Raw genomic sequence first — 113,155 nt, 5'->3', positions numbered from 1 at the left:
GGTGCAGCCGGGCGACGGGCCGGACTGGATGGCCGGAGGCTCGTACCTGGTGACCCGCAAGATCCGGATGCTCGTGGAGACCTGGGACCGGACCTCCCTCGCCGAGCAGGAGGAGATCGTCGGCCGGACGAAGGGCAGCGGCGCGCCGCTGGGTCGCGGCGACGAGTTCGACGAGCCCGACTTCGCCGCTCGTGGCGCGGACGGCAAGCCGGTGATCGCTGAGCACGCCCATGTCACGCTGGCCCATCCGAGTCGGAACGGCGGCGCCCAGTTGCTGCGCCGGGGTTACAACTTCGTCGACGGCTCGGACGGCCTCGGCCGGCTCGACGCGGGCCTCTTCTTCATCGCCTATCAGCGCGACCCACGCCGCCAGTTCGTACCGATCCAGACCCAGTTGGCGCGGCACGACGTGATGAACGAGTACCTGCGGCACGTCTCCAGCGGGGTGTTCGCCTGTCCTCCCGGGGTACGCGACGGCGGGGATCACTGGGGGCGTGGGCTGTTCGGCTGATTGTCGTCCGGATGGCGACAACCGGATCGGCCCGGCCTGCGGTGGCGCCAGGCGGCGCCGAAGGGGGATCATGGTGGCAGCCTGGCAACGGCCTGTTCGTGCGCCAGGCACCGCAGCCGTGGCGCCGCCGCCGCGGGCCGCGATCACCGTGGTGACGGCGGCGCGCAGCGTTACCGGCGGACGCCGGTCCCACCGAACTGAATGAGGATGCAATATTAATCCCATGAGAGCCCGCGTACTGGTGGTCGACGATGACCCCGCGCTCGCCGAGATGCTCGGCATCGTGCTGCGCAGTGAGGGTTTCCTGCCCTCTTTCGTGGCGGACGGCGAGCGGGCGTTGGCCGCCTTTCGCGACAGTCGTCCCGATATCGTGCTGCTTGACCTGATGCTTCCCGGTATGAGTGGTATCGACGTGGCCCGGTCGATCCGGGCGGAGTCCGGCGTGCCCATCGTCATGCTGACCGCCAAGAGCGACACCGTGGACGTCGTGCTCGGCCTGGAGTCCGGCGCCGACGACTACGTGGTCAAGCCGTTCAAGCCCAAGGAACTGGTGGCCCGGATGCGGGCCCGACTGCGCCGAGGCGAGGACGTGGCCCCGGAGATGCTCACCATCGGGCCACCGGACAACCAGATCACCATCGACGTGCCCGCGCACACGGTGAGCCGCAACGACGAGGAGGTGAAGCTGACGCCGCTGGAGTTCGACCTGCTGGTCGCGCTCGCCCGCAAGCCACGTCAGGTCTTCACCCGCGAGGTGCTGCTCGAACAGGTCTGGGGCTACCGGCACGCGGCCGACACCCGTCTGGTCAACGTGCACGTCCAGCGGTTGCGGGCCAAGATCGAGCCGGACCCGGAGCGACCGGAAATCATCCTCACCGTGCGGGGCGTGGGCTACAAGGCAGGGACCGGATAGCCTGGTCGCACTGTGTCGACCTCGCCGCCCCCACCCTCCCCGAATACGGCTGCCCGCCGGCCCAGCGCCGGCGGGGAGCTCTGGCGTGCGGTGAGCGGTCGGGTCGCTCGTGCTGTGGGTCGGGCACACCAGACCTGGCGCCGCTCGCTCCAGGTCCGGGTCGTGACCATCACGCTGGTCGCGTCCAGCCTGCTGGTCGGCGGGTTCGCGTTCCTGATCGCCGACAAGATCACCACCATCCTGCTCGACAGCGCTCGCAGCGACGTCCGGCAGCGGGTGACCAGCGGTGCCAGCTACGCGGCCAAGCAGGTCTCCTTCTACGGGCAGCCGCAGGAGGCCCAGCTCCAGGAGACCATCGACGGCACTGTCAACTACCTGGCCGGCGGCGACCCCCAGCAGACCAGCGGGGTGGTGGTGGCGATCACCGCCGACGACTACCCCAACGACATCCAGACGCGCACCTCCCCCTCGGCGAACGTGCAGTCGCTGATCAGCCCCGAGCTGCGGGCCGCGATAGCCGACGGCAAGGTGGCCAGTCAGATCCGCACCGGGCGACTCACCGGAGAGACCACCAAATACCTGGTCTACGGCTCGCCGGTGCCCACCCGCTTCGGCCAGATCGAGCTCTACTATCTGGTCCCGCTGGGCCGGCAGGACGTCACCGCCGCCGACGCCCGCGCGACTGTGGTGGCCACCGGTGTCGCGCTGGTGATCCTGCTCGGGTTGCTCGCGGCGCTGGTCACCCGGCTGGTGGTCAACCCGGTCCGGGTCGCGGCACGAACCGCCCAGCGGCTCTCTGCGGGCCTGCTCGACCAGCGGATGGTGGTCAACGGCGAGGACGACCTGGCCCTGCTCGCCGCGTCGTTCAACCAGATGGCCACCAACCTGCAACGGCAGATTCTGCGCCTGGAAGAGATGTCCCGGTTGCAGCGCCGCTTCACCTCGGACGTCTCCCACGAGCTGCGTACCCCGCTGACCACGGTCCGGATGGCCGCCGACCTGATCTTCGCCGAGCGTGACGAGTTCGACCCGGCGGTCGCCCGTAGCGCCGAGCTGCTCCAGGCCGAGTTGGACCGATTCGAGGAGCTGCTCACCGACCTGCTGGAGATCAGCCGGTTCGACGCGGGCTTCGCCATGCTGGATTCCGAGCCGACCGACCTGGTGCCGGTGGTGCACCGGGTGGTCGACCGGCTGGCCGGCCTGGCCGAACGGGTGGGCGTACCGATCGAACTCGACCTGCCGGGCACGCCGGTCATCGCCGAGGTCGACCCGCGCCGGGTCGAGCGGGTGTTGCGCAACCTGGTCGGCAACGCCGTCGAGCACGGTGAGGCCCGCCCGGTGCTGATCACCCTCGGCATCGACGAGACGGCCGTGGCGATCACCGTCCGCGACCACGGTGTGGGGCTGAAGGTGGGCGAGGAGAAGCTGGTGTTCAACCGGTTCTGGCGGGCGGACCCGTCCCGGGCCCGGCAGACCGGGGGCACCGGCCTGGGCCTGTCGATCAGCCTGGAGGACGCACGGCTGCACGGCGGCTGGCTGGAGGCGTGGGGTGCTCCGGGGCAGGGCGCGCAGTTCCGGCTCACCCTGCCGGCCCGTGCGGGCGATCGGCTGACCACCTCACCGCTGCGGCTGGTGCCTGCCGACGCCGCCCTGCCGTTCGGCGGCCCCCGCGACGGTGGACCACTGGCCATCGGTCCCGGCACCGGCGGGGCCCTGGCGATCGGCCCGGCTCCGGCCGGAGACGGACAGCGGACGGAGGTGCGCTCGTGAGACGGCCGACTCTGCTCGGGACCCTCGGCGTGATGGTGCTGCTGGGCGCCGGCTGTGGTATTCCGGCGGCATCCGACGTGCGGGTGGACGGCAAGGGCGGCGCCGCGACCGAGGCCGGTGTGATCAGTCGGGGCAGTGAGCCACCGACGCGGACGGCCAGCGGCAGCGTCAACGAGACGTTCGTCCGCAACTTCCTGTCCGCCGCCGCCGGCGAGCCGGATCGGGCGTACGAGCGGGTCAAGGCGTTCATCGCACCGGAGGACAAGACCCGTCTACAGGACAAGAAGGGCAGCGAGGTCGCGCTGAACGTGGTCCGGCTGCGCGAGGCGGTCTACACCCTCAACAGCGACTCGACCACGACCGTGAAGATCACCGTGCAGCAGATCGGGGTGCTGCGGACCAACGGCACCCTGGCCCCACCGGTGGCGACCGAGACGGAGTACGAGTTCGGCCTGCGTAGCGCGTCCTTCAACGGTGGCGTCAACGATGACCGGGCCGGCCTCTACATCATCAACCCGCCCAACGTGCTGCTGCTCAGCGACACCGCCCTTCGGGAGTATTACCAGGACGAGACGATCTACTTCTGGAGTTCGGACCGCAGCCGCCTGGTGCCCGACCAGCGCTACCGGCCGCAGGCGGTGCCGGTTGAGCGGCAGGTCAACGAGGTGGTGAAGTGGCTGGTCGGTGGCCCCTCCGACTGGTTGCGCCCGGGAGTCGTCGGGCTGCCGGACCGCACCGAGCTGATCAACAACGCCACCGGCGGCAACGGCCGGTGGGAGGTCAACCTGGACATGTCCGGTGACGACCAGAGCGGGATCGACCAGTTGATCACGCAGATCGCCTGGTCGTTGGGCGACCTCCCCGGTCAGCTGGAGTTGAAGATCCGCAACAACGCGCAGCCCGTGGTGGACCTGGGCGAGCGACGAGACTCCCGGGAGCTCTACCCGTATGCCGCCAGCCCGCAGCGGTTCGGCGTGTACGACGGCGCGATCCACCCACTCGACTTCGAAGGCGAGCCCAGCGGCACTGTGCCGTTGACACCCGAGGCCAACCGCAACGTCGTCTCCGCCAGCCTCGGGCTGGCCAAGGACCGCCGGATCCTCGCCGCGATGGTGGTCGCCGACGGCAAGAACCGGTACCGACTCGCCGTGGGCACGGGCGCCGACCCGGTCTCCGTGATCAGCCGCAGCGCCGCCGAATACTCCTCGATCGGCCGACCGGTCTGGCTGCGTACTGTCGACAACCGCCCCAGCCGCGGCCTGGTGGTGGCCGACGGGCAGCTCTACCGGTTCGACGAGGCGGCCCGGATGTATCCGGTACCGCTCAACCTGCCCTCCGCCGCGGTCACCGCTGTGGCCGCCGCGTTGGACGGCCAGCGGGTGGCGCTGATCGCCGGCGGCCGTCTCTACGTCGCCGCTGTCAACCTCGACGGCGGCGGGGCCTCCATCGGCCCGCCCCGAGAGTTGGTCACCTCGCTGACCAACCCGACGGCTGTCGACTGGGGCAGGGAGGACCAGCTGGTGGTGGCGGGGTCGGTCGGCCAGCCGGCGATCTACGAGATCAGTGTCGACGGCGCCCTGGAGACGCCGCTGCGGACCGACCTCGGCGCCAAGGTCAACCACCTGACCGCGTACCCGACCAACCGCGGTGTGCGAGCGCCCAGCGGGGCGTACATGTACGAGGCGAACGGGGTGGCCTACCGCAGCAGCCCGTTCGAACGGATCGAGCCCGGCCGGGTACGCGACATCGCCCCGGTGCCGACCGGTGTCCGGCCGAGCAACCCATCGGCCCCGTTCTTCCTCTACTGACACGGTGAGCGGGCTCTGGGCGGACCTCGCCGACCTGGTGCTGCCCGCCGACTGCGCCGGTTGCCGGGAGCGCCGACCCGGCCTGCGGCGGGGGGTCTGCCCAGCCTGTGTCGTGGCGCTGGGCGCACTGCGGCCACTGGCTGTCCGCCCCACCCCCGCCCCGCCGGGCCTGCCGCCCTGCGTCGCCCTCGGCCCGTACGCGGGTCCCCTGCGCGAGGCCCTGCTGGCGTACAAGGAACACGGCCGACACGGGCTTGCTCGCCCGCTCGGCGCGCTGCTCGCCGAGGTCGTCGCGGCGGCCGTCGGTGAGGCCCGTCCGCTGGCGTTGGTTCCGGTCCCGGACACCGCGGCGGCAGCGCGTTCCCGCTACGGGGACCACCTCGACCGGCTGGCCCGGCACTGCGCGGCCCGGCTCAACCGCAGCGGTTGGGCGGTGCGGGTGCACCGTCCGCTGCGAGCCTCGCCCCGGCCCGACTCGGTAACCCTGGACAGCGCCGGGCGCGCGGCGGCGGCGGAGGCGGCCTTCCAGCCCCGCTCGACGGGGCCGGTCCGGGGTGGTGCCGGGGGCGTGGCGCCGGTCGTGGTGCTGCTCGACGACATCGTCACCACCGGCGTGACCCTCGCCGCCGCGAGCCGGGTGCTGACCGCGACGGGATGGGCACCGAGTGTCGCTGCGGTGCTCGCGGCGACCGAGAAAAGACACCAGTCGTAACCGATAGTGTTTCCGTTTCACCCGTTGGTGTATGAGCTGCGAAAAATCCTGGGCCGTCTCGGCAACATGGGGTGACTGCCGGGCAAACAGGAGTTAGCGTTTCGCTGTCGGGGGTAGGAGGTCGTTCCCACCACCCTCGGCGGTGAGAGGAGGCGTAGCCGTACCAACCGGTCGACGCCAGCGGGTCTCCCCACGGCGCGCGGCCGGGTAACCGGATCGAAGACCGTCCGAAACAAGGGAGGTCACGTGGACATCGTGGTCAAGGGCCGAAACGTCGAAGTGCCGGACCATTACCGGGTACACGTAGCCGAGAAACTCGCGAAGATCGAACGCTACGACCACAAACTTATTCGCGTTGATGTCGAGCTGTTTCACGAGCGCAATCCGCGCCAAGCCGACCACTGCCAGCGGGTGGAGATCACCTGCGTTTCCCGGGGCCCGGTGATACGGGCCGAAGCCTGCACTAACGACTTCTACAGCGCGCTCGACGCGGCCATCGCGAAGCTCGACACCCGGCTGCGCCGCGCTGCCGACCGCCGCCGCGTACACCGGGGCCGGCACGCGCCGATCTCCGTCGCCGAGGCCACAGCGGGCCTGCCGGTCGCGGACCTGGTGCCCAGCGCGCTGAGCGCGCCGAACGATGGCGCCCGCGCCGGCACCGCGGTCGCGGAGCGGGTCGAAGAGGAGCAGGACGACCAGCCGTGGCACATCGCCCGGGAGAAGGTGCACCCGGCCGAGCCGATGACCATCGACGACGCGTTGTTCGAGATGGAGCTGGTAGGCCACGACTTCTACCTGTTCCAGGACAAGGAGTCCGGCCGCCCCAGCGTCGTCTACCGGCGCCACGCGTACGACTACGGCATCATCTCCCTCGCCACCTGACCGGTAGCCGATCCGCGTCGATCATGGAGTTGTGGTGGGGAAACGCCCACCACAACTCCATGATCCGTCAGCGGAGGTCGGCGGGTAGCAGCGCGAAGGTCAGGTCGTCCAGGCGGGCGCCGGCCAGCCCGGGCAGCCGGCCGCGCTGAAGGGCCTCGCGCCGAAAACCCACCCGCTCCAGCACCCGGTGCGACGCGGTGTTGTCCGGCACCGTGCCGGCCGACAGCCGGGCGACACCGGCCGAGCCGAACGCCCACCCCGCGAGCAACCGGACCGCCCGCGTCGCGTACCCCCGGCCGCGCCAGTCCGGCAGCAACGCGTAGCCGACCGACGCCTCGCCGGCGCCCGCGTCGGTGTACGACACGCCGCAACTGCCCACGGGCTCGCCGCTGGCCACGTCCGTGATCAGCAGTCGGGCGATCTCGCCGGTCAGCCAGCCGCTCTGCGCGAGACGACAACGCCGCTCGATCGCCTCGCGGGTCGGCGGCACCGGCGGCGCCTGGTTCGCCACCACCTCGGGTCGGCTGTGCAGCCGGTACATCAGCGCCGCGTCGTCCGGCCCGAGTGGGCGCAGCGCCACCACCTCGTCGGTGAGCACCCCGCCGGGCAGGTCGGGCAACAGCCGGGCGGCCGGGCCGGGCGGATCACCGGCGACACGTACCCAGGCCAGCAGGTCGTGCCGACCCGCGTCGCGGGACGCGCCGGCCGACCGGCGCAGACCCTCGTAGCGGAAGCCGGCGGCCAGCGCGACCCGCTGGCTCGGACCGTTCTCCGGTTCGGTGAGCAGCTCCAGTCGGGCCGCGCCGACGGCGAACGCGTGCTCGCTCAGCGCGCGGGTCGCCGCGGTGGCCAGCCCGCGACCGCGCGCCGCCGGTCGCATCCAGTAGCCGATCTCCAGCTGACCCCGGGCGGGCATCGGGTTGTTCAACCCCACCGCGCCGAGCAGCCGGTCGGTGGCGGGGTCCGCGACGGCGTACGCCGTGCCGCCGCCGGCCCAGGCCGCCGGGGCGCCGACGTCGATCCACCAGCGGGCGTCGGCATCGGTGTACGGCGTCGGCAGGTTCGACACGAACCGTTGAGTCAGCGCGTCCGCGCAGCCGTCGACCACGTCGGCACTGTCCTCCGCGCGAAACGGGCGCAGCCGCACCCCGTGCGCCTCGACGACCGGCCGCAGACTCATCTCAGATCCTTCGCGAGAAGCGCACCGACCCACACGTCCACCCGCTCGCCCCGGTGCGGCACGCCGCCCCGGGCGATCCCCTCGATCAGGAAGCCCGCCTTCTCCGCCGCCCGACGGGAGGCGGTGTTGCCCACATTCGCCTTCCACTCGATCCGCGCCAGGCCCAACGTGCTGAAGCCCCAGGCGCTGACCGCGACCAGCGCGGCGGACAGGTAGCCCCGGCCCCGGGCCGCCGGCGCGGTCATGAAGCCGACGTCCGCCACCAGCGGGTCGGCGGGGGAGAGCCGCAGGTCGAGCGTGCCCGCGTACCGGTCGTCGGAGTCGGCGATCACGAAGCAGGCGGCGTCCCCCCGAGCCCAGGCGTCCCGGCCGTAGGTCTGATAGCCCTGCGCGTCGGCGCGCTCGTACGGGTCCGGCACTGTCGTCCAGCGGATGCTCTCCGGGTCCCGGCAGGTCTGCACGACGGCGTCCAGGTCCTTCTCCTCCATGGGCCGCAGCCGCAGCTCGCCGGTCCCGGTCTCGGCGAACAGAACGGGCTGCGGGCGGCCGAAGACGGCGGCGCGCCGGGCGGCGAGGGTGCCCGGTCCGGCCGGACCGGTCGACCCGGCGGCCGGTACCTCTCCGGGCAGCAGTGAGCCGATCCAGCCGTCCGGGCTGCCGGGCAGCGCCGGGTTGGCCAGCCGCAACCTGCCGTCGATCCGGAAACCGGCCCGGAGGGCCACCAGCCGGGAGGCGTGGTTGCCCACCTCGGCCTGCCAGAGGAGCCGGCGAAGCCCGAGTGTGTCGAAGGACCAGCGGGCCACCGCCCGGGTGGCCCGGACCATCACGCCCCGACCACGAGCCCAGGGTGCCGTCCAGTAGCCGATCTCACCGGTGCCGTCCTTGTCGATCGAGTTGAGCCCGCTGGAACCCAGCAGCTCCCCGGTGCTCGGGTCGCAGACCGCGAACGGCGCTCCGGTGCCCTCGGCCCAGGCCTTCGGGCTCATCTCGGTGACAAATCCGTGGGCGTGTTCCGGCCGGTACGGGCGCGGTACGTTGGTCCAACGCTGAATGTCCGGGTCCTGGCAGGCTCGGTGCACTGTCTCGGCGTCCGTCTCCCGCCAGGGCCGCAACAGCACGCCGTCCTCGATGATCTCCACGGGCTCCACTCGTGCATCCTGCCGTAGCGTTCGCCGACGGCGTAACCGGATAACGTTTGGAGCGTGCGCAGGACGCGAGTTTTGTCGGGTTCGGCGGGGTCGAGCACCGCCACCAGTGACCATCGGGCCGATGGAGCGCCTACGATGGTTCGAGACTGTCTAGGGGAGCGTTGATCCGTGTCGATTCTGGAAAAGGTCCTTAACGCGGGCGAGGGCCGCATGGTGCGACGGCTCAAGGCCATCGCCGCCGCCGTCAGCTCGATCGAGGACGACTACGTCAACCTCACCGACGAGGAACTGGCCGGCATGACCGAACAGTTCCGGGAGCGGCTCGACGAGGGTGAAACCCTCGACGACCTGCTGCCGGAGGCGTTCGCGGTGGCCCGCGAGGCGGCCGCCAGGGTGCTCGGCCAGCGCCCGTACGACGTCCAGGTGATGGGCGGCGCGGCGCTGCACTTCGGCAACATCGCCGAGATGAAGACCGGTGAGGGTAAGACGCTGACCTCGGTCATGGCCGTCTACCTCAACGCGCTCTCCGGCAAGGGCGTCCACGTGATCACGGTCAACGACTACCTCGCCCAGCGTGACGCGGCGTGGATGGGCCGGGTGCACGAGTTCCTCGGGCTGACCGTCGGCGTGGTGCTGCCCAACCGGCCGGCCAGTGAGCACAAGGCCGCCTACGAGTGCGACATCACCTACGGCACCAACAACGAGTTCGGCTTCGACTACCTGCGCGACAACATGGCGTGGTCGAAGGAAGAGCTGGTGCAGCGCGGGCACAACTTCGCGGTGGTCGACGAGGTCGACTCCATCCTGATCGACGAGGCCCGCACCCCGCTGATCATCTCCGGCCCGGCCGAGCACTCCGCCCGCTGGTACGGCGAGTTCGCCGGTGTCGTGGCCCGGCTCCAGGCCGGCACCGACGGCGAGGGCGACTACGAGGTCGACCACTCCAAGCGCACCATCGCGGTGACCGAGCGGGGTGTCGCCAAGGTCGAGGACCGGCTCGGCATCGACAACCTGTACGAGTCGGTGAACACCCCCCTGGTCGGCTACCTCAACAACGCCATCAAGGCCAAGGAGCTCTACAAGCGCGACAAGGACTACATCGTCAGCGACGGTGAGGTCCTGATCGTCGACGAGTTCACCGGTCGCATCCTGCACGGCCGTCGCTACAACGAGGGCATGCACCAGGCGATCGAGGCCAAGGAGGGGGTGGAGATCAAGCAGGAGAACCAGACCCTGGCCACCATCACCCTCCAGAACTACTTCCGCCTCTACGAGAAGCTGTCCGGGATGACCGGTACGGCGCAGACCGAGGCGAGCGAGTTCAACAAGGTCTACAAGGTCGGCGTCGTGACCATCCCGACCCACCGCCCGATGGTTCGCGAGGACCGGCCCGACGTCATCTACAAGACGGAGAAGGCCAAGTTCAACGCCGTCATCGAGGACATCGCCGAGCGGCACCAGATGGGTCAGCCGGTGCTGGTAGGCACCGTCTCGGTGGAAAACTCCGAGATCCTCTCCCAGTTGCTGCGCCGCCGTGGCATCCCGCACAACGTGCTGAACGCCAAGTTCCACGCGCGGGAGGCCGAGATCGTCGCCCAGGCCGGGCGTAAGGGCGCGGTCACCGTGGCGACCAACATGGCCGGCCGCGGCACCGACATCCTGCTCGGTGGCAACGCCGAGTTCCTCGCCGCGAACGAGCTGCGCCAGCGCGGCCTCGACCCGCTGGAGAACGAGGAAGAGTACGCCAAGGCGATGGAGGAGGTCCTTCCCACCTGGAAGCAGGCCTGCGACGCCGAGGCGGAAGAGGTCTCGGCCGCTGGCGGCCTCTACGTGCTGGGCACCGAGCGGCACGAGTCCCGGCGGATCGACAACCAGTTGCGTGGTCGCGCCGGCCGGCAGGGCGACCCGGGCGAGTCCCGCTTCTACCTGTCCCTTCAGGACGAGCTGATGCGGCGCTTCCGGGCCGGAGCGGTCGAGGCGGTGATGGAGCGCTTCAACATCCCGGAGGACGTGCCCATCGAGTCGAAGATGGTCACCCGGCAGATCAAGAGCGCCCAGGCCCAGATCGAGGGCCAGAACGCCGAGATCCGCAAGAACGTGCTCAAGTACGACGAGGTGCTCAACAAGCAGCGCCAGGTCGTCTACGCCGAGCGGCTCCGGGTGCTCAACGGTGAAGACCTCTCCGACCAGGTCCGCAACATGATCGACGACACCGTCGAGGCGTACGTGCGGGGCGCCACCTCCGACGGCTACGGCGAAGACTGGGACCTCGAGCAGCTCTGGTCCAGCCTCAAGCAGCTCTACCCGGTCGGCGTGACGATCGAGGAGCTGGAAGAGGAAGCCGGTGGCTCCCGGGCCGGCATGGACGCCGACTTCCTGGTCGCCCGCCTCAAGGACGACGCCAACGCCGCGTACGACAGGCGTGAGGAGCAGCTCGGCACCGAGGGGGTGCGCCAGCTCGAGCGGATGGTGCTGCTCCAGGTCATCGACCGCAAGTGGCGCGAGCACCTCTACGAGATGGACTACCTCCAGGAGGGCATCAACCTCCGGGCGTACGCCCAGCGCGACCCGGTGGTGGAATACCAGCGCGAGGGCTTCGACATGTTCGCCACCATGATGGACGGCATCAAGGAGGAGACCGTCGGCTTCCTCTACAACGTCGACGTCCAGGTGACCGAACCGGAGCCGGAGGAGGGGGCCGACGAGGTCACCCTGCTCGACAAGCCGGTGGAGATCCGGGCCAAGGGCCTCAACCAGGCCCCGCGGCGGCAGGGTCTGCAATACTCCGCCCCCACCATCGACGGTGAGGCCAGCCCGGGTGCGGTCGCCGTGGAGCAGGCCGAGCAGCAGGCTCCGGCGCTCGGTGTGGGCCGACCGGCTCCGGGTGCTCCTGCGGCACCGGGGCAGAGTGCGCCGTCCGCTCCGCAGCGGCCGGCATCCGGGCTGCGTGGCCCGGCAGTTCCGTCTGCCGCCGCCCGTCGGCCGGCACCGAACCAGGCGGAGGCGAGCAACGGCCCGTCCCGCAACGCGCCGTGCCCGTGTGGTTCGGGCCGCAAGTACAAGCGCTGCCACGGCGCTCCCAACGGCGGCAACTGAACCGACAGCGTCTGACCGACGGGTCCCGGCCGACCAGGCCGGGGCCCGTCGGTGTCTTCTCAGCCTCGCCGGCGACCGGGCAGGTGGGGTCAGAGCACGTGCAGGGCAACGCAGAGCCAGCGGCCCCGGCGATGTTCGAGGCGCAGGGCCATCGCCCAACTTCGGCCGCCCGCACCGGTGAGAACGGCTGCCGCCTCCACCGTGGCCTCCCGGGGCTCACAGACGCGTAGGCGTTGCAGCCGGACCAGTGGTCGGCCGCTACGGCGGCGGGATGCCCCGGCCCGGCCGGATGCGCGGGCGAGTTCGGTCAGTAGGTCGCCCGCCCGGGCCGGGTCGAGCAGCGCTCGCACCTGGGCCGGCGAGCGGTAGCCGTTGACCACCTCCAGGCAGGTGCCGACGAAGCGGTGCGCGGCCCGGGTGGTTTCCGGAGCGGTCGACGGCGGCAACGACGCGACCGGATGGGTGGTGGTGGACCGGCTGGGCACCGGGCGCAGTGCTGCTCGCCGCTCCGGCGGCCGGACCGGGCTGGGCCGGGTGGAGGCGAACAGGTCGAGGGCGAGTTGACCGTCGGTCGGCGCCGGCCAGTACGACCCGTCGGTCTCGTCGACGTACGGCGGGTCGAAGGGCGGGACGGGGCGCAGCCGAACGGGTGGTCGGGAGGGACCGGGTCGCGCTCCGCTCATCATGGCCCCCTTGATCTTGCGTTTACCTTCGTTTGCCTCCGACAAGCTCGATTCTGAGCGACGGAACGGCCTCGGTCAATGGCCTTGTGGTGGCCACCGCCCGACAAGGCGCATGATCCACTCGGGTTCCTCGATATCGCGGGGTCCCAGCGGCCCCAACACCCCGACTTCCGTAAAGCCGAGTGGATCATGCTCTGGGACGGGCGGACACGCGGACGGGCGAGGTCAGACGGCCAGGCAGGTCAGGTCGGGCGGGCCGGGGCGCGCTGGGCGGGCAGGTCAGGTGGGGCGGGCCGGGGCGCGGCGGGCGGGGCAGGCCAGGCGGAGCGTGCCAGGCCAGGCGGGTGCGGGCTGAGGCTGAGCGGGGTGGGGTGGGCTGGGCGGCGCACGAAGGCCCAGGACGGGCCAGGCTTTGCTACTCGGGGTCGCGGTCGACCAGCGGGTTGCTCTGCACCCAATCTGCCGTCTCATCGTATTTGCGCGCTATGTACTCCTCCAGCCGGGCGCGCTCGACGCGCCACTGGCCGCGCCCGCCGATCTTGATCGCCGGCAGTTCGCCGCTGCGCACCATGTGGTAGACCTGCGAGTCCGACACGTTGAGCTCGGCGGCCACGTCGGAGAGCAGCAGGAACCTCGGCTCCACAGAAACTCCCGGGGTTGATGTCGTTTGGCTCAGTTTGCCACCGACAGCCCTCGCCGCCCAGCACTGGACCGGGTCGGTGGCGGACCAACCGTGCGGGACACACCGGCTGGGAACTTCCTCCGGCCGGAGGCGGGGTGTATGACGGTCACGGCGTGCGGCATGATCTGCGCCCGTGCCGGCGGCCGCCGGTGGAGGACGACGCGGGGAGACGACAGGTGACCGACGAGCTTGTCCGGGTGTACGTGCCGGCGACCGTACCGATGCTGGCCCGGCTGCGTGCGGAGGGGCTGTCCGCCGACCAGGCGCACGCAGTGACCCCGGCGCTGCGCGAGTGGTACGCCGAGGGTGACGAGGAGGAGTTGGAGTACGTCGCCTTCACCCGGGCTGCCCAGGACGCCCTGCACCTGCTCCGGGCCGATCCGACAGCTCCCCGCCGTCGCGTCGTCATCTCGGTCGACCTGCCGTCGGCAGCGATCGGGCGCGGCGACGGTGAGCTGGGCTCCAGCGCTGTGACGTTGACCGACTCCGTGCCGGTGGGCGCCGTCGCGGCCATTCACGTGGACGGCACGGACGCGGCCGAGGAAGTCGGCGCGGCGGCCGACGTGGTGGCCGAGGCGGCGGCTGGTGACCCGGACGCCCAGTTCACAGTCGACGGCGCCGAGGACCACGAGCTGGAGTGGTACGACGTGACGGAGCTGGACCAGGTGCTGAGCGCGACCGACTGAGCCGGGCGCCCCCAGGCGGCAGCCGGAGGCGAGCACCGGTCCCGGTGAGGCCTCAGCGTGCCGGGTCCGCCTTTGCCGGGTCCGCGTCGGGCGTCTCGGCCGCGTCGGCGTCGAACGCCTTGGCCGCGTCGCCGTCGAACGTCTCGGCCGGGTCGGCGTCGAACGCCTTGGCGTAGCCCGGCTTGTCGTCCGCCGGGTCTACCTGGTCCGCGACCGGGTTCGGCACCTGCGCCGGTTCGTCGTCGTCACCGTGGGCCGGGCTGAGTGTGCGGCCGAACGCGATGAGCGCGGTCAGCGCCCCCACGAACAGCACCCAGATGCCGTTGTCCACCCGCGAGGTGCCCAGCGAGGTCTGCGCCACCGCGTCCGCCTCACTGAGCGCGCTGGCGAGGTCGAGCAGCGACCGGCCGCCGACTCTGATGATCACTTCGGCGAGCAGCAGGAGGAGCCCCGGCCCGGCGCCGGCGAGCAGGTACGCCGGCCAGCGCAGCGCCGGTGCCTCGGGACCGCGGCGAACGGCTCGACGCCGTGCCCAGGTCAGGTAGCCGAAGGCCAATAGCCCGGCGAGCAGCCCGGCGACGAGCGATTCGGTACGGGACACCCACTTGGCCGCGTTGATCAACGATTCCTGGCTGTCGCCGGAGCCGAAGAGGTCGAACAGCGGATCCCGGGCGCGGCTGAACGCGACAACGAAGATCAGCGTGCCCAGCGCGGCGGTGACCACAGCACCGACCGCCGGTGCGGTCCGCGCGCCGGCCAGCGCGCCCCCGATGATCGCCGCGGCTGCCGTGGTGCCGGCGATCACGTTGGTGGTGGACGTGTCGAAGTAGGTGAGGTTGATGGCCACCGCGGCAGCGAGCCCGACCAGCATTCCGCCGCCGATCGCCCCGGCGAAGCGCAGAGTGGCCCAGTCGCCGTACCGGCGGGCCAGCAGGTTGCCAGCGGCCAGCGCGACGGCCGCCCCGGCCACCAGCGCGGCCGAGATCACGCCGGGCAGGGCGAACGCGGAGAGGCTGATCGCGGTGACCCCGGCCGCCGCCGAGGTGATTGCCTCCCGGGTGGACCAGAGCATGGCGGCAAGCCAACCGAGCGCCAGCAGCGCGAGCACTGCGGCGCCGGGGGCGGGCAGCGGCCGACTGCCGGCGATGGCCGGGTCGACAGCCGGCTCGTCCGACTCAGCGGCCGGGACGCGGCCGGGCTGCTTGGTCATCGTCTCCCCTTCGAGGCGGCAGGTCACCGACCATTCAGGGTACGCGGGCCCGCTGGGCTGCCTGTCGCCCCGGGACAGCGGGACGGATCGAGACCGGTCGGTAAGGAGAGGAGGGGTGGGGCGGTCCTTGGCGCAGGGCGGTGGCGGAAGTGGGTCGCGTGGCCCGTCGTGGGAGAATCAGGGGAGGTCCCGCCGCTGCTCGGCCTCCCGTGCGGCGTCCGGTGTCCGGCCATCCGGTCGGTGCCCGCGGGTCCGGTTTCGCCACTGCTGTCGAGATCGCCAGGAGCCTTGATGGATGCCGTGTTCTCCGTTCCCGAGCCGCGCAACGAGCCGGTTCGCAACTACGAGCCGGGCAGCCCCGACCGGGACCGGCTCCAGCGGCGGCTGACCGAGCTCGCCGCCGAGCGCATCGACCTGCCGATGACCATCGGCGGTGAGCAGCGGATGGCCGGCGGTGACCCGATCAACGTGGTGCAGCCGCACAAGCACGCCCACGTGCTGGGGGTGACCGCGCACGCCACCCACGACGACGCGCGTGCCGCGACCAAGGCGGCCAAGGACGCCGCGCCGATGTGGCGGGCGCTGCCCTTCGAGGAGCGCGCCGCGATCTTCCTGCGCGCCGCCGAGTTGCTCGCGGGTCCCTGGCGGGACACGCTCAACGCCGCCACCATGCTCGGTCAGTCGAAGACCGCGATCCAGGCGGAGATCGACGCGGCGTGCGAGTTCATCGACTTCCTGCGGTTCAACGTGCACTTCGCGCGTCGCCTGCTCGAGGAGCAGCCGGCGTCCTCGCCCGGCGTCTGGAACCGCTTCGACCACCGCCCGCTGGAGGGCTTCGTCTACGCGGTCACCCCGTTCAACTTCACCGCCATCGCCGGCAACCTGCCGTCGGCGCCGGCCCTGCTGGGCAACACGGTGGTCTGGAAGCCGGGCCCGACCCAGCAGTTCGCCGCGCACTTCACCATGCGGCTGTTCGAGGCCGCCGGCCTGCCGCCCGGCGTGATCAACATGGTCACCGGCCGGGGCGAGGAGGTCTCGGACGTCGTGCTCGCCGACCCGGATCTGGCCGGCATCCACTTCACCGGTTCGACGAAGGTCTTCCAGCAGTTGTGGCGGACCGTGGGCGACAACATCTCGCGTTACCGGGGCTACCCGCGCCTGGTCGGCGAGACCGGCGGCAAGGACTTCGTCGTCGCGCACACCAGCGCCGACGTGGACGCGCTGCACACCGCGCTGATCCGTGGCGCGTACGAGTACCAGGGCCAGAAGTGCTCGGCGGCCTCGCGGGCGTACGTGCCGCGCTCGATCTGGGAGGGTGGGCTTCGGGACCGGCTGGCCGCCACCGCCGACTCGCTGACCTACGGTGACGTGGCCGACTTCGGCAACTTCGGCGGGGCGGTGATCGACGACAAGGCGTTCGCCCGGCACACCGCCGCGCTGGAGCTGATCGCGGGCGACGACAGCTGCCGGGTGTTGGCCGGTGGCACCGCCGACGACTCGGTCGGCTACTTCGTGCGACCGACGCTCTTCGAGTGCGGCGACGCCGCCCACGAGACCTTCACCACCGAGTACTTCGGGCCGATCCTGGGCGTGCACGTGTTCGACGACGCCCGGTTCGACGAGGTCGTCGCGCAGGCGGAGTCGATCGCCCCGTACGCGCTGACCGGTTCGGTGTTCGCCACCGACCGCCGGGTCGTCGAGTCGGTCGGCGAGCGCATGCGGTACGCGGCCGGCAACTTCTACATCAACGACAAGCCGACCGGCGCTGTGGTCGGGCAGCAGCCCTTCGGTGGCGCCCGCGCCAGCGGCACCAACGACAAGGCCGGCTCCTGGCTGAACCTCGTCCGCTGGATCTCCCCGCGGACGATCAAGGAGACCTTCGTGCCGCCGACCGACCACACGTACCCTCACATGGGCTGACCGGCGACGACCCGCCGGCGGCGCGTGGGCGCCGCCGGCGGACGCCCGGAATGTGGCAATCCATCGATAGTCCTCAACGGACAGTCTGCCGCCGACAGTGCACTTAGGAAGTCCTGTCGGGTGGCAAACCGGCAAATCCTGGACGCCGGGTGCGCAAAGTGGCAGCGTAGTGGCCATGGCGGATTCCGGAGTCAACCCTACGGCGGCGGCCCTGCTCGGCCTCCTCCACGAGGGCCCGATGACAGGCGGTCAGTTGATGGCCGCCGCTGAGCGCCGTCTGGCGCCGTACTGGTCGATGACCCGCAGTCAGGTGTACCGCGAGTTGCCGGTGCTGGCTGAGCGGGGTTACGTGCGGCTCGGCAAGCCGGGCCCGCGGATGAGCCAGCCCTACGCACTCACCGCCAGCGGAAAACGAACGTTTTCCCGCTGGCTCGCGGAGAACCCGGGGCGGGACACCATCCGCAACCCGATAGCGCTCCGGATGGCTTTCGGCAACCTGCACTCCGCCAGCCAGCTGAAGGGCCTGTACGCCTCGGCCAACGAATACCACACCGAGGCCCTCGCCCAGGTCCGGGAGCAGGTGAAGAACGCCAAACGGGACGGCGAGACGTACGACGCCAGCGCGCTGGAGTTCGCCGTCGCCTACCACCGGGCGGCCCTGTCGTGGTTGAAGTCCGCCCCCGTCGGGTGACGGTCAGCGGGTTCGCGCATAGGGAACGAGCTGCTCCGCTCCCGGCACAGTACGCTTGCTTGTCGTGACCGCTGCCGATTACGCCGAACAGCTCAAGGAACTCGACGCGACCCTGCGAAACATCGAGGCCGTCCTCAACCTCGACCGGCTCCACGAGGACAAGGCCCGCCTGGAGCAGGAGGCCTCCGCCCCCGACCTGTGGGACGACCAGGCCAAGGCCCAGCAGGTGACCTCGCAGCTGTCGTACGTCAACGGCGAGATCAGCAAGCTGGGCAGCCTGCGTTCCGGCCTCGACGACGCCCAGGTCCTGTTGGAGCTGGCCGAGGCCGAGGCCGACCCGGGTGTGCTGACCGAGGTCGAGTCGGAGATCACCGGGCTGACCAAGGCCATCCAGGAGATGGAGGTCCGCACCCTGCTCTCCGGCGAGTACGACTCCCGGGAGGCGCTGGTCGCCATCCGGGCCGGCGCGGGTGGCGTGGACGCCGCGGACTTCGCCGAGATGCTGCTGCGGATGTACCTGCGCTGGGCGGAGCGGCACGGCTACCCGACCGAGGTCTACGAGACCTCGTACGCCGAGGAGGCGGGCCTGAAGTCGGCCACCTTCGCGGTCAAGGTGCCGTACGCGTACGGCACGCTCAGCGTCGAGTCGGGCACGCACCGGCTGGTCCGGATCAGCCCGTTCGACAACCAGGGTCGTCGGCAGACCAGCTTCGCGGGTGTCGAGGTTCTGCCGGTCACCGAGCAGACCGACCACATCGACATCCCCGAGAACGAGGTTCGGGTCGATGTCTACCGCTCGTCCGGGCCGGGTGGGCAGAGCGTCAACACCACCGACTCGGCCGTGCGCCTGACGCACGTCCCGACCGGCATCGTGGTGACCTGCCAGAACGAGAAGTCCCAGTTGCAGAACAAGGCCTCCGCGCTGCGGGTGCTCCAGGCCCGACTGCTGGAGCGCAAGCGCCAGGAGGAGCAGGCCAAGCTCGAGGGTCTCAAGGAGAATGCGGCCGGCTCGTGGGGCGACCAGATGCGCTCCTACGTCCTGCACCCGTATCAGATGGTGAAGGATCTCCGAACCGAGCAGGAGACCGGCAATCCGAGCGCGGTCTTCGACGGCGAGTTGGACAGCTTCATCGAGGCGGGTATCCGTTGGCGCAAGCGGCGGCAGCTCGCCGGCGACGGTGCGTGACGGCGCGCGGGCGGAGCGCGTCATCGATCTCCAGGTAGAGGCCTGATTCGACGACTCGTGCCGGATCGGCGGGGCGTGGGGCTTGGCTCAGTTGTTACACCGCGTAGACTCACCACCCGTGATTCAGCTTGAGCAAGTGACGAAGACGTACCCGAAGGCGTCCCGGCCTTCGCTCGACAACGTGTCCGTCTCGATCGAGAAGGGCGAGTTCGTCTTCTTCATCGGTCCATCCGGCTCCGGCAAGTCCACGATCATCAAAATGCTGCTGCACGAGGTGGCCCCCAACAAGGGGCGCGTCGTCGTCAACGGCAAGGACGTCACGTCGATGCGCTCCTGGAAGCGACCCCACTTCCGGCGCTCGATCGGCTGCGTCTTCCAGGACTTCCGGCTGCTGCCCAACCGCACCGCCTACGAGAACGTGGCGTTCGCCCTCGAGGTGATCGGCAAGACGAAGGCGGTTGCCCGCCGGGTCGTGCCGGAGGTGCTGGAGCTGGTCGGGCTCGGTGGCAAGGAGCACCGCTACCCGCACGAGCTCTCCGGTGGTGAGCAGCAGCGGGTCGCCGTCGCCCGGGCGTTCGTGAACCGTCCGCTGATCCTGCTGGCGGACGAGCCCACCGGAAACCTGGACCCGGATACCTCGATCGAGATCATGCGCCTGCTGGACCGGATCAACCGCACCGGCACGACCGTCGTGATGGTCACCCACGACTCCAACATCGTGAACCAGATGCGCCGCCGCGTCGTTGAGATTGAGAGCGGTCGCATCGTGCGTGACCAGGCCCGCGGCGTCTACGGGTGAGCCGGCGCTCCACCCCTGCGCAGCCTGACGACGAACACCTCATGCCGGAGACCCGGAGGAAATCCCGATGCGCGTGAAATACGTCCTGTCCGAGGTACTGGTCGGACTGTGGCGCAACGTGACCATGTCCATCGCGATGATCATCACGATGGCGGTCTCGCTGACCATGCTCGGCGCCAGCGGTCTCATGTACCGCCAGGTCGACGACATGAAGGACCTCTACTACAAGAACATCGAAGTCTCGATCTTCTTGACCCAGGAGGTGACCGAGCAGGAGCGCACCGAACTCCAGACCAAGCTCGACAGCGACCCCCTGGTCAAGGACGTCCTCTACGTCAACAAGGACGAGGCGTACAAGCGCTTCAAGGAGATGTACCAGGACGCGCCGGACCTGGTGAACGCGGTCAAGCCGGACCAACTGCCCGAGGCGTTTCGGCTCAAGCTGAACAACCCGGAGCAGTACAAGAACGTCTACGACCAGTACAAGGACACCGCTGGCGTCGAGGAGATCATCGACCAGAGTCGACTGCTCGACAAGATCTTCAACATCCTCACCTCGATCCAGAACATCGCCCTGGCTGCCGCCATCGTGATGGCGGTCGCCGCCCTGCTGCTGGTCGCGAACACCATTCAGGTGGCCGCGTACAGCAAGCGGCGTGAGGTGGCGGTCATGAAGCTGGTCGGCGCGTCTAACTGGTTCATCCAGGCGCCGTTCGTGCTGGAGGCCGTGGTGGCCGGCCTGATCGGTTCACTGCTCGGTCTGGTGGCCCTGGTCGCGGCGAAGTATCTGCTCTTCGACGGGTCGTTGAGCGCGTTGCAGGGTCTGCTCTCGCCGATCACCTGGGGCGACATCCTGTTCATCTTCCCGTTGATGGCTGGCGTCGGTGGTCTGGTCAGCGCGGGTACCGCCTGGATCACCCTGCGCTTCTACCTGCGGGTCTAGGCACCGTACGGGTCGTCCCGTGGTCTCCCGAGGACCCTCCCGCAGCCGGAAATAAACGGCGCGGGAGGGTCCTTGTCATTCGGGTAGCATGATCGGTTGTCCGGCCGGGGTGAGCCCGGCCACGGACGCCTGGAGAGGGGGTGGCACCGATGCCACGGGAAAAGGGGCGCAAGGTGGTCGCCTCCAACAAGAAGGCGCGTCACGACTACGCCATCTTCGACACGTACGAGGCGGGCATGGCGCTGACCGGCACCGAGGTCAAGTCGCTGCGGGCCGGGCGGGCGTCACTTGTCGACGCGTTCGGGCAGGAACGTGACGGCGAGTTGTTCCTGCACGCGATGCACATCCCGGAGTACACCCAGGGCACCTGGACCAACCATGAGCCCCGGCGTACCCGCAAGCTGCTGCTCAACCGGGGCGAGATCGACAAGCTCCTCGGCAAGACCCGTGAGGGCGGTTTCACCATCGTCCCGTTGCAGGTCTACTTCTCGGACGGCTGGGCCAAGGTCGAGATCGCCCTGGCCAAGGGCAAGAAGTCGTACGACAAGCGTCAGGACCTCGCCAAGCGGGACGCGGACCGGGAGATCGCCCGGGTGTCCGGTCGACGCGGCAAGGGCATGGACGATTAGTTCATCCTGTTTGTCCGGGTCGGCGTGCCGGCCCGGGGCTCGGGATGAAAGCTGTTGCGGCAGGCGTTAGTCTTGTCAGTGCCGCCACATCGGCGGCCTGTCGAGGGGGTGACTGGTTTCGACTTCGTACGCAGCGACAGGGGAAGCGAGCCGAGGAAGCCGACGTCGTCTCGAGAATCGGTCGTCGGAAACTTATAAGCGCCAAGCAAAATCGCGCTGACTTCGCTCTCGCCGCCTGAGGCGAGTAGCTAAGTCTGTCGGCCTGGGAACGCCTTCGTCCCAGTAGCCGGCATCAGCTAGGAGGCTGGCCAATCGGACCCGGTCGCGGGGTCCGTGCGGCGAGATTAATCAGCGACTGGGCCCGTCACACCAACTTGCTCGCGTGAGCGGTGGGGCCGAGTAGAGGCACAGCGAGCTGCGCTCGGAGAAGCCCTGACAAACCGGCGAAGGACCCGGGTTCGATTCCCGGCACCTCCACCACCTCGAAGCGAAGCGCCCCGGCCCACCAGCCGGGGCGCTTCGTTGTTCGCGGGGTCTTACGCTGCCCCCTGTGAACAACCAGGAGCTGCGTCTGTCGGTCGGCGCGTCGCCCGGCCAGCGCGTCGTGGCGGTGGTGTTCGGCGTCCTGCTCACGGCGGTCGGCGCGGCGTTCGTGGCACTGCCCCTCGTCGCCGACGGGCTGTTGCGCCGGCTGACCGGCCCGGGTGACGCGTTCGCCTCCTATGAGGAGGCTCGCGACCTGCCACCGGGGCTGCTGCCGCCCGGTCTACGCGACTCCGCCGACCCGAACCAGTCCGGTCCCAGCCTGTTCATCGGCCTGTGTGGCCTGCCCTTCGTCCTGCTCGGCCTCTACCTGGTGCTGCGGGTGCTCCGCACGGCCGCCTGGCTGGACGGCAGCCGGGCGCGGGTACGCGGTGCGCTGCGCACCCGCACCATCGACCTCGCCACCGCCCGGATCGAGTCCGGCGCGGTGTCGTACCGCGAGGCGGACGACGGTCCAGCCGGCGAACCGCAGGTGCGGGCCGTCCGTGCGACCGACCCGGGGAGTGCCCGGGGGGTGACGATCCCGCTGCGCGGCATGGGGCTGCCCGTCCTGCCGCCGTCCGAGCTGCGGGCGCTGGCCGAGGCGATCACGACGGGTCGACCGGGCGACGAGCGGGCCGGCGACGCGCGTGCCGTGGCCGAGCACCTGCGCCGGCTGGCAGAGCGCCCGTCGACCGACTGAGGCGGTCGTCGGTCCGAGGAGGCCCGTGCGGCGCTGGGGGCCGCACCGGCGTGGCTGGTGGGGTCATTGGGTTCAACGGGGCAGATGAGACCGCTCAGGGCCCTGGACAGGGCGGGCCGGGCAGCCTCACCATCGCGGTATGGGATAGCAGCGCCGCCGCGCGGGAGGTGCCAATGGTCACCCGTCCGGTCCAGCAGCCGTCAGTCGTCGCCCGACCGCGCGTCGCGCATCCGGCGGGGCTCCCCGCCGATCCACATTCCATCGGTCTACCCGGCGCGCCGCGTCCGGCCGGCCTCGCCGGTGACGTGCACGCCCTCGGCCGGGCCGTCGCCGTCGCCAGCACCGAGCCGCGCTGGCGCGAAGAGGTTCTCCTTCGGCTGCGGCCGGTGCGCCAGGGCTTCGCCGAGCACGTCCGGGACACCGAAGGCCCCACCGGCCTCTACCGGGAGTTGCTCACCCAGTCGCCCCGACTGGACCACGGGGTGCGGCTGCTGACCCGGGAGCACGTGGCGATCGTCGCCGCGATCCTGGCGGTTCAGCAGATCGCCGAGCGGCCCGAGACGCGCCCCGATGAGTTGCGACACCGGGCCGGACACCTGCTGCGGCGGTTGGCCCGGCACCGGCGGCGCGGCGCGGACCTGCTCTGGGAGGCGTACCAGACGGATCTGGGTGGCGAGACCTGACCTCAGGTCGGGAACCGGTAGGTCGGCGGAGGCGTCGAACCGTACATGAAACGGCCTGCCCTGCTGCTCGTACTCCCGGTGCTGCTGATGGCGGGCTGCGCCGCGACCGACGCCGGTCCGGCCGGCGGCCCGCCCAGCCCGACGCACGGGGCGAAGGCGTTCGACCAGCGGGCCGCCCAGGTCGCCGAGGCGTGGCGGCCCGGCCCCGACTGGCGCACGGGCTACGTGCCGTTGGAGGGACCGACGGTGCTCACCGGTGACCCGGGCTTCACCCCCGAGACCGAGGCGGCCTTCCGGGCCGGGTGGTACCGCGCGCAGGTCGGAATTCCGCCCACCCGGGTCGGCGCCGAGATCCAGTTCCCGGACGGGCGGTTGACGCTGCCGTTGGTCAGTGCCGCCGAGGCGTACCGGCAGCTCGACCAGGGTGACCCGCTGCCCTGCCCGGGGCGGCCGAAGCGGCCCGGCCTGCCCACCCCCGGCGGCCCCACTGTCGAGCCGGGGCCCGACGGGTGGACCACGAGCAGCACGCAGACCGCCTGTCTCCCGCTCACCGTCACCGCTGTCACGTTCGGCGCCGTGCCGGTGCGCACGAGCCGGGGCGTGGCACAGGTCCCGGCCTGGCTGTTCACCATCAAGGAGCTGGCCACCCCGGTGGTCCGGCTCGCCGTCGCGCCGACGGCGGTCACCCCCGTCCCCGAGCCGACCACGCCGGCCCGGCCGCTGCCGGACGGGTTGGTGGCGGCTCAGGACCTGGCCGCCGTCGACGACGCCCGGCTGACAGTGCGCCTCGGCGTCGGCGCGTGCGACACCGGGATCACGCCGTTGGTGTGGGAACGGCCGGACGTCGTGGTGGTCGGTGGCGGCGTCACCCGGGCCACCGGCGAATGTATCGCCCTGCTGAAACTGGAGCCGGTCACCGTGACCCTCGCGGCGCCGCTGGGCAGCCGGCCGGTGCTGGACGTCTTCACCGGTGCCCCGCTGTCGATCGGACCGCGCTGACTCGGCTCAGAGGATGCTGGGCACGTCGGTGCTGATCGGCACCGGCAACACGGTGGGCCGGTCGGCGCGTAGCCCGGCGGAGAGCGCCGCGCCGAGCTGATCGGGGGTCTCCACCACCTGCGTGGCACAGCCGTAGCCGGCCGCGATCGCGATGACGTCCAACCCCGGCAGGTCCAGGCCGGGCACCCCGGGAGTGTGCTTCAGCTCGGCGAACGCCTTGAGGATCGCGTACTGCTGGTTGACCGGGACGACGACCACCACCGGCAGTGCCAGGCGCGCGGCCGTCCAGAGCGCCTGCACCGAGTAGTGGAAGGAACCGTCGCCGATCACCGCCACCACCGGGCGACCGCGCCCGGTGTCCCGCTCGGCCAGTGCGATGCCGATCGCCGCCGGCAGGCCGTAGCCGAGGCCGCCGCTGGCCATCGTGAAGTACGACGCCGGGCGGGTGATCCGTAGCTGACGACGCAGCGCGGACAGATTGGATGGTGACTCCTGGATCAGCACGCCGTCGGTCGGCCAGTGCGCGGCCAGCGCGGCGAACAGGGCGTCGGCGCTCAGTGGGGTGCCGACCTCCGGCGGTGGCAGTGCGTCCCGTCGGGTGGGTGCCGGCCTGTCGCTCGGCGGCACCCCTTCGACCAGCGCGGCCAGGGCCAGCCCCGGGTCGCTGAGCAGGCTGTCGCCGACCGGGGCTCGCGCGGCCTCGTCGGGGTCGTCAGTGATGTGCAGCAGCCGGGCGCCGTCGGGCAGGTGCCCGCCCGGCACGTACGGGTAGTAGCGGAACACCGGAGCGCCGACAACCAGCACCGTGTCGTGCCCGCGCAGCGCCTCGGCGAGCGGACCGATCGCGTACGGCAGCACGCCGCGGAAGTGCGGGTGGTCCTCGGGGAACACCGCCCGCTCGGTGGCGGGAGCCGACCAGACCGGCGCGGCGAGCCGCTCCGCCAGCGCGATCGCGGTCGCCCAGCTCGCTGAGCGGTCCACCCCCGGCCCGTACACGAGCACCGGGTTGCGGCTGCCGGCCAGCACCCGGACGAACTCCTCCAACCGCTGGGGGTCGGGCGCGAACCGGGTGGCCACCGTTCGCGGCGCGGGGGGCGGGTCGGCTGGCTGGGCCCAGTCGTCCATCGGCAGGGAGAGGAAGACCGGCCCGGCCGGTGGCTGCACCGCCGTCGCGTACGCCCGCAGCATCGCCGCGGGGATGTCCTGCGCCCGGGCCGGCTCGTAGGCCCACTTCACGTAGGGCTGCGGAAGCTCGGTGGGTCGGCGGCTGGCCAGCCGGGGTTCCAGGAGCAGCATCTCCCGGGTCTGCTGGCCGGCGGTGACGATCAGCGGGGTCTTGTTGTGCCAGGCGGTGACCAGGTTGCCCATGCCGTTGCCGGTGCCCGGTGCGGTGTGCAGGTTGACGTGGGCGGGCACTCCGCTGGCCTGGGCGTAGCCGTCGGCCATCGCGACGGCCGTCGCCTCGTGCAGCGCGTGGACGTAGTGGAAGTCGGCGGGGAAGTCCTGCAGGAACGGTTCCTCGGTGGAGCCGGGGTTGCCGAAGACAGTGGTCATACCGAGGGTGCGGAGCACGTCGTACGTCGCGTCCCGGACAGTTGCCATCGCCACCCGCCTCCGTGTCGCGGGCAGGGGCGTCCGCGGTCGCCCTCCCGATCAGCCGAATCTATCGGGATGTGACGGACCTTTCGGGCGTTTCTCGGCCGTCGGTGGCCCCGATCGGTCGATCACCGGGAGCTCCGCCGTCGGGTGCGTCGGCCCTTCGTCTTAACTGTCCGATCACCCGCCGGTCAGACCTTAGCCAGCACCCAGCACGCAGGCTATGGTGCCAGGCATGGCGTTGACAGGGCGGCTGAACCCGATGCGGCGGGCGGATCCGGTCGATGACCGGCCCCCGGCGCGGGCTCACGGTTGACGGGTGTGTGGCATGCAGGGAGAGGGCCAGGCGATCGGCGGACGAGCGATGGAGTCGATGACCGGGCGGCTGCTGGTCGCGACTCCGGCGCTCAAGGACCCGAACTTCGACCGTACGGTCGTGCTGCTGGTCGCCCACGAGCCGGGCGGCGCGCTCGGCGTGGTGCTGAACCGGGCCACCGAGGTGCCGGTGGCCGAGGTGCTCGGTGACTGGAGCGACCTGGCCCGCCACCCGGCGGTGCTCTTCGAGGGTGGCCCGGTGCAGCCCGACTCGGCCATCTGCCTCGCTCGGATGCGGCACCCGATGCGCCGGGTGAAGGGCTTCCACCAGGTTTCCGGGGCGGTCGGCACCATCGACCTCTCGGTCGACCCGGAGCGCCTGCGGGAGAGCATCGGCGGCATCCGGGTCTTCGCCGGCTACTCCGGCTGGGGCAGCGGCCAGTTGGAGCAGGAGATCGCCGACGGGTCCTGGTTCGTGCTGGACGGGCTCCCCGGGGACGCCTTCGTCGACAGGCCCGACGACCTGTGGCCGATGGTGCTGCGCCGGCAGGGCGGGATGATGGCCGCCGTCGCGCACTTCCCGCCGGACGTGGCGCTCAACTGACCCGCTCGGCGGGGGACCCCGCGAGATGACCATGCGGGCCCGTCTGTGTATAGTTTCCCAGTGCCCGGGCGACCGGGATGACAGCAAGGGGCCGTGGCGCAGCTGGTAGCGCACCACACTGGCAGTGTGGGGGTCAGGGGTTCGAGTCCCCTCGGCTCCACCCTTGAGAAACGCCCTGGTCGGGATAATCCGACCAGGGCGTTTTGCTGCGTCAGGAGGTGGCCGGTGCTGGCTGGAGCGTTCATCTCGGTGGTCTACGCATTCCTCGGATGGCTCGTCGCGTTCACCGCCAGGGCGTCGGTGCGGCCGTCGGTCGACATGTACCGCAGCCCCGGGGTGCGGACCACCATGACCATGAAATCGATCGAGCACTGGTACGCGGCACACCGCCGGGTCGAGCGCCCCTTCTATCGGACCGGGATGCTGTTGGCCGTCGCGTCTCCGCTGCCGGTCATCCTCGGCGCCGCATTCGGGGACCCGCCGGTGATCGCGGCGGTCCTGGTGCTCGCCGTGCTGGTAGTGCCCTACCTGCTCTACCTGGGCCATGTCGGCAACCGTGCCGCGCACGCTGTGGACGACGAGTCGTGAGTCGGCCGGCCACCCGGACAGTGGCGGCCAGGGCGTCGTCGAAGCCGCGGCTACCGAACGATCGGTGACCACTCCCGCTGGCTGGCGATCGTCACCCCGGGGGTCCGGTAGTAGGGGTCCTCGGCGACCACGGCGGCGAACGCTTCGGCGTCCGGGACGTCGAAGATCAGCAGTGCTCCGGAGTCGTCGGCGAACGGCCCGGCCATGACCAGCCGGCCTTCCTGGTGCAGGGCCTGGAGACGCTCCCGGTGCGCCGGCCGGGCCGCGAGCCGGTCGGGTTCGTCGCCGAAGGACAGCTCCAAGATGAACACCGGTTCCTCCTCATCGGGGCGATCTTCCGAATCACCCTAGTCGATCCGCCGAACCGCCTCGGCACGCAGAACGCCCCGACCGGATGACCCGGTCGGGGCGTTGGCGACTAGATGTTCGGTATGGGCTGAATCAGCCCTGGCGGCTCTTCCACTGCGGGTTGGCGCGGTTCACCACGACCACCCGGCCGCGACGGCGGACCACCACCGAACCCGGCTTCTGCTTCAGCGCACGCAACGAGCTACGTACCTTCATGTCTGCCTCCTCGGTGCTAGCGGTTCCGAGTATCGAAACGCCGCACCTACCCGCGGGATTCCCGGCCGGTCAGCGTCGAACCTTTGCCGTCTCCGGGCCGTACCAGTGGGCGGAGGTCATCCTCATGCCCGTACGCCGGCTCCTCGCCACGGTGCTGGTCGCTGCCGCGACAGTGCCCCTGGCCGCCACACCCGCCGCCGCCCACGGCGCCCCGACCGACCCGATCAGTCGCGCGGCGGCCTGTGGCCCCGAGGGTCGGTACGCGGCCACCAGCGCCTGCCGGGCGGCGGTCAGGGCCGGCGCGGCGGTCCGCGAATGGGACAACGTGCGTGTTTCCACTGTAAACGGGCGAGATCGGGAACGGATTCCGAACGGTGAGCTGTGCAGCGGCGGACTGTCCGCGTACCGGGGACTGGACCTGCCCCGCACCGACTGGCCCAGCACCACGCTGACCACCGGCGCGGCGTTCACCTTCCGGTACCGGACCACCATCGAACACCGGGGCACCTTCCGGCTCTACGTCACCACGCCCGACTACGACCCCCGCAAGAAGCTGACCTGGGCGGATCTGGAGTCGCGCCCGTTTCTGACGCTGACCGACCCGCCGGTGCGGGCCGGGGCGTACCAGTTGGCGGGCCGGTTGCCGGCGGGCCGCAGCGGCCGACACCTGATCTACACGATCTGGCAGAACTCCAACACGCCGGACACCTACTACTCCTGCTCGGACGTGGTGTTCCGTGGCGCCAAGGCCACCGGTGCCACGGCCACCGCCACCCCGGCGAAGGCCGGCGCGACGAAGAGCGCGGCGGCTGCTCCGCGTACCGCGGCGAGTGGGCCGGCCGCCACCGAGACGGCGGTGGCGGCGGCGGCCGACCCGGGCGTGCCGGTGGCGTCGGTGACCAACCTCGGCGGCCGGTGGCCGGTGCTGGCCGGCGCCGCCGCCGTGCTGCTCCTGGCGCTGCTGCTGATCGGTGCCGGACGGCGACGTCGCAGCGCCGCCGCACCGGTGGGCCGGCAGTGCGAGGTGCGCAACCACCGGGCCGGGCGGCGCCGGATCTGGTGATCGGACCCGCCCGGGACCCGGCGGCGTTCAGCCCAGGTGGCGTTCGATCTCGGCCAACTCGTCGGCAGTGAAGTCGAGGTTGTCCAGCGCGGCGATGTTCGTCTCCAACTGCTCGACGCTGCTCGCCCCGATGATCAGGCTGGTCATCCGCGGGTCGCGCAGCGCCCAGGCCAACGCGAGTTGGGCGAGGGACTGGCCGCGCCGCTCGGCGACCGCGCCGAGCCCACGGATGGTCGCCATCTTCTCCTCGCTGAGGTCGCTCTCGTTGAGGAAGACGCTGGTGCGGACCCGCGAGTCGGCCGGGATGCCGCCCAGGTAGCGGTCGGTCAGCAGGCCCTGGGCCAGCGGGCTGTACGCGATGCAGCCCGCACCCACCTGCTCCAGCGTGTCGAGCAGGCCGTCGGACTCGGTCCAGCGGTTGAGCATCGAGTACGACGGCTGGTTGATCAGCAACGGCGTGCCCAGCTCGCGCAGGATCGCGGCGGCCCGCGCGGTCTGCTCCGAGTTGTAGTTCGAGATGCCGACGTAGAGCGCCTTGCCGGAGCGGACGATGGCGTCGAGCGCCCCCATCGTCTCCTCCAGTGGGGTGTCCGGGTCGAACCGGTGCGAGTAGAAGATGTCGACGTAGTCCAGCCCCATCCGGCCCAGCGACTGGTCCAGCGACGAGATCAGGTTCTTGCGCGAGCCCCATTCGCCGTACGGGCCGGGCCACATCAGGTACCCGGCCTTGCTGGAGATGACCAACTCGTCCCGGTACGGCTTCAGGTCGGTGGCGAGCATCCGGCCGAAGTTCTCCTCCGCCGAACCGGGCGGCGGGCCGTAGTTGTTGGCCAGGTCGAAGTGGGTGACACCCAGGTCGAAGGCGCGGCGCACGATGTCGCGCTGCCGTTCGAACGGGCGGTCCGGACCGAAGTTGTGCCACAGCCCGAGCGAGACGGCAGGCAGTCGCAGGCCACTGCGTCCGCTGCGCCGGTAGGTCATGGTGTCGTAGCGGTCATCCGCAGCGAGGTAAGTCACGATCATGAGCCTAGCTCCGGCCCAGCGTGGCGCGGATCGGGCGTGGAAACCGGGACATCGGGGTAGTTTCGACGCCATGCGTTTCATTGCGCTCGACACCCCCAAACCGCTGTCCAAGATCGGGTTGGGCACCTGGCAGTTCGGCTCCCGGGAATGGGGGTACGGCCCGGACTTCGAGCAGCAGGCGGCGCAGATCGTCCGGCGGGCCGTCGAGCTGGGCGTGACGGTCTTCGACAGCGCGGAGGTCTACGGCTTCGGGCGCAGCGAACGCATCCTCGGCGCGGCCCTCGGCGACGACCGGCCGAAGGTGGTGGTCGCCAGCAAGATCCTGCCGGTGCTGCCGGTGGCCGCCGTGGTGCAGCAGCGCGCTGTCGCCTCGGCGGCCCGGCTCGGCGTCACCAGCATCGACCTCTACCAGGTGCACCAGCCCAACCCGCTTGTCGCCGACCACACCACGATGCGCGGCATGCGCACCCTCCAGGACGTCGGGCTGGTCGGCGAGGTCGGTGTGAGCAACTACGGGCTGCGCCGCTGGCAGGTCGCCGAAGCGGCGCTCGGCCGGCGGGTGCTCAGCAACCAGGTCCGCTACAGCATGCTGGACCGCGCACCCGAGCAGGACCTGCTGCCGTACGCGCGGCAGGCCGGTCGGGTGGTCATCGCGTACAGCCCGCTGGCGCAGGGCTTCCTCTCCGGCCGCTACGACGCCAAGAACCCGCCGACCGGCGCGGTCCGGCGCGCCAACCCGTACTTCCTTCCGGAGAACCTGGAGCGCGGCGCGGCCCTGATCGACACAGTGCGCCAGGTCGCCGACGCCCACGACTCCACCCCCAGTCAGATCGCGCTGGCCTACCTGCTGCGCCACCCGAACGTGCTCGCCATCCCCGGGGCGTCCGGGGTCGAGCAGATGGAACGCAACGCCGCCGCCGCCGACATCGACCTCGCCGACGACGAGTACACGGCGCTGGCCGAGGCCGCTAAACGCTTCCGCCCGATCACCGGACTCGCCGCGATGCCGGCGATGCTGCGTGCCCGGTTCGGCAAACCAACCGGAAAGTGAGCACAGTGGACGACATCACCGCGCTGATCCTGGACGACCACGCCGCCTTCCGGCGCGGCTTCGCCCGCCTCGACGACGCCCGCGACGAGCAGGAGATGCTCGCCATCTGGGACGCCCTCGCCCTGCACCTGGACATCCACGCCGAGGCGGAGGAGGCGATCCTCTACCCGCACCTGGTCAAGCACGGCGACGACGGCGAGGACGAGACCGCCGACGCGATCGGCGACCACAACAAGATCCGCGATGCCATCGCCGAGGCGAAACTGCACCCGGTCGGCTCGGACCAGTGGTGGGAGGCGGTCGGCAACGCCCGCCGGGAGAACAGCGAACACCTCGCCGAAGAGGAAGACGAGGCGCTGCCCGACTTCCGCCGGCACGCCAGCACCGAACTCCGCGCCGAACTGGGCCAACGCTGGCTCACCTTCTACGGCGAACACAAGAACGGCCGCAACCTCCCGTTCCGCGACAAGGACCCACAGCAGTACGTCGCCGACCACCGCTGACATCTCCCCGGCGCGGGGGAGTCGCCGGGACCGGTCCGGGCCGCAGAATGACGAGGTGACCCTCCGAGCGGCACTGGCCCCGCTGGTCGCCGGCACCACCTGGCGACGCGGCGTGTTCCTGCTGCTCGGCGGCGTGCTGGCGCTGCCGTACGGGCTGCTCGCGGTGACCTTCGCCCAACTGCTCGCCGACTCGGAGATCCCCCGCTCACTGTCGTACGCGCTGCTGTTGATCGCGGCGCTGATCGCCGTGGTGCCGCTGCTCCTGGACGGGAGCCGGGCACTGGAGATCGCCGCCGTGCGGGCTCTGCTCGGCGTCGACCTGCCCGAGCCGGAGCTGGGGCACCACGGCGACCGGGAGACCCGGCTGCGCAGCGCGCTCTGGATCGCCACCCACCTCATCGTCGGCGCCGTGGTGATGATCGCGCTGTTCAGCGCCCTGCCGATGGCGCTGGCGTTCATCGCCCAACAGTTCGGCATCGGCACCGAGCTGACCAGCAAGGAACAGTTCGGGCCACTGGACGGGCAGGACAGCGGCTGGCTGACAGTGGCCGGGGTGCTCCTGCTGGTCGGCCTCGGCTACGCCGTCGCCGGGCTCGGCGCGCTCGCCGGATCCATGGCCCCGGTGCTGCTCGGCCCGGCTCAGGCGGAGCGGATCGCCGCCCTCGAAGCACGGGCCGCCCGGCTCGCCGAACGCAACCGGCTGGCCCGGGAGCTGCACGACTCGGTCGGTCACGCGCTGACAGTCGCCACCCTCCAGGCCGGAGCCGCCCGCGAGGTCCTCGACACCGACCCCGAATTCGTCCGGCGGGCGCTCACCGCCATCGAGGACGTCGGACGGACCGCCATGGACGACCTCGACCACGTGCTCGGACTGCTCCGGGAGAACGGACGCGACAGGCCCGTTGTGGCGCCGCAGCGTACCCTCGCCGACCTGGACCGGTTGGTCACCGACGCCCGCGCGGCCGGCCTGACCGTGCACGCGCAACGCGCCGGCGACCCGACCCGGCTGCCCGCTGTGGTCTCCCGGGAGGGCTACCGGATCGTCCAGGAAGGACTGACCAACGCGGCCCGGCACGGCCACGGTCCGGTGACGGTACGCCTGGACCTGCACAGCGACGCGCTGGAGCTGGAACTGGTCAACGCGGTGCGCCGCCCCGACCGGGCCCAACGGGCGCGGGGCGGTCGAGGCCTGGACGGCATGCGGGAGCGGGTGCTGCTGCTCGGCGGCCGGCTCACAGTGGGCCCCGACGGCGACCGGTGGCTGATCCGGGCCCGCCTGCCGTACGAGGAGACGACATGACGACCGGAGTGCTGATCGTCGACGACGACGAGCTGATCCGGGTGGGGCTGCGGGCCATCATCGACGCCCAACCCGACCTGCACGTGCTCGCCGAGGCTGCCGACGGCGCCGAGGTGCCGCCGCTGGTCGCCCGGCACCGGCCCGACGTGGTGCTGATGGACGTGCGGATGCCCGGCATCGACGGTATCCAGGCCACCCGGCACCTGCTGGCCACCTCCGCCGACCCGCCCCGGGTGCTGGTGGTCACCACCTTCGCCAACGACGAGTACGTCTACGAGGCGCTACGCGCCGGCGCCTCGGGGTTCCTGCTCAAACGGGCCCGGCCCGCCGAGGTGGTGGAGGCCGTCCGGGTGGTCGCTGCCGGCGAGTCACTGCTCTTCCCGGCCGCGATCCGCCAACTGGTCGGGGCGTACGGGCCGGCGGGCGGCGACCGGTTGACCGCCGCCCGGCTCACCGAACGGGAGGCCGAGGTGCTGCGGTTGATGACCACCGGCCGGTCCAACCCGGAGATCGCCGCGCACCTGGTGGTAGGGGTGGAGACGGTCAAGACGCACGTCGGCAACGTGCTGGCCAAGCTGGGCGTCCGCGACCGCACGCAGGCCGTCATCGCCGCGTACGAGTCCGGCTTCGTCACCCCGTCGGGCTGATCGGTCCCCCCACCGGGGGAGTGGGTTCACCGCCGGCCGGGAGGGAATCCGGTGGCTGTCCGTCGAGGCTGAGACCATGACAACGATCACTGCCTCCCCGTCCCGTACCGGCTCCCGCTGGCCGGACCGGCTCGCCCCACTGGCCGCCGGTTGGCTCGGCCTGTGGGGCGTCCTCGCCCTGATCGGCACGCTCACCGGCGCCGGCTACCCGTTCGGCCCGAACGACCCCCACGGCGGCGACGTCAGCCTGCTGCGCCTCGTGCCGGTCGAGGTGGCCACCCCGCTCTTCGCCGGCGTACTGCTCGCCGCCGCCGTGGCCGCCCTGGCCATGAGCCGTCCGGGGGCGCGCCCACCCGGCCCGCTGCGGGCGCTGCTCGCCGGCTACGGCTGGGCTGTCGCGTTCGTGCTCGTCCTGGTCGTGCCGGACGTCCGGGTGCTGGTCGTCCTCGGCTACCTGCCGATACTGATCGTCGGTGCGCCGTTCGGGTGGCCGCCGGTCGACTACGCCGACATCTTCACCTGGGCGCTGTTCGGCCGGTTCGCGGCGCTGGCCGGCGGGCTGCTGCTGGCCGGTGCGGTGCTCGCCTGGCAGCGGCGCACCGCCGCGGCTTGCGTGGGCTGCGGCCGCAACCACACCGACCGAGGGTGGACCACCCCGGCCGCCGCCACCCGCTGGGGCCGGTGGGCCGCCGGCATCGCCGCCGTCATCCCGTTCACGTACGCGCTGACCCGGTTCGCCTGGGCGGCCGGCATCCCGCTCGGCATCTCCCGCGAGTTCCTGACCGAGATGCAGGACACCGGGCTGGTCTGGGCCGGGTTCGGGTTGGCCGCGTTCGCCACCGTCGGCGCGGTCCTCACCCTCGGCCTGGTCCAGGGCTGGGGCGAGCGGTTCCCACGCTGGATGCTCGGGCTCGCCGGCCGCCGGGTGCCGGTGAAGCTGGCTGTGGTGCCCGCCACAGTGGTCGCTATCTCCGTTACCGCGGCCTCGCTGGGGCTGCTCAGCAACCCGAAGTTCTGGGAACTCACCGGCGGGTTGAGCATCACCGGGGCGCCGATGCTGCTCTGGCCGGTCTGGGGCGTGGCGCTCGGCGCGGCCACGTACGCATACCACCTGCGCCGCCGTGGAGCCTGCCGGCGCTGCGGTCGGGGTTGAGCGGGAGTGGGGGTGCTCCCTGATGCCGGGGCACCCCTGCGGATGTGAGCTAGCGTGGGTTGGGTGACTGCGCCTACCCCGGTAATCCCGGTTCCACCGGCCGACCTGCCCGGCACGCTCGGCGCGCTACGGGCGGCCGGTCACCAGTACCGCACCGTCAAGCAGGAACTCCGCGACAACCTCCTCGCCCGGATGCGCTCCGGCGAGACCCGTTTCCCCGGCATCGTCGGCTACGACGACAGCGTGCTGCCCGAGGTCGAGCGGGCACTGCTCGCCGGGCACGACATGGTGCTGCTCGGTGAGCGCGGCCAGGGCAAGACCCGGCTGATCCGCTCGCTGGGCGCGTTGCTCGACGAGTGGACCCCCGTTCTGCCCGGCTCGGTGCTCAACGAGCACCCGATGCACCCGCTCACCCCGGCGTCCCGCGCCCAGGTGGCCGAGGCCGGTGACGACCTGCCGATCGGTTGGCTGCACCGCTCGATGCGGTACGGCGAGAAGTTGGCCACCCCGGACACCAGCGTCGGCGACCTGATCGGTGACGTCGACCCGATCCGCATCGCCCAGGGCCGTACTCTCGGCGACCCGGAGACCATCCACTTCGGGTTGGTGCCGCGCACCAACCGAGGCATCTTCGCCGTCAACGAGCTACCCGACCTGGCCGAGCGCATCCAGGTGGCGCTGCTCAACGTGCTGGAGGAGCGGGACATCCAGGTTCGCGGCTACCAGCTGCGTCTGCCACTGGACCTGCTCCTGGTGGCCAGCGCCAACCCGGAGGACTACACCAACCGGGGCCGGATCATCACACCGCTCAAGGACCGGTTCGGCGCGGAGATCCGCACCCACTACCCGGTCGACCTGGAGTTGGAGCTGGCGCTGATCCGCCAGGAGGCCGACCTGGTCGCCGAGGTGCCGGAGCACGTGCTGGAGGTGCTGGCGCGTTTCGCCCGCGCCGTGCGGGAGTCGCCGTCGGTGGACCCGCGCTCCGGTGTCTCCGCCCGATTCGCCATCGCCGCCGCCGAGACGGTCGCCGGTGCCGCGCTGCGCCGTGCCGGTCTGCTCGCCGCCTCCGACACCCCGGACGGACGCCCCGAGGCCGCCGTCGCCCGCGTCGGTGACGCGGTGTCGGTGACCAGCACGTTGCGTGGCAAGGTCGAGTTCGAGAGCGGCGAGGAGGGCCGGGAGATCGAGATCCTCGCGCACCTGCTCCGTACCGCGACGGCCGAGACGTTCCGGGCCCACCTGGCCGGGCTGGACCTGTCCGGGTTCACCGCACTGGTCGAGGACGGCGCCGCGATCGAGACCGGCGAGTTGGTCAGCGCCGCCGAGCTGCTGCGCCAGGTCGGCACCGTACCCGGGTTGGCGAAGGTTCTGGACCGGCTCGACCTGGGCGACGCACCCACCTCCGAGGAGGCTGCTGCCGCCGTCGAGTTCGTGTTGGAGGGGCTGCACCTGACCCGCCGGCTCGGCAAGGACGTCACCGACACGGGGCGCACCGTCTACGGCGGCCGGGGCTGACAGTGGCCGGCAACCGGTTCCGTTACGGGCAGTGGAACGGCGGGCCCGACCCGCTCGCACCCCCGTACGACGTGCGCGAGGCGGTGGACGCGGTCGGTGCCGAGGTGCTGGCCGGCGGCAGCCTGCGGGAGGCGCTGCGTGACCTGCTGCGCCGTGGCCCGCAGGGGCGGGGTGGCCTGGACGACCTGGCCGCCCGGGCTCGGCGGCTGCGCCGGGAGGCGCTGCGCAGGGGCGACCTGGACGGGGCGGTGACCCGGGCCCAGGCCCTGCTCGACCAGGCCCTCGCCGCCGAGCGGGACGAGCTGCGGGGTCGCGACGACGACGCCGCGCGGTTCGCCGAGGCGGTGCTGGACAATCTGCCGCGCTCGACGGCGCGGGCGGTGGAGGAGCTGTCCGGCTACCAGTGGGCCAGCGACGACGCGCGCCGCTCGTACCAGCAGATCCTCGACCAGCTCCGCGACGACGTGCTCGGCCAGCGCTTCGCCGGGCTGCGTGACGCGGTGCGCGCCTCCGCCGACCCGGCCGCCCAGCAGCGGCTCGCCGAGATGATGGGTGACCTGAACGACCTGCTCGCCCGGCATGGTCGCGCGGAGGACACCACCGACGCGTTCGCCGAGTTCATGCGCCGACATGGCGACTTCTTCCCGGAGAAGCCGGAGAACGTCGACGAGTTGATCGACGTGTTGGCCCGCCGGGCGGCGGCCGGTGAGCGGCTGATGAACTCGCTCTCCGAGCGGCAGCGCGCCGAGTTGGCCGGCCTCATGCAGCAGTCGCTCGGCGACCGCCTGGCGGGGGAGTTGTCAGCGCTCGACGCGAACCTGCGGGCGCTGCGACCCGATCTGCGCTGGGGGAGGGGTGAGCGGGTCCGCGGCGACCAGCCGTTGGACTACGCCGACGCGGCCGGCGCGCTGGGTGAGATCGGCGACCTGGACGACCTGCTGGACCAACTCGACCAGGAACACCCGGGGGCGACCCTCGACGACGTGGACGTCGACGCGGTGGCGCGCACGCTGGGCCGGGACGCGGCAGACGACGTTCGCCGGCTGCGCGATCTGGAGCGGGAACTGCGCCGCCAGGGTTGGGTGAGCCGGGACGCCGAGGGGCTCACACTGAGCCCGAAGGCGCTGCGCCGGCTCGGCGGGACCGCGCTGCGGCAGGTCTTCGCGGAGCTGACCGCCGGGCCGCGCGGCCAGCACGACCTGCGCTCGGCCGGTGCGGCGGGCGAGGTCAGCGGCGCGTCCAGGCCCTGGCAGTACGGCGATGAGCAACCGTTGGACGTGGTCCGGACGTTGACTCGGGCGGTCAGTCGGGCCGGGCCGACGGTCCCGGTGCAGCTCTCGGTGGACGACTTCGAGGTGGTGGAAACCGAGAGGCGTGCCTCGGCCGCAGTGGTGCTCTGCGTCGACCTGTCGTACTCGATGATCTCTCAGGGTCGTTGGGGGCCGATGAAGCAGACGGCGCTGGCGCTGGCACACCTGATGGAGACGCGTTTCCCGCAGGACGCCCTGCAGATCGTGGGCTTCGGCCGGGAGGCGATGACGCTCACCCAGCAGGAGTTGGCGGCAGTGGAGCCGGACATGGAGCAGGGCACCAACCTCCAGCACGCGCTGCGGTTGGCGGGCCGGCACCTGCGCCGGCACCCGGACGCCGAGCCGATCGTGCTGGTGGTCACCGACGGCGAGCCGACCGCGCACCTGGACCCGGACGACGGGGAGGCGCTGTTCCACTGGCCGCCGCTACCGGAGACGATCGAGGCGACGGTCCGCGAGGTGGACCGGTTGAGCCGCTACGGTGCCACGCTCAACCTGTTCATGCTCGGCGACGACCCGGGCCTGCGGCGCTTCGTCGACGCGGTGGCCCGCCGCAGCCGGGGCCGCATGTTCACCCCGGACACCGACGACCTGGGCGAGTACGTGGTCAGCGACTACCTCCGCTCCCGCCAATCCCGCCGCTAACTCCCGCCGCGGCGGGTTGACTGGGGGGATGGAGAGCGGGGGATTGCGGCGGGCCTACGGTGCCCTGTTCGCTGAGGTCGACGCGGGCGGGTTCGGTCCGGCTCCGGAGGGGCAGCTCAGTGCCGAGCAGATCGTCGCGCATCTGGTCGCCAACGACGAGCTGATGATCCAGGCCACCGAGGCGTTGCTGGCCGGGTCACCGTTCGCGTACTACGAGCCGGCGGAGGACATGCACCGCCCGCAGCTCGACGCGCTCGCCGCCGAGCACTGTGGTCTGCGTGGCCTGACCGCGCTGCTGCACGGCACCAGCGACCGGCTGTGCGGGCTGGTCGACCAGCTCGGCCTGGCAGCGGAGACCCCTGTCGAGACGCACCTCCGCGAGGGCTTCGACCTCGTCGTCGACGAGCCACTGCCCTGGTCCCGCACCCTGGACCTGCACACCCGGGTGCACCTGCCGAAGCACCAGTCCCAGTTGCACCTGCTCCGCTCCTGAGCGACGCCGCTCGGAAGGTCGGTGTCGCCGGTCTTGTGCAAGTGAGCGTGATGTCCGTGAGTCCGCCCTCCGCCGATCTTGCACTTTCTGTCCCGACGAAAGCCGCATAAAAGGGCAATTCAACAACAGTAAGTGCAAGATCGCGGGGCGGGGCGGCGGGGCGGGCGGGGCGGGGCCGGGGCGCCGGGGTGGGGCGGGGTCAGGTTTTGGCTGGCTCGGGGCGGGGGTGGAAGGTGCGGCGGTAGGTGGACGGGGCCACGCCGATGCGGTGGTGGAGTTGTTGGCGCAGGGCGGCGGTGGTGCCGAACCCGCAGCGGTGGGCGATCTGGTCGACGGTGAGGTCGGTGGTCTCCAGCAGCAGTCTCGCGTGGTCGGTGCGCTGTTGCAGCAGCCACTGCGCCGGGCTCAGGCCGGTCTCCGACCGGAAGCGTCGGGTGAAGGTGCGCACGCTCATCCGCGCCTGCTCGGCCAGGTCGCGCAGCGCGATCGGCTCGTGCAGCCGCTGCCGCGCCCACTCCCGGGCGCCAGCCGTGCTGGTGTCGGTCGCCTTCGGCACCGGCTGTTCGATGTACTGCGCCTGACCGCCGTCGCGCCACGGTGGCATGACGCAGCGGCGGGCCGCCCGGTTGGCCACCTCGCTGCCGTGGTCGAGGCGGATGACGTGCAGGCAGAGGTCGATGCCGGCGGCGACTCCGGCCGAGGTGAGCACCCGGTCGTCGGCGATGAAGAGCACGCCCGGGTCGAGGTCCACCCGGCCGTGCAGGTGGCGGAACCGCTCGGCGTACGCCCAGTGGGTGGTCGCTCGCCGCCCGTCGAGGAGCCCGGTGGCGGCGAGCACGAACGCTCCGGTGCAGATCGACATGATCCGGGCGCCCCGCTCGTACGCCGCGCGCAGCGCCTCGGTCACCTCCGGCTCGACGGTGCCCGCTGTCAATGCGGTGCCGTCGTGGATGCCCGGGACGATCACCGTGTCGGCGGTGTCGAGCAGGTCCAGCCCGTGGTCGGGGACCACCTGGAAGCCGGCGGTACTGCGCACCGCCCGCCCGCCCGGTGTGCACACCCGGACGTCGTAGAAGGGTGTCCCGTCGGCGGCCCGGGCCGTGCTGAAGACCTGGGACGGCGTGCCGAGGTCCAGACCAACCACCTGGTGCAGGGCGAGGACGGCGATCCGGTGCGGGCCAGCGCTCATGGCCCGATTATTGCGCATGATGGCTTTCCGGCCACTCGTCGAGGTGCGTGGCCCGGCTCAGACTTGTCCCGTGACCACGAACCGCCGTCTGCATCCCGCCTGGCTGGTCGCCGCCGTCGCCTTCGTGGCGCTGGTCGGCGCGGCCGGCTTCCGCGCCACCCCGTCGGTGCTGCTGCACCCGCTGCACGAGGAGTTCGGCTGGCCCCTGGCCACGATCTCCGCGGCCGTCTCGGTCAACCTGCTGCTCTACGGGCTCACCGCGCCGTTCGCGGCCGCCCTGATGGACCGGTTCGGCATCCGCCGGGTGGTCTCGGTGGCCCTGCTGCTGGTCGCCGCGGGCAGCGGGTTGACGGTCTTCATGACCGCCAGCTGGCAGCTCCTGCTCTGCTGGGGTGTGCTGGTGGGGTTGGGCACCGGATCGATGGCGTTGGCGTTCGTGGCCACCGTCACCGGCCGTTGGTTCGTGCACCGCCGGGGCCTGGTCACCGGGGTGCTGACCGCCGGCGGGGCGGCGGGGCAACTGGTCTTCCTGCCACTGATCGCCATCCTGGTACGCGACCACGGCTGGCGTAGCGCCGCACTCGTGGTGGCCGTGGCGGCGCTGGCGGTCGTACCCCTGGTGGTGTGGCTGCTGCGCGAACACCCGGCGGATCTCGGCCTGCCCGCCTACGGGGCGACCGAGGTCGTCGCGGCGCCGCCGGCGACCGGCGGCGCGGCGACCCGGGCGCTCGGCGCGCTGGCCACCGCGGCCCGGACCCGCCCGTTCTGGCTGCTGGCCGGAGGTTTCGCGATCTGCGGGGCGACCACGAACGGCCTGGTCGGTACGCACTTCGTGCCGGCCGCGCACGACCACGGAATGGCCCAGACCACAGCGGCCGGGTTGCTCGCCCTGGTAGGGCTCTTCGACATCGTCGGCACTATCGCCTCCGGCTGGCTCACCGACCGGGTGGACAGCCGGTTGCTGCTCGGCATGTACTACGCGCTGCGCGGGTTGTCCCTGCTGGTGCTGCCGAGCCTCTTCTCCGGCACCGCCGAGCCGAGCATGCTGGTGTTCATCGTCTTCTACGGCCTGGACTGGGTGGCCACCGTGCCGCCGACGGTGGCGCTGTGCCGGGAGTACTTCGGTGGCGCCGGAGCTGTGGTGTTCGGCTGGGTGTTCGCCGCGCACCAACTCGGCGCGGCAATCGCCGCGACCGGCGCGGGGCTGGTCCGGGACCGGCTGGGCGACTACGCGATGGCCTGGTACGTGGCGGGCGCGCTGTCGATCGGCGCCGCCGGGCTGTCGCTGCTGCTGCGCCGCCGACCGGGCCGTCCGGTGCCGGAGGCCGTGCTGGTCGCCGCGGCCGCGCCCAGGGCGTGGAGCTTCCGGGGCTGAACCGTGACGCGTCGGCCGGTCAGCTCACTGTCCACTGCTGGGCCGGCCGGCCGTCGCACTGTCGCTGCCGGATGTCGTCGCCGGCCTCGACGGCATCGTCGTCGGCCTGGGCGCACTTGTTGCTGTGCGCGGCGATGAGCAGCACCGCGCTGGTTCCGGTGCCGCCGAACCGCCACTGCTGGTTGGCCCCACCGTGGCAGGGGAACTGGAGCAGCCGCGCGCCGTCGTCCCCACTGCCACCCTCGACGTCGAGGCACTGCCCGTACGCGGCGTTTGTCAACGACAGCACGCCCGTGCCGGCCGGGCTGATCACCCACTGCTGCTCGGGGGCGCCGGTGCACACTGCCAGCTCGGCCTCGGCCTCCTTGCCGTCACCGTTGAGCCCCAGGCAGAGGCCCGAGGCGGCGCGCAGCGCCCGGGGCCCGGTGGGCGGGGCGGCCGGCGTGCTGGCCGACGGGGTAGGTGACGGCTCGGCCGGTGCGGTCGGGCTCGGCTCGCCGGCCGGCTCGGTGGGCCGCGCCGCGCTGGACGGTGTACCGACCGACGCCGGCACCGACGGTTCGTCGTCACCGTCGAGCAGCCCGGTGGCGAAGACGACCCCCAGGAGTACGCCGACGGTCCCGACCGCCACCGCGACCCGTAGCAGCGGATCGGCCAGCGGCCCGGAGCGCGGTGCCCGGTGACCGCCGTAGACGGTGCCGGCGGGGTCGGGGCGTTCCTCGGGCGCGGACATACGCGCCATCCTCACCCACGACGTCGCGCCGGAGCCAGCCCGGCGGTGGCGAGGCTCAGCGGGTGGGCTGCGGGTCGGTGACGTCGGCGACCGTGGCGTCGAGGGCGGCGATCGCGGTGTCGGCGTCGATCGCGATGGCGAGACCGCGCTCGCCGGCACCGAGGGTGATCTCCCGGCCGCGCAGTCGCTCGTCGGCGACCACCGGCCAGGCCGTGCTCGCGCCGAACGGGGTGATGGTGCCGCGTTCGTAGCCGGTGGCGGCCAGGGCGCCGGCCGCGTCCGGCATGGAGAGCCGGTGCACCCCGAGCAGGGTGCGCAGCTTGGGCCAGGAGATGACCCGGTCGCCGGGGGTGAGCACGAACAGGTGATCGTCTTCACCACGGCGAACCACTATCGTCTTGACCACGTCGGGAACGGCCACGCCCCGGGCGGCGGCGGCCTCCGCGAGACTGCCTACCGCACCGTGGCTGACCAGCCGATACGGCAGTTTGGCGTCGTCCAGGGCGGTGATCGCTGGCGATGGCATGCCCGCCACGGTAACCGTCGGGCCTGCCACCGGACGGGAAACTGCCACCGCCGACATCCCACGGTTTCCAAACGGCGAGCGTAAGGTGATCACATGCGCGCTGAGCGTGTGGATCAACCGATTGACCATGATCAAGCGGTGGACACGCTGCGGCGGTCGTACGCCGCGGTGCCCACTGGCGAGCCTGTCCGGCTGGCCAAACGCACCTCCAACCTGTTCCGTCCCCGGTCCGCTCCCCGGACCCCGGGGCTCGACGTGAGTGGCCTGAACGGCGTGCTGTCGGTCGACCCGGCCGGCCGTACCGCCGACGTGCAGGGCATGTGCACCTACGAGGACCTGGTCGACGCGACGCTGCCGCACGGCCTGATGCCGCTGGTGGTGCCGCAGTTGCGCACCATCACGCTGGGCGGCGCGGTGACCGGCCTCGGGATCGAGTCGACCTCGTTCCGCAACGGCCTGCCGCACGAGTCCGTCCAGGAGTTGGACGTGCTCACCGGGTCCGGCGAGATCATCACCGCCCGACCCGACGGGGAGCACGCCGACCTGTTCACCGCGTTCCCCAACTCGTTGGGCAGCCTCGGGTACGCCACCCGGCTGCGCATCGAACTGCAACCGGTCGGCCGGTACGTGGCGTTGCGCAACGTCCGGTTCACCCAACTGGAGGCGCTGACCGACGCGATCGCTGAGGTGACCGCCACCCGGTCCTGGGCCGGCCAACCGGTGGACGCGATGGACGGGGTGATGTTCAGCCCTGGCGAGTCGTACCTGGTCTTCGCCACGTTCACCGACGGGGCCGACCCGCCCAGCGACTACACCGGTCAGGCCATCTACTACCGGTCGCTGCGCCAGCGCACCCGCGACGTGCTCACCGCGTACGACTATCTGTGGCGCTGGGACACCGACTGGTTCTGGTGCTCGTCGGCGTTCGGCGCGCAGCACCCGGTCGTGCGCAGGTTCTGGCCGGCGCGTTACCGGCGCAGCGACTTCTACCACCGACTGGTCCGGCTGGAGCACCGCCACCAGGTGGCGGCCCGGATCGACCGGCTGCGCGGGCAACCGGCCCGGGAGCGGGTCGTGCAGGACGTGGAGATCCCGCTGGACCGTACCGCCGACTTCCTGCGCTGGTTCGCGGGCGCTGTGGGGATGAACCCGGTGTGGCTGTGTCCGCTGCGACTGCGTGAGCCGGCGGGGCCCGGATCGGCGCGGTCCTGGCCGCTATATCCGCTGCGGCCCGGGCAGGACTACGTCAACATCGGGTTCTGGGGGAGCGTGCCGATCGCGCCGGGCGCCGCCGACGGCGACGTCAACCGCACGATCGAACGCAGGGTGTCGGAGTCGGGCGGGCACAAGTCGCTCTACTCCGACGCGTACTACGACCGGGACGCCTTCGATCGCCTCTATGGCGGCGACACGTGGCGCGCGGTGAAAGACCGCTACGACCCGGACCACCGGCTGACGGGACTGTACGAAAAGGCGGTAGCACGAGCATGAGCCTGACCGACAGAGATCAGGGGGCGGCGAGCGTCCCCGCCACCCCGCCGGCGGGGGGCCGGCACACGGGTCCGACCGTCGCGGATGTCATCCGCGCGGTCACCATGGGGCCGTTGCCGGTGCGGATCACCGGGTACGACGGCAGCGCCGTCGGCCCGTCCGACGCCGGCATCACCCTGGCGATCCATTCCGAGCGTGGGCTGTCGTACCTGCTCACCGCGCCCGGTGACCTGGGCATGGCCCGGGCCTACGTCAGTGGTGACCTGGCGTTGCAGGGCGTGCACCCGGGTGACCCGTACGAGGCGTTGCGGGTGCTCAAGGACGAGCTGCGGTTACGCCCACCGTCGCTGGCCGAGGGGCTGGCGCTGGTCCGTGGGCTGGGCTGGGAGCGGCTGATGCCGCCGCCGGCACCGCCGCAGGAGGCGCAGCCCCGGTGGAAGCGGGTGATGAACGGGCTGCGGCACTCGCGGGTGCGTGACAGCACTGCCATCTCGCACCACTACGACGTCTCCAATGCCTTCTACGAGAAGGTGCTCGGCCCGTCGATGACGTACACCTGCGCGGTTTTCCGGTCTCCGGACGACACGCTGGAGCAGGCCCAGGCGGCGAAGTACGACCTGGTCGCCGGCAAGCTGGCCCTGAAGAAGGGGATGCGGCTGCTGGATGTCGGGTGCGGCTGGGGTGGCATGGTGCGCCACGCCGCCCGCGAGTACGGCGTCAAGGCTCTCGGGGTGACCCTGTCGAAGGCGCAGGCGCAGTGGGCGCAGGCAGCTATCGAGCGGGAGGGGCTGACCGAGCTGGCGGAGGTGCGATACCTCGACTACCGGGACGCGCCGGCCGAGCAGTTCGACGCCATCTCCTCGATCGGGTTGACCGAGCACATCGGGGTGCGCAACTACCCGGCCTACTTCGGGTCGTTGCGCAGCCGGCTGCGGCAGGGCGGGCGACTGCTCAACCACTGCATTACCCGCGCTGACAACCGGGCGCCGCACCGCTCGGGCGCGTTCATCGACAGGTACGTCTTCCCGGACGGTGAGCTGGCCGGTCCGGGCCGGTTGATCAGCGAGGTGCACGACGCCGGGTTCGAGGTGCACCACGAGGAGAACCTGCGGCAGCACTACGCGCTGACGCTGGCCGCCTGGTGCCGCAACCTGGTCGAGAACTGGGACTTCTGCGTCTCGGAGGTGGGCGCGGGCACGGCCCGGGTGTGGGGGCTCTACATGGCCGGGTCGCGGATGGCGTTCGAACGCAACGGCATCCAGCTGCACCAGGTGTTGGCCACCCACAACGGCCCGAACGGCGTGAACGGCTACCCGCTGCGACCGGACTGGTTGCCCTGATCACCTGCTGACCGCCGCCTGAAGCCGCGTCGAAGAAAGTCGGCGCGGCTTCTCGCGAAGCGATTGACAAAGAAGTTTTGTACGTACAAACTGATTTTGCCATGAGAGATGTCCTGTACCTGGAGCAGATCGAGCAGGCCGAAGTCCTGCTCAAGCCGCAGCGCGTCGAGGTGCTGCGGCAACTGGCCGAGCCGCGCACCTGCACCGAGGTCGCGGCCCGACTCGACCAGACGCCACAGCGCGTCTACTACCACGTCAAGCAGCTCGTCGCGGCTGGCCTCGTCGAGCTGGTAAACGAACGCAAGGTCCGCGGCATCACCGAAGGCATCTACCAGGCCGCCGCCCGCTCCTACTGGCTCTCCCCGCGGCTCGTCGGCCGGATCGGCCTGCGCCGGGCCCGCGACGAACTGAGCCTGGGCTACCTGCTCGACCTGATGGAGGAGGTCCAGGCCGACATCGCCGGCCTGGACCGGGCGGCGCCCGAGCTGCCCTCGATCGGAGTCTCCGGCGAGATCCGGGTGCCGGCCGAGCAGCGCCAGCAGTTCCTGCACGACCTGCAAACCGCACTTCAGGACCTGTTCACCCGCTACGGCGGCAGCGAAGGAGATGCCTTCAAGCTGGCCGTCGCCTGCTATCCGAAAGGGAACGACAATGAGTGAGCCGATGAAGGTCCAGGCCCGTCTCTCCGCGCCCGTCGGGCGCGTCCGCCAGGCCCTGACCGACCCGGCCGAGCTGCGTGTCTGGCTGGCCGAGCACGCCGAGGTCGAGCTGCCCCAGCGGTACGAGTTCTGGGGTCGCTACACGCCCGAGGGCGACGCCCCGCACCAGCGGCTCCTGCACGCCGACGACGACACGCTGCGCTTCGGCTGGCTGCTCGACGGCGTGGAGACCACCACCGAGTTCCAGTTGACCGCCGAGGGCACCGACAGCACAGTGCTGACGCTGATCCAGAGCCACTTCGACTTCGCCGAGGCGATGAGCGGTTCCACCATCCGGGGCGTGCTCCAGACGTACTGGGCGCTGTCCATCGCCAACCTGGCCGCCCACGTGGAGGGCAAGCCACTGCTGCCCCGCACCGACTTCACCTCCGCCGACCTGCGCGGTGAGCTGGTCATCGCCGCCCCCGCCGACAAGGTGTGGGAGTCGCTGACCGACTCCGAGCAGGCCAGCGCCTGGTTCGGCTACCCGATCGGCATCGAGCCCTGGGTCGGCGGCCGGTACGCCATGGGCGGCTTCGAGACCGGTTACGCGGCCAAGGTCATCGACCTGGAGCCCGGCCGCCGGATGTCCGTCGACTGGGGGCCGACCGGCGTGACGAGCTGGGAGCTGGCCGAGTCCGGTGGCCGGACCACGCTGACCTTCGTGCAGAGCGGCTTCGACGAGGCCAACCCGCCGTACGGGGCCTGGAGCGGGTCGGTTGCCGGGCTGTTCGAGCTGCGCCGCTTCCACGAGGTGTCGAACTGGCAGCCGATCTGGATCTCCGAGGAGATCCCCGGCCTGGAGCCCGCCCCGGCCAACTGATCTCGACATCCCCGACCGACCTCCACCTTGGACACCACGCCATCGGTGACCAAGGTGGAGGGACCGGGAAACGGGTCCGTCAAACGGCCGGCTGATCGGTAAGGTCGGCCGAGTCAGTGTCGAGTCGGCGGCCGGGGCGGTGCGGGTGGCAGATCCAGAAAATGCAGATCACACAGCCGTCGGGCGTTCGCTGGAAGCGGCAATGCGTCTGTTGGGCCAGGCCGCCGGTCCGTCAACACTGACGGAGTCGACGTCATCACCCGCTGTGCCAACCGGCGAGGGCGAGTTGCGCGGGCGCGGCACCGCCGCCGACGGGTTGGTCGAGGCCGTGGTGGCTGGCTATGGCCGGCTGGAGTCCCTGGAGATCGACCCCCGCCTGCTGCGGCACGGCACCGGTGCCATCGCCGGCCACGTGATCGAGGCAGTGCGCGCCGCCCAGGATGACGAGCTGCGACAGCGCCAGGAGCTGCTCGGCGGCGACATCGACCAGGCGGCGACGCGTCGGCAGTTGGAGGCGGTCGCGGCAGAGGCTTGGCGTGGGCTGGACGGGATGATCGGCGACCTGGACGCGTTGACCCGCCGATTCGACAAGCGGTGACCGGATGACCGACGCGATAGAGGTCGACGTCACCGCGCTGCACTCGGCGGCGCGGACCATCCAGGCCAGCGGTGAGCGGCTCGGCGCGGACGTGCAGCGGTTGCAGGGCACCGTCACCGGTTCGGCCAGTCCCTGGGGTGGCGACGAGGCCGGGACGGTCTTCGGAGCGGCCTACACCGAGGTGCTCCAACACGCTCTCGACGTCTACGCCTCGATGGCCGACCAACTCCTGAGCGTGGCCGACAGGCTTGACGCCGCCGCCGACGCCCACGAGCGCAGCGACCTCGACAGCGCGGCCCTGTTCACGAGACTGGGGCTGCCCGGTGGGCCTACAACTGCCAGCTGAGCTCGCCGAGGCCCTCAACTGGGTGGGCTTCACCTGGCCAGAGGCCGACGAGGAGCTGCTGTACGAGGCCGCCCAGGCGTGGATGTCCTTCGCCGGCACGCTGCGCACGGCGGCCAACGAGGCGAACGCCGGCGCGAGTGTCGTGAGCGCTACCAACCGGGGGCGGGACGTCACCGCCTTCGAGGCGATGTGGCGCGGCGAGGAGGGCCCGACCAGCCGTATCGAGGACGGCGCCGAGGCCGCAGAACTCATCGCCGCCGCGCTGCTCGTGATGGCCGTGATCACGTTGACCCAGAAGGTCCTCACGATCGTCCAGCTCACGATCCTGGTGATCCAGGTTGCCATGGCGCTGGCGGCAGCGGCCCCCACCCTCGGTGGCTCGCTGGCACAGATCCCGATCGCGATCGGCGTGGCCCGGGTCGCGATCCGCCGGATCATCAAGGAAATCGTGCAACGGGTCGTCAACGACATCATTCCGCGACTGCTTCGCCGCGCCAAGACGTTGCTGCGCAGGTTCAACCGCAAGGGCCCGGATCGGCCCCCGGGGCGGCCCGGCGTGCCCGGACCGCTGCGGGAGGTCCGCTACCAGGGCCGGCCGATGCTGGACAAGTACCGGTACGAGACCGCCGGTGACCATCCGGGAAACCCCTTTCGGCCCAGTTCGGTGCGTCGGCTCAGCGAGGCGGAACGGGAGGCGCACCGCGTGTACGTCGACTCGGACGGCATCCTGCGCCAGGCAAAGGACGGCCAGCCCTTCGACACCCGCGCCGCGTCCACCCACTGGACGAGGGACGGCGGCCGGGCCATCTTCGTGATGGATGAGCGAGGCAACATGTACGCCTCGAACTACCAACAGGTTGGCGACTTCCACCACTCCACCCTGGGCAACGGTCAGCCGGTCGCGGCGGCCGGTGAGATCGCGGTCGTCGACGGTAGGGTCCAGTACGTGACTTCCGCCAGCGGGCACTATCAACCCGGCCCCGAGCACATGCGGCAGGTCACCGACGAGCTGAGCCGCAACGGCGTCAAGGACATCCCGCTCTTCGGCTTCGACGGCCGTACCCGGTTGAACTGACCCGTCGGAAAGGTGCATGGAATGGACAGCCGCAACTGGAAGGGCGTCATCAACCAGATCCTGTACGGGTTGATGTTCACCCCTCAGCTCGACGACGATTCCGCCAGCCAGATGGCTGAGGCGATGGTCGAGCGACGCTACTTCGGGGACGGCCCGGCTGTTTATGCGGACGCGATCGTCCAGGCGCAGCAGTACGACGGCCCGCTCATCGACGAGATCGAGACGTCGCACAGCGAGCAGGGGTTCCGCGATTTCCTCCGCCGGCTGGCGGGCGAACTGGACCAGCGCCGGCCCTGGCAGTCAGCCAGCTGACCGGATCGAGCACGATCTTGTGCGTGCGAGCCTCAGGCGATGGCGGCGATGTCACCGTCGTCGAAATAGATTGCCTGGTGGAGCCGGCCGCCGAGGGCGGCAGCGTATCGGGCCACCACATCCTGACCGGAGATCCTGCCCTGCTCGATCTGGGACACCCGGCCCTTGGTCACGCCCATCCGCTCAGCGATCTGCTGCTGGGTGAAGCCGCGAGAGCGTCGCACCTCCGCGAGGCGGTGACCGACGACCTCCGCGAGCAGCTCTTCCTTGCCCGCTTCGACAGCCGCCTCGCCGCCAGCACGCTGCACGTACTCCGCCCGGATGTCCGCCCACCGCACGTGACCACTCACCGCTGTCCCCCCTCCTGCTGTGCACGTTCCTTCAAGTAAATCTCGTACCGCTGCTCGGCGAGCGGGATGGCCTGTCGATACCAGCTCGTCCATTGGCCTGACTTGTCGCCGGCAACCAGCAGAATGCTCGCGCGCCATGGGTCGAAGACGAAGAGGATGCGGACCGTGCCGGGACGCAGCTCCTTCAGGTTGGCTATCGATGACCCGCTGATCGTGTCGACCAGGGGTCGTCCCAGCCCGGGTCCAGCTTCGGAGAGTGCGTCGATGGCCTGGACCACACGGGCGAACGTGGGCTCGTCCAGGCTGTCGATCCAGGCGCGAACCTCGTCGACGACGAAGACATCCCACTCTTCCTGGCTCACGAAACGAGTATACCAATCGCTATACCTACGCGCTGGTAGACGGTTGTCTTGATCCGATGGCGGGATCTGGTGACTTTTCGCTGTTGAGTGGGTACTGGCTGGCGATGTTCTTCATCTTTGGTCTGCGTACCAAGGTCGACCGGTCCGGTGTCGTGCAGCAGGTCTGCCGCCACTGCGGCAACCAGGCCGCGCAGGTGATCACCCGCCGCTCGACGAAATTCACACTCTTCTTCATCCCCCTCATTCCGATCCGCACCCGGTACGCGCAGCAGTGCACGTTCTGCGGGGCGGAGTACGAGATCGCCAAGTCCGACGTCGAGCGCCTCCCGGTCGGCTGATCCGACGATGGAACGCTTCCTCTGCTGGCTGATCGGCCGACCGACGCCCTCGGCCGACGTGGCCGTGCACACCGTTGCCCGCCCGCCCTGCACCCCTGGCCGGCGCAGACGCCGCCGCGCACGCCGTCCGTTGGCCGGCACCGCACTGCCCCGTTCACCGTGGAACCGATCCGCGGGCCGCTGACCAGAGGCGTGAGGATGCTCAGCGCGACAGAGGCCCGGGGTGCACGTTCGGCTCTGGCGGCGTTTCTGGGCGCTGGTTAGGCTTTCGGGGTTTGCCGTGGACCGGCGCCGCCGAGGGTGCACGCACGACGAAAGAGCCGGAGCGACCGTGTCCCGACAGGACGGAAAGCAGGCTGCGGGGACGCTGAATCCCGCCGGCGCGTTCGTCGCGGCCGGGGTCATCCTGCTGGAGGCGGGCTGGCTGTTCGCCGCGTTGCCCGGCGCCGCGCTGGTCAGCGACATCGGCGCGATGCTGGTCGCCGGTTGGGCGACGCTCGCCTGCGTCGGGGTGGCCCGTCGGCATCCGGCGCCGCTGCGCCGGTTCTGGACGATGCTCGCTCTCACCATGGCGCTGGCCGCGATCGGTCGGGCGATCTGGACGGTGCAGCGGCTCGTCGGCGGCGACCTGCCGCACACGCCGGTGGTCGGGGTGGTCTTCACCGCCGGCATCCTCACCGGCACGGCGGCGCTGCTCAGCTCGCCGTCCGCACCGAGGACGGCGGTCGGGCGGGCCCGTACGTTGCTGGACGGGGTGATCGTCGCCCTGGCGCTGGTGCCGATTGGTTGGGTGCTGGTCTTCCGGGGGGTCGCCGCGGCCGAGCTGGCCGACCCGGCGCGGACGCTGGGGCTGCTCTTCCCCATGTTCGACCTGATGCAGCTCACCATCCTGGTCGCGGTCTCCGGGCCGGCCCGGCCGATGTGGCGGCCGATGACAGTCCTTGCGGCGAGCCTCACCCTGCGGGTCGTCGCCGACGTCGTCTACGTGTCGCTGGTCGCCCGCGCCGACTACACCGCCGGTCACCCGATCGACCTGTGCTGGCCGTTGAGCTACCTGCTGATCGGCCTCGCCACCCGCAACCCGCCGCCACCGGACTGCGACGGCACCGACGACACCGCCGAGTCGCCGCTGCCGCCCTGGTGGCGGGTGGCGCTGCCGTACCTGCCGGTGGGCGGGGCGATCATCGCTGTGGTGCTGGCCCGCCGGCCCACCGGGCAGACCCCGCAGCTCGTGTTCGTGACCATGATGGTGTTGCTGGCCGCCCTCGCCGTCCGGCAGGGGCTGGCGGCCAACGAGAACCTCCGCTTGGTGGCCCGGCTGCGCCGGCTCGCGTACGGCGACCAGCTCACCGGGCTGCCCAACCGGCTGTTGTTCAACCGGCGGCTGCGCCTGGCCCTGCGCGACGGGCGGCCGGTGGCGGTGCTGCTGCTCGACCTGGACGGGTTCAAGCAGGTGAACGACCGATTCGGGCACGCCACCGGCGACACCCTGCTGACCGGGCTCGCGGCCCGGATGCACACTGCCGTGAACGGCGACGGCACCATCGCCCGGCTCGGCGGTGACGAGTTCGCCGTGCTGGTCGACGGCGACCGGCCGGTGTCACCCGAACGGCTCGCCGAGCGGCTGCTGGACGCGCTGCGGCCCTCCGACGACGAGGAGGACGTCGGGGTGCACCCGTCGGCGAGCATCGGTATCGCCGAGTACGGCCCGCAGCACGCCTCCCACACCGACCTGCTGCGCGACGCCGACATCGCCATGTACGCGGCCAAGGCGGCCGGGAAGTCCGCGTACCGCACGTGCACTGCGGCGTTGCGCGAGTCGGCCGTCTCCCGCGCCGAATTGATCGCCGACCTGCGCCGCGCTGTCGACGAGGACCAGCTACACCTGGAGTTCCAACCGATCGTCGACCTGACCACCGGCGCGGTTCGCAGCGCCGAGGCGTTGGTGCGCTGGCGGCACCCCCGGCTGGGGATGTTGCCGCCGGCGAAGTTCCTGCCGTTGGCCGAGGAGACCGGGCTGATCCTGCCGATCGACCGCTGGGTGATCCACCAAGCGTGCCGGGCCGCGGCGACCTGGCGGGGCCGGGCGCCGGAGGCCACGGTCGCTGTGAACATCGCCGCCGCGCACCTGCGTCGGCCGGACCTGATCGCCACTGTCACCGCGGCGACCAGCGCCGCCGGGTTGGCACCACGGGCGTTGACACTGGAGTTGACCGAATCGGCGTTGATCGAGGGCACCGAGGCGGTGCTGGAGCGGCTGCACCAGCTCCGGGAGCTTGGCATCCGGATCGCCATCGACGACTTCGGCACCGGCTACTCGTCGCTGAGCTACCTGCACCGCATCCCGGCCACCGAGCTGAAGATCGACAGGTCGTTCGTGGCCCGGCTGGGCACCGACGACCGGGCGTACGCCACGGTGGAGATGGTCACCCGCCTGGCCGGCGCGTTCGACCTGGCTGTGGTCGCCGAGGGGGTGGAGACCGAGCGTCAGCACGAGGCGGTCACCGCGATCGGCTGCCCACGAGGTCAGGGCTATCTGTACGGGCGGCCGGACGCCCCCGCCATGGTGGGCCAGAATCGGAGTTGACTCTCACGTAACGGCAGGCAGGAGCCTGGTTCCCGGAAGGGAGGGGGACCATGGCGTACACGGTGGGTCAGGTCGCGAAGGTGGCCGGCGTGACGGTGCGGACGCTGCACCACTACGACGAGATCGGGTTGCTCTCGCCCAGCGGGCGCACCTCGGCCGGTTACCGCCGCTACGACGACGCGGACCTGCAACGGCTGCAACTCGTCCTGTACTACCGGGAGCTTGGTTTCCCGCTTGAGGAGATCACCGCGATCATCGACGACCCGGCGGCCGATCCGGCCGCGCACCTGCGCCGGCAGCACGAACTGCTGACGGTACGGCTCAAGCGGTTGCAGGAGATGGTCACGGCGATCGAGTTCGCGATGGAGGCGAGCAAGATGAACATCCAACTCACGCCGGAGGAGCGGTTCGAGGTCTTCGGTGACGTCGATCCGGAGGAGCACCAGGCCGAGGCGGAGCGGCGCTGGGGTGACACCGACGCGTACCGGGAGTCGAACCGGCGGGTCTCCCGCTACACCAAGGAAGACTGGCTGCGGAACAAGGCGGAGAACGAGGACTGGGGTCGGCGGATCGTCGCGCTGATGGCCTCGGGTGCGCCGGCGGACAGCCCGGAGGTGATGGAGCTGGCGGAGGAGCACCGGCAGCTCATCAGCCGCTGGTTCTACGAGTGCTCGTACGAGATGCAGACCGGGTTGGCCGACATGTACCTGGCCGACGAGCGGTTCACCGCGTACTACGAGAAGATCGCCGCCGGGCTGGCCACGTATCTGCACGAGGCGATCCACGCCAACGCGATCAGCCGGGCGTGACGGGGTGCGGTCCGGCTAGTCTGGCCGGACCGCACCGCCCGGGGGAGATGACAGTGCAGAAACCGAAGCTGATCGCCGCTGTCGCCGCGCTCGTGGTGGCGGTCGGCGCCGGGGCGTGGGCGCTGGTCGCCACCGGCGACGACGAGGAACCGGACGCGGGTCGCCCGGCGGCGTCGGCGGGCCCGGCCGACCCGGTCGGTGTGCTGAAGGCCGCTGCGGCGAAGGCCGACGAGCAGCCGTACAAGCTGACAGTTGGCACCGGCGGCGCGGACGGCGACGCCACTGTGCTGCTCTGGGACCCGAAGGCGAAGCGTGGTCTGGAGACCACCTCACTGAAGGTGCCTTCCGGTGTGGTGAAGATCGAACGGTTGACCACCGGGCCGGACGTGTACGTGCGGGTCACCGCCCCGGACCGCCGCGTCCCGGTCTGGGACGGCAAGACCTGGTGGCACGTCGGCGCCCCGGGTGACCCGGCGGCCAAGCAGGGCCTGGACAACACCCGGCTGGCCAGCACGCTGGGCGCGCCGACGGGGGTCCGGCTGACCGCGGAGCGGGAGTACGCGGGCACGCTGGACCTGCGCCAGAGCGGCGCGGTGCTGGGCAGCGGCGTCGGCAGTGTGCTCGGCGACCGGGCGGCGGCGGTGCCGTTCACCGCTGCCGTGGACGAGCAGGGCCGGCTGGTCCGCTACCGCATCGAGTTGGCCAGCGAGCAGTCGCAGACCGCCCAGCTCGACCTGACGTACTCGGATTTCGGGCTGCCGGTGTCGGCGGACCCGCCGGCGGCCGACCTGGTGGGCGAGGACCCGCCGGCGAACATTCCCGGCGCCTGAGGTCGGGTCACTCCTCGACCGCCCCGTCGACCGGGGTGACCAGGAAGTCGTAGACGGTGCGGGCCATCCGCCGGACCGTGTCGTCGCCGGTGGCCATGGGGCCGGCGGTGAGGAACGCGACGGCGGTCTCGGTGCCGGGGATCAGGTAGTAGCCGACGTCGTGTGAGGCGTCCGGCAGGTCACCGGTCTTGTGGGCCACCGGCACGCCCTGTGGCAACGCCGCCGGGATCTTCGTGTTCAGGGTCTGCTCCCGCATGAACCCGATCATCAGGTCCCGGGAGGCGGGGGTGAGGATCTCGCCGTCCCAGACCGCGCCGAGCAGCGACACCACGTCGTCCGGGCTGGTGTAGTTCTCCTCGCCGCGTTGCGCTGCCGCGCTGTCGAGCATCCGGCGGGCCAGGATGGTGGAGCGTTGGTTCATCGAGTCGATCAGCGCGTTGACCGGAGCGAACCCACCCAGGTAGGTGATCAGCACGTTCGCTGCCACGTTGTCGCTGTACTTGATCAGGTACTGGGCGAGCCGGCGCACCGTGACCACCTGCGGGAACGTCTCGAACTGTAGTTGACCGGTGCCGCCGACCACGTCCTCCGGCGTGACCAGCACCCCGTCGTCGAGAAAGACCTGTCCACAGTCAACCCGGCGCAGCAGCTCGACGAGGATCCACAGCTTGATGACGCTGGCCGCCTTGGGCCGCAGCGATCCGTTGACGGCGATCTGCTGGTCGCCGTAGCGGCCGGACAGGTCGCGGACGGTGACCCCGGCCGGGTTGAGGCTCGCGTCGGCGACCACCCGGGCGAGCTGCCCGCTGAGCGGGAACAGCCGGGCCCCGGCGACCGGGTCGGTGGGCGGCTGCGGGCTGGTGACCACCACACCGGTCAGCGTCGTCGGCGGGCGGTGCCGCTGGATCAGCTCCAGCGTCCCCTCGCTGCGCCCGACCAGCGGCACCCGGTAGCGGTAGGCCGTCCCACCGACCACTACCGCGCCGCTGGCCACCCCGGAGGCGACCCGCATGGTCGGGTCGGCGACCCGGCCGGTGTCGCCGTCGCAGGCGCGGTAGCGCACCGTGCGCCCGAGCGAGTCCACAGCGAACACCCCGCCGGGAAACGACAGCCAGGACACCTCGCTGGTCGGCGGGCGCTCCGGCGTCGGGTCCACACCGGGCTCGTGGCTCTGACCGTCGCCGGGCTCAACCCCGTACCCCGGCTCGGTCGTCTGCGCCGGGTCCGCGACGGGCGCGCGGCCCGCGCCGTCCGCGGTGGCCGGGCCGGTCGCCGCGAGCACCGCGAGCGCGACCGCCGCCGTTAGCACCTTCAGGGGTACGCGGGCAGAGTTCCCCAGCAGGGAAGATGAGCGCCTCTTGTCGCTTTTTCTCACTTTTGCACGATATGAAGCGTTGGAGGCTGGTGAGACCGACGGGACCGGCGTCACCCGTCCGGGCGGCGATGTCCCCCCGAGTGCGACGACCCACAGGTATAACTGTGACGCACAGGTATCACGCTTTGCTCTGCACCCGCCGATGCGCCAGCTACGGACCGTGCGTGGCGCGCGGGCGGGTGCAGAGCAAAGGTCAGCCACGAGCCCGGAGGACCCATGCTGATCATCGCCGGCAGTCTGCAGGTCGAACCGGCCACCCGCGAGGCGTACCTGTCCGACTGCGAGCAGGTCATCGCGCGGGCGCGCGCCACCGCCGGCTGCCTCGACTTCCTGCTGGCGGCCGACCCGTTGGAGCCCGGCAGGATCCACGTCTACGAACGCTGGGAGTCACCGGAGCAGTTGGCCGCGTTCCGTGGCTCCGGCCCGGACGACGCGCAGGAAGTGGCAATCCTCGACGCCGACGTGCAGCGCTACCTGATCGCCGGCGTCGAAGCGCCCTGACCCGGCACCGCTCACGCCTGTGGTTCGGGGCCGGTGGGCAGGCCCGGTGCCATCCGGCGGATCGAGGCGAAGGTGGGCGTGAGGGCCTCGTACAACTCGGCGAAGAGCGGCAGCAGCGCCGCGTAGGTGGCAGCGGCGGCCGGGTCGGGGCGGACCGTCTCCTCGATCCGCACCAGGTCGGCGGCGACGTCGATGCTGGGGATCAGCCCGAGCGCCTCCATGCCGAGCAACGCCGCCCCGAAGCTCGACCCCTCGTGCGCGGACGGGAAGCTCACCGGCAGGCCGAGGGCATCGGCAAGCATCTGCCGCCACAGGCCGCTGCGGGCGAAGCCGCCTCCGGCCCGAACCTCCCGCACCTCGTTGCCGGCCGCGCGCACCGAGCTGAGCACCAGCGCGAGCTGCTGACAGACGCCCTCCAACGCGGCCCGCACCAGATGCTCGCGGCGGTGTGCGTGGGTCAACCCCACGTACGCGCCGCGCGGCAGGGCGCTCCAGTGTGGTGCCCGTTCACTGTGCAGGTACGGCAGCATGATGAGCCCGCCCGAACCGACAGGCGCGCGGGCCGCCAGGGCGACAAGGTCCTCCTCGGAGTGCTCGCCCAGGTCCGGGGCGAGCGCCGCGCCGGCCCACTTGAGCACGATGCCGCCGTTGTTGATCGCGCCACCGACCGCCCAGCGATGCTCGGTCAGCGCGTAGCAGAACACCCCGCCGAGCGGGTCCACGCCGGGCCGCTCGACCATCACCCGCATCGCGCCGCTGGTGCCGATCGAGCAGGCCACCATGCCGGGGTGCACAGCGCCCAGGCCCAGGTTCGCCAGCGGTCCGTCGCCAGCGCCGACCACCACCGGGGTGCGCTCCGGCAGGCCGGTCTCGGCAGCGGCCTGCGGGGTCAGGTTGGGCAGCACGGCGGTGGTGGCGACGAGCTGCGGGAGCTGTTCCTCACTGATACCGGCGATGGTCAGCGCCTCGCGGTCCCACTTCAGCTCGTGAATGTCGAGCAGGCCGGTGGCCGAGGCGATCGAGTGGTCGGTGACCAGCGCGCCGCAGAGCCGCAGCAGCACCCAGTCCTTGATGCCCACCCAGTGCGCCACCCGCTCGAAGAGCTTCGGCTCCTGCTCGGCGAACCACAGCAGCTTGGGCAGCGGCGACATCGGATGCATCGGCGTGCCGGTGCGCCGGTGCAGGGCCAACCCCGACGGCACCGCCCGCAACCGCTCGGCCTGCCGGGTGGACCGCGAGTCGGCCCAGGTCACCGACGGGGTGAGCGGATTACCGTCCCGGTCCAACCCGATCAGGCTGTGCATGGCGGAGCCGAACGACAGCCCGGACACCGGCTGGACCAGCTCGGCCACGACCATGCCTATCGACTTCAGCACCGCTTCGAGGATGAGCTGTGGATCCTGCTCGGCGTAGCCGGGTTGCGGGTTGTTCAGCGGATAGCCGACCAGGTGACTGCCGAGCTGCCGCCCGTCGGTGTCGTACGCGACGGCCTTCGTGCTGGTGGTGCCGATGTCGACACCGATCACGACCCCGGGCAGCGTGACTGCCGGCACGACCGCCACCCCCCTCGGAGAACATGAATCGACGCAAGAGTATCGCCCTATCGTGTGGGTTGCTCCGCCGATCGGCTAGTTCGCCCGTTTCGGCGTGTCCGGGCGCCGCGCCGCGCCTGTTAAACCTCGTGACACCCCCAGATTGGTGGCCAGCGCGGCGAAGGAGTCGGCGTGGCGAGGACTGATTCGACGGGTTCCACATGGCGGTACCGGTGGGCGCACCGGCAGAACGTGCGGCGGGTCAGCACGTACCGCGGCGCTGAGGCGGCGTGGCAGCGACGCGACGACGAGTTGCGGCGGCTGCGCGCCCTGGCCGCCGACTTCCAGGGGTCGGCGGCCGCCGGCGCCGGGCTGGCGTTGGAGTTGGCCGCCGACGAGGTGGTGCTCTGGGCGCTACCCGCCGCGCAACTGGTCGAGGTACGGCACACGACCGTGCTGCCCGCGCCGGACCTCACCGTCGCCCCGCGAACCGGGTCGCTGCGCCCGCGCCGCCCGGACGGCGTACGCGTCACCGACGCCGGCATGGCCGTGATCACCAGCCGCCGGCTCGTGCTGCTCGGCGGGCGGGGCCGGCGCGACTGGGCGTACGGCCGGATCACCGGCCTGGCCCACGACCCGGCGGCCCCGGTCACCCTGCTCCAGGTGCTGGACCGGCGGCGTACCTCCGGGTTGCTGCTGCCCACCGACGCCGCGCCCGACTTCCGGTTCAAGCTCACGCTGGCCTTCGCCGACGCGATCGAACAGCGCGCCGCGGTGATCGCCCAACTCGACGAGCTGATCGCCGAACACGCCCAGCTCAAGCCGTTCCGGCCGGCCGTGAACACCCCGGCGCAGGCCCGGTTCTCCGCGCGGGTACCGGGTGGCCGCAGAACCATCGCGGTGGCGGCGGCCATCGCGCTGCTGGTGCCGGCGGCACTGATCGAGTCGGACCCGTCCGACCCGACCGGTGGCGCGGAGGTCGCCGCAGCCGCCACCCCGGCGCCCACCACCAGCGTGGCACCCGCGCTGATCCGCCCCGCCGGCCCGGCGCTCGCCCTGAAGACCCCACCGCCAAAGCGGACGACGTCACCACGCCCGTCGCCCAGCGCGACCCAGGGCCCGCTCTGCGGGGCACCGGAGAACCCGCTGGGGTACGGCTTCTGTGGCGGTACGCGGATCCGCAAGCCGGCCGCCGAGGTGTGCGACTGGTTCGACTGCGTACCGCAGTTCTGGGCCGGACGCGGCTACCTCGTGCAGTGCCGCGACGCTTCGGTCAGCCTGGCCGGCGGCCGGTCCACCGCCTGCGCCGAGCACCAGGGCGTACGGCGAACCATCACGAAGTGACCGATTCCGGGCCTGAAGTCCGCTTCGCTCGGCCAGAATGATCGAGTGGAGATCCGGTCTGACGATGGCGCTCGGGTGCGGGTACGCCCCGTCGGCTACCAGCCCGGCATCGACCCGCCCGACGACCCCGACGGGGCCACACCCGGCTGGCACGACTGGCTGCTCATCGAGGTGGACGCCCGCACCGCCGACGGTCAGACCTGGTCGCACCACTACCCGAGCCTCATGGTCGAGGAGGCCCGCGCGCTCGGCGGCTGGCTGCACGGGCAGGCCACCGCCGCCCTCGGGCTGAGCGCGCCACCGGCGATGGTCAGCTTCACCGAACCCAACCTGGCCCTACGCAGCCGGGTGCTGCGCCGCCGCCGGCTGGAGCTGATCGTGGAGTTCTCCGCCGAGTCACTGCCACCGTGGATGCGCCGCCCGTCCACGGCGATCTACCCGCTGATCCTCACCGTCTCCGCGGATGCCCTGGCCACCGCCGCCGAACACTGGTCCGAGCACTGCGAGGCGTACCCACCGCGTACCCAGTCGCGGTTCCCGACCCACGGCCCGCAGCCGTACCGGCGACGAGCCGGCTGATCACCTGCGTCACCGACTGAGCGATGCCTTGACGGCGTCGATGGCGTCGGACAGTTCCTCGGTATACGGGAAGCCGTCCTCGACGATGGCCATGTCGACCCCGCATTCACGCTGCCGCGCCCGCAGCAGCGTCTCCTCCACCGGGGCTACCGGGAAGGCCAGCGGGTCGAGACCTTGCGCGGAGCCCAAGTCTTCGACCAGGAGCCACTTGCTCTGCTCGTCGTAGACGACCACCCCGGCGGCGATTCCCCTGGTCCACTGATCGAAAAGCGTGGCCAGGCTGGTGGCGGCACGGACCGAGTCCCACGCGTCGGGTGAGATCTCGTAGCGCCAGATCTCACCCTCGTGCTCGCCGGCCAGCACGAACGTGTAGAGGGTGACATCGAAGAAGAACAGGGGCAGTTGGTGCCGCCAGGGAAACGGCGTGCCGATCGCCAACCCCAGATAATCCAGCGCGTCCCCGCCCTCCGGCCATGGCATCCGCCATCCGACGTTGGGCAACACGTGCCGGTCGGGCCAGCGCTGCGACTGCAACCAGGTCAGCTGCTCCGCGATGTGGTCCACACCGAAGATCCGGTGGACCACGTCCGGCGGTTGGCCGGTCGGCAACTCGGGTTGCTCAGGCCAGTCGAGACCGGCAGCCGTCGCCGCAACGCGGTACTGCCGTACCGCGTCACGCAGCACACCCATGTCGTCAAGCATCAGTAGGCTCCTCGGCCGCCGGGGTCCTGGGCAGGCTAGCGTCGCCGCACCGACTCTGGTGTCCGTCAATACTCTCCTTTCGGGCGCAACGGGATGCATCGATCCTGGTCGCGTTGCCTGTCACGTACGTGAGCGGTTGTACCGCGTGTGACAGTGACCTCTGTGTCCTGCGCCCCCTGGCGGATCGCCTGGGCCGAGCGCGAGAACGAGCGCCGGCAGCGCGCGTACCGCGACGCCACCGACGCGTGGCGGCGCCGCGACGACCACCTGGCCCGGCTCCGCATCGAAGCCGCCAGCTTCCTCGGGTGTACGCAGCCCCGCACCGGCCTGCCGGTGGAGCTCGACGACGACGAACTCGTCTTCCGCGTCCTCCCCGTCGCCCAGCTCGTCGAGGCCGAGGCGCGGCACATCCCCGGCCTGCCAAGGCCGGGCGGCTCCTGTTCCTTCGCTGAGACTTCTTCGGAGGCGCTGCCGGCGGGCCTGCGTGTCGTCGACACCGGCATGGCCGTCGTGACCAGCCACCGGGTGGCCTTTGGTGGCCGTGAGCATCGGCGCGAGTGGCGGTACGACGACCTGGTTGGCCCCGCCCACCACCCCGATGTCCCGGTCACCCTGCTGCCCGACCGCTGTCGACTGCAAGGTCTGCTGGTCCCGGCCAATGCCGTGGTGAACTTCCGCTTCTATCTCACAGTCGCGGCTGCCGACGATCGCGGCACCGTCGTCGCGCAGGTCGACGAGCTGCTGGCCGCGCACCGGGCCACCCCGCCCGCGCCCCTTCCGTTGGTGGACCCCGACGACGCACCGCTGACCGCGGTACGGCCCGACCGACGGGCGCTCGGCGCTGCCGCCGTCGCGGCAGTGGTGTTCGTGACGCTCGGCCCGGGCGCTCTGGGACCCGGCGCGTGGGGCCCTCGCGGGCCGGTGCCCTCGGCGGAGGTCGTTGCCTTGGATCCGCCCAGTGCCGGGGTGGCCATCGTTCCGACCGGTCCCGTCGGGCCGGTGGCGCCCAGGTCGCGGATCGGCTCGGCCGACAGTGCCGTATGGAGCCCGCCGAATGTCCCGGCTGTGCGGCCGTCGGCTGCCTCCGCAGTGGCGGAAACGGCCGTCGTGGTGGCCCTGCCGCCGGCCGTTGTCCCGACCCCGTCGGCCAGTTCGGTGCCGACGCCTGGTCCGGTTCCCACTACCGACTCGCCCGCGTCAGCCCTGCCGACGCCGCCTGTCGCGTCGGCCTCGCCAACGCCGACGCCGACCCCGGCTGTTACGGCGACGTCTTCGCCGGATCCGGGACTCCTGGCGATCTGCCTGGATCCCCTTCAACTGCCGTTGCTGGACCCGCTGCTCTGCCCGCCTCCGACGCCCTGATCCGTGTTCGTGGGTGCGCGGCTCAGCCCATGGCGCTGAAGTCAGGGACAGTGAGGGTGCCGTCGTCCGCAAGGGCGAAGCCGGGATTCCACGCGATCTCCCAGACGTGGCCGTCCAGGTCGGTGAAGTAGCCCGCGTAGCCGCCGTAGAAGGTCTCCCGGGCCGGCTTGGTCACCGTGGCACCCGCCTCGGTGGCCGTGGTGATCACCTCGTCCACCTCGTCGCGGGATCGGACGTTCTGGGCGAGGGTCACCCCGCCGAAGCCGTCGGTGCCCGGGTCGGCGATGCCGGCGTCGTCGGCGAGCTTGTCGCGGCCCCAAAGAACGACCGCCAGGCCACCGGCCTGGATGAAGACCGTCTCCTCAACCTCCTGGCCACGCCAGCCAAGGTGCTCGTAGAACGCCTTGGCGCGCGCCAGGTCGCTGACGCCGAGGGTGATCAGGCTGATCCGCTGCTCCATGCCCCCAACCTAGTGCGTGATTAGTCGACGGCTGTGGTACCCGGACGGCTGCCTGGTCATCGGCGGCGAGGCTGAAAAGCACGCGCCTGACACTCCCGTGCGTCCGAAAAGGATTAGGGCGTGACGGTACGCTGCATATCGGTAGCGCAGGGTGGTGATCGGGGCGTCTGTGGGCGCCTCGGCCACTAGACGTCGGTTGTGCCGGAAACACGGGGGGAACCATGTTCGAGCGGCTGGGCAGATTCGTCGTGGGCAGAGCGTGGTGGGTGATCGCCGGGTGGGTGGTCGCGGCAGCCGCCATCATCCTCACCACACCGTCCCTGAGCGACATCACCTCCGCCGACCAGGAAAGCTTCCTGCCTCGCTCGTACGAGTCGGTGCAGGCCACCGAGCTGGGGCAGAAGGCGTTCCCGCAGCAGGCCACCGCGACGGCGACCATCGTGGTCAAGCGCGCCGACGGGCAGAAACTCACGTCGGCGGACGAGGCGAAGGTGGGCCAGCTCGCCCAGTCGCTCAAGGCCAAGAACATCCCGCGCACGTCCGGCTACCTGACCGGCCCGCCTGCTGTCGCACCGGACAAGTCGGTTCAGATCATCAACGTCGGGCTCGACGCCCCCACCCCCGACGACCCGGCACTGCTCGACGCCGTGCGCGACCTGCGCGCGGACATCGGCCCGGAGCTGGCGAACAGTGGGCTGACCGCAGGCGTGGCCGGTGACGTGGCGAGCTTCGTCGACAACGAGGACACCTTCAACAACGCCTTCGCCGTGGTCGGCGTCGCGACGATCATCCTGATCATCGGACTGATCCTCGTCATCTTCCGCAGCCCCATCGCGGCGCTGCTGCCCGTGGTGGTCGTCGGCGTCGTCCTGAGCATCACGACGGGTCTCGTCGCCGCCGCAGGCAAGGCATTCGACCTCAGTGTCAGCCAGGATCTGCAGACGATCCTGCTGATCGTGCTGTTCGGCATCGGCACCGACTACATCCTGTTCCTGCTCTTCCGCTACCGGGAGCGGCTGCGCGCCGGCGACGACAAGCGCACCGCGATGATCGTCACCGTCCAGCGGGTCGGCGAGGTCATCACCTCGGCCGCCGGAGCGGTCATTGTCGCGTTCCTCGTGCTGCTCCTCGCCTCGCTGGGCTTCTTCGGCTCCCTCGGTCCGGCGCTCGCGATCGCGGTCGGCGTCATGCTGGTCACCTCGCTCACCCTCATCCCGGCGGTCGTCTCCCTGCTCGGTCGGTACGTCTTCTGGCCCTCGAAGGCGTGGCAGCGTGCGCCCAAGGCCACCATCTGGCACCGGCTCGGCAACACCGTCGGGCGCCGGCCGGCGCTTGTCGCGGCGGCCTCCGGCGTTCTCCTGGTCGCGCTCGCTGCAGGCGTGCTTGGCTACAAGGCTGACTACGACTTCAGCGCCGGCTTCCCGCAGGACACCGAGTCGGCGAAGGCCGCACAGGACCTACAGCGCGGGTTCGCCGCCGGTGCGCTCGCCCCTACCGAGGTCTACCTGACCACCAGCAACGGGTCGCCGCTGAACGAGCAGCAGGTCAACGACTTCGCGGTGGCCGTGGCGAAAGCCCCGGGTGTGGGCCAGGCGCAGCCCCCGGAGCGCAGCACCGACCCGAGTGTGGCCCGGGTCAACCTGCTGCTCAACGAGAACCCGGTCTCCAACGAGGCGATCACCCTCGTCCGCGACGACTTGCGCGGTGCCGTGCACGCGGCGGCCCCGCCGGGCACCCGGGCGCTGGTCGGCGGGACCACCGCGATCTTCGCGGACATCAACTCGGCCAACAACCGCGACCTGTCGGTGATCCTGCCGGTCGCGGCCGGCCTGATCGCGCTTATCCTCGGGCTGCTGCTGCGCAGTCTGGTCGCGCCGATCTACCTCGTGATAGCGGTGCTGCTCAACTTCGCCGCCACGCTGGGCGCCACTGTCTACCTCTTCCAAGGGCTGCAGGGCGAGCCCGGTGTCACCTTCCAGCTGCCGATCATCCTCTACCTTTTCGTGGTGGCGATCGGGACTGACTACAACATCCTGATGATCGCCCGACTACGCGAGGAGGCGCGGGAGGGCAACGAGCCGCACCAGGCCGCCGCCATCGGGGTCGAACACGCCGGTCCGACGGTCGCGGCAGCAGGCTTGATCCTTGCCGGGACGTTCGCGGTGCTGCTGCTTGCTCCGATCTCGTTCCTGCAGCAGATGGGCTTCGCGGTGGCGATCGGCATCGTGCTGTCGGCGTTCGTCATGTCGATGTTCTTCGTGCCAGCGCTGACCGCGCTGATCGGGCACAAGGCGTGGTGGCCGGGCCACGGCGACGAGCGACCGGCCGGCGGGCCGCACGTCCCGCCGGAGCCGGAGGCCGTGGCGAAGGGGTAGCCGGGCGAGCGGACGGACGGCCGATATCAGGCGGCGATGGCACGAGCTGCGGCGTACGTGTCGGCGGGCAGCGCGTGGTGCAGCTTCCAGAGGATGCGCATGGGTCGGTCGCCGGTGTGCTCCTGGTACGTCATCGGCCCGGCGTAGAGGTACGGCGGCGCGCCCAGGTCACGGTCGGCGATGCGGGTTTCCCGTACGAAGAGGTGCACGGTCGAGCCGCCCGACCTGTAGCGCAGCCCGGTCGCCGACGCCGCCGAAGTCGTGCTCTGCGACTCCCACTGGAACAGGGTGTCGGTGATGGCGCGGTCGGCGTACATGGTGGTGGGGGAGTAGTGGGCCTCCGACTTGACCAGGGTGACGAAGAACAGGTCGGCCTGGGCGTCGGGCAGCCACTTCACCCCCTCGCGCAGCGATCCCGGGTTCGTCATCCCGAAGGCGGCGCATGCCTCGTTGCGGCTGTACCGGGCGTGCACCCGCAGCGGCACCACTCCCGGAGCGGCGGTCGGTGCGACCCGGTGGATGCGGTCCCGCAGCACCTCGGCGACCTGCAGCAGCTCGGCGCAGCGGGCCGGTTCCTTCCACAGCCGCGCCAGCCGTTCGTCGCGCGTCGCGAGGGGTGCGCTCGGCCCCCAGAGGCTGAAGTGCAGCATGTCCAGCAATCGGCTGCTGCCCGCGTACACCTGCTGACCTGGCGCGGGCGGTCCGGCCGCGACCCTCGTCAGCAGCTCTAGCCGGTCGATGTCGTCGGTGTGCAGCATGCGACCGATGGCCCTGCCCAACTCGCGGTCATCGGGACCGGGTGTGGACGTTTCGATGCCGGCGAGCCGCCGCAGCCCGGTCCAGCCGCCGATGCTGGCCGATCGGTACACGTCCTCGATCTCCAGGCCGGTCTCGCGGAGGAACGTCGCCAGGCTGACGTCGCCGAGCAGCCGCAGTTCAGACACCAGGCCGGTCTTCGAGGTGGGCAATGCGTTCTTCAGGTTGTCGAGCACCCGATCCTTTGCCACCCGATCCAGCTCGATGTGGCAGCCGCTCGGCAGGTTCGGGAAGTTGTCGCAGACCGCCTCCCGTATAGCCCTCCGGCTCACCCCAGTTAGCGCACGCCACCGCAGGTCGAAGCGAAAGTTGGCGTGCTGCCCGCCGATGAAGTCGAGCACGGTCAGGCAGGGCTTGTCGTCGTCCAAGCGCAGACCACGGCCGAGCTGTTGCAGGAAGATCGTGGCGCTCTCGGTGGGCCGCAGCATCAGGATCGTGTCGACCATCGGCAGGTCGACGCCCTCGTTGAACAGGTCCACTGTGAAGAGCACCCGCAGCTTGTCGGCCTTGAAGTCCCGCAACAGGCCGGCCCGATCGGTGCCGGCGCGCGAGGTCACCGCCGCAGACGACACGCCGTGGTCGTTGAACCACCTGGCCATGAACTCGGCGTGCCCGATGCTCACGCAGAATCCGAGCGCCCGCATCCGCCTGACGTCCACCTTCTCGCTGACCGCGCGCAACACCGACCGCGCCCGCGCGTGGTTGCCGGTGTAGACAACGTCCAGCTCCGCCGGGTCGTAGCCCTGGCCGCGTTTCCAGGCGAGGTGCGACAGGTCCACGTCGTCGTGCAGCCCGAAATACTGGAACGGCGCCAACAACTGCCGCTCCAACGCGTCCCACAGGTGCAGCTCAACGGCCGCGCGCCCGTCGAACCACCGGCGCACGTCGCCGCCGTCGGTTCGGTCGGGGGTCGCGGTGAGGCCCAGGAGTACGCGGGGACGCAGCCGCTCCAACAGTCGCGTGTACGTCGGCGCTTCCGCGTGGTGGAACTCGTCGACGATCACCATGTCGTACGCCTCGGGGTCGACCTCGCGGCGGTGCAGCGACTGGATGGAGGCGAAAACGTGCTTCCAACCGTTCGGCTTCTCGCCCGCGACCAACGTCTCGCCGAAGCTGCCATCCCCCATGACCTGCCGGAACGTCGACAGGCTCTGCCGCAGGATCTGCTCCTGATGAGCGACGAAGAGCAGCGAGTCTGCTCGTTTCGCCTTGTGTAGCCGACGGTAGTCGAGGGCGGCGACCACCGTCTTGCCGGTCCCGGTGGCCATCACCACCAGGTTGCGCCACCGCCCGTGCACCAGCCGCTCGGCGTCCAGGTCGGCCAGGATCTCGGCCTGATACGGGTACGGGCGCACATCCAGGTTCGAGATCGCGGTCGGCGCATCGGCGCGGCGTTCCCCGCTCAACGCCTGCCGTAGCCGTTCGGCGTCCCGGGCCGCGTCGTAGGTCTCGAACGCGGGGTCGTTCCAGTAGTCCTCGAACGTCGCCGTGAACGTGTCGATGACGTGCGGCTGCTCCAAGTTCGAGATGCGGACGTTCCACTCCACGCCGTCCACCAGCGCGGTCTTCGACAGGTTCGACGAGCCGACGTACGCGGTGGTGGTGCCGTTGTTACGGCGGAACAGCCACGCCTTGGCGTGCAGGCGGGTGGTCCTCGTTTCGTACGACACCTTGATCTCGGCGCCCAGTTCGGCGAGCCGGTCTAGCGCTCGCTGATCGGTCGCGCCGAGGTAGGTGGTGGTGATGACGCGGACCTTGCCACCTCGGGCGATCAGCTCGCGGATGGCCGGCTCGACGATGCGGAGGCCGTACCACTTGATGAACGCGCAGAGCAGGTCAACGCTCTCGGCCGACGCCATCTCGTGGTTGACCTCGTGGCCGATGCGGGGCTGGTGACGGCCGTTGACGAGTAGCGCGCCGGTGGAGAGGGGAGTGGTGGGGCGCTGCGGGAAGGTGGGCTCCGCAGGTGGGGTTGGTGGGGCGGCGATGGCGTGGAGTAGGTGCTTGGCGTCGGTTACCTGGTCCTGATCGGTCGATGCCTTGGGGCTCAGGGTGGCGATGGCTTCGGCGATCTGGTTCGCCATGGCGATTTGGTGGTGGAGCTTGTCGTCTCCGTTGGGGACGGAGTGGAGGGCTCGGGCGGCCAGGGTGGCGATGTGCCGGGCGAGGGTCTTGTGCGCGTCGGCGGGGTCGAGCTTGTGGTGCTGAACCAGGGCGGGGTCGACGTGCTGGAGGCGATCGGCCAGCTCACGGGTGATCAGGTGCTCGTAAACACCCCGCTCAAGATCCGTCATCCACGCAATCTAATCGGCCGCGAGGCTTCAAGACTGCTCCTGGATCACGCCTTTTCACGTGTGTCGGTTCGCCGACAGCTCTGCTTCATGAAGGTCTGGTGCGAGAGCGGCGAACGGCTTCCAGCGGGCTTGCGGGTCATCTCTTCGCACTGACTGGAGGCGGCCTGAGAACTCACCCGCGACACGCGGCGAGTTACGAATCAGCGGCGCGGCCGCTGCGATCATCTTCAGCTCGCGCGCTTCTCGCAAGACTGCCCACGACTGGTCCGAGGTCACGTCATAGCCGTACGCGCTAGCCAGCCCTCGATGAAGGCCCGTGCCTCCGAACCGTGCCTCGCCTACCGCCACCGCTGCCAGGTCGACCTGCCATGGCCCGATGCACGTGGCGTCGAAGTCGCACATCACCGCCCGGCCCGATGCCTCTCGCAGCAGGTTGCCGACATGGGCATCCCCGTGGACGAGCTTCGGCTCTTTCCGGTGGCTGAGCGCGGCGAGTTGCGGTTCCAAGCGATCGCACCATTTCACCAGGAAGTCGCGGTCATTCGTATCGAGACCTTCAGCGTCAGCCAGGCGACGTCGGGCGTCGCCGACCGGATCCCAGGCCGGGAGTGCAATGGGGGCCACGTCGAGAGCATGGAACTCGCGCAGCACAAGGCCGAGGTCCTCCACCGTTGGAGCAACCGGTGACGGTCGAACGTAGGCCCAGACCGAGGCGACGAGGTCGCCGACTCGCACCGGCTGCTCGACGTCGGGTGCGAGCCGGATTGTCGGTGCGTCGATCCGAGCAAACCAACGCCCAAGCTGAACGACCTTGGTCACCCGGTCCAGGAGCCGTTGAGTTCGGGCGATCCGGATGACGATTCCAGATCGAGGCAATGCGAAGACTGCGTTATTGGTCAACTGCAGCAACTGGGCGCCCTCGGGAGAGACGCCCAGATTGGCAGCGATGTCCCGCATGGCCGCCGTCATCGCGGCCTCGGAGAATCGCCCGCTCACGCGCCCGCCGCAGCCCGAGCGCTGAGGACGCGGTCGAACGCGGCCACCTCGGGAAGCTCTTTATGCCGAGCGAGATCACGACGTAGATTGATTACTCGGTCGATGACCCGCTTGGAACTCATCACCTGCGACTTTTCCAGCACCCGATTACCGATCGCGATTGCCTGCTCAGGCTCATCGGCGAGGAACAGTGCGCTGCACAGCCCGACCTCGTTAAGCACGGCGCTACGCGCGTTCCCAGCAGCAAACGCAGCGATAGATTCCCTGCCCCAACGCACAGCCTCAGACGCGTACTTGCTGTCACGTCGTGCCATGTCCCGATAGACGCGACCGTACTGAGCCAGCAGCTCACCGCGGTCGTAGAAGCCCATCCGGGTCGGCTCACGCTCTTTGTTGATGCGCTCGAACTGGTCGCTCGCCTTGCCGAGGGATTTTACGGCGGTCTGATGGTCCCCGAGTGCCGCAACCGAGGCGGCCTCCGCACCCCAGAGCAGGGCCTTGGTCGCTGGCGTGGCGCGTGTCTCGAGCTGCGCGTGAGTGAGCTGCAGTGTCGCGAGCGCATCCCGATTGTGCCGGAGGTGTTGGAGCTGCTTAGCCTGTGCGTAGCGAATCATCGCGACCAAAGGCACGTCTCCGGCAGCGAGCGCGGCGCGCTCCCCAGCAACGAAATGCCGCTGAGCGTCGGCATGTCTCCCCGCATCTAGGGCGGTCCAGCCAGCCAGTTGGCGAGCTGTCGCCACCGCCGCGATGAGGGGCGATGTAAGCCCGGCCGGGTGCGACCAATCAAGCATCCGGTACACCGACTCCGCGAACCGAGCCACCTCTCGATACAGCAGACCACCGCCCGATTCCCGGTCCACCGACCGGTACAGCTCCAGTACCGCGTTGAGCCGAGCGATATCCGCCGTGCCGATTCGCCGAGGCTGGACAAGCTCGTTGCCGCCGAGCAGACCCGCGCCCGCAGCGACAGCGGCGATCCCGGCCAACAGGGCCCTCCGGCCCTCGTCCGGCCCGGCACCCTGTGCGTCGGTTGAGGCGAGGGCGCTCCCGGCTTGCTCGGCCGATCGCTGAGGCTGTCCAGGGAGGGTGAACCAGAGACACGATGCGGGTATCCCGAGAAGCTTTGCCCAATGGGCCAAACGGTCCAGGTGAACCAGCGGCGGGCCGTTCTCCACCCGACTCAACTGCGCCTGCGTGATTCCCAACCACCCTGCCACCACGCTCTGCGGCAAGGCGACCCGCCCGTGATACGGATGGCACCGGTACGCCCGAATCACCCGCCCGAGATGCCGGTCGGCGAGAGCCTGTCGCACCGGCTCGTGCTCCCAGAAGCTCACCGGCACTACCGGCGGCGCGCTCAACCGGTCCCGTTCGGCGGCCTGGCACGGCGTACACCGTCCGCTGTCGTTGTCCCGGGCCAGCCGTCCGCCACACCGAGGGCAGTTCGCGTGTTTCACCGGCGGCTCCGTCCATCTCGCCTCATCGAGCGTATCCATTGAACACGCTGCGTGGAGCGCTGGTATACGCGCGACGCATATCGTCAAAGGACCGCCGAAAAGCGAACGGACTGCAACTACTCAGGACGGGCGTACGGCCCGCAGCGCCTCGACAACGACGCTCCATCGCCCCGGCCCGTTCACCGACTCCAGCGGCTTACCGTCCGCCACGACCACGCCGGCAGCGCGCAGCACCGCCAGGTGACCCGCGTACGCCGGATGAGCGGCCAACTCAGCCTTGGCGTGCGGAAACGCGATGATCGGCAGCCCCGCGCCCAGCGACTCGTTGAGGACGCCGAGCGCCAGCGTGTCGTTGATGCCCAGCGCCCACTTCGTCACCGTGTTGAACGTGACCGGGGCGGCCACCACCACATCAGCCGGCGGGTGCGGCTCCGGGTCGCCGGGCATCCGCCACTCGACGCGTACGAGATAGCCGGTCTTGTCTTGCAACGCCGCCCGGTCGAGCCACGGCGCGGCGGTCGGGCTGACGATCATGCACACCTGCCACCCGTCGGCGATCAGGAGGTCGACCAGCTCGTCGATGTGTTCCGCCGGACCCGCGGCGCAGACGACCAGATACAGCACCGGACGTTCCGTCATGCCCGCAGTCTGCCCGATTCGACAGCCGCGACGTCGGCCGCATACCGATCACGTATGCCGTCAACGATCACCGTGACATGCCGTTGTGCCTGGTCAGCCACGACAGTCGACGCATGGCCCGGGGCGGGTGCCTTGTCCCGGAGTTGCGCCGGCCCTCAACGGCGCAGCTCCTCCCGCCCGCCCCGGTGCCAGCCCATGAATCAAGGACTTGGAGCCCGCATGCCCGAGGTGAAAGACGACCACCCGGCCAGCGGGAGCCTGGCCGCCGCCTGGGAGTCGGTCGACGCGCGGGCCGCCGGCGACTTCTGGTGCACCCTCGAAGACCGCCGCCCCGGGCTGCTCCCACAGCGTGACGCGCCGCTGTTCTTCACCGCGTTGGGCCGCCTCCTGGTCGGCGGCGACGACCCGGCGAACCGGGCGGCGCTGCTCCGGGTGCTCGGCCACGCGTACCGTCACTTCGACCTGCTCCCGCACGCCACCACCATCGGCGACGCGCTGGTCGCGACCGTTGCCCGCCACGCGCGCGCCCTGTGGACGCCGCAGCTCACCATCGCCGCGGAGCGCGCCCTGTGCCCCGCCACGCGCGCCCTCCGTCGCGCCGCCGCGCAGGCCGGCGACGGCCGGGCCTGGTGGCACGTCGAGGTGATCGGCCACGATCGGCCGTCGCCTGACATCGCCATCCTGACGGTACGTCCGTGGCGGCGACTGCCCTTCCAGCCAGGTCAGGCCGTGCCGGTCTGCACACCGCGCCTGCCCGGGCACTGGCGCTGGCTCTCGCCGGCCAACGCCCCACGCGCGGACGGCACCGTCGAGCTGCACGTCCGCGCCGTACCCGCCGGCACCGTCTCCCACCACCTGGTCCATGAGGTACGCCTCGGCGAGCTGCTCTGGCTCGGCCCACCCGTCGACACCGGGCTGAGCCTCGACCCGGCGAGCACAAACGATCTGCTGCTCGTCGCGGGTGGCACCGGCCTGGCGCCGCTGCGCGCCGTGGTCGAGCAGGTCACCGTCGCACCGAACGGTCGGCGGGTGACGCTGATCGTCGGCGCACGCACCTTCACCGACCTGTACGACGCGATCGCCCTCGACAAGCTGCAATGCGCCCACGACTGGCTGACCATCGTGCCGGCGCTCTCCGACGACCCCTGCGCGGAGCCGGCCGAGCAGGGCGACGCCCTGACCATCGCCCTCGGACACCACCGGCCCGGTCAGGACATCTACCTCTGCGGCCCATCCGCGATGCTGGCCGACGCGCGGCCACGGCTGTGCGCACTCGGCATCCCCGCCGCACGCATCCACCTGCCCAAAGGCCTCAACTGAGCTGCTTGACGGCCTGGCGGAAACGCCGCGGCGGCAGGATGGCCCGGAGCTTGTCGGCAGCGTCAGCGAAGTCCGAGATCGTGGTGACGCAGCCGTGGCCGAGGTGGGCGAGCCGGATGACACCAGACCGCTCGACCACGAGTGCCTGGGACAGCGGGACGGTGTGCACGTTCCCGTCGTCATCCACTGTGGAAATCGCGTCGATGCCGATGACCAGCTTGCCCTTGTTGCGGAGCCGCTTGGAGAACGGCGGCCTGACGACCTCACCTGCGGGCACGAAGCGGGTGGTCGGGCAGGAATCCTCGGTGGCGCGAGGAAGGTCGGGTTTCGACCCGTACGGCACGACGATCATGGCGCTTGAGAGCCAGCCCGACACCATGTCCCGTGTCGCGTCCGGAGTAAGCCCAGTCAGCTCGCTGAGTGATTCCGAGCCGTAGATCTCAGCCGTGCCGAGCAGCTCCTGGTGGGCAAAGGGTTGAAGATCGTTGATCGACTGCATCCATTCGTTGTCGCCCTCCATGGCCATGCGCTGCGTTGGCACCCGGTCGGCGATCTCCACTCGATCGATTCCATCGGCGGCAAGCCGTTGCAGCTCGGCCCAGAGCAGCTCCGCCGCGACGGTGGCGTCGAAATTCTTGCCGTTCCTGCCGAAGTCTGGTGTGACCCTCAACCCGAGCTCGTGCCGCGTACCGTCGACGACCTCGCACATGAATTCCGCACCGGTGGCGACCCCGGCCTCGTCTACTGCCTCAGCGACTCGCGACCGCAGTGCCCACATCAGATCGACAGCTTCCGCGCTGGGTTCGACACCGACCGTCAGCGCGACGCCGCGGACCTCGTCGGCGTACCAGATCGGCCCCATGTGGTTGTTGACGAGTGGCGTGCTGCGGGTGACTCGCGGGCCGGCGGGCAATGGCAGTCGCATCGCCTGAGGCGGTTCGCCCGTCAGGGTGAGTACCGCGTTGCCGCTGGTGAAGAACCTTTCGACATGCCGTCGGATCTCGTCCGCCGTGAAGAGCTTGTAGTCCACTGCGGGCCAGCGCGACAGGCCGTATCCGCTCGGCCCGAAACGCCGCGACAGTAGCGCTCCCCACGGGTCGCGTAGACCATCTTCGATGTTCGAGACGTACCGGCTGTCCGCATTGAGGTCCGCGACCGCGTCTGACAGATCCTCGGGCGGAAGATTGCTGATGGCCGAGCAGATGGTGGCGAGATGCTCCGCTACCTGATCCGGTGGGCCGCCTGCGAGGAATGACGTGTCGTTCATCCACACGTTGTCCTCGTGCTTCTCCGCGACGTGATCCTCCGTCCAGTCCACCAGGTGCTGCACGAGATGGGTCAGGCCGATGGAGTCGATCTCTTCGTCGCGGGCACCGCACCCAAACGTCAGCGACGCGGCCAAGGTGCCAGGCACATCGCGGTGGATGACAGTAACTCCGTCTATCTCCTCGCGTCGCATGAGCGGATCGTAAGGTGACCGGTCAAGCCACGGGCTGAGGCGTTCGACAGTCAGAGGACGCGGTGCCGTTGGTGCGTCAACTGATGGTGTCGCCGAACTCGCGTACCCCGTCGACGTCCAGCGTGATCCGGTCGTTCTCGGTCCACTGGCCGGTGGCGGCGGCCCAGCTAGGGTCGTCGCGTTCGTCGATGCTGCTCCAGCTGTGCCGGTGGTGCCGCAGTTGGATCGGCCCGGTCGACCGACCCGGCGCGAGCGTGCCGTCGGTGAAGGTCAGCTCCACCCAGCCGGGGACCGGCGTTCCCGGGATCGGGTAGCCCGGCGGCGCTGGCGTCGTCATCCCGGCCGGCGGCCCGCCCGGCGGGATGAAGAACTGCACGGTCTGCCGGATCCGATCGCAGCCCAGTGCTGCCCAGTCGCAGTTCGGCACCAGCGAGGTGTTGGCGCCCTCGAAGCGCAGGTGGTAGCGCACCCGCACAGTGCTCAGGTCGAGCGGCCCGGTGCCGGTGTTTGTCACCTTCAGGAGGTGCTGGATCTGGTTGTTGGTGGGCGACCAGTCCAGGTTGAGGTAGCTGACCGTCGCCTGACCGGACGCGGTGCGCACTGTGGTGGTGGGCGAGGTGTCGGAGTAGCCGCCGAGCGCGCGGGCGGCAACCGCGATCCGGTACGTCGTGCCGGGTGCGAGGTCGGTCAGCGTGATCGTGGTGTCGGTCGTGGAGCCGAGGAAGCGGTACGTGTTCGGGCCCAGCGGCACCTGCACCTCGTAGTTGATCGGCTGCTCGGCGCCGGGCTCGACCCAGGCGGAAGGCGTCCAGCTGAGGGTGAGCTGATGTGGTTCGTTTGCCACCACAGTGGGGGTGCCCGGGGTGCTGATCGCCGGCCCGTCGGCGCGGGCGGCGTTGACGGCGAGCAGGCTCGCCAGCGCGGCGAGGGCGATGGTGGCGGCGACACGGCGAGCAGGCATGACCGAATGGTATGCACAAGCATCGATGCCTGCGCATCGTCCGTCAGTCCAGAGACGCCGAACACAGGTCCAGTCCGTTACGCGACGTAGTCGGCTTGGAGATAATGCCTGGTCATGCTGCTACCTAGCGTGAACCCGTCATCACGAACGGCCTCGACGTCGGCGTCGCACCTGCCGCCCCGTCCGGCCTCAGACGGGAGAAACACATGCGTGCTCAGAACAAGGGCCGGCGTTACGGCGCCCGCGCCTCCGTACTCGTGCTCGGTCTTGTCGCGACCGGAGCGGTGCTCGTCCCGGCGAGCCCGGCGTCCGCCGCGGTCCCCGGTCTGGTGCGGGTCGCCGCGACCAGCGTCAACAACTCGACCGACTACCACAGCGTCACGGCGACCTGTCCGGTCGGGAAGGTGCTCACCGGCACCGGCTACGAACTCAACGGCGTCACCGGCGAGGGCATCGTCGACGACCTGCGCCCCAACGGTGGCGTCGCCACGGCACCGACAGCGGTCACCGTCGGCGCCTACGAGACCGAGGCGTTCGCGGGCAACTGGTCGGTGACGGCGTACGCGATCTGCGCCAATCCGCTGCCCGGCCTGGTCCGGGTGGCCACCACCAGCGTCAGCAACTCGACCGACTACCGCAGCGTCACAGCGACGTGCCCGGTCGGGAAGGTCCTGACCGGCACGGGCTACGAGCTGAACGGGGTCACCGGTGAAGGTGTCGTCGACGACTTCCGGCCCAACGGTGGCGTCGCCACGGCACCGACAGCTGTCACCGTCGGCGCGTACGAGTCGGACGCCACGGCCCTGAACTGGTCCGCCACCGCGTACGCGATCTGCGCCAACCCCCTCGCCGGCCTGGTGCGCACCTCGGCCGTGGGGGCCAGCAACTCCCTCGACTTCCGCAGCGTCACCGCGACCTGCCCGGTCGGGAAGGTGCTGACCGGTGCCGGCTACGAGCTGAACGGGGTGACCGGCGAGGGCATCGTGGACGACTTCCGCCCCAACGGTGGCCCCGCGACCGCGCCGACCTCCGCCGCGTCCGGCGCGTACGAGGAGGACGCGTTCGCCGGGAACTGGTCCGACACGGCGTACGCCATCTGCGCCCTGCCGTAACGACGTTCCTCCGGTGTGGTCGCCCTGGCAGCATCGGGGCGGCCATGCCGTTTGTCCGTTATAGAGCAGAATGTCGCATCCGGATGGTTTAGTGGGGGCGGTAATCCGCAGACCAACAATGGTCGCTCGAACAATGGGCTGCTCACTTTCATGTCTCCGATTCGCAGGTCCCGGTCGTGGTGGTTCGGCTTCGCGGCCTCGGTGCTGGTCGCCTGCCTGGTCACCACCACAGTTGTCGCGCCCGCGCCGGCCCAAGCCGCCGTCAACCAGGTCGCGCTCACCGTCATCTCCGACGGCGCCGCGCCCTTCGACAGCCTGGACAGCGGTGCGAACAACGGGCGGGTACGCACCAAGGACGTGCTGACCTACGGCTGGGGGTACTCGTCCGACGGTGCCGGCGCGGGGTCGGTCACCTTCGTGCAGACGCTGACCGCCCCGTCGCTGGTCCGCTTCGACACGTCGAACCTGGCCCAGTGCACCGGCCCGGGCGGCGGCAACCTCAGCACCGACGGGCAGACGCTGACCTGCGCCGTCGCCGTGGACGCGACGGGCGCGGGCACCGTCCCGATCAGCGTCACCATCGGCGGCAGCGTGCCGAACGGGACGACCATCGGGGCTTCGCTCACCGCCAACGGCGGCGCCCTCAACGGCGGCACCCGGAGCACCACAGTGGTCGCTCTTCCCCAGCTCAACCTGCAGGCCAACCTCTTCGGCACCCCGACGCCCGCGTCGGTCGGCGGGGCCAGCGGCAGCGGGTACGCGTTCAGCTTCGTGGTGACAGTGCCGACCACCGCCAAGGGCACCGAGTTGGTGACCGCGCCACTGACGTTCACCGCCGACCTGAGCACGATCTCCGCCAACGCGGTCCTCGTCGCCGACTCCTGCGCCCCGGTCAGCAACGGCGGATACGGCGTGCCGTACGGCCGGATCGGGATCGTCGCCAACGCCACCGCGTCGAACTCGGTGGTCAACTCCGGCACCGTCGGGTGCACCCAGACCGGACGCACCGTGTCGATCACGATCACCGGCGCCGACCTCGCCGGGCGGACCAGCCCGACCTTCGGTGCCCAGGGCAACACCCTGCCGAGCACACTCAGCTACCTGGCCTCCGGCACCTTCACCGTCTTCGTGCCCAGCGGCGACAGCACCTCGACGATCCAGTCCACCATCCAGTACCGGGGCTTCGACCCGACAAGCGTCACCGGGCAGTCCAACTTCGGCGCCGGGTACGAACCGGGCGGTGAGCCCGCCGCCGCCACCTGCACCTACGTCGCGGCCAACGCCACCCGAGCGAACGACAACTGCTTCTCGACGACCTTCGGACCCCGATCGGCCGGATACAACGGGTACTTCTGGACCACCGACACCCCCGCTGGGCTCCCCGCCGGCAACGCGACGAACGGGACCGCTGGCGACGGGATCGCCTCACCCGGGCAGACCTACTACGACCGGCTCCAGCTCTACTCCACCAGCGGACCGGCCCTTGTCGGCGCCGCGATCTGCGACAAGTGGAACCCCGCCGAAACCCGCATCGTCGGGGCCGGGCGGGCGTACCGCAACAACACTGTCGTCGCCGCCAGCGAATACCTCGTCGAGTACGGCGTGCTGAACCTGCCCGACGACAACGCCCGGCGGACCACCTCCTGCGCCACGGGAAGCTGGTACGGCTCGATCGAAGCCGCCGGCGGCGCCGCAGTGGTCAACGCCGTCCGCTTCACAGCCACCTGGACCATCGGCAACGGCGAGGTGAGTTACTTCCACCCGCAGTTCCAGGTCCAGCCCAACCCGACCGGCACGATCATCGCCAACTTCGACAGCGGACGCCTCGGCGGTGCCGAAACCTGGGGACCCTCCTACTACAACCGGGTGACCAACAACCCCTCGTACACCGGGAACCGGCTGACCCTGACCGACGGTGTGCTGCGGGTGACCCAGTCGAACGGACTGCCGGTCGGCCAACAGTTCGTGGCCGCCGGCAGCACAGTCACCTACACCCTGACGCCCACCGTCACCCGGGCGACGTCGGCCACCTCTCCGGTCGGCGGGGTGACCATCACCGACACCCTTCCCGCCTGCATGAGCTACGTCGCCGGCAGCGCCCGCTACGTCTCCGGCGCCGCCACGCTGGCCGTGGAGCTGACCGCCGCGCAGCACGGCGCGGACGGCATCCCGTGCACCGGCGACAGCGGCGAGACCGGCCCGAGGCTCCTGCTCAAACTCGGTGCGACCACCCCCGGCGTCACGATCCCGGCGATCACGTTCCAGGCCGTCGCGCTGCGCATCGCCTCGGACAACACCGCCGCGACCAACCTCGCGGTGATCAGCTCGGACGCGGCCGTCGCCATCGACCTCGCCCGCCGCACCACCAGCAACACCATCGCGGTACGCAACCAGACCCAGTTCGCCCTCTCGGAGTCGACCTCCACCCCGCAGGTCACCGCCGGCGATCCGATCAACTTCACGCTGGCGTACCGAAACATCAGTGGGCTGACAGTGCCCTCGCTGGTGCTGTTGACCGAGCTGCCGTACAACGGGGACGGCCGCTCCGCGTTCACCGGAACCCTCGCCTACACGGGCAGCGCCGCGCCGGCCGGCGTGCAGGTCCAGTGCACCAACCGGGCGCACGGCACCATCACCCCCAACCCCGGCGACTACACCCCGACCTGCGGGCCGGACACCACAGCGCTGCGCATCGTGGTCAGCAACCTGGCGAACGCGGCCGTCGACTCGGTGCGGATCACCCTCACCCCGAGCGGCAACGCGAGCGGGGACCGGTACGTGAACACCAGCACCGGCAGTTACACCCCCAGTGGCACGACGACACCGGTGGCGTTGCCGACCACCGAGATCACCCAGGTCACAGTGGTCTCCTCCGGCATCAGCGGTCGGACCTGGAACGACGTGAGCGCGGACGGCATCCGCCAGGCTGGTGAACCGGCCGTGTCGGGCTTCCCGGTCACCCTGTCGGGCACCAACGACCAAGGCGCGTCGGTCACCCGCTCGACGACGACAGCGACCGACGGCACGTACGCCTTCACCGGGCTGCGGGCCGGCAGCTACACGGTGACCTTCTCCCCGGCCGCGCTGCGGGCCGACCAACGCTTCTCGCAGCGGTCGCAGGGCACCAACAGCGCCGTCGACTCCGACGGCGACCCGAGCACCGGCAGCACGGCACCGCTGACCCTCGGCACCGGGGCCAACCTGAACGACATCGACCAGGGCATCCGGCTGCTGCCGCCCGCGATCAGCATCACGGCGGCCAACGCCGGATCGGGTTCGGCCACACTGAGCTGGACCGCTCCCGACTACGTCGGCAGCCCGATCGTGTCCTACACGGTCACGCCGTACGTCAACGGTCAGGCGCAGAGCGCGCGCACCTTCGACGGCACCGCCACCACCCGAACGGTGACCGGGCTCACCCCGGGCACCACCTACACCTTCACGGTGGCGGCGACGAACGTCGTCGGTACCGGCCCGGCCTCGGCGGCCTCCGCGCCGGTCCGGGTGAACGCCCCACCGAGCCTGTCGTTCCCGGCCCCGCCGAGAGGGCAGGAGACCATCGCGTACAGCGTTCAGTTGGTAGTGACCGGCGGCATCGCGCCCTACGCCTGGACGGTGAGCGCCGGGACGCTCCCGCCGGGGTTGACCCTCGGCCCGACCACCGGGCTGCTGGCCGGCACCCCGACCACCCCGGGCAGCTACCCGTTCACGGTGCGGGTCACCGACGCCAGCGGGCTCTCCGCCACCCAGGCCGTCACCGTGCAGATCGAGGCCCTCGTCGGGCTCAGCATCAGCGTGCCCGAACAGTCGGCGCTCGGGACGATCTCAGCGGGAGACGGTGACTTCTCCGGCCAGCTCGGCACCGTCACGGTGACCGACGACCGCGGACCGGCGGCCGGGTCGTGGCAGGCGACGGTGACCGTCACCGACTTCACCACCGGTGCCGACACCGCGATCATCGGTCGGGGCCTGGTCAGTTACTCGTCCGGGCCGGCCACCGCCAGCAGCGGCAACGGCGTCTTCATCCCGCAGCCGGGGATCGGCCTGCCCGCGTCGCAGGTCGCCGCGGGCTGGTCCGGCACCGGCCCGAACGTGGTGTCGTGGAATCCGTCACTGCGGGTGGCCCTGCCGGTCGAGCGGGTCGCCGGCACCTACACGGCGGTGGTGACCCACTCGGTCGGGTAGGACGGTGGACCCAGTGCTCGTCCGGCTTCACGGGTTCCAGTAGACGAGGACGCTGGCCTGGTCGAAGCGGCGCTCCTTCAGGTCCGCACGCTGGATCACCCAGTGGATGCTCGCGCCGCCTTGTCTGCCGCCGTGGAACTCGGCCAGCACAACCCAGTCACCAGCGTCGGGTGTCCCACCATCGCGCCCCGACCCGTCGTCGCCGGAGCGGCCCGAGGGGTTGGCGCCCAACCACGCGGGGTTGAAACCGTTGCAGTCAGTGCCGTAGCCGCCCAACAGCAGCGGCGTCGTCCCGTCTTCATAGGAGAACGGGCCGTCCGGCACCTTGCCCAGGACGTCCTTCCACACGTCGGTCAGCTCTTCGAACGGGGGATCTCCCGGCAGCGGCGGAGACCACGGGGGCCCCGGGATCGTCTTGACGTAGGGCAGCGAGATGTCGACAGTGAGGTGCAGATCGCCCTGCGGGATCTCCGCGTAGACCTCGGCGAACTCCTCGTCGTCCGGTGGGAAGCCCGGCGGATACTGCTCCCGTTCCTCGACCGCCACGCCTGCCGGCACGTACCTGACCTCGCCCCAGCCACTTTCCTCGGGCCAGCCGAACAGCAGCAGTTGGCCGTCGGACGGCAGTGGAAGGTCGGTCACGTCTGCCGGAAGGGCAGCGCAGTCGATGGTGGCGATCAAGGGGTACTCGGGGTCCTCGGCGTCGGCCGGAAGCATCACCGGCCCACGGATGGCGCCCACTACCGGCCCGTCACCCCTCTGCGTCAGGAAGGCGGACGGGCGGGCGAGCCCCAGCCAGCGCTCCACGTCGGCGGCGGGGATGCCGCGGCGCAGCGCCCCGGCGCGGACCTGATCGATGATTTTCACGTTTCGGGGAAGCACGGGAGCACCGTAGGTCAGCAGTGCGACGTTTCTCGACCCCGCCGGATGCTGGCTGCCCGCAAAAAAGGCGCACCTGCAATCGATACCGCGATTTGCCGTCGGCGGGCGGCAGGGGGAAGCGCCCGACCATAGCGTCCGGATCGCAGGGTTCCGCGAGCGCGCGATCTGAGGGAGGCGACCATGCAGACGACCGAAGGTGTGGTGTTACCGGGGGAGCGGACCCCGGTCACAGTGAACGTCGACCGCTGGCGGGCGGGGCTACCGCCGCAGGCATGGCCCGAGGGCCTTCCGGTGACCGGCGTGATCTGGCGGCGCGACGTCTTCGCGGTGGCCGACGCGTACCGGGCGGGGTCCGCGAGCCCACGTCAACTACTGACGGCAGTGCTGGTCTGGGCCTACGGACCCATCGGGTACGGCCCGTGGCGCGCCGCCAGGTCGCTCGACGCCGATCCCGACGGCAAACGCCTGGCGTACGCGCTGGAAGAGGTGTCCACGCCAGCGCCCGACGAGGCCGCGCTGTGCACGGCGTACCGCCGCTTCCGCGACCCCGATCACGCTCGCCTGCCCTGGTTGGGGCCGGGCCTGTTCACGAAGGTCCTCTACTTCGTCGGCTACCGGCGAGGGGTGGGCGGCGTGCAGCCCCTGATCCTCGACCGTGTCGTGGCCGGCCTGCTCCCCGCCGAGGCGGGTGTCGGCCGGCGCAACGGCTGGTCGTCCGAGCAGTGGCTGGCCTACCTGCGGTGGGCGGCCGAGCAGGCTCGGGCCCGGGGAGTGGAGCCGGACGCGGTGCAGATGGCGGTCGTGCCCGAGAGGTGAGGTGGCTATCGGGCGCCGCGGAGGCGGGCGTCGAGCGCGTCGAGGTCGGGGACGAACCAGATCTGCCCGCCCTGGTTCGACTCGTGCACCAGGGCGCGCAACGCTGAACTCTCCGCGAGCTGCGCCGAGATGTCGCCGACGACGGCCAGCCGCACCCGGTAGTTGACGAACTTCTGCATCACGTCACCGGCGAAGCGGGTGCCCAGCGTGAAGAAGCGCGCGTCGAGTCGGTTGGCCGGCACGGCCACCACCTGGGCGCCGAGGAACGCCGCCCCGATCAGGTCCAGCGCGTCCTGCTCGGTGGCCACCGGCGGCCCCGCCGGGTCGCAGACCAGCACCGGCACTCCGGCCCGTTCCTGGATCTCGTCAGGCATCGTGAACCTCCCGGTCGAGCAGGCCGTTGTCGGCGTTGAGCACGGCGTCGAGCAGGTGCAGCAACTCGGCGGTGGCGGCCGGGTCACCCAGGATGATGATCTTCAGGCGGTGGCGCTGCTCGTCGTGCACGGTCTGCACCCGCAGCGGGTTGGCCTGGTCGTGGGCGGTGTTGGCGCTGGTGAGCACGAGCGTGCCGAGCCGGTCGGCGGCGGCCCTGTCGACACCGTCGATCTGGACGATGCTCGACACCTCCGCCTGTCTGGCGACGCCGGGCGTGGTCGGGGCCTGGCCGGTGAGCGCGTCGAGATCGCTGGCGGCGATCCGGTACTGCTTGCCGATCCGCACCCCGCGCAGCCGGCCCGAGCGGATGTAGCCGCGCACGGTGCGCACATGCAGGTTGAGCCGGTCGGCCACCTGCTCAACTGAGTACACTTCTTCCGTCATCGCTCCCTACGCTACCCGAATAGGGAAGCATAGGGAGCGATGGGGTCGACTCGTTTATGGCATCAGCTCCAAAGGCTCCGAACACACCTGCGTCAGCGAGACCCAGCGAGGCGTTCGGCCGGTTAACACGCCCGCGCTGTCGGACGGTTCCAGTACCGTCTGGAAACCATGAACGCGCTCGGCGACGCCATCATCGGGCGGGATCACCCCGCGGGTCTGCTGCGCGCCGAGCTGGATCGCGCCACCACCAGCCACGGCGGTCTCGCCCTGGTCACCGGCGAGCCGGGCATCGGCAAGACGACACTCGTCACGTCGGCGGCCCGCGAGGCCCGGCAGCGAGGCGCGCTGGTGCTCGGCGCCGCCTGCTGGGATTCCGACAGCGCCCCCGGCTACTGGCCGTGGGTGCAGGTGCTGCGTGCCCTACGGCGCTCCGCCGACGACTGGGCGGTGGCACGGCAGTCCGCCGAGCCGGCCCTCGCGGCCCTGCTCGGCCAGTCCGGCGCCGGCGGCGACCAGGCCGGTCGCCTCGTCAGTTGGGCCGGCATCGACCCCGGCCCCGACGCCGCCGACCAGGAGGCGTTCGCGCTGTACGACGCGGTTACCGCAGCCCTGGTCGCCGTCTCCCAGCACCGGCCGGTAGTGGTCGTCCTCGACGACCTGCACTGGGCCGACCCGGCCTCGCTGCGGTTGCTGAGCTTCGCCGCCCAGCACACCTGGTTCGAGCGGCTCCTGCTGATCGGCACCTACCGCGACGCCGAGGTCGAGTCGGGCGAGCATCCGCTGCGTCCGCTGCTGATGCCGCTGGTCGCGAAGGCCACCACGATCACCCTCACCGGTTTCACCCGCGACGAGGTCGCCGCACTGATGACCCGGACCGCCGGCCGGGAGCCCGAGGCAAGCCTTGTCGACGAGGTGCACCGGCGCACCGGTGGCAACCCGTTCTTCGTCGAGCAGACCGCGCGGCTGTGGCACGCCGACGACGCGGTCGGCACGATCGCACCCGGCGTACGGGAGGCGGTGCGCCGCCGCCTGGCCCAACTGCCCGCCGCCGTGGTGGAGGCGCTGACCGTCGCCGCCGTACTGGGTCGCGAGTTCCACCGTCAGGTCCTCGCGGCCTGCGCGGCCGCACCCGCGGCGCAGGTCGACCGGCTGCTCGACCGGGCGGTGACCGCCCGACTGGTGGTCGCCCGGGGCGGTGGCCGCTTCGCCTTCGCCCACGACCTGGTCCGCGAAACCCTCTACGACGGGCTGACCGACGACGACCGGCGGGCCCGGCACGGCGCTGTCGTCAGGGCGGTCGACGACCTGCGGGAGCTCACCGACCGGCTGATCCCGGCCGACCTCGCCCGCCACGCCTACCTGGCCGGCCCCGCGCTCGACCGGGCCCGGGTGGCCACGCTGCTGGTCGCCGCCGGGCGGGACGCGTTTGCCCGGCTGGCCGGCGACGAGGCGGCGGTGCACTTCCGCCGAGCCCTCGAGGTCGTCGAAGACCCGGCACAACGAGTGCGGATCCTCGTCGAGTTCGCCGAGTCGCACTATCACCACGCCCGCCGCGAAGAGGTCACCCGACTACTGACCGAGGCCGCCACGCTGGCCCGTTCACTCGACGAACCGGTGTTGCTGGCCCGGGTCGCGCTCACAGTGAACCGCTCCCGCCAGGTCGATACCGCCCAGTCGCTCGAGGCGGCGGAGTTGGTGCGCGAGGCGTACCGCCGGTTGATCGGCGAACCGGACGCCAGCGCGACGGTCGGCGCCCTGGTCGCGGACCTGATCACCGCCAGCGAGACGATCGCCCGTCGAGGGCAGGACGACGAGGCGCTCACCTTCAGCCTCTGGGCCCGCCACGACACGACCTGGGGGCTGGGCACCGCCGCGACCCGAGCCGCGCTCACCGCCGAGATCCGAGACGTGGCCCGGCGGACGGGCGACCGGGAGACCGAGCTGTGGGCCACCTCGCTGCGCTGGGTGGCGCTGCTGGAGCTGGGCGACCCTCGCTTCGCCGAGGAGCTCACCACCTTCGTCGACGCCGAACGGCAGGGTGACTTCGCCCGGCACCGGATGGCCGCGGCCGTCGACAGCGGGATCATCGCGGCGTTCCAGGGTGACTTCGCCACTGCCGACGAGCGGTTCGCCATCCTCACCGACCAAACCGACCCGGGTCACACCGACTTCGGGTTCATGGGCCACCACCTGCGCTGGTCCCGCCTGCTGCTCCAGGGCCGGGTCGCCGAGGCCGCCGTGCTGGTGGACGGGCTGGCCCCGATCGACTACCCCTACCGGGAGCTGCTGCGGGCGATCACCGCGGCCGAACGGGGTGACGGCGAGACGGCGATCCGGCTGACCGCCGGCATCGAGGCCGGCGCCATCCGGTACCCGCGCCCGGTGTCACCGCTCTGGCTACGGTTACGCGCGCAGGCCGCCGCCGCGTCCGCCGACCCGAAGCGCTGCGACGCCGCTCGGGCCGCGTTGGCCCCGCACCGCGGAGAGTGGACGGTAGGGCTCTTCGGCTGCGACATCAGTGGCCCCGTCGACCACTGGCTGGCGCTGATCGACGCCGCCCAGGAACGCTGGGACGACGCCATCGCCGGCTTCGCCGCCGCTCGGGACTCCGCCGACCGGCTGGGCTCGCGACCCTGGTCCCTGCTCGCCCGCACCGGCCTCGTGAACGCCCTCGCCGGTCGAGGTCACCCGGGCGACTCCGCGACGTCGACCGCGTTGCGCGCCGCCGCCATCCAGGAGGCGACAGCCCTCGGCATGACGCAGGTGCTCCACCGGCTCGCCGCCCCGACAGCCCTCGACGCCGCCGGGTCGGCCCAGGCTGCCGCGCCTGGCCAGGCTGCCGGGTCGGGCCAGGCTGTCGCGCCCGGCCGGGCCGCGCCGGTCGCGGCTGCGGTCGAGGGGTACGAGTTTCGGCGCGACGGGCCGGTCTGGCAGCTCGCGTACGAGGGTGTCGTCGTGCACCTGCCCGACGCCAAGGGCCTACACGACCTGCACCTGCTGCTCAGCCGTCCCGGCAGCGACGTGCCCGCCGTGGAGTTGCTCGACCCGGCGGCCGGGCCGGAGCTGGTCGCCGCCCGCCGGTTGGGTGCCGACCCGGTCCTCGACGATGAGGCGAAGGCCCGTTACCGGCGGCACCTGGCCCGCCTCGACGAGGAGATCGACCGGGCCGCCGCCCGCGACGACGACCAGAAGGTGGCCAAGCTGGACGCTGAGCGGGGTGCGTTGCTCGACGAGCTGCGTGCCGCGGCGGGGCTGGCCGGCCGAAGCCGCCGACTGGGCGACGAGGCCGAACGGGCCCGCAAGACGGTGACCGCGCGAATCCGCGACACGTTCCGCAAGCTCGACGACCGGCACCCGGCACTGGCGGGCCACCTGCGCGACGCCGTCTCCACAGGCACCACCTGCCGCTACCTGCCCCCCGGGCCGCTGCCCTGGAAGCTCTAAACCCACCCCGCTCCACCCCACCCCGGCCTCCGCGATCTTGCACTTTCGGTCGCCGGTTCAGGTGGATTCGCCACCTTTGTCGGGACAGTAAGTGCAAGATCGCGGGGCGGGGCGGGGCGGGGCGGGGCGGGGCGGGGCGGGGCGGGGTGGGGTGGGGTGGGGTGGGCGGGGTGGGGTTAGCGGCGGTTGTACCTGTACATGGTCAGGGTGCCGAAGACCAGGACGAAGCCGGCGCTCCAGAGCAGCAGCCACATCGTGGCCGACGGGTCCGACTCGCCGCTCATCGCTCCGCGGATCGCGGCCACCAGTTGCGTCACCGGGTTGACCTTCACGAACGCCTGGAGCCAGCCGGGCATGGTGCTCGGCTCGACGAAGACGTTGCTGAGGAACGTCAGCGGGAACAGCACCATCATGCTGACCCCCATCACCGACTTCTCGCTGCGCAGGATCAGGCCGAAGAACGTCCACACCCAGGAGAACGCGAACGAGAAGACCACCAGCAGCCCGATCCCGACGACGGCCCCGACCACCCCGCCTTCGGGGCGGAACCCGAGCACCAGCCCGAGCCCCAGGATCACCACGGCGGCGAGGATGTAGCGCAGCACGTCGCCGAAGATCATGCCGACCAGGGCGGCCGGGCGCCAGATGGGCAGCGTCCGGAACCGGTCGAAGATGCCCTTCTCGATGTCGGTGTTGAGGCCGATGCCGGTGTACATGGTGATCATGACGACGCTGGTCACCATGATGCCGGGCAGGAAGAACTGCAGATATTCGCGCGGGCTGCCGGCCAGGGCGCCACCGAACAGGTACGTGAACATCAGCACCATGATGATCGGGAACGCGGTCACGTCGAAGAGTTGCTCCGGCACGTGCTTGATCTTCAGCATGGCCCGCCAGCCGAAGGTGAGCGACGCGCCCAGCGCGCTCGGCCGAGGCGGTCGGGAACCGGGCGCGAGCACTGTCGCCAGCGCCTCGGCGGACGGGACGTAGACGGTCGGCGCCCGTTCGGTAGTGGTGGTGGTGTCGCTCATCGGGCTGCCTCCAGCTCGTCGTCGCGCTCGTCGGTCGGCACGGCGGGGTGGTCGGTCAGGGCCAGGAAGACCTCGTCCAGGCTCGGCTGGCCGAGGGAGAAGTTGTCGACCACGATGCCGGCGCGGGCCAGGTCGCCGAGCACGCGAGCGGCCTGGGAGCTGGCGTCGAGGTCGGTGCCGGCCTCGCCGACGCGGGCGGTCAACGCCACCGGATCGGCGGCGAGCTGCACCGGTACGTCGAGTGCCTCCCGGAGCACCCGCTCCGCCTCGGGGCGCTGAGCGGGGTCGCGCAGTCGCAGGTGGACGGTGCCGGAGCCGATCGACGACTTCAACTCACCAGGGGTGCCCTCCGCGATCACCCGGCCGTTGTCGACGACAGCGATCCGTCCCGCGAGCTGGTCGGCCTCGTCGAGGTACTGGGTGGTCAGCAGCACCGTCGTGCCGTGGGACACCACCGCCCGGACGATCTCCCACACCTGGTTGCGGCTGCGCGGGTCGAGACCGGTCGTCGGCTCGTCGAGGAAGAGCAGATCCGGGGTGTTCAGGATGCTGGCGGCGATGTCGATGCGTCGCCGCATCCCGCCCGAGTACTTCTTCACCTGGCGGTCACTCGCCTCGGTCAGACCGAACGCGGCCAGCAGGGCCGCGGCGCGCTCCCGAGCGGCCGGCTTGCGCAGGCCGAGCAGGCGGGCGAGGAGCACCAGGTTCTCCGTGCCGGTCAGGTCCTCGTCGACGGAGGCGTACTGGCCGGTGAGGCTGACCCGGGAACGGACCTTGTCGGCCTCGGTGACCACGTCGTGCCCGAAGACCCTGGCGGAACCGCCGTCGGGTCGCAGCAACGTGGCGAGCACCCGGACTGCTGTGGTCTTGCCCGCGCCGTTCGGGCCGAGCAGACCGTAGACGGTGCCGGCGGGCACCTGGAGGTCGATGCCGGCCAGCGCCCGGGTGTCCCCGAACGAGCGGGTGAGCCCCTCGGCCTCGATGGCCAGACCGGTGGTGCGTCTACTCATGATCCTTACCTTTCGTGTTGGACGTGTTCAGGAGACGTAGGGTCGAGCCGCCCGGCCGTCGCGCAGTGCCAGACCCCACCAGCGCAGCTGGTCGAGCAGGACGCCGACGTCGCGTTGCCGTTCGTCGGTGCACTGGGCGGTCGGCTCGCCGGCGAGCAGGTCGATCCCGACGACGTCGCGCACCGTCATCGCGTGCAGTGCGGTGAAGACGGTACGTAGTTGGTCGACCGCGTGCTGGCCGGTGGAGCGACAGCCGTACGACACGAAGCCGACCGCTTTGGCCTGCCACTCGTCGTACGCGTAGTCGATGGCTTGTTTCAAGGGCGCCGGGAAGCTGTGGTTGTACTCGGGGGTGACCACGACGAACGCGTCCGCCCGGCCCACCTCGCGGACGAACGCCCGGATGGACGCGGTCGGCTCGGCGGGGTAGGTGGCCGGGAAGTCGTACTCGGTCAGGTCAACGACAGTCACCGCCAGGTCGTCGTGCCGCACGGCCTGCTCGACGAACCAGGCCGCCAGCCGGTCGCCGACTCGTCCCTCCCGGGTGCTGCCGACGATCACGGCGATCCGCAACTGTGCCATGGCCCACCTCCCTTCCACACTGAAGGCGCGAGGTGACGACACGCGCCCGCTAGATCCGATCTAGCGGGCGCGGTTCGGGGCGAAATGTCGGTGGGATCCGCTTGACTGGGGGTCGACGAACGGGGGCGCGATGGCACAGGTACGCATCGAGCCGTGGCACGAGGACGACCTCGACCTGCTGCGGCAGCTCAACTCACCGGACACCCGCAAGCACACCGGCGGCCCGGAGACCGACGAGCAGGTGCTCGCCCGGCACGATCGTTACGTGCACTTCTCGGGCACCGAGCAGGGCTGCATGTTCACGCTGGTGCTGGCGGACGGGGTGCGGGCGGGCAGCGTCGGCTACTGGGCCCGCGAGTGGCGCGACCAGCCGGTGTACGAGCTGGGCTGGGCGGTGCTGCCCGCGTACCGGGGGCAGGGGCTGGCGACCGCGGCGGTGCGCGCCGTGGTGGACGTGGCCCGCGCCCGACGGGACCGGCACTACGCCCACGCCTACCCCTCTGTCGACAATCCCGCCTCGAACGCTGTGTGCCGCAAGGCCGGCTTCACGCTGCTCGGCGAGACCGGTTTCGAATACCCGCCGGGGCAGATGATGCGGGCCAACGACTGGCAGCTCGACCTGACCGCCCCACCGACGGTGAGCTGAGGTCGGCGGGGCGGCCGGTGACAGGTCACCAGGTGGTGTCGAGGCGGTGCCGTTGCTCGGCGGTCAGCTCCAGGTCGACCGCTGCCAGGCTCTCCTCCAGCTGCGCCACCGACGAGGCGCCCACCAGCGGAATGGACGGCAGCTCCCCGCCCAGCAGCCAGGCGAGCACCACCTGGTTGACGGTGGCGCCGCTCTGCTCAGCCACCTCCCGCAGCGCGGCCAGTCGCCGTGGCGCGCTCGGCAGGTCGTACGCCGAGCTGAGGGGCTTGTCCGCCCTGGTGAACGCCCCCTTGAGCAGCGGCGAGTACGCCACCAGGGTCAACTCGGGCTCGGCCCGCAGGTAGCTGAGCAGGTCACCGCTGACACCGCCCGGCTCGCCGTCCGGGTCCAGTTCGCTGATCAGGTCGGTGCGGTTCGGCAGGTAACTGCGGTGGTACTGGAGCACCTCGTACCCCGGCAGGCCGGCGGCGGCGGCCAACGCGCGGGCCCGCTCCACCCGCCAGGCCCGGTGGTTGCTGGCGCCCAGCAGACCCACAGTGCCCTCGGCGACCAGCTCGGCGAAGCCCTCCACGGTCTCCTGGAGCGGCACGGTTCGGTCCTCGATGTGCGCGTAGAGCAGGTCCAGCCGCTCCACCCCGAGCCGTTCCCGGCTGCGCTCCGCGGACTCACGGATCACCTTGGCGGAGAGGCCCTCGGCGTTGTCCAGGTAGCTGGTCCCCGGGGCCAGCGGTCGGGCGCCCAGCTTGGTGGCGATGACGATCTCGGCGCCGACGCCCCGGCTGCGCCGCCACCGGCCGAGCAGCTCCTCGCTCTGCCCGCCCTGCCCGCCGTCCACCCAGAACGCGTAGTTGTCCGACGTGTCGATGAATGTGCCGCCGGCCTCGACGTACCGGTCGAGGATCGCGTACGAGGTGGCCTCGTCGGTGGCGCTGCCGAAGAGCATCGCGCCGAGGCTGAGCACGCTGACCTCGCGCCGGGTCGCCGGGTCGGCGCCGATTGTGCGGTACCGCATGGGGGTCTCCTCTCGTGCGCCCTACCTGTGGGCGCACGAGTCACAGTGCCGGCTGGAGCGCACTCCAGGTCAAGCGCTCAGTGGCGGACCTGCGGGCCGCCTACGGCCGTTACCCGGCCGACCCGGCGATCCGTGAGCTGGTCACCGAGCTGCTCGGTATCTCGCCCCGGTTCGCGCGGCTGGTGGGCGGAGCACGACGTCGCGGGTCGCGCCCTGACCTTGCCGGCAGCCGACCAGCCCGTCCCCGTGGTCGGACCGCCGGTAGAGCACGCTGTGCCGCTCCCTGGTGCGCACCACCAGACCGGAGCGCAACAGCACCCCCAGGTGGTAGGAGACGGTGGCCGGGGCCAGCCGGTGGCGCTCGCTGAGCTGCCCGGTGGACCGGGGCACGTCCAGGTCCGCCAGGATGGCCGCCCGGCTCGCACCGACCAGGTCACCGAGCCGACCCGCCCGGCGCTGGTCCGCCCGTCCGGCGCCGACCGGGTAGACCAGCACGGCGTTGCCCTCGTCGCAGAGCTGGGTGGACACCTGGGGCCAGGCCAGCGCGGACGGCGCGAGCACCAGCTCCGCGTCGGTCAGCGCCGTGGTGATCCGGTACGAGCTGTCGATGGTCAGCGACCTGCCGGTCCAGCCGACCTTCGGGTGCAGGCCGTTCAGCATGCTGCCCACCCCGGCGGTGGCCATCGCGGTGGCCCGCACGGCCAGTTCGGCCTCCAGCGTGGCCCGCACCGCCGGCCACTGCTCGGCGAGCGAGGTCCGCCAGAAGTGCCGCAGCCCATCGGTGACCCGCCGGGCGAGGGTGCCGTCCTCGACCGCCGCGCGGACCCGCGTCGGCATCGGGCCCGTCGGGAACCGCTCGTTCACCTGCGTCGCCACCTCGTTGGCAGGGGTCGCCGCCATGGCCGCCAACTGCTGCTCGAAGATCGCGTCGAGCGGGCCCAGCGGCGGCTTCGGCGTGAGCAGGTCCGGCGTGTAGCCGACCCGGCCGGGCGGGGTCACCAGCTCCGCGACCAGGGCTACGTCGGGGTGCCGCAGCGCGGCGCGGGCGGCCGGACCGGGATCGCCGTGCACCGGATGCCCGAATCGCGAGAGCGCGGCCCGCAGCCAGGACGTCACCTCCCAGGCCGGCGAGATCGCCAACCGGAGCCGGGCGAGGCTCGAACCGTCCAGATGCGTGACCATCACAGCGCGGATCGTACAAGCGGTGGCATCGATGTGCCGTCCGCATTCGAGTGGGTTCGAATCACTGGCCGACTGCGTCGCTGGCCGGGTTGGCTGCGACGGCAACACCACCCCTCCTGAGGAGAAACCGATGCGCCCACCCGCCTCCGCCCGTCCCGCCGGCCGGCTCGGCCGCACGATCGCCCTGCTCGGGCTCACCGCCGGCCTCCTCGCCGCCGCTCCGGCCGCGGTGTCGGCCGCCACCCCCGGCCCGGGCGACACCACAACCGGGGACGCGACGGCCCACGGCTGCGAGCGCGCCTTCGACCGCGCCGTCCGGGCGTACGTGGAGACCACCGCCCGGCGCGACCTGGACGGCTTCGCCGCGCTGCTGCACCCCGAGGTCACCTCCGTCTTCGCCTCCGACGGAGAGGTGCTCGACGGCAAACGGGCCACCGTGGACTGGCTGCGCGGGTTCTTCGCCGATGATTCCTGGACCCAGTCATTCAGTGTGGCCAAACGGACCGTGGTGGGCTGCCGGACCGGGTTCGTGCTGTTCGACTCCGTCTACGCGGTGCCGGCCACCGGCACCAGGGTGCCGCTGTTGATCGGGGTCAGCTACACGTACCAGCACGGCCGGTGGCTCGTGCTGCAGAACCAGGACTCCGTGGGCCGCGTCTGACCAGGGGGGTCGCATCGGGGGGAGGGGCGGGCGCCACCGCTGCGGCGCCCGCCCCTCGGCGGCCCAGGTCAGTTGGGCAGGTAGGCGAAGGTGTCCGGGTTCGGGCCCTGCCGGCCCGCCTCGCCCTTGTCCAGCGCGGTGATCCGCTCCATCGCGGCGTCGTCCAACTCGAAGTCGAAGATCCGGGTGTTCTCCTCGATCCGCTTCGGGGTGGTCGACTTCGGGAAGATGATGTCGCCGCGCTGCACGTGCCAGCGAAGCACCACCTGCGCCGGGGTCCGGTCGAGCTGCCCGGCGATGTCGACGACCGTCGGATCGTCGAGCACCTTGCCCTGCGCGATCGGCGACCACGCCTCGGTGAGGATGTTGTGCTCACGGCCGTAGGCGCGGACCTCGTCGTTGGTGAAGTACGGGTGCGCCTCGATCTGGTTGACCGCCGGCACGACGCTCGCCTCGGCGGCCAGCCGCTCCAGGTGCGACACCTGGAAGTTCGACACGCCGATCGAGCGGGCCCGGCCGTCGCGCTGGAACTCCTCCAGCACCTTCCAGGTCGAGACGTAGTCGCCGTCGTAGAGGGTGGGCAGCGGCCAGTGGATCAGGAACAGGTCGATGTAGTCCATCTTCAGCGCCGCGAGCGTCGAGTCGAACGCCCTGCGGGCGTCGTCGGGGCGGTGGAAGGCGTTGTTCAGCTTGCTGGTCACGTAGACCGAACCCCGGTCGAGGCCGGACACGCGTACCGCCTCGCCGACCTCGGCCTCGTTGCCGTACATCTGCGCGGTGTCGATGTGCCGGTAGCCCACCTCGAAGGCGGCGGTCACCGCCGCGACAGTGTCCTTCGGCTCGATCTGGAACACCCCGAAGCCGAGCTGCGGAATGGTGGTGCCGTCGTTCAGGCTGATGTCGGGAATCGTGATTGCCACTGCGGCTCCTTCTCGTCTTCGTTTCCTGTCATCCATACCCGGGTGGGTGGACGATCCACCGCCCAATCGGGGGTGACGAACGCGACGGCCCGTCGGTTCACCCGGTCGTGTCGAACAGCACCGGCCACGGCCGTGCGGCCGGCACCGACGTCGCGGCCGGCGCGGGAGCTGTGGGCTCGGCGTCGGCCAGCACCTCCGCGGCGAGTTGGCCGAACATCGCCGCCGCCGGGTGCGCCGACCGATCCGGCCAGGCCGCCGAGGTGCGCTTGGTCAGCGGCGCGTCGCTGATCGGCCGCCAGGCCATCCGGGGTTCCCGGCGGGCCACCGCCGCCGGTTCCACTGCCACCCCGCCGCCGGCCAGCACCAGCCCGCACAGGAACTCCGGGTTGCGGGCCGGACGCACCCGGGCCGGGCGCCACCCGTGCTGCCGGCACACCGCCAGCAGGTGGTCGTGCCAGCCGGGGGCGGTGGCGCGGGGAGCGGCCACCAGGTCCAGACCGGCCAGCGACGCGAGCGTCACCTCGCGGCCGCGGGCCAGCGGCGAGGTGCGCGGCAGCAGCACCCCCAGGGGTACGTCGACCGGGGCGCCGAAGCGCAGCCCGTCCGCCGCCACCGGGTGATGCACGAGCCCCACGTCCAGGGTCCGCTCGGTGAGCATCCGCACCTGCTCGGCAGTGGTCAGCTCGTGCAGTTCCACGTCCAGGCCGGGCGCCCGGGTGGTGAGCCCGTCCAGCAGTGAGCGCAGCGTCACGGCGGGCGTCTCCGGTGGCACCCCGGCGCGGAGTACGCCCAGCTCACCGGCGCGGATCTGCCCCATCAGGCTGCGGAGCCGACCCTCGCCGGCGAGTAGTTCCTCCGCCTCGCCGAGCAGCAGCTCCCCGGCGGTGGTGAGGCGCACCTGCCGGCGGGACCTGTCGAACAGCTCGACAGTCAGCTCCCGTTCCAGCCGCTGGATCGACTGGCTCAGTGGCGGCTGGGCCATCCCGAGCAGCTCCGCGGCCCGCCCGAAGTGCAGTTCGTGTGCGACCACCACGAAGTGCCGCAGGTGCCGGAGCAGATCCACGGCCGGGACCCTACGCCAGCGCGACCACTGCGGCGCTGGATACCGTGCTGGCGTGGACGTGGAGGAACGGATCGAGGCCATCTTCGCCGCCGTCGGGGTGACGGCCAGCCTGCACGTCGTGGAGCTGGACGCCGTCGACCTGAGAGTCGTCGACGACGGCGGACCGGTCGGCGGGCCCGGTGAGGTCGGGGTGCGGGCCGACGAGCAGGTGGTGATCGCCTCGATCTTCAAGATCCTGCTGGTGTTGGAGTTCGCCCGGCAGGTCGAGGCCGGTCAGCTGGACCCGACCGAGCGGGTACTGGTCACCGCCGCCGACCGGCTCGGTGGGTGGGGTCTGGCCGGCTGTGACGACGACGCCGAGGTGTCGCTACGCGACCTCGCGTACTTCGCCATGTCGGTCACCGACAACACGGCCGCCGATCTGCTGCTGCGCCGGGTCGGCCCGGACCTGCTGCCGATGCTCGCCGTCGAGCTGGGGCTGACCCGTACCCGCGTCCTCGGTGGCCCTCGGGAACTGGTCGAGATGATGCTCGCCGACGTGGGCGCCCGGACCGAGGCGGAGTTCGCCCGGATCTTCCCCACGCTGCCGGCGGACCGGGTCCGGGCGATGCGGGTCTTCGACCCCGCGCACACCACGTCCAGCACCGCCCGGGAGATCACCCGGCTGCTCACGCTGATCTGGCGGGACGAGGCCGGGCCGGCGGCGGCCTGCGCGATGGTCCGCACCTGGATGGCCCGGCAGATCTTCTGGACCCGGCTGGCCGCCGGTTTCCCGCCCGGCGTCCGGGTCTCCGGAAAGACCGGCACCCTGCCCGGGTTCCACCTGGAGGCCGGGGTCGCCGAATACCCCGACGGCGGCCGGTACGCGATCGCCGTCTTCGCCCGCGCCGAACAGTTGACTGCGCGCCGCATCGACGTGGACCTGGCGATGGGGGAGGCCGCCCGGACGGCCGTCGAGGCGCTGCGCGGCGACTGATTTCGCGACCCTCCGCCCGCCGCCGCACCCCCGCTGAGCAGGACCGATATCCGCTGGCGTATCAAAGCCGACGGCCCTTGATCTTGGACTGGCGCCCGGTGCCACTGCTTGGCTCGTGGTCGACACATCACCCGACCACGGGGAGTAGATCCGCATGCCCAGTCTCGACCGCCGACGCTTCCTGCGCGACGCCGCCGCCACCACCGCCCTGGTCTCCGCCGGTGGCCTCGCCGCCGGCGTCGCCACCCCGGCCCAGGCCGCACCCTCGACCGCCGCGCCCACGCCGACCGCTCGCCGCAAGGGCGCGGTCAGCTTCCGCTGGTGGGGTACGGCCGGCTGGCGCGTCGACATCGGCGACCGCACCGTTCTCGTCGACCCGTTCCTCAGCCGGATCGACACCGGGCTGTTCACCGGGGCGTTCAAGACCGATACCGCGTTGACGGTGCGCACCGACGTGATCGACCCGCGGGTCGACCGGGCCACGACGGTGCTGGTCACGCACACCCACTGGGACCACTTCATGGACGTGCCGTACATCGCCGAGCGCACCGGCGCACGGGTGTTCGGCACGCTGACCGCGTACCACCTGGGGTTGGCCTACGGGCTGCCGTCGACGCAGCTCAGCGCCGTCAAGGGTGGGGAGGTGCTGGACTTCGGCGACCACAGCGTCGAGGTGGTCGGCTCACTGCACAGCCGCAACCCGTCGTACTCGGTGGCCTTTCCCGGGGTGCGGGTCAGCCCGCCGCCGCAGCCGGCCACCATCGCCGACCTCCCGGAGGGCGACACGCTGGGCTACCTGCTGCGGGTCGACGGCGGACCGTCGGTCTACTTCACCGGGGCCAGCGACGTCGCCGAGCGGAACCTCACCGGCCTCGCGCCCGACGTGGCGATGGTGGCCATGCAGAACGCCACCACCACCGGCGACTACCTGCCCCGGCTGCTGGCCGGCCTCGACTACCCGAAGGTCGTGGTGCCGGTGCACTACGACAACTTCGAGACGGCGTTGCGGAACCCGCCGCCGGTCGCCCCGACCGATCGCACCCGGCTGAACGAGATGATCGCGGCGGTGCGCCGGATCTCGCCGCGCAGCCGCGTGCTGGTCCCCGAGTACGAGACCGCTTACCACTTCTGAGCAGCGTCGGTGGGGGTCGCCGAGCAGTGGCCCCCACCCCGGTCAGGAAGCGGTCATCTCCGCGAGGGCCCGCACCGACTTCCAGTTGCGGGAGGTGGCCACCACGCCGAGCTTCTTCTCCAGGTACGCGTTCGTGAACTTCGACCGCCCGTAGCCGCCGTCGACGTAGTGCAGGAACACCTCCCGGCCGGTCACAGTGAACGACACGTTCTCGCCACCGGGCACAGCCAAAGCGTCCACACTGGACTTGCTCGGTGCGGTGGCGAGGAAGGCCACCAACAGTCGCGTCGGGTCGTCCTCCCGGTCGGCGTACGGGTTGCCGCCGGCGATCGCCGCCAACTCGCGGCCGCTGCGCACCAGCACCGGCACTGTCAACGCCAGCTCGTCGGTGAGCGCCCGAGCGATGCCGGCGGCCAGCTTCTCCGCGTCGCGCACCGAGCTGCCGAAGGCCACGTTGCCGCTCTGCAGGTACGTCGTGACGTCGGCGTGCCCGAGGTCGGTGACGATCCGGCGCAGGTCGGCCATCGCCAGTCGGGTGGTGCCGACGTTGATCCCACGCAGCAGGGCGACGTACCGGGTCATCCCGTCCTCCTCCGTCCACATGGGTCCGGCGTCAGCCTAGCGGTGTGAGCGGAGCTGTCGGACGGGATCGATAGGCTTCCACCGCCGGCCGCCACCCAGCGAATCACCGGTCTTTCCTGGAGGTCAACTCGCCCACGTCGAGACACGACCTCGCTACCCCGACCGGTGGGGACCCACAAGGCCCGTCTCGTACGCGACGATGACCAGTTGGGCGCGGTCGCGTACCGCCAGCTTGGTCAGCAGCCGCCCGACGTGCGTCTTGACGGTGGCCTGGCTGAGGTTGAGGTGCGCGGCCAACTCCGCGTTGGACAGGCCCCGGGCGATCAACGCGAGCACCTGCCGTTCGCGGTCGGTCACCCCGTCGAGGCGCCGGGGCAGCGGCCTGGTCGGCTCCGGCTGCCGGGCGAACTCGTCGATCAGCCGGCGGGTCACCGTCGGCGCGAGCAGCCCCTCTCCGGCGGCGACCACCCGGATCCCGGTCAGCAGGTCCGCCGGTGGGGTGTCCTTGAGCAGGAACCCGCTGGCCCCGGCGCGCAACGCCCCGTAGACGTACTCGTCGAGGTCGAACGTGGTCAGGATGATGACCCGGGTGTCGGCCGTCGCCGGGTCGGCGCAGATCCGCCGGGTCGCCTCGATGCCGTCCATCTCCGGCATCCGGACGTCCATCAGCACCACATCCGGCCGGTGCTGGCCAGTCAACGCGACAGCCTCCACACCGGTGCCCGCCTCGCCGACAGTGGTGCAGTCCGGGCTGAGGTCGACCAGCAGCCGGAAACTGCCGCGCAGCAGCGCCTGGTCGTCGGCGATCAGCACGCGGATCACGCGGCCACCCGGTAGGGGAGGCTGGCCGTCACCGTGAAGCCACCGTCGGAGCGGGGGCCGGCGCGGAACTCCCCGCCGTGCAACGCCACCCGTTCCCGCATGCCGATCAACCCGTGCCCCTCCCCGCCGAGCAGGACCGGCCGCTGGCCGTCGTCGGTCACCTCCACCCGCACCTCGTCGGGCCGGACGGTCACCGTAGCCCGGCAGGCGGCCGGCGCCGCGTGCTTCACCACGTTCGTCACCGCCTCCTGCACGATCCGGTACACAGCGAGGCCCACCGACTCCGGCACCGCGCCGGTCGGCTCGTCCCGCCGCACGTCGAGCTGAACGTCGACGCCGCCGATCGCCGCCTGCCGGGCGAGGAGGGGCAACTCGTCCAGCCCTGGTGTCGGCGCGTACGGGCTGTCCTCGCGGAGCACGCCGAGCACCCGACGGACGTCGGTCAGCGCGGTGCGGCCGGTCTCCTCGATGACCCGCAGCGCGGCGCCCGCCTCGCGGGGGTCGGCCTCGGCGACGTGATTGGCGACGGCCGCCTTCACCACTATGAGACTGAGCGTGTGCGCGACCACGTCGTGCAGTTCACGCGCCACCCGCAACCGCTCCTCGGTGGCGGCCTGACGGACCAGCTGATCACTCTGCCGGGTGGCGAGGGCGCGTCGCTCCCGGATCAGCCAACCGATCACCCAGGCCGGCGCGACCATGACTGTGGCGTAGACGACACCGCCGGTCCGCGACCAGAGGTCGCCAGCTGTCAGCGCCAGGCCGACGCTCACCAACGCCAGACAACCGGCGGCGCAGAGCATCGACCGGCGGGTGGGCGTCAACACGGCCACCGTGTAGAAGGACAGGCCGATGGCGAACGCCGGAGCGGCGGCCGCGAAGTTGGGTATCACCCCGGTGATCAGGGCAACGGTGGTGATCGAGCTGATCACGACGGCCACCGTCATCGGCCACCGTCGCCGGACGGCCAACGGCAGCCCGAGGGCCATCCCGACCAGCACCGACACCCAGAGCGGTTCGCGTACGCCGCCGTGCAGCGGCGATTCCAGCGCGGCGTACGGGCAGAGCAGCCCACCGACGGCCACCGCCAGCAGGGCGTCCACCCTGTACAGGTCCACCGGCCGCATCCGTCGGGTGAGCAGAAGAGCGGTCATCCGTCGAACGGTAACGGCCGACTGGGCTGGCCGCGTCCGCCTGCGGGTGGTCATCCCGCAGGACGACCCGCCGGCGGTTGCGGGCCGCCGCGTCCACCCGGGGGAGGGCCGGAAAGTGCCCGCCCCGGCACGACGCGCCGCACCCCCGGCATTCGGCACGGTAACGGTCATGACCACAGACACGGTGACCCTGACGGGGCTGCGCGCGGTGTACGGCACCGGGACCCGGCGGGTGACGGCGCTCGACGGCGTGACCACAAGCTTCGCGAGCGGCACGTTCACTACGGTGATGGGCCCCTCCGGCTCGGGGAAGTCCACACTGCTGCACTGCGCGGCGGGGCTGGACCGTCCGACCGAGGGGACCGTCACGATCGACGGCACCAGCCTCAACGACCTCGGTGAGGACGAGCTGACCCGGCTGCGGCGGGACCGGATCGGCTTCGTCTTCCAGGCGTTCAACCTCGTGTCCACGCTGACCGCCGCGCAGAACGTCGAGTTGCCGTCGCGTCTGGCCCGCCGCCGCCCGCCGGCCGGGGACGTGGCCGCCGCCCTCGACGCCGTCGGCCTCGCCGACCGGGCCGGGCACCGGCCGAGTGAGCTGTCCGGCGGGGAGCAGCAGCGCGTCGCCGTGGCCCGAGCGTTGATCACCCGTCCGGCGGTGGTCTTCGCCGACGAGCCGACCGGGGCGTTGGACAGCGCGTCCTCCCGGCAGGTGCTCCGGCTGCTGAGAACGCTCGTCGACGACCACGGGCAGACCGTCGTGATGGTGACCCACGATCCCGCCGCCGCCGCGTACGCCGATCGGGTCCTCCTGCTGGCCGACGGCCGCGTCGTCGACGAGCTGACCGGCCCGATCACCGCCGCCGTCGTCGCCGCCCGGATCGCCGAGCGGGAGACCGTCGCGGAGTCGTCGTGCTGAGCGTCCGGCGGTCGGCGAGCGCGTTCGTGGCCGTCGCCATCGGGGTCACGCTGGTCGCGGCGGCCACCCTGCTGCTCGCTTCCGGCCGCCCGCAGGTGCCGGACCGGCTGACGCGGGCGGCGGTCGTGGTGCAGAGCCCCGAGGCGGGTGCGTCAGCTGACGAGTTCGTGCCGACCCGGCCCTGGTCCGCCAGCGCGGCGGCGGAGTTGACCGGCAGGCTGGCCGGTCTGCCGGACGTGGTGGCGGCGGTGCCGGACCGCACCTTCTACGCCCAGCCGCTCGTCGACGGCCGGCCCTCGGCCGCCGACACCCGGCGGGAGGACTCCTACCAGGGGCACGGTTGGTCCAGCGCCCAACTCGGTGGGCTGCGCCTCACCGCCGGCGAGCAGCCCCGCCGGCCCGGCGAGGTGGTCGTCGACAGGGCGCTCGGACTGCGCGTCGGCGCACCGGTCACAGTGCTGACCGCGGCGGGCCCGGAGTCGTACACAGTCACCGGTCTGGTCGACGGACCCGGCGTCCATGTCGCGGACGAGGTCGCCGCCGCGCTCGCGCCCGGCGTGCGGGCCATCGGGCTGGTGCTCGCCCCGGACGCCGACCCCGAGCGCGTCGCCACTGCGGCTCGCGGAGTCGTCGCCGGGGACGGACGGGTGCTCACCGGTGCCGCCCGTGGTGCGCTGGAGCCGCGCGGCGACGCCCGTACCCGGTGGATCGGCATGCAGGTGCTCACCGCCACGGCAGCCCTCGCCGGCTTCGTCACGGTGTTCGTGGTCGCCTCCACCTTCGCGTTCACCATCGCGCAGCGCCGCCGCGAGCTGGGCCTGCTGCGCGCCGTCGGCGCCACCGGACGCCAGGTCCGCCGCATGGTGTACGCCGAGGCGCTCGCCGTCGGCGTGTCGGCGGGGCTCGTCGGCCTGCTGGTGGGCGCGGCGCTCGCCCCGTTGCTGGGCCGGCTGCTGGTCGACGTCGGCTACGAACCGTCGACCTTCCGGGTCCGCTACGAACTCTGGCCGGTCGCGGTCTCGCTCACCGCCGGGCCGGTGATCGCGTTGCTGGCCGTCTGGTCGGCGTCCCGCCGGGCGGCGCGGGTCCGCCCGTTGGAGGCGTTACGCGAGGCTGCTGTGGAGCAGCGACCGATCGGGCGGCTGCGCGCCGCCACCGGGGTGCTGCTTCTCGCGGCGGGGGCCGCGCTCAGTGTGGGGACGGCGACCGCCGACGAGGCGCGGGTGGGGGCGCAGTACGCGCTCTACGCGGTGATGGCGCTGGTGGCCGGCACCACTGTGCTCGCCCCGGTGGTGGTCGGGCCGCTGGTGTGGCTGCTGCGTTCTCCGGTGCGCCGCCCCGGTGGCGCGATCGGGATGCTGGTCCGGGGCGGGGCGTTGACAGCGACCCGGCGGACCGCCGCCATCGCCGCGCCGGTGCTGCTCACTGTCGCGTTCGCGGTGCTGGTGTCCGGAATGGTGCGCACCAGCACCGCCGCGTATGCCGCGGGTCGGGCGGACAACGTGAACGCCGGCTGGATCGTCGTGCCGGACCGTGCGCCCGGCCTGTCCGATCGGGCCGTCACCGCGACCGGTGGCACCGCCCTCCTGCCGACCACCGTCTACCGCACCGACCCCGGAACGTCGCCGCCGAACCGGCCGATGACCGCGCTCGGCGTGGACCCGGAGGGCTTCGCCGCCGCGAACCGGGTGCTCACCGTCGTCGCCGGTTCGCTGAACGATCTGAGGGGTGACGACACTGTGGTGGTAACCGCCTCGGCGAACCGGCTGCCGTCCGAGCCGTACCCGGTGGTCTTCGCCGACGGGACGACTGTGTCGTTGCGTGTCGTCGCCGTGGTCGACGACACCTCGATCCCCGGCGACCTGCTCGTACCCCGGGCCGTGGTGCGGGCGCACGACCCGTCGGCGCTGACGTCCACCGTGTTCGTCCGGAATCGCATCGATCCACCGGTCGGCGCGCGGATCCTCGACGTCCCGGGCTGGGCGGCCGAGGCGGACGCCGCCGAGGACCGCCTCGTCTGGCTCTTCACACTGCTGCTGATCGGGGTGTCCGCCGGCTACGGCGCCATCGCGGTGGCCAACACGCTGCTGCTGGCCGCTGCCGGCCGCGCCGCGGACCTGCGGCTGATCCGGATGGCCGGGGCGACCCGACGGCAGGTCATCTGGCTGGTCACGGCGGAGTCCGCACTGGTGGTCCTGATCGGCGCGCTGCTGGGTGGTGCCGTCGCGTTCGTCGGTCTGCTCAGCATCAGCGCCGGCCTCGCCGAGCAGGTCGGTGCCCCCGTCGACCTGGTGATGCCGTGGTCGGTGGTCGCCGGTGTGGTGGGGCTGTGTCTGTTGCTCGCGGTGCTGTCCAGTGTGCTGCCGACGTGGCGGCTGCTGCGCCACAGTCCCGCCCGGTCACCGGTCGGCGGATGACCGCGCCCTCCCGCACTGGCGGTTGGGCCGCTACCGTCCACTGATGCGATCCGCGCGGCCGGTCGGGCTGCTCCTCTCCGCCGCCGCCGTCGTGCTCTGGGCGTACGGCATGACCACGTGGCAACCGCTGACCGAGCCGCTCGGCCCGTGGTCGGAGCACCTGCCGGGCAACAACACCTACTGGGCGCGCGACCTGCGGTTCATGGCGATCATGGGTGTGCCGCTCGGGTTGGTGCTGGCCGGGCGAGGGCTGATGCGGTGGGGCGGCCCGGCGGTGGTGCTGGGCGGCTGCTGGGTCGCCGCCGACGTGGCGATCGACCGGGCCGACCCGATCGGCTCCGACGCGACGGTGCTGCTCGCCGTCGCCGGGTGCGCCGTGCTCGGCGTGGTCACGGCGCTTCTGCTCTGGTGGGAGCGCCGCACGCTGCCAGCGCGGGAGCCTGGTACGTCGTCGGGACGGGAGCGCGGCACGCCTCCGGCTTCCGACCGGCGGGTGCTGACCGGGGCGGCCTGCGTGGCCGGGGTGCTGACGCTGGTGGCGGCCGCGATGGAGTCACCGACCGACCGGGAGCCGGAGCTGAACCAGGGCGCCCTGGTCACCGCGGCGCTGCTGGTGGCAGTGGCAGTCGGTGCCGCGCTGGCGGCGGCTCCGGCGCGGACCCGGGTTCGTGTCGGGCTGGCGGTCGGTCTCACAGTGGTGGCCCTGCTCGGCGTCGGGCTGGTCCGTGCCACAGCGCCCGGCACACGACTCCTGCCGGAGGTCGCTCTCGGGGCGGTGCTGCTCACCGGGGTCACACTGCTGGCGTGGGACTGGCCGGGCGGTCGGCCGATCTGGTGGCACCACGCCCTGGCCGCGCTCATCGCGCTTGTGGGCCCGGTGGTGTTCCTGGTGGCCACTGCCATTCCCATGATGATCATGATGCCGATCGGCGCGACGTTCACCGCCCTGGCCGGCAACAGCCCGATCCACGCCGCCGACTCCGATCTGCTGGCCTCCCTGGCCGGCCTGCTCTCCGGGCTGGGTATGGCAGTGCTGCTGGCGCGGCCCAGCGTCGAGGATCGTCGGCAGCTCCGCTAGCTCATTCGACGACCGGCAGCACCACCTCGTTGCGGCGCAGGAACCACGGCTTCCACGGCGGGTCGAAGCGCGCGTACCGAATCGCGCCTGTCGGTTGCAGCCCGGCCGCGGTCACCGACCGGCCAAGCATTGTGGCCCGCTGACTGAACGCCTGCTCCGTCCACCGCCCGGAGAACCGCATCGCCGCAGCCAGCCGCGCCGGAACCGCGTGGATCCGCACCCGGGCGTCCACCGGTTCGGGCAGGGTGGCGGTGGTGAAGCTGGCCGGCATGACGAACTGGATCAGGTACGCGCCCGGCCACTCACCCTCGATCTGCACCACCGGCACGGTCATGGCGATCTTTTCCGAGCCGCCGGCCGCCGCCATCGCCGGAGCGGCGGAGCCGATCGGGTGCCGGGCCCGATTGGCGCCACCGATGTACGCGGCCAGCGGCCGGAACGCCTCGATCGGCGCCCGGGTGAACGATGCCTGGATCTGCATCTCGGCCACCAGGTGGGCGGGGTACCGACGCAGCTCGAAGCCGGGGTGTCGGGACACCACCCGGTACGGCTGCTGTTCGGTCATCGCGCGGCTCCCAGGGTCTGCTGGGACAGACGCTACCGCCCGTCCGCCTCCCGCTCGGCCGAAGTCGGCCGCTCCGGCCCGGGGGCGAGGGCCTTTGTGGTCAACCGCCAGTACTGCCGCTTGCCCTCGTCGCGCAGCACCACCCCGATCTGGCCCAGCTCGCGGCGCAGCTCCCGGGCGTCGTCGCGGCGGTCCCGCTGGATGGCCCGATCCCGGGCGCGCAGCAGCGCGTCCGCGCCGGCCGGCAATCCGGGCAGGTCCGGAACCCACAGCCGGTACGCCGACCGGTGCGGGTCGTCGTCCGCCCAGCCCCAGCCGTGCTCCCGGAACGCCGCCGCCAGTTGGGCGGCCGGAAGGTCCGTCGACTCCCGGACCAGTTCCGCGCCGTCGGCGTCGAGCAGCACCAGGTGCTTGTCGGCGAGGAAGACCACCCGGGTGTCGACCCGGGCGATGGTCCGGTTCTCATCGGAGCGGCGCAGCTGGACCTGCGCCCCGTCGACGGTGACGATCAACCGTTCGGCGGTGCCGATCCCGGCGATGACCAGGCCGGCCAGGACGCCCACACCGATGGTGCCGGCGGTGGCCTGCGGCTCGGGCAGCCGGTCCAACCACTCGATCAGGTCGCTGAACGGCACCCAGGGCAGCCGGGCGAGCCAGCCCGTCGCCGCCGCGAGCAGCCATCCGGCGCCCGCGCCGAGCAGCGGGAAGCCACCCCACATGACCGCCAGCTCCAGCGGGCCACCGCTGACCACGGTGCGCGGACGGTAGCCGGCCACGTCCATGATCAGGACACCTCGCGGCGCAGCGTCCGGAACAGGCCGGCGGCCAGCGGGAGGACCATCCAGACCAACAGGGAGACCGCTACCCGCCCCCACTGCTCGCCGGTGATGGCGTCGCTGCTGAACAACGGTTCCATGGTCTTGCTGGTGTCCAGCCATTCGGACGGACCGCGCAGCGGCTTGACCATCTCGCCCAGCACCCCCCACAGGGTGGGCAGCAGCAGGTAGCCGACGATCGCCAGCGGCGGGTTGAGCAGCAGCAGACCGAAGGCGGCACCCATCAACACGCTGGTGACCTGGAGGATTCCCGCGTTCAGGACCAGCGACCAGTCGAACTCCCAGGTGCCCGCCCCGCCGGTGGCGGACGCCACCAGCGTGCCGACGGCGGCGACGGCGAGGCTGGCCAGCACCGAGGCGAGCGCTGTCAGCGACACGGCGATCAGCTTCGCGGCGACCACCCGCTCCCGGCGGGGCACCAGTGCGTACGTGGTGAGGGCGGTGCGCTGCGACCACTCACTGGTGATCGACAGGATGCCCAGCACCGGCAGCAGCACCGACACCGGCAGCAGCGAGGGGACGAAGAAGTTGGGGAACGTCTGGTCGGCGTCCCCGGCGTAGATCAGTTGCAGGGTGACGATCGCGGCGGTGACCAGGCCGATGGTGATCAGGAGCCAGCGGCCGGCCCGGGTGTCGACGAGCTTGCGCACCTCCACGGCGGTGAGCCGGAGAAGCGACGGTCGGCGTACCGGCGTGTGGTGCCGGGGCGCGACGGCACCGGCGGCGGGCGCGGTGGTGGTGGTCATCGGACGGCCTCCTTGGTCGATTCGCCGGCGGTCAGGGTGAGGAAGAGCTGTTCGAGGCCACCGCCGGTGGCGGGGCGCAGTTCGGCCAGCGCGACGCCGGCATCGGCGGCGGCCTGGCCGACCGCCTCGGCGTCGGCCTGTACGAGCAGCCCCTCCGAGCTGTCGGCGGCGCTCAGGTTGGCCACCTCCAGCGCCCGGCGCAGCGCCGCACCGTCGCGGGCCCGGACCACGGTGCCGCCGCCGGCCAGCAACTCGTTCTTGTCGCCCTGAGCCACGATCCGGCCACCCCCGATCACCACCAGCCGGTCCGCGACCGCCTCCACCTCGCGCAGCAGGTGGGAGGAGAGCAGGACGGTGCCGCCCCGGTCGGCGAAGTCGCGCAGCAGGCCGCGCATCCAGAAGATCCCCTCCGGGTCCAGGCCGTTGGCCGGCTCGTCGAGGATCAACACCCGGGGGTCGCCGAGCAGCGCGTGCGCCAGCCCGAGCCGTTGGCGCATGCCCAGGGAGTACGCCCGGACCCGGCGCTTCGCTGCCACCGCGTTCAACCCGACCAGGTCGAGCTTCGCGGCGACCTCGCGCCGGTCCAGACCCATTGTGTACGCGGACAGCGTCAACGCCTCGCGGCCGGTGCGCCCGGCGTGCTGGGCGGAGGCGTCCAGCAGCACGCCGACCTCCCGCCCCGGGTTGGGCAGATCCTGGTACGGGTGCCCGGAGACGGTCGCGCGGCCGGCGGTCGGCGTGGTCAGCCCGCAGATCATGCGCATGGTGGTCGACTTGCCGGCGCCGTTGGGGCCGAGGAAGCCGGTGACGGTGCCCGGCTCGCACTGGAACGACACGTCGTCCACGGCCGGGTGTGGCCCGTATCGCTTGGTGAGGTTCTCCACGGTGATCATGCGGTTCAGACTGCCCGCGCCGCCCGGCCATCCGCTGCGGCCACCGGTCGGTGCCCCGTCGACCTTGGTCGATCATCGGATCTCGACTTTGGTAGCTGGTCGGGTCGCCCCTCGGCTGCCTAGCATGGCGTCGTGACCAGCATCGCCGTCCCGGAGCACCCCTGGCTGCTGCCCGGGGCGCTGGCCGGCGCGGTCAGCCCGGACGCGGCGACCCGGCGGCCGCGCCGCACCACCCGGGACTGGGCGGTCGACACCCTGGCCTTCCTGGTCTCCCTGCTCTGGGTGCTGTTCGTCACCGCGGACGCCCTGTCGCCGGATCCGGCGATGGCGGTCCCGCTGCCGTACGACTGGATGACCGGCGTTGACGCGCTGCTCGGTCTTGTCTGCTGTGGGTTGCTCTGGCTGCGCCGACGGTGGCCGCTCGGGCTGTTGGTGGCCACGACACCGCTGACCCTGTTTGCGCTGGCCGCCGCCATTCCACTTCTCATCTTCTACTTCACAGTGGTGGTGCATCGACGGACGGCCGTCGCGATCGCGGTCACCGGTGCCGGCCTTCTCACGAACCTGGTCTTCAGTTGGGTGCGTCCGGATCCGCACATGTCGTACTGGGAGACCGCGTCCTGGGGTGTGGTGCTCAGCTTCGCCGTGCTGGCCTGGGGGATGTTCGTCCGGGCCCGCCGGCAGTTGATCATGTCGTTGCGGGAACGGGCCGAGCGGGCCGAGGCGGAGCAGCAACTGCGGGTCACCCAGGCCCGCCACCTCGAACGCACCCGGATCGCCCGGGAGATGCACGACGTGCTGGCCCACCGGATCTCGCTGCTCAGCCTGCACGCGGGTGCGCTGGAGTTCCGCCCGGACGCGCCGGCCGACGAGGTGGCCCGGGCCGCCGGGGTGATCCGGGGCAGCGCGCACGCCGCCCTCCAGGACCTGCGGGAGGTGATCGGGGTGCTCCGGGCCGAGGACGACGGTGCCGGCGACGCCCCCGAGCCACCGCAGCCGACCCTCGCCGACCTGCCGGCCCTGATCGCCGAGTCGCGGTCGGCCGGGGTGCGGGTGAACGTCAGCGACAGCGTCACCAGCCCGGGGGAGGTGCCGGCGGCGCTGGGCCGGGCCGCGTACCGGATCGTGCAGGAGGGGCTGACCAACGCCCGCAAGCACGCTGCCGGTGCGGCCGTCACAGTGGACGTGGCCGGCGGGCCGGGCGCCGGGTTGACAGTGGCGATCGGCAATCGGTGGCCGGTCGGGGCGCCGGCCGGCGACACTCTGCCCGGTGCCGGCACCGGCCTGGTCGGCATCAGCGAACGGGTGACCCTGGCCGGCGGTCGACTCGCCTACGGTCGGGACGACAGCGGTGACTTCCGGCTGGCCGCCTGGCTGCCGTGGCCGGCGTGACCAGCCCTGCCGGCGCAGCCGGACCGCCGGACGCGACCGGGCCGGCCGGCGGGGCCGCGCCGCCGGTACGCGTGCTGATCGTGGACGACGACGCGTTGGTCCGGGCCGGGCTCTCGATGATCCTCGGCGGTCTGCCGGACCTGGCAGTGGTCGGCGAGGCGGCCGACGGTGGCGAGGTGCCGGCGGCCGTCGCCGCGTACGCCCCGGACGTGGTGCTGATGGACATCCGAATGCCTCGGGTGGACGGGCTGACCGCCACCGAGGCGCTGCGTGCCCAACCGCACCCGCCGGAGGTGCTGGTGCTGACCACCTTCGACGCCGACGAACAGGTGCTGCGGGCGCTCCGCGCCGGGGCGGCCGGTTTCCTGCTCAAGGACACTCCACCGGCGGAGATCGTGCGAGCCGTACGCCGGGTCGCGGCGGGCGAGGCGACGCTCTCGCCGACGGTGACCCGGACGTTGATCGCCCACGTGACCGCAGCCGCCCCCGGCCCGGTCGGCCCGGACCCGCGCCGCGAGCGGGCGTTGCGGCTGCTCACCGGGCTCAGCGAGCGGGAGCGGCAGGTGGCTGTCGCGCTGGGGCGGGGCCACACCAACGCGGAGATCGCGGGGGAGTTGTTCATGAGCGTGGCGACGGTGAAGGCGTACGTCTCCCGGCTGCTGACCCGACTGGAGCTGAACAACCGGGTCCAGGTGGCGCTGCTCGTGCACGACGCCGGCCTCGTCTGACGAGCGGTTTCACACGCGCCGAATGATCGGGCACACCAACACGGATGAGGTTACACTCAAATTTGGTTGTTCCATCGTTGGTTGTGTCAGGGGTGTTCGTGGACGGCTTTGTCGGGCGGGACCGTGAACTCGATCTCCTGGGCGGCATGCTCTCTCGGGTGCGACGGGGTGGCCGTGCCGGTCGGCCTGGGCGGGCCCTGCTCATGCGCGGTCGCCGGCGGGTAGGCAAGTCCCGACTGGTCGAGGAGTTCGTGGAGCGGGCCGAGGTGCCGTACCTCTTCTTCACCGCCCCCGCGCAGCCGAGCGTCGCAGCCGAGCTCGCCCTCTTCGTGGAGGAGGCGGCCGCCTCGACGCTGCCGGGTGCGCAGATCCTTCGGGAGCAGCAACCACAGACCTGGGACGCCGCGCTGACCCTGCTCGCCGCCGCGCTGCCGTCCGACCGGCCCAGCGTCGTCGTCCTGGACGAGATGCCGTACCTCATCGCTGGCGACCCGGGCTTCGAGGGAACGCTGCAGAAGGTCTTCGATCGCGAGTTGTCCCGACGGCCGGTCCTGCTGATCTGCGTCGGATCGGACCTGGCCATGATGGAGGCCCTCAACGACTACGGCAGGCCATTCCACCAGCGAGCCACGGAAATGGTCATTCCGCCGCTGAGCCCGGCCGACGTCAGCGACATGCTCGGCCTGTCCGCCGCCGACGCGTTCGACGCCTACCTGGTGTCCGGCGGTCTGCCGCTGATCCTCGACGAGTGGCCGACCGGTGCGTCCGTCCGCGAGTATCTGACCGACGCGGTACGGGATCCGACCTCTGCCCTGCTGGTGAGCGGCGAGCGGGCCCTGGCGGCGGAGTTCCCGCCCCAGTCCCAGGCGGGTCTGGTGCTGCGTGCCATCGGTTCCGGTGAGCGGACCTTCTCGCTGATCTCCCGCGCGGCAGGGGATCTTCCGCAGGCGTCCCTCAACCGCGCCCTGCGCCTGCTGACCCAGAAGCGGGCAGTGGAGGTCACCGTTCCGCTGTCGACCAAGCCGTCGCGGGAGACCCGGTACGCGGTGGCCGATCCGTACCTGCGCTTCTGGTTGTCGTTTCTCGGGCCACACCTCTCCGAGATCGAGCGGGGGCGTGGCGACCTGACCCTGGACCGGATCGACCGGTCGTGGACGTCCTGGCGGGGGCGGGCCATCGAACCTGTCGTCCGGGAGGCGCTGCGCCGGCTGCCCGGTGACCATCTTCCGGCGGAGGCGGCGACGATCGGCGGCTACTGGACCCGGACCAACGACCCGGAGATCGATATCGTCGGCGCCGACCGTGCGCCAGTCGCTCAGAGGATCAGCTTCGTGGGATCGGTCAAGTGGCAGGAGAGCCGACCCTTTGACGCGCATGACCTGGGCCGGCTGCTCCTGCACCGCTCTCTGCTGCCCGGCGCCGACGAGTCGGTGCCGGTCGTTGCCGTGTCGCGCAGTGGCACCGCCGTGGACGGCATCCGGGTGCTGTCGGCGGAGGATCTGCTTACCGCGTACCGGAATTGAACTTTCGTCCGGTGTCCGCCGTACCCATGGCCGAGGATGTCGGTGCGGTAGGTCCGCCGTACCGCTGCCGAACTGCGGGAGGCCTGCCGTGCGAGTTGGTGAGCAGTCGACGGATCCCATCGATCAGGTACTGGGTGAGGTGCCAATGCCGGCACCACTGACCCCGGAGGATGTCCGGCTCGCGGTCCGGGCGGTGGTCGTGCACACCGCCGAGGAGTGGCCCACCGGGCCGCTGTGCCGCAACGACGGCGCTTCCTACCCGTGCCGTCTGCACCGCTGGGGGCGTCGGGTGTTGGAGACACACGGGCTCAACGAGCGGCAGATCGAGGCGTTGATCCGGCATGGCAATCCGTTCGTGCACGTGCCGTTCCCGTTCACGGCGACCGGGCCGTCGCGGCAACAGGCCGCGCGGGTCGTCCCCCAGGGGGTACGGCCCACCGCTGCTGGCCGGCCGGTGACTCCCCCCGTCACCGCGCCGCGCTGGCCCCGGGCGAGCTGAGCGCGCTACCCCTCCGCCCATCCGACCCGGGGCGACACGACGTCGGCTCGACGCGAGGATTCCCCCTCCGCGTCGGGCCGACGTCGCTACGAGCGGGTGGGCTCAGTTGCCGACCCCGCAGTCCGGGGCGGACCAGCTCGTCGTGTTCGAGCTGTCGTCGCTGTTGTTCTCCCGACGTGAGTCGACGTGCACGTGGTCGTCGTGGTCGGGGTAGCCCGGCCCGTAGATCCCACTGAAGCCGCTGTTACGGGCGCCGCGGGCGACCTGGCACAGCGAGGACGTCCGTGAGGTCACGTCGGCCGCGTTGCCGTACAGGTGTTGGCTGTCGGACGCCCCGCCGACCTGGTTGTTGCAGGCGCGACTGCGGAAACCGCTCGACACGTTGAGCGGTTTGTCACCGAGGCTCTTGCGCAGCGCCTCAAGCTTCCACATGGTGCGCAGCGCGTTCTGCTTGGTCTGGTTCGCCGACAGCGGGCCGCCGCTCCACCCGCTCCCGCCGCACCCGTTGTCCAACTCGCCGTAGGTGAAGTGCGCGGGCGTGCAGTCGTTGTCCTGGAGTTGGTACAGCTTGGCGAAGGTCTGTGGGCCGGCGATGCCGTCGGCGCGCAGCCCGTACGCCTGCTGGAACCGCTTGACCGCGGCGGCGGTCTTCGGCCCGTAGCGGCCGTCGTTCTCCACGATGTCCCGGTAGCCGGCCCACCCGGCGACCCGGATCTGCAACTGGCGGACGTCGTCGCCGGAGCGCCCCTGGGTCAGGGTGCGGTTCCAGGTGTAACAGCCGTCCGCGTACGCCGCCGGTGCGGCGATCACCGTGGCGATTGCGGCCCCGGGCAGTGCCAGGGCGAATGCGACGGCGACCCGCTTCAAGGTGTTTACGCGCACAGAAGTCCTCCCGATAGGAGAGCGAATGGGGTGGCTCCAGGACATCGACCGAGAAGTCCCGTGATTTCCACCCTCGCACTGATCAGTGCGGTTGGAGGTGGTTAACGAGAATCGTGCTCACAATCCGCTGTCCCTGGGTATTGCCTGGGAATTCGGCTGATTTGCGAAACAGCCATTTCCGGCCGATCGCCCCTCCTGCGGTCAAGGGCACCGAACGTCGCAATCTGCCACACGGCGGGTGATGTTCCCGGGGTGATGGCGGCCGGTAACGTCAGCCCCCGGGCGGCGGACTGGCGGAGGTGCGCGTGGCACGCGGTGGCGTCTTCTGTGTCGAGGGTCAGTGGCACCGTGACCTCAACGAACGGGGCTCGGTGCTGCCCACGCTGGAGCTGCTGGAGCGGCTGGGCAAGATCCGCTTCATCCACAAGGACGCGGCCACCCGCGACGAGTTGTTCTACTTCCTGGACCGTTGGCTGCTCAAGCAGTACGCCGACCACCGGGTCGGCTTCTTCGCCATGCACGGTGAGCCGAGCCGGCTCTGCCTCACCGACTGGCAGTCAGTGGAGTTGAACGAGGTGGCCGAGCTGATGGCCGGCCGCGCCGAGGGCCGGCGACTCTATTTCGGCAGCTGCTCGGTGCTGCGCGCCTCGGACGCGGTGCTGCGCGAGTTCCTGGAGGTCACCGGAGCCGCTCTGATCTGCGGTTTCACCCGGGAGGTCGACTGGGTCGAATCGGCAGCCTTCGAAACGGTGCTCCTCGACGTGCTCGCCAACGGCCAGCGACACAATGCCGCCGAGCTGCGGATGGGCTCCGCCCACTGGGCGCCGCTCGCGTCGTACCTCGGTTTTCGGGTGATCTACGCCAACGGTCGGGCCTGGCGTCCGTCCGGCCGCCCCCGGGTGCCCACCCAGGCGGTTCACCGCGCCGCGGCCCGACCCCGCTGACCCGCCGCCACCGTTGCGCCCGCACCCTGGTAGGAACGGGGAATGGCACGCAGCATCGCAAGGAACACCCGGGTCGACCGGGACGGCCTGCTCGACTTCCTCCGGCCGCGACACCGCGTCGTGCTGATGACCACCCGGGCCGACGGGCGACCGCAGTCCTCCCCGGTCTCCGCCGGGGTCGACGGGCAGGGGCGGCTGGTCGTCTCCACCTACCCCGAGCGGGCCAAGGTGACCAACCTCCGCCGCGACCCCCGGGTGTCGGCCTGCGTGCTCAGCGACGACTGGAACGGCCCCTGGGTGCAGATCGACGGCACCGCCGAGGTGCTCGACCTGCCCGAGGCGCTGGAGCCGCTGGTCGAATACTTCCGCAGCATCTCCGGCGAGCACCCGGACTGGGACGACTACCGGGCGGCGATGGTGCGTCAGGGCAAGTCGCTGATCCGGGTCACCATCGACGCCTGGGGTCCGATCGCCACCGGTGGCTTCCCGGCCCGCCTCGCCGACTGACCGTTCCTTCGCCGGGCATTCCGTCGATCTTGCAGTTTCTGTCCCGACAAACGACTCATCAGGGTCATCTAGACAACACAAAGTGCAAGATCGGCAGGGCTGGGTGGGGTCCGTCAGCGCCTCCGGCGGGGTCAGTCGACCAGGGCGGCGTAGACGAGCTGGCGCAGCTGGGAGCGGAGCGGGTAGGTGCTCGACGGCATCAGCTGCGTGAACAGCAGCGCGGTGATCTCCTCGGCCGGGTCGACCCAGAACGCGGTGCTGGCCACCCCGCCCCAGTAGTACTCGCCGACGCTGCTGGGCACCCGGCTGGGGATCGGGTCGTCGACCACCGCGAAGCCGAGGCCGAAGCCGATCCCGTCCAGGGTGGTCTCGGCGAAGCCGCCGGTGGACAGGGTGCCCAGGTCCTGACCGCCGGGCAGGTGGTTGCGGGTCATGAACCGCACCGTGCGCGGCCCGAGTAGCCGGACGCCGTCCAGCTCGCCGCCGCGCAGCAGCAACTGCGTGAACCGGTGGTA

The 113,155-nt window shown here is 71.2% G+C and carries 106 protein-coding genes, 1 tRNA gene, 1 other RNA gene and 2 pseudogenes (2 of these 110 only partly in view); 67 read left to right on the top strand and 43 right to left on the bottom strand.

The features are described from left to right. The 6 genes from efeB to hpf all read left to right on the top strand — a co-directional run. On the top strand, positions 1-511 hold the final stretch of the coding sequence (gene efeB / locus NIE111_RS06645) for an iron uptake transporter deferrochelatase/peroxidase subunit (protein ID WP_238683530.1). The gene continues 767 nt to the left of window position 1, outside the view; the window shows 511 of its 1,278 coding nt (coding positions 768-1,278); its start codon lies off the left edge, out of view; the stop codon is at positions 509-511. A 223-nt stretch (positions 512-734) separates the two neighbouring features. Continuing rightward, positions 735-1,424, top strand: a complete 690-nt coding sequence (gene mtrA / locus NIE111_RS06640) for an MtrAB system response regulator MtrA (protein ID WP_030331519.1) — start codon at positions 735-737, stop codon at positions 1,422-1,424. A 12-nt stretch (positions 1,425-1,436) separates the two neighbouring features. After that, positions 1,437-3,194, top strand: coding sequence for an MtrAB system histidine kinase MtrB (gene mtrB / locus NIE111_RS06635; RefSeq protein WP_238683529.1), 1,758 nt, complete (start codon positions 1,437-1,439; stop codon positions 3,192-3,194). Between the two features lie 32 nt (positions 3,195-3,226). Next, entirely contained in the window at positions 3,227-5,002 is a 1,776-nt protein-coding gene (locus tag NIE111_RS06630; protein WP_274530774.1) for an LpqB family beta-propeller domain-containing protein, read from the top strand. 37 nt (positions 5,003-5,039) lie between these two features. Beyond that, a complete protein-coding gene (locus NIE111_RS06625) occupies positions 5,040-5,714 on the top strand; it encodes a ComF family protein (protein ID WP_238683569.1) in 675 nt (224 codons plus the stop codon). A gap of 246 nt (positions 5,715-5,960) precedes the next feature. Continuing rightward, positions 5,961-6,596 carry a ribosome hibernation-promoting factor, HPF/YfiA family gene (hpf, locus tag NIE111_RS06620; protein WP_238683527.1) on the top strand — a complete coding sequence of 212 codons (636 nt, stop codon included), beginning with the start codon at positions 5,961-5,963 and terminating at the stop codon, positions 6,594-6,596. 67 nt (positions 6,597-6,663) lie between these two features. On the opposite strand, the gene NIE111_RS06615 is transcribed toward hpf, so the two are convergent. Both NIE111_RS06615 and NIE111_RS06610 read right to left on the bottom strand, forming a co-directional pair. Continuing rightward, the gene (locus tag NIE111_RS06615) at positions 6,664-7,776 is read right to left on the bottom strand and encodes a GNAT family N-acetyltransferase (RefSeq protein WP_238683526.1); all 1,113 of its coding nucleotides are present in this window, start codon (positions 7,774-7,776) and stop codon (positions 6,664-6,666) included. After that, complete coding sequence (locus NIE111_RS06610; RefSeq protein ID WP_238683525.1) at positions 7,773-8,924, bottom strand: GNAT family N-acetyltransferase; 1,152 nt, start codon at positions 8,922-8,924, stop codon at positions 7,773-7,775. The genes NIE111_RS06615 and NIE111_RS06610 overlap by 4 nt, the downstream gene beginning before the upstream one ends. Positions 8,925-9,092: 168 nt before the next feature. Here NIE111_RS06610 and secA point away from each other — a divergent pair, with 168 nt between their 5' ends. Continuing rightward, the gene (gene secA, locus NIE111_RS06605; protein ID WP_238683524.1) at positions 9,093-12,020 is read left to right on the top strand and encodes a preprotein translocase subunit SecA; all 2,928 of its coding nucleotides are present in this window, start codon (positions 9,093-9,095) and stop codon (positions 12,018-12,020) included. Between the two features lie 89 nt (positions 12,021-12,109). Here the strand turns inward: secA and NIE111_RS06600 are convergent, their stop codons facing one another. Both NIE111_RS06600 and NIE111_RS06595 read right to left on the bottom strand, forming a co-directional pair. After that, positions 12,110-12,706, bottom strand: a complete 597-nt coding sequence (locus NIE111_RS06600) for an Rv3235 family protein (protein WP_238683523.1) — start codon at positions 12,704-12,706, stop codon at positions 12,110-12,112. A gap of 412 nt (positions 12,707-13,118) precedes the next feature. Beyond that, positions 13,119-13,346: a helix-turn-helix domain-containing protein gene (locus tag NIE111_RS06595; protein ID WP_030490852.1), complete on the bottom strand. Its 228-nt coding sequence runs from the start codon at positions 13,344-13,346 to the stop codon at positions 13,119-13,121. Positions 13,347-13,561: 215 nt separating this feature from the next. On the opposite strand from NIE111_RS06595, the gene NIE111_RS06590 reads away from it, so the two are divergent. Beyond that, on the top strand, positions 13,562-14,071 hold the full coding sequence (locus NIE111_RS06590) for a DUF6912 family protein (protein ID WP_238683522.1): 510 nt from the start codon (positions 13,562-13,564) through the stop codon (positions 14,069-14,071). A gap of 226 nt (positions 14,072-14,297) precedes the next feature. On the opposite strand, the pseudogene NIE111_RS06585 reads toward NIE111_RS06590, so the two are convergent. Further along, positions 14,298-15,281: pseudogene (locus tag NIE111_RS06585) on the bottom strand (hypothetical protein); the annotation flags it as partial. Positions 15,282-15,572: 291 nt separating this feature from the next. On the opposite strand from NIE111_RS06585, the gene pruA reads away from it, so the two are divergent. The 10 genes from pruA (at position 15,573) to NIE111_RS06535 (ending at position 24,356) form a co-directional block, all read left to right on the top strand. Further along, positions 15,573-17,201, top strand: a complete 1,629-nt coding sequence (gene pruA, locus NIE111_RS06580; protein ID WP_238683520.1) for an L-glutamate gamma-semialdehyde dehydrogenase — start codon at positions 15,573-15,575, stop codon at positions 17,199-17,201. 175 nt (positions 17,202-17,376) lie between these two features. Further along, a complete protein-coding gene (locus NIE111_RS06575) occupies positions 17,377-17,892 on the top strand; it encodes a PadR family transcriptional regulator (protein ID WP_238666587.1) in 516 nt (171 codons plus the stop codon). Positions 17,893-17,956: 64 nt separating this feature from the next. After that, positions 17,957-19,078 (top strand): peptide chain release factor 2, encoded by a 1,122-nt coding sequence (gene prfB, locus NIE111_RS06570; RefSeq protein ID WP_238683519.1) that lies wholly within the window; start codon positions 17,957-17,959, stop codon positions 19,076-19,078. A 118-nt stretch (positions 19,079-19,196) separates the two neighbouring features. After that, positions 19,197-19,877 carry a cell division ATP-binding protein FtsE gene (gene ftsE, locus NIE111_RS06565; protein ID WP_030331491.1) on the top strand — a complete coding sequence of 227 codons (681 nt, stop codon included), beginning with the start codon at positions 19,197-19,199 and terminating at the stop codon, positions 19,875-19,877. Between the two features lie 67 nt (positions 19,878-19,944). Then, positions 19,945-20,820 (top strand): permease-like cell division protein FtsX, encoded by an 876-nt coding sequence (ftsX, locus tag NIE111_RS06560; protein WP_238683518.1) that lies wholly within the window; start codon positions 19,945-19,947, stop codon positions 20,818-20,820. 149 nt (positions 20,821-20,969) lie between these two features. After that, positions 20,970-21,449, top strand: coding sequence for an SsrA-binding protein SmpB (gene smpB, locus NIE111_RS06555; protein WP_238683517.1), 480 nt, complete (start codon positions 20,970-20,972; stop codon positions 21,447-21,449). 104 nt (positions 21,450-21,553) lie between these two features. Beyond that, positions 21,554-21,929: a transfer-messenger RNA gene (ssrA, locus tag NIE111_RS06550) on the top strand. Between the two features lie 70 nt (positions 21,930-21,999). Next, positions 22,000-22,674: a hypothetical protein gene (locus tag NIE111_RS06545; protein ID WP_238683516.1), complete on the top strand. Its 675-nt coding sequence runs from the start codon at positions 22,000-22,002 to the stop codon at positions 22,672-22,674. 173 nt (positions 22,675-22,847) lie between these two features. Then, complete coding sequence (locus NIE111_RS06540) at positions 22,848-23,357, top strand: hypothetical protein (RefSeq protein ID WP_238683515.1); 510 nt, start codon at positions 22,848-22,850, stop codon at positions 23,355-23,357. A gap of 45 nt (positions 23,358-23,402) precedes the next feature. Next, positions 23,403-24,356 (top strand): hypothetical protein, encoded by a 954-nt coding sequence (locus NIE111_RS06535; protein WP_238683514.1) that lies wholly within the window; start codon positions 23,403-23,405, stop codon positions 24,354-24,356. A gap of 6 nt (positions 24,357-24,362) precedes the next feature. Here NIE111_RS06535 and mdlC read toward each other — a convergent pair whose 3' ends face one another. Then, the gene (mdlC, locus tag NIE111_RS06530) at positions 24,363-25,958 is read right to left on the bottom strand and encodes a benzoylformate decarboxylase (protein ID WP_238683513.1); all 1,596 of its coding nucleotides are present in this window, start codon (positions 25,956-25,958) and stop codon (positions 24,363-24,365) included. Between the two features lie 322 nt (positions 25,959-26,280). On the opposite strand from mdlC, the gene NIE111_RS06525 reads away from it, so the two are divergent. The 3 genes from NIE111_RS06525 to NIE111_RS06515 all read left to right on the top strand — a co-directional run bounded on the left by NIE111_RS06525 (position 26,281) and on the right by NIE111_RS06515 (position 27,459). Then, complete coding sequence (locus NIE111_RS06525; protein WP_112582369.1) at positions 26,281-26,871, top strand: YqgE/AlgH family protein; 591 nt, start codon at positions 26,281-26,283, stop codon at positions 26,869-26,871. An 87-nt stretch (positions 26,872-26,958) separates the two neighbouring features. Next, a tRNA-Ala gene (locus NIE111_RS06520) sits at positions 26,959-27,031 on the top strand. A 65-nt stretch (positions 27,032-27,096) separates the two neighbouring features. Next, a complete protein-coding gene (locus NIE111_RS06515; RefSeq protein ID WP_238683512.1) occupies positions 27,097-27,459 on the top strand; it encodes an SdpI family protein in 363 nt (120 codons plus the stop codon). A gap of 50 nt (positions 27,460-27,509) precedes the next feature. Here NIE111_RS06515 and NIE111_RS06510 read toward each other — a convergent pair whose 3' ends face one another. Together NIE111_RS06510 and NIE111_RS06505 are read right to left on the bottom strand one after the other, a co-directional pair. Further along, positions 27,510-27,770 carry a YciI family protein gene (locus NIE111_RS06510; protein WP_238683511.1) on the bottom strand — a complete coding sequence of 87 codons (261 nt, stop codon included), beginning with the start codon at positions 27,768-27,770 and terminating at the stop codon, positions 27,510-27,512. Between the two features lie 130 nt (positions 27,771-27,900). After that, positions 27,901-28,023, bottom strand: coding sequence for a 50S ribosomal protein L36 (locus NIE111_RS06505; protein WP_030490864.1), 123 nt, complete (start codon positions 28,021-28,023; stop codon positions 27,901-27,903). Positions 28,024-28,147: 124 nt separating this feature from the next. Between NIE111_RS06505 and NIE111_RS06500 the strand changes: the two genes are divergently transcribed. After that, the gene (locus NIE111_RS06500) at positions 28,148-29,086 is read left to right on the top strand and encodes a lytic polysaccharide monooxygenase (RefSeq protein ID WP_238683510.1); all 939 of its coding nucleotides are present in this window, start codon (positions 28,148-28,150) and stop codon (positions 29,084-29,086) included. A gap of 27 nt (positions 29,087-29,113) precedes the next feature. Here the strand turns inward: NIE111_RS06500 and mgrA are convergent, their stop codons facing one another. Then, positions 29,114-30,109 (bottom strand): L-glyceraldehyde 3-phosphate reductase, encoded by a 996-nt coding sequence (gene mgrA, locus NIE111_RS06495; RefSeq protein ID WP_238683509.1) that lies wholly within the window; start codon positions 30,107-30,109, stop codon positions 29,114-29,116. A gap of 70 nt (positions 30,110-30,179) precedes the next feature. On the opposite strand from mgrA, the gene NIE111_RS06490 reads away from it, so the two are divergent. The 8 genes from NIE111_RS06490 (at position 30,180) to NIE111_RS06455 (ending at position 38,726) form a co-directional block, all read left to right on the top strand. Next, positions 30,180-31,160, top strand: a complete 981-nt coding sequence (locus NIE111_RS06490) for an aldo/keto reductase (protein WP_238683508.1) — start codon at positions 30,180-30,182, stop codon at positions 31,158-31,160. Beyond that, positions 31,157-31,663, top strand: coding sequence for a hemerythrin domain-containing protein (locus NIE111_RS06485; protein ID WP_238683507.1), 507 nt, complete (start codon positions 31,157-31,159; stop codon positions 31,661-31,663). The genes NIE111_RS06490 and NIE111_RS06485 overlap by 4 nt, the downstream gene beginning before the upstream one ends. Before the next feature lie 55 nt (positions 31,664-31,718). Then, a complete protein-coding gene (locus tag NIE111_RS06480) occupies positions 31,719-32,963 on the top strand; it encodes a sensor histidine kinase (protein WP_238683506.1) in 1,245 nt (414 codons plus the stop codon). After that, complete coding sequence (locus tag NIE111_RS06475; RefSeq protein ID WP_238683505.1) at positions 32,960-33,610, top strand: response regulator transcription factor; 651 nt, start codon at positions 32,960-32,962, stop codon at positions 33,608-33,610. The genes NIE111_RS06480 and NIE111_RS06475 overlap by 4 nt, the downstream gene beginning before the upstream one ends. A 76-nt stretch (positions 33,611-33,686) precedes the next feature. After that, a complete protein-coding gene (locus tag NIE111_RS06470) occupies positions 33,687-34,763 on the top strand; it encodes a hypothetical protein (RefSeq protein ID WP_238683504.1) in 1,077 nt (358 codons plus the stop codon). Positions 34,764-34,817: 54 nt separating this feature from the next. Then, complete coding sequence (locus NIE111_RS06465; RefSeq protein ID WP_238683503.1) at positions 34,818-36,278, top strand: magnesium chelatase ATPase subunit I; 1,461 nt, start codon at positions 34,818-34,820, stop codon at positions 36,276-36,278. A 2-nt stretch (positions 36,279-36,280) separates the two neighbouring features. Next, positions 36,281-38,233, top strand: a complete 1,953-nt coding sequence (locus NIE111_RS06460; RefSeq protein ID WP_238683502.1) for a VWA domain-containing protein — start codon at positions 36,281-36,283, stop codon at positions 38,231-38,233. A 28-nt stretch (positions 38,234-38,261) separates the two neighbouring features. Beyond that, positions 38,262-38,726, top strand: coding sequence for a hypothetical protein (locus tag NIE111_RS06455; protein ID WP_238683501.1), 465 nt, complete (start codon positions 38,262-38,264; stop codon positions 38,724-38,726). Between the two features lie 199 nt (positions 38,727-38,925). Here NIE111_RS06455 and NIE111_RS06450 read toward each other — a convergent pair whose 3' ends face one another. Then, a complete protein-coding gene (locus NIE111_RS06450; protein ID WP_372488289.1) occupies positions 38,926-39,915 on the bottom strand; it encodes a GlxA family transcriptional regulator in 990 nt (329 codons plus the stop codon). A 19-nt stretch (positions 39,916-39,934) separates the two neighbouring features. Between NIE111_RS06450 and NIE111_RS06445 the strand changes: the two genes are divergently transcribed. Next, positions 39,935-41,290 carry an MFS transporter gene (locus NIE111_RS06445; RefSeq protein ID WP_238683499.1) on the top strand — a complete coding sequence of 452 codons (1,356 nt, stop codon included), beginning with the start codon at positions 39,935-39,937 and terminating at the stop codon, positions 41,288-41,290. 19 nt (positions 41,291-41,309) lie between these two features. On the opposite strand, the gene NIE111_RS06440 is transcribed toward NIE111_RS06445, so the two are convergent. Both NIE111_RS06440 and NIE111_RS06435 read right to left on the bottom strand, forming a co-directional pair. Beyond that, positions 41,310-42,023 carry an RICIN domain-containing protein gene (locus tag NIE111_RS06440; protein ID WP_238683498.1) on the bottom strand — a complete coding sequence of 238 codons (714 nt, stop codon included), beginning with the start codon at positions 42,021-42,023 and terminating at the stop codon, positions 41,310-41,312. Positions 42,024-42,078: 55 nt separating this feature from the next. Then, positions 42,079-42,549 carry an aminoacyl-tRNA deacylase gene (locus tag NIE111_RS06435; protein WP_238683497.1) on the bottom strand — a complete coding sequence of 157 codons (471 nt, stop codon included), beginning with the start codon at positions 42,547-42,549 and terminating at the stop codon, positions 42,079-42,081. 93 nt (positions 42,550-42,642) lie between these two features. On the opposite strand from NIE111_RS06435, the gene NIE111_RS06430 reads away from it, so the two are divergent. The 8 genes from NIE111_RS06430 (at position 42,643) to NIE111_RS06395 (ending at position 49,232) form a co-directional block, all read left to right on the top strand. Continuing rightward, positions 42,643-44,040 carry an FAD-binding oxidoreductase gene (locus tag NIE111_RS06430; RefSeq protein WP_238683496.1) on the top strand — a complete coding sequence of 466 codons (1,398 nt, stop codon included), beginning with the start codon at positions 42,643-42,645 and terminating at the stop codon, positions 44,038-44,040. Then, a complete protein-coding gene (locus NIE111_RS06425; protein WP_238683495.1) occupies positions 44,037-45,380 on the top strand; it encodes a class I SAM-dependent methyltransferase in 1,344 nt (447 codons plus the stop codon). The genes NIE111_RS06430 and NIE111_RS06425 overlap by 4 nt, the downstream gene beginning before the upstream one ends. 101 nt (positions 45,381-45,481) lie before the next feature. Continuing rightward, positions 45,482-46,039, top strand: coding sequence for a winged helix-turn-helix domain-containing protein (locus NIE111_RS06420; RefSeq protein WP_030490876.1), 558 nt, complete (start codon positions 45,482-45,484; stop codon positions 46,037-46,039). Further along, the gene (locus NIE111_RS06415; RefSeq protein ID WP_238683494.1) at positions 46,032-46,901 is read left to right on the top strand and encodes an SRPBCC family protein; all 870 of its coding nucleotides are present in this window, start codon (positions 46,032-46,034) and stop codon (positions 46,899-46,901) included. The genes NIE111_RS06420 and NIE111_RS06415 overlap by 8 nt, the downstream gene beginning before the upstream one ends. A gap of 265 nt (positions 46,902-47,166) precedes the next feature. Beyond that, positions 47,167-47,499 carry a YbaB/EbfC family nucleoid-associated protein gene (locus tag NIE111_RS06410; RefSeq protein ID WP_238683493.1) on the top strand — a complete coding sequence of 111 codons (333 nt, stop codon included), beginning with the start codon at positions 47,167-47,169 and terminating at the stop codon, positions 47,497-47,499. A gap of 4 nt (positions 47,500-47,503) precedes the next feature. Next, positions 47,504-47,845, top strand: a complete 342-nt coding sequence (locus tag NIE111_RS06405) for a DUF6317 family protein (RefSeq protein WP_238683492.1) — start codon at positions 47,504-47,506, stop codon at positions 47,843-47,845. Continuing rightward, positions 47,823-48,920, top strand: coding sequence for an IQM protein middle domain-containing protein (locus NIE111_RS06400; protein WP_238683491.1), 1,098 nt, complete (start codon positions 47,823-47,825; stop codon positions 48,918-48,920). Before NIE111_RS06405 ends, NIE111_RS06400 begins: the two co-directional genes overlap by 23 nt. A gap of 21 nt (positions 48,921-48,941) precedes the next feature. Next, entirely contained in the window at positions 48,942-49,232 is a 291-nt protein-coding gene (locus tag NIE111_RS06395) for a hypothetical protein (RefSeq protein ID WP_238683490.1), read from the top strand. 32 nt (positions 49,233-49,264) lie between these two features. Here NIE111_RS06395 and NIE111_RS06390 read toward each other — a convergent pair whose 3' ends face one another. Both NIE111_RS06390 and NIE111_RS06385 read right to left on the bottom strand, forming a co-directional pair. Further along, positions 49,265-49,582, bottom strand: coding sequence for a helix-turn-helix domain-containing protein (locus NIE111_RS06390; RefSeq protein WP_238683489.1), 318 nt, complete (start codon positions 49,580-49,582; stop codon positions 49,265-49,267). Further along, positions 49,579-49,944, bottom strand: a complete 366-nt coding sequence (locus NIE111_RS06385) for a type II toxin-antitoxin system RelE/ParE family toxin (RefSeq protein ID WP_238683488.1) — start codon at positions 49,942-49,944, stop codon at positions 49,579-49,581. The genes NIE111_RS06390 and NIE111_RS06385 overlap by 4 nt, the downstream gene beginning before the upstream one ends. Before the next feature lie 56 nt (positions 49,945-50,000). On the opposite strand from NIE111_RS06385, the gene NIE111_RS06380 reads away from it, so the two are divergent. From NIE111_RS06380 to NIE111_RS06365, 4 genes are all read left to right on the top strand, one after another. Beyond that, the gene (locus NIE111_RS06380; RefSeq protein WP_238683487.1) at positions 50,001-50,282 is read left to right on the top strand and encodes a zinc-ribbon domain-containing protein; all 282 of its coding nucleotides are present in this window, start codon (positions 50,001-50,003) and stop codon (positions 50,280-50,282) included. A gap of 331 nt (positions 50,283-50,613) precedes the next feature. Then, positions 50,614-52,869: a putative bifunctional diguanylate cyclase/phosphodiesterase gene (locus NIE111_RS06375; protein ID WP_238683486.1), complete on the top strand. Its 2,256-nt coding sequence runs from the start codon at positions 50,614-50,616 to the stop codon at positions 52,867-52,869. Positions 52,870-52,919: 50 nt separating this feature from the next. After that, entirely contained in the window at positions 52,920-53,678 is a 759-nt protein-coding gene (locus NIE111_RS06370) for a MerR family transcriptional regulator (RefSeq protein WP_238683485.1), read from the top strand. Positions 53,679-53,731: 53 nt separating this feature from the next. Next, positions 53,732-54,508: a hypothetical protein gene (locus tag NIE111_RS06365; RefSeq protein ID WP_238683484.1), complete on the top strand. Its 777-nt coding sequence runs from the start codon at positions 53,732-53,734 to the stop codon at positions 54,506-54,508. 7 nt (positions 54,509-54,515) lie between these two features. Here NIE111_RS06365 and NIE111_RS06360 read toward each other — a convergent pair whose 3' ends face one another. Then, positions 54,516-55,817: a serine hydrolase gene (locus tag NIE111_RS06360; protein ID WP_238683483.1), complete on the bottom strand. Its 1,302-nt coding sequence runs from the start codon at positions 55,815-55,817 to the stop codon at positions 54,516-54,518. Positions 55,818-56,099: 282 nt separating this feature from the next. Between NIE111_RS06360 and NIE111_RS06355 the strand changes: the two genes are divergently transcribed. Beyond that, a complete protein-coding gene (locus NIE111_RS06355) occupies positions 56,100-56,384 on the top strand; it encodes a putative quinol monooxygenase (RefSeq protein WP_091393855.1) in 285 nt (94 codons plus the stop codon). Between the two features lie 11 nt (positions 56,385-56,395). Here the strand turns inward: NIE111_RS06355 and NIE111_RS06350 are convergent, their stop codons facing one another. After that, on the bottom strand, positions 56,396-57,937 hold the full coding sequence (locus NIE111_RS06350) for a gluconokinase (protein ID WP_238683482.1): 1,542 nt from the start codon (positions 57,935-57,937) through the stop codon (positions 56,396-56,398). Positions 57,938-58,108: 171 nt separating this feature from the next. Between NIE111_RS06350 and NIE111_RS06345 the strand changes: the two genes are divergently transcribed. Then, positions 58,109-59,260: a hypothetical protein gene (locus tag NIE111_RS06345; protein WP_238683481.1), complete on the top strand. Its 1,152-nt coding sequence runs from the start codon at positions 58,109-58,111 to the stop codon at positions 59,258-59,260. A gap of 45 nt (positions 59,261-59,305) precedes the next feature. After that, positions 59,306-59,839, top strand: a complete 534-nt coding sequence (locus tag NIE111_RS06340) for a WapI family immunity protein (RefSeq protein ID WP_238683480.1) — start codon at positions 59,306-59,308, stop codon at positions 59,837-59,839. Positions 59,840-59,848: 9 nt separating this feature from the next. Here the strand turns inward: NIE111_RS06340 and NIE111_RS06335 are convergent, their stop codons facing one another. Continuing rightward, positions 59,849-60,541: a hypothetical protein gene (locus tag NIE111_RS06335; protein ID WP_238683479.1), complete on the bottom strand. Its 693-nt coding sequence runs from the start codon at positions 60,539-60,541 to the stop codon at positions 59,849-59,851. Between the two features lie 153 nt (positions 60,542-60,694). Between NIE111_RS06335 and NIE111_RS06330 the strand changes: the two genes are divergently transcribed. Beyond that, entirely contained in the window at positions 60,695-61,903 is a 1,209-nt protein-coding gene (locus tag NIE111_RS06330; protein ID WP_238683478.1) for a hypothetical protein, read from the top strand. A 22-nt stretch (positions 61,904-61,925) separates the two neighbouring features. Here NIE111_RS06330 and NIE111_RS06325 read toward each other — a convergent pair whose 3' ends face one another. Further along, a complete protein-coding gene (locus tag NIE111_RS06325; protein WP_238683477.1) occupies positions 61,926-62,363 on the bottom strand; it encodes a VOC family protein in 438 nt (145 codons plus the stop codon). A gap of 221 nt (positions 62,364-62,584) precedes the next feature. Here NIE111_RS06325 and NIE111_RS06320 point away from each other — a divergent pair, with 221 nt between their 5' ends. Further along, positions 62,585-64,738 (top strand): MMPL family transporter, encoded by a 2,154-nt coding sequence (locus NIE111_RS06320; RefSeq protein WP_238683476.1) that lies wholly within the window; start codon positions 62,585-62,587, stop codon positions 64,736-64,738. A 26-nt stretch (positions 64,739-64,764) separates the two neighbouring features. Here the strand turns inward: NIE111_RS06320 and NIE111_RS06315 are convergent, their stop codons facing one another. The 4 genes from NIE111_RS06315 to NIE111_RS06300 all read right to left on the bottom strand — a co-directional run bounded on the left by NIE111_RS06315 (position 64,765) and on the right by NIE111_RS06300 (position 70,940). Further along, positions 64,765-67,848, bottom strand: coding sequence for a DEAD/DEAH box helicase (locus NIE111_RS06315; protein WP_238683475.1), 3,084 nt, complete (start codon positions 67,846-67,848; stop codon positions 64,765-64,767). A 54-nt stretch (positions 67,849-67,902) separates the two neighbouring features. Then, on the bottom strand, positions 67,903-68,817 hold the full coding sequence (locus NIE111_RS06310; RefSeq protein ID WP_274530762.1) for an aminoglycoside phosphotransferase family protein: 915 nt from the start codon (positions 68,815-68,817) through the stop codon (positions 67,903-67,905). Between the two features lie 23 nt (positions 68,818-68,840). Further along, entirely contained in the window at positions 68,841-70,181 is a 1,341-nt protein-coding gene (locus NIE111_RS06305) for a helix-turn-helix domain-containing protein (protein WP_238683474.1), read from the bottom strand. A gap of 240 nt (positions 70,182-70,421) precedes the next feature. Continuing rightward, positions 70,422-70,940, bottom strand: a complete 519-nt coding sequence (locus tag NIE111_RS06300; protein ID WP_238683473.1) for a flavoprotein — start codon at positions 70,938-70,940, stop codon at positions 70,422-70,424. A 219-nt stretch (positions 70,941-71,159) separates the two neighbouring features. On the opposite strand from NIE111_RS06300, the gene NIE111_RS06295 reads away from it, so the two are divergent. Further along, complete coding sequence (locus NIE111_RS06295; protein ID WP_238683472.1) at positions 71,160-72,260, top strand: FAD-binding oxidoreductase; 1,101 nt, start codon at positions 71,160-71,162, stop codon at positions 72,258-72,260. On the opposite strand, the gene NIE111_RS06290 is transcribed toward NIE111_RS06295, so the two are convergent. Both NIE111_RS06290 and NIE111_RS06285 read right to left on the bottom strand, forming a co-directional pair. Next, positions 72,253-73,719 (bottom strand): peptidase M16 family protein, encoded by a 1,467-nt coding sequence (locus NIE111_RS06290; protein WP_238683471.1) that lies wholly within the window; start codon positions 73,717-73,719, stop codon positions 72,253-72,255. The two genes, NIE111_RS06295 and NIE111_RS06290, sit on opposite strands and share 8 nt — an antisense overlap. A 76-nt stretch (positions 73,720-73,795) precedes the next feature. Then, on the bottom strand, positions 73,796-74,680 hold the full coding sequence (locus tag NIE111_RS06285) for a cellulose binding domain-containing protein (RefSeq protein ID WP_238683470.1): 885 nt from the start codon (positions 74,678-74,680) through the stop codon (positions 73,796-73,798). Between the two features lie 206 nt (positions 74,681-74,886). Here NIE111_RS06285 and NIE111_RS06280 point away from each other — a divergent pair, with 206 nt between their 5' ends. Then, positions 74,887-75,792: a hypothetical protein gene (locus NIE111_RS06280; RefSeq protein ID WP_238683469.1), complete on the top strand. Its 906-nt coding sequence runs from the start codon at positions 74,887-74,889 to the stop codon at positions 75,790-75,792. 150 nt (positions 75,793-75,942) lie between these two features. Beyond that, on the top strand, positions 75,943-79,977 hold the full coding sequence (locus tag NIE111_RS06275; protein WP_238683468.1) for an SdrD B-like domain-containing protein: 4,035 nt from the start codon (positions 75,943-75,945) through the stop codon (positions 79,975-79,977). A 27-nt stretch (positions 79,978-80,004) separates the two neighbouring features. Here the strand turns inward: NIE111_RS06275 and NIE111_RS06270 are convergent, their stop codons facing one another. Next, on the bottom strand, positions 80,005-80,859 hold the full coding sequence (locus tag NIE111_RS06270; protein ID WP_238683467.1) for a YwqG family protein: 855 nt from the start codon (positions 80,857-80,859) through the stop codon (positions 80,005-80,007). Between the two features lie 180 nt (positions 80,860-81,039). Between NIE111_RS06270 and NIE111_RS06265 the strand changes: the two genes are divergently transcribed. Next, positions 81,040-81,675, top strand: a complete 636-nt coding sequence (locus NIE111_RS06265; protein ID WP_238683466.1) for an 8-oxoguanine DNA glycosylase OGG fold protein — start codon at positions 81,040-81,042, stop codon at positions 81,673-81,675. Between the two features lie 5 nt (positions 81,676-81,680). Here the strand turns inward: NIE111_RS06265 and NIE111_RS06260 are convergent, their stop codons facing one another. Continuing rightward, entirely contained in the window at positions 81,681-82,049 is a 369-nt protein-coding gene (locus NIE111_RS06260; RefSeq protein ID WP_238683465.1) for a DUF4180 domain-containing protein, read from the bottom strand. Continuing rightward, positions 82,042-82,494: a helix-turn-helix domain-containing protein gene (locus NIE111_RS06255; protein ID WP_238683464.1), complete on the bottom strand. Its 453-nt coding sequence runs from the start codon at positions 82,492-82,494 to the stop codon at positions 82,042-82,044. The genes NIE111_RS06260 and NIE111_RS06255 overlap by 8 nt, the downstream gene beginning before the upstream one ends. A 168-nt stretch (positions 82,495-82,662) precedes the next feature. Here NIE111_RS06255 and NIE111_RS06250 point away from each other — a divergent pair, with 168 nt between their 5' ends. Next, positions 82,663-85,938, top strand: coding sequence for an ATP-binding protein (locus NIE111_RS06250; RefSeq protein ID WP_238683463.1), 3,276 nt, complete (start codon positions 82,663-82,665; stop codon positions 85,936-85,938). Between the two features lie 176 nt (positions 85,939-86,114). Here the strand turns inward: NIE111_RS06250 and NIE111_RS06245 are convergent, their stop codons facing one another. The 3 genes from NIE111_RS06245 to NIE111_RS06235 are packed head-to-tail and all read right to left on the bottom strand — an operon-like array spanning position 86,115 to position 88,561. Beyond that, positions 86,115-86,969: an ABC transporter permease gene (locus tag NIE111_RS06245; protein ID WP_238683462.1), complete on the bottom strand. Its 855-nt coding sequence runs from the start codon at positions 86,967-86,969 to the stop codon at positions 86,115-86,117. Continuing rightward, the gene (locus tag NIE111_RS06240) at positions 86,966-87,979 is read right to left on the bottom strand and encodes an ATP-binding cassette domain-containing protein (protein ID WP_238683461.1); all 1,014 of its coding nucleotides are present in this window, start codon (positions 87,977-87,979) and stop codon (positions 86,966-86,968) included. Before NIE111_RS06240 ends, NIE111_RS06245 begins: the two co-directional genes overlap by 4 nt. Positions 87,980-88,006: 27 nt before the next feature. Continuing rightward, on the bottom strand, positions 88,007-88,561 hold the full coding sequence (locus tag NIE111_RS06235) for an NADPH-dependent FMN reductase (protein WP_238683460.1): 555 nt from the start codon (positions 88,559-88,561) through the stop codon (positions 88,007-88,009). A gap of 130 nt (positions 88,562-88,691) precedes the next feature. Between NIE111_RS06235 and NIE111_RS06230 the strand changes: the two genes are divergently transcribed. Beyond that, positions 88,692-89,207 (top strand): GNAT family N-acetyltransferase, encoded by a 516-nt coding sequence (locus NIE111_RS06230; RefSeq protein WP_238683459.1) that lies wholly within the window; start codon positions 88,692-88,694, stop codon positions 89,205-89,207. Positions 89,208-89,232: 25 nt separating this feature from the next. On the opposite strand, the gene NIE111_RS06225 is transcribed toward NIE111_RS06230, so the two are convergent. Beyond that, entirely contained in the window at positions 89,233-90,219 is a 987-nt protein-coding gene (locus NIE111_RS06225; RefSeq protein ID WP_238683458.1) for an aldo/keto reductase, read from the bottom strand. Between the two features lie 14 nt (positions 90,220-90,233). Between NIE111_RS06225 and NIE111_RS31915 the strand changes: the two are divergent. Further along, a pseudogene (locus NIE111_RS31915) lies at positions 90,234-90,353 on the top strand (hypothetical protein); the annotation flags it as partial. Between the two features lie 7 nt (positions 90,354-90,360). On the opposite strand, the gene NIE111_RS32385 reads toward NIE111_RS31915, so the two are convergent. Next, complete coding sequence (locus NIE111_RS32385; protein ID WP_372488291.1) at positions 90,361-91,401, bottom strand: ArsR/SmtB family transcription factor; 1,041 nt, start codon at positions 91,399-91,401, stop codon at positions 90,361-90,363. Positions 91,402-91,531: 130 nt separating this feature from the next. On the opposite strand from NIE111_RS32385, the gene NIE111_RS06210 reads away from it, so the two are divergent. Further along, positions 91,532-92,062, top strand: a complete 531-nt coding sequence (locus NIE111_RS06210; protein ID WP_238683457.1) for a nuclear transport factor 2 family protein — start codon at positions 91,532-91,534, stop codon at positions 92,060-92,062. A 68-nt stretch (positions 92,063-92,130) separates the two neighbouring features. On the opposite strand, the gene NIE111_RS06205 is transcribed toward NIE111_RS06210, so the two are convergent. Then, positions 92,131-92,982 (bottom strand): aldo/keto reductase, encoded by an 852-nt coding sequence (locus NIE111_RS06205; protein ID WP_238683456.1) that lies wholly within the window; start codon positions 92,980-92,982, stop codon positions 92,131-92,133. Positions 92,983-93,079: 97 nt separating this feature from the next. Continuing rightward, a complete protein-coding gene (locus NIE111_RS06200) occupies positions 93,080-94,045 on the bottom strand; it encodes a LysR family transcriptional regulator (RefSeq protein WP_238683455.1) in 966 nt (321 codons plus the stop codon). A gap of 52 nt (positions 94,046-94,097) precedes the next feature. Between NIE111_RS06200 and NIE111_RS06195 the strand changes: the two genes are divergently transcribed. Both NIE111_RS06195 and NIE111_RS06190 read left to right on the top strand, forming a co-directional pair. Further along, the gene (locus NIE111_RS06195; protein ID WP_238683454.1) at positions 94,098-95,021 is read left to right on the top strand and encodes a serine hydrolase; all 924 of its coding nucleotides are present in this window, start codon (positions 94,098-94,100) and stop codon (positions 95,019-95,021) included. A gap of 154 nt (positions 95,022-95,175) precedes the next feature. Then, complete coding sequence (locus tag NIE111_RS06190; RefSeq protein ID WP_238683453.1) at positions 95,176-96,153, top strand: MBL fold metallo-hydrolase; 978 nt, start codon at positions 95,176-95,178, stop codon at positions 96,151-96,153. Between the two features lie 42 nt (positions 96,154-96,195). On the opposite strand, the gene NIE111_RS06185 is transcribed toward NIE111_RS06190, so the two are convergent. The 3 genes from NIE111_RS06185 to NIE111_RS06175 form a co-directional block, all read right to left on the bottom strand. Then, entirely contained in the window at positions 96,196-96,735 is a 540-nt protein-coding gene (locus NIE111_RS06185; protein WP_238683452.1) for a DUF1697 domain-containing protein, read from the bottom strand. A 153-nt stretch (positions 96,736-96,888) separates the two neighbouring features. After that, on the bottom strand, positions 96,889-97,557 hold the full coding sequence (locus tag NIE111_RS06180; RefSeq protein ID WP_238683451.1) for a response regulator: 669 nt from the start codon (positions 97,555-97,557) through the stop codon (positions 96,889-96,891). Then, positions 97,554-98,711: a sensor histidine kinase gene (locus tag NIE111_RS06175; RefSeq protein ID WP_238683450.1), complete on the bottom strand. Its 1,158-nt coding sequence runs from the start codon at positions 98,709-98,711 to the stop codon at positions 97,554-97,556. Before NIE111_RS06175 ends, NIE111_RS06180 begins: the two co-directional genes overlap by 4 nt. A 169-nt stretch (positions 98,712-98,880) precedes the next feature. Here NIE111_RS06175 and NIE111_RS06170 point away from each other — a divergent pair, with 169 nt between their 5' ends. Genes NIE111_RS06170 through NIE111_RS06160 form a run of 3 tightly spaced genes read left to right on the top strand, consistent with a single transcriptional unit; the run spans position 98,881 to position 103,125 of the window. Then, positions 98,881-99,630 carry an ABC transporter ATP-binding protein gene (locus tag NIE111_RS06170; protein WP_238683449.1) on the top strand — a complete coding sequence of 250 codons (750 nt, stop codon included), beginning with the start codon at positions 98,881-98,883 and terminating at the stop codon, positions 99,628-99,630. Continuing rightward, the gene (locus NIE111_RS06165) at positions 99,624-102,047 is read left to right on the top strand and encodes an ABC transporter permease (RefSeq protein ID WP_238683448.1); all 2,424 of its coding nucleotides are present in this window, start codon (positions 99,624-99,626) and stop codon (positions 102,045-102,047) included. The genes NIE111_RS06170 and NIE111_RS06165 overlap by 7 nt, the downstream gene beginning before the upstream one ends. 43 nt (positions 102,048-102,090) lie before the next feature. Continuing rightward, the gene (locus NIE111_RS06160) at positions 102,091-103,125 is read left to right on the top strand and encodes a hypothetical protein (RefSeq protein WP_238683447.1); all 1,035 of its coding nucleotides are present in this window, start codon (positions 102,091-102,093) and stop codon (positions 103,123-103,125) included. A 1-nt stretch (position 103,126) separates the two neighbouring features. Here NIE111_RS06160 and NIE111_RS06155 read toward each other — a convergent pair whose 3' ends face one another. The 4 genes from NIE111_RS06155 to NIE111_RS06140 are packed head-to-tail and all read right to left on the bottom strand — an operon-like array spanning position 103,127 to position 106,165. Next, complete coding sequence (locus tag NIE111_RS06155) at positions 103,127-103,690, bottom strand: SOUL family heme-binding protein (RefSeq protein WP_238683446.1); 564 nt, start codon at positions 103,688-103,690, stop codon at positions 103,127-103,129. A gap of 32 nt (positions 103,691-103,722) precedes the next feature. Continuing rightward, on the bottom strand, positions 103,723-104,472 hold the full coding sequence (locus NIE111_RS06150; RefSeq protein WP_238683445.1) for a YqeB family protein: 750 nt from the start codon (positions 104,470-104,472) through the stop codon (positions 103,723-103,725). A gap of 2 nt (positions 104,473-104,474) precedes the next feature. Then, positions 104,475-105,272, bottom strand: a complete 798-nt coding sequence (locus NIE111_RS06145; protein ID WP_238683444.1) for an ABC-2 transporter permease — start codon at positions 105,270-105,272, stop codon at positions 104,475-104,477. Next, the gene (locus NIE111_RS06140; RefSeq protein ID WP_238683443.1) at positions 105,269-106,165 is read right to left on the bottom strand and encodes an ABC transporter ATP-binding protein; all 897 of its coding nucleotides are present in this window, start codon (positions 106,163-106,165) and stop codon (positions 105,269-105,271) included. The genes NIE111_RS06145 and NIE111_RS06140 overlap by 4 nt, the downstream gene beginning before the upstream one ends. Before the next feature lie 132 nt (positions 106,166-106,297). Here NIE111_RS06140 and NIE111_RS06135 point away from each other — a divergent pair, with 132 nt between their 5' ends. The 4 genes from NIE111_RS06135 to NIE111_RS06120 all read left to right on the top strand — a co-directional run bounded on the left by NIE111_RS06135 (position 106,298) and on the right by NIE111_RS06120 (position 110,307). Continuing rightward, complete coding sequence (locus NIE111_RS06135; protein WP_238683442.1) at positions 106,298-107,557, top strand: sensor histidine kinase; 1,260 nt, start codon at positions 106,298-106,300, stop codon at positions 107,555-107,557. After that, complete coding sequence (locus NIE111_RS06130; RefSeq protein WP_238683566.1) at positions 107,536-108,285, top strand: response regulator; 750 nt, start codon at positions 107,536-107,538, stop codon at positions 108,283-108,285. Before NIE111_RS06135 ends, NIE111_RS06130 begins: the two co-directional genes overlap by 22 nt. A gap of 98 nt (positions 108,286-108,383) precedes the next feature. Continuing rightward, on the top strand, positions 108,384-109,808 hold the full coding sequence (locus tag NIE111_RS06125) for an ATP-binding protein (RefSeq protein ID WP_238683441.1): 1,425 nt from the start codon (positions 108,384-108,386) through the stop codon (positions 109,806-109,808). A 145-nt stretch (positions 109,809-109,953) separates the two neighbouring features. Continuing rightward, a complete protein-coding gene (locus NIE111_RS06120) occupies positions 109,954-110,307 on the top strand; it encodes a hypothetical protein (protein WP_225855057.1) in 354 nt (117 codons plus the stop codon). 102 nt (positions 110,308-110,409) lie between these two features. Here the strand turns inward: NIE111_RS06120 and NIE111_RS06115 are convergent, their stop codons facing one another. After that, positions 110,410-111,189, bottom strand: a complete 780-nt coding sequence (locus tag NIE111_RS06115; protein WP_238683440.1) for a D-Ala-D-Ala carboxypeptidase family metallohydrolase — start codon at positions 111,187-111,189, stop codon at positions 110,410-110,412. Between the two features lie 305 nt (positions 111,190-111,494). On the opposite strand from NIE111_RS06115, the gene NIE111_RS06110 reads away from it, so the two are divergent. Both NIE111_RS06110 and NIE111_RS06105 read left to right on the top strand, forming a co-directional pair. Beyond that, positions 111,495-112,133, top strand: coding sequence for a DUF6642 family protein (locus NIE111_RS06110; RefSeq protein WP_091393643.1), 639 nt, complete (start codon positions 111,495-111,497; stop codon positions 112,131-112,133). A gap of 42 nt (positions 112,134-112,175) precedes the next feature. Further along, a complete protein-coding gene (locus tag NIE111_RS06105) occupies positions 112,176-112,640 on the top strand; it encodes a PPOX class F420-dependent oxidoreductase (RefSeq protein ID WP_238683439.1) in 465 nt (154 codons plus the stop codon). A gap of 131 nt (positions 112,641-112,771) precedes the next feature. Here NIE111_RS06105 and NIE111_RS06100 read toward each other — a convergent pair whose 3' ends face one another. Then, positions 112,772-113,155, bottom strand: partial view of a serine hydrolase domain-containing protein gene (locus NIE111_RS06100; RefSeq protein WP_238683438.1) — the 3' portion only. The gene runs 849 nt beyond the window's last position; 384 of the gene's 1,233 nt are visible here — the last part of the coding sequence; its start codon lies beyond the right edge, outside the window — the gene reads right to left on this strand; its stop codon occupies positions 112,772-112,774.

Source organism: Micromonospora hortensis (assembly GCF_022230935.1).
Taxonomy (GTDB): Bacteria; Actinomycetota; Actinomycetes; order Mycobacteriales; family Micromonosporaceae; genus Micromonospora; species Micromonospora hortensis.
The sequence above is the reverse complement of the archived record's forward strand: the minus strand, read 5'-3'. Positions and strand labels throughout refer to the sequence as shown.

What these genes read in the sequence shown, in the direction of transcription:
- mtrA (WP_030331519.1), top strand. Translation starts at nt 735, where the DNA reads ATGAGAGCCCGCGTACTGGTGGTCGACGATGACCCCGCGCTCGCCGAG.
- NIE111_RS06630 (WP_274530774.1), top strand. Translation starts at nt 3,227, where the DNA reads ATGGTGCTGCTGGGCGCCGGCTGTGGTATTCCGGCGGCATCCGACGTG.
- NIE111_RS06615 (WP_238683526.1), bottom strand. Translation starts at nt 7,776, where the DNA reads ATGAGTCTGCGGCCGGTCGTCGAGGCGCACGGGGTGCGGCTGCGCCCG.
- NIE111_RS06600 (WP_238683523.1), bottom strand. Translation starts at nt 12,706, where the DNA reads ATGATGAGCGGAGCGCGACCCGGTCCCTCCCGACCACCCGTTCGGCTG.
- pruA (WP_238683520.1), top strand. Translation starts at nt 15,573, where the DNA reads ATGGATGCCGTGTTCTCCGTTCCCGAGCCGCGCAACGAGCCGGTTCGC.
- NIE111_RS06575 (WP_238666587.1), top strand. Translation starts at nt 17,377, where the DNA reads ATGGCGGATTCCGGAGTCAACCCTACGGCGGCGGCCCTGCTCGGCCTC.
- ftsX (WP_238683518.1), top strand. Translation starts at nt 19,945, where the DNA reads ATGCGCGTGAAATACGTCCTGTCCGAGGTACTGGTCGGACTGTGGCGC.
- smpB (WP_238683517.1), top strand. Translation starts at nt 20,970, where the DNA reads ATGCCACGGGAAAAGGGGCGCAAGGTGGTCGCCTCCAACAAGAAGGCG.
- NIE111_RS06540 (WP_238683515.1), top strand. Translation starts at nt 22,848, where the DNA reads ATGGTCACCCGTCCGGTCCAGCAGCCGTCAGTCGTCGCCCGACCGCGC.
- NIE111_RS06535 (WP_238683514.1), top strand. Translation starts at nt 23,403, where the DNA reads ATGAAACGGCCTGCCCTGCTGCTCGTACTCCCGGTGCTGCTGATGGCG.
- mdlC (WP_238683513.1), bottom strand. Translation starts at nt 25,958, where the DNA reads ATGGCAACTGTCCGGGACGCGACGTACGACGTGCTCCGCACCCTCGGT.
- NIE111_RS06525 (WP_112582369.1), top strand. Translation starts at nt 26,281, where the DNA reads ATGCAGGGAGAGGGCCAGGCGATCGGCGGACGAGCGATGGAGTCGATG.
- NIE111_RS06505 (WP_030490864.1), bottom strand. Translation starts at nt 28,023, where the DNA reads ATGAAGGTACGTAGCTCGTTGCGTGCGCTGAAGCAGAAGCCGGGTTCG.
- NIE111_RS06500 (WP_238683510.1), top strand. Translation starts at nt 28,148, where the DNA reads ATGCCCGTACGCCGGCTCCTCGCCACGGTGCTGGTCGCTGCCGCGACA.
- mgrA (WP_238683509.1), bottom strand. Translation starts at nt 30,109, where the DNA reads ATGATCGTGACTTACCTCGCTGCGGATGACCGCTACGACACCATGACC.
- NIE111_RS06490 (WP_238683508.1), top strand. Translation starts at nt 30,180, where the DNA reads ATGCGTTTCATTGCGCTCGACACCCCCAAACCGCTGTCCAAGATCGGG.
- NIE111_RS06475 (WP_238683505.1), top strand. Translation starts at nt 32,960, where the DNA reads ATGACGACCGGAGTGCTGATCGTCGACGACGACGAGCTGATCCGGGTG.
- NIE111_RS06470 (WP_238683504.1), top strand. Translation starts at nt 33,687, where the DNA reads ATGACAACGATCACTGCCTCCCCGTCCCGTACCGGCTCCCGCTGGCCG.
- NIE111_RS06455 (WP_238683501.1), top strand. Translation starts at nt 38,262, where the DNA reads ATGGAGAGCGGGGGATTGCGGCGGGCCTACGGTGCCCTGTTCGCTGAG.
- NIE111_RS06450 (WP_372488289.1), bottom strand. Translation starts at nt 39,915, where the DNA reads ATGAGCGCTGGCCCGCACCGGATCGCCGTCCTCGCCCTGCACCAGGTG.
- NIE111_RS06445 (WP_238683499.1), top strand. Translation starts at nt 39,935, where the DNA reads ATGGCTTTCCGGCCACTCGTCGAGGTGCGTGGCCCGGCTCAGACTTGT.
- NIE111_RS06440 (WP_238683498.1), bottom strand. Translation starts at nt 42,023, where the DNA reads ATGTCCGCGCCCGAGGAACGCCCCGACCCCGCCGGCACCGTCTACGGC.
- NIE111_RS06435 (WP_238683497.1), bottom strand. Translation starts at nt 42,549, where the DNA reads ATGCCATCGCCAGCGATCACCGCCCTGGACGACGCCAAACTGCCGTAT.
- NIE111_RS06430 (WP_238683496.1), top strand. Translation starts at nt 42,643, where the DNA reads ATGCGCGCTGAGCGTGTGGATCAACCGATTGACCATGATCAAGCGGTG.
- NIE111_RS06425 (WP_238683495.1), top strand. Translation starts at nt 44,037, where the DNA reads ATGAGCCTGACCGACAGAGATCAGGGGGCGGCGAGCGTCCCCGCCACC.
- NIE111_RS06420 (WP_030490876.1), top strand. Translation starts at nt 45,482, where the DNA reads ATGAGAGATGTCCTGTACCTGGAGCAGATCGAGCAGGCCGAAGTCCTG.
- NIE111_RS06415 (WP_238683494.1), top strand. Translation starts at nt 46,032, where the DNA reads ATGAGTGAGCCGATGAAGGTCCAGGCCCGTCTCTCCGCGCCCGTCGGG.
- NIE111_RS06405 (WP_238683492.1), top strand. Translation starts at nt 47,504, where the DNA reads ATGACCGACGCGATAGAGGTCGACGTCACCGCGCTGCACTCGGCGGCG.
- NIE111_RS06395 (WP_238683490.1), top strand. Translation starts at nt 48,942, where the DNA reads ATGGACAGCCGCAACTGGAAGGGCGTCATCAACCAGATCCTGTACGGG.
- NIE111_RS06380 (WP_238683487.1), top strand. Translation starts at nt 50,001, where the DNA reads ATGGCGGGATCTGGTGACTTTTCGCTGTTGAGTGGGTACTGGCTGGCG.
- NIE111_RS06370 (WP_238683485.1), top strand. Translation starts at nt 52,920, where the DNA reads ATGGCGTACACGGTGGGTCAGGTCGCGAAGGTGGCCGGCGTGACGGTG.
- NIE111_RS06355 (WP_091393855.1), top strand. Translation starts at nt 56,100, where the DNA reads ATGCTGATCATCGCCGGCAGTCTGCAGGTCGAACCGGCCACCCGCGAG.
- NIE111_RS06335 (WP_238683479.1), bottom strand. Translation starts at nt 60,541, where the DNA reads ATGCTTGACGACATGGGTGTGCTGCGTGACGCGGTACGGCAGTACCGC.
- NIE111_RS06325 (WP_238683477.1), bottom strand. Translation starts at nt 62,363, where the DNA reads ATGGAGCAGCGGATCAGCCTGATCACCCTCGGCGTCAGCGACCTGGCG.
- NIE111_RS06320 (WP_238683476.1), top strand. Translation starts at nt 62,585, where the DNA reads ATGTTCGAGCGGCTGGGCAGATTCGTCGTGGGCAGAGCGTGGTGGGTG.
- NIE111_RS06315 (WP_238683475.1), bottom strand. Translation starts at nt 67,848, where the DNA reads ATGACGGATCTTGAGCGGGGTGTTTACGAGCACCTGATCACCCGTGAG.
- NIE111_RS06310 (WP_274530762.1), bottom strand. Translation starts at nt 68,817, where the DNA reads ATGACGGCGGCCATGCGGGACATCGCTGCCAATCTGGGCGTCTCTCCC.
- NIE111_RS06300 (WP_238683473.1), bottom strand. Translation starts at nt 70,940, where the DNA reads ATGACGGAACGTCCGGTGCTGTATCTGGTCGTCTGCGCCGCGGGTCCG.
- NIE111_RS06295 (WP_238683472.1), top strand. Translation starts at nt 71,160, where the DNA reads ATGCCCGAGGTGAAAGACGACCACCCGGCCAGCGGGAGCCTGGCCGCC.
- NIE111_RS06290 (WP_238683471.1), bottom strand. Translation starts at nt 73,719, where the DNA reads ATGCGACGCGAGGAGATAGACGGAGTTACTGTCATCCACCGCGATGTG.
- NIE111_RS06285 (WP_238683470.1), bottom strand. Translation starts at nt 74,680, where the DNA reads ATGCCTGCTCGCCGTGTCGCCGCCACCATCGCCCTCGCCGCGCTGGCG.
- NIE111_RS06280 (WP_238683469.1), top strand. Translation starts at nt 74,887, where the DNA reads ATGCGTGCTCAGAACAAGGGCCGGCGTTACGGCGCCCGCGCCTCCGTA.
- NIE111_RS06275 (WP_238683468.1), top strand. Translation starts at nt 75,943, where the DNA reads ATGTCTCCGATTCGCAGGTCCCGGTCGTGGTGGTTCGGCTTCGCGGCC.
- NIE111_RS06265 (WP_238683466.1), top strand. Translation starts at nt 81,040, where the DNA reads ATGCAGACGACCGAAGGTGTGGTGTTACCGGGGGAGCGGACCCCGGTC.
- NIE111_RS06260 (WP_238683465.1), bottom strand. Translation starts at nt 82,049, where the DNA reads ATGCCTGACGAGATCCAGGAACGGGCCGGAGTGCCGGTGCTGGTCTGC.
- NIE111_RS06255 (WP_238683464.1), bottom strand. Translation starts at nt 82,494, where the DNA reads ATGACGGAAGAAGTGTACTCAGTTGAGCAGGTGGCCGACCGGCTCAAC.
- NIE111_RS06250 (WP_238683463.1), top strand. Translation starts at nt 82,663, where the DNA reads ATGAACGCGCTCGGCGACGCCATCATCGGGCGGGATCACCCCGCGGGT.
- NIE111_RS06245 (WP_238683462.1), bottom strand. Translation starts at nt 86,969, where the DNA reads ATGAGCGACACCACCACCACTACCGAACGGGCGCCGACCGTCTACGTC.
- NIE111_RS06240 (WP_238683461.1), bottom strand. Translation starts at nt 87,979, where the DNA reads ATGAGTAGACGCACCACCGGTCTGGCCATCGAGGCCGAGGGGCTCACC.
- NIE111_RS06235 (WP_238683460.1), bottom strand. Translation starts at nt 88,561, where the DNA reads ATGGCACAGTTGCGGATCGCCGTGATCGTCGGCAGCACCCGGGAGGGA.
- NIE111_RS06230 (WP_238683459.1), top strand. Translation starts at nt 88,692, where the DNA reads ATGGCACAGGTACGCATCGAGCCGTGGCACGAGGACGACCTCGACCTG.
- NIE111_RS06225 (WP_238683458.1), bottom strand. Translation starts at nt 90,219, where the DNA reads ATGCGGTACCGCACAATCGGCGCCGACCCGGCGACCCGGCGCGAGGTC.
- NIE111_RS32385 (WP_372488291.1), bottom strand. Translation starts at nt 91,401, where the DNA reads ATGGTCACGCATCTGGACGGTTCGAGCCTCGCCCGGCTCCGGTTGGCG.
- NIE111_RS06210 (WP_238683457.1), top strand. Translation starts at nt 91,532, where the DNA reads ATGCGCCCACCCGCCTCCGCCCGTCCCGCCGGCCGGCTCGGCCGCACG.
- NIE111_RS06190 (WP_238683453.1), top strand. Translation starts at nt 95,176, where the DNA reads ATGCCCAGTCTCGACCGCCGACGCTTCCTGCGCGACGCCGCCGCCACC.
- NIE111_RS06185 (WP_238683452.1), bottom strand. Translation starts at nt 96,735, where the DNA reads ATGACCCGGTACGTCGCCCTGCTGCGTGGGATCAACGTCGGCACCACC.
- NIE111_RS06175 (WP_238683450.1), bottom strand. Translation starts at nt 98,711, where the DNA reads ATGACCGCTCTTCTGCTCACCCGACGGATGCGGCCGGTGGACCTGTAC.
- NIE111_RS06170 (WP_238683449.1), top strand. Translation starts at nt 98,881, where the DNA reads ATGACCACAGACACGGTGACCCTGACGGGGCTGCGCGCGGTGTACGGC.
- NIE111_RS06160 (WP_238683447.1), top strand. Translation starts at nt 102,091, where the DNA reads ATGCGATCCGCGCGGCCGGTCGGGCTGCTCCTCTCCGCCGCCGCCGTC.
- NIE111_RS06155 (WP_238683446.1), bottom strand. Translation starts at nt 103,690, where the DNA reads ATGACCGAACAGCAGCCGTACCGGGTGGTGTCCCGACACCCCGGCTTC.
- NIE111_RS06150 (WP_238683445.1), bottom strand. Translation starts at nt 104,472, where the DNA reads ATGGACGTGGCCGGCTACCGTCCGCGCACCGTGGTCAGCGGTGGCCCG.
- NIE111_RS06145 (WP_238683444.1), bottom strand. Translation starts at nt 105,272, where the DNA reads ATGACCACCACCACCGCGCCCGCCGCCGGTGCCGTCGCGCCCCGGCAC.
- NIE111_RS06140 (WP_238683443.1), bottom strand. Translation starts at nt 106,165, where the DNA reads ATGATCACCGTGGAGAACCTCACCAAGCGATACGGGCCACACCCGGCC.
- NIE111_RS06120 (WP_225855057.1), top strand. Translation starts at nt 109,954, where the DNA reads ATGCCGGCACCACTGACCCCGGAGGATGTCCGGCTCGCGGTCCGGGCG.
- NIE111_RS06105 (WP_238683439.1), top strand. Translation starts at nt 112,176, where the DNA reads ATGGCACGCAGCATCGCAAGGAACACCCGGGTCGACCGGGACGGCCTG.